Source organism: Culturomica sp., assembly GCF_003524185.1.
GTDB lineage: Bacteria > Bacteroidota > Bacteroidia > Bacteroidales > Marinifilaceae > Culturomica > Culturomica massiliensis.
In genome coordinates this window covers 1-108,728 of the sequence record NZ_DOED01000038.1, presented here as the reverse complement: position 1 = coordinate 108,728, position 108,728 = coordinate 1, and the positions used below count along the sequence as shown (strand labels likewise).

70 protein-coding genes and 1 tRNA gene are annotated in these 108,728 nt (G+C 42.7%); 19 read left to right on the top strand and 52 right to left on the bottom strand.

What is annotated here, in order from left to right:
- Positions 1-204 precede the first annotated feature (204 nt).
- The 3 genes from DD657_RS13155 to DD657_RS13145 all read left to right on the top strand — a co-directional run bounded on the left by DD657_RS13155 (position 205) and on the right by DD657_RS13145 (position 6,182).
- Complete coding sequence (locus tag DD657_RS13155; protein WP_287050266.1) at positions 205-1,857, top strand: tetratricopeptide repeat protein; 1,653 nt, start codon at positions 205-207, stop codon at positions 1,855-1,857.
- 210 nt (positions 1,858-2,067) lie between these two features.
- Positions 2,068-2,454, top strand: coding sequence for a hypothetical protein (locus DD657_RS13150; protein ID WP_287050264.1), 387 nt, complete (start codon positions 2,068-2,070; stop codon positions 2,452-2,454).
- Positions 2,455-2,939: 485 nt separating this feature from the next.
- Positions 2,940-6,182, top strand: a complete 3,243-nt coding sequence (locus tag DD657_RS13145; protein ID WP_287050261.1) for a S41 family peptidase — start codon at positions 2,940-2,942, stop codon at positions 6,180-6,182.
- A gap of 53 nt (positions 6,183-6,235) precedes the next feature.
- Here the strand turns inward: DD657_RS13145 and DD657_RS13140 are convergent, their stop codons facing one another.
- The 3 genes from DD657_RS13140 to DD657_RS13130 all read right to left on the bottom strand — a co-directional run bounded on the left by DD657_RS13140 (position 6,236) and on the right by DD657_RS13130 (position 12,009).
- A complete protein-coding gene (locus DD657_RS13140; protein WP_068691276.1) occupies positions 6,236-7,654 on the bottom strand; it encodes a TolC family protein in 1,419 nt (472 codons plus the stop codon).
- A gap of 95 nt (positions 7,655-7,749) precedes the next feature.
- The gene (locus DD657_RS13135) at positions 7,750-10,899 is read right to left on the bottom strand and encodes an efflux RND transporter permease subunit (RefSeq protein ID WP_118774689.1); all 3,150 of its coding nucleotides are present in this window, start codon (positions 10,897-10,899) and stop codon (positions 7,750-7,752) included.
- Positions 10,900-10,932: 33 nt separating this feature from the next.
- Entirely contained in the window at positions 10,933-12,009 is a 1,077-nt protein-coding gene (locus tag DD657_RS13130) for an efflux RND transporter periplasmic adaptor subunit (protein ID WP_287050256.1), read from the bottom strand.
- Positions 12,010-12,562: 553 nt separating this feature from the next.
- On the opposite strand from DD657_RS13130, the gene DD657_RS13125 reads away from it, so the two are divergent.
- Positions 12,563-13,210 carry a recombinase family protein gene (locus DD657_RS13125; RefSeq protein WP_021989475.1) on the top strand — a complete coding sequence of 216 codons (648 nt, stop codon included), beginning with the start codon at positions 12,563-12,565 and terminating at the stop codon, positions 13,208-13,210.
- Positions 13,211-13,249: 39 nt separating this feature from the next.
- On the opposite strand, the gene DD657_RS13120 is transcribed toward DD657_RS13125, so the two are convergent.
- The 9 genes from DD657_RS13120 to DD657_RS13080 form a co-directional block, all read right to left on the bottom strand.
- Positions 13,250-14,662: a TolC family protein gene (locus DD657_RS13120; protein WP_021989476.1), complete on the bottom strand. Its 1,413-nt coding sequence runs from the start codon at positions 14,660-14,662 to the stop codon at positions 13,250-13,252.
- Complete coding sequence (locus tag DD657_RS13115) at positions 14,659-17,787, bottom strand: efflux RND transporter permease subunit (protein ID WP_287050250.1); 3,129 nt, start codon at positions 17,785-17,787, stop codon at positions 14,659-14,661. The genes DD657_RS13120 and DD657_RS13115 overlap by 4 nt, the downstream gene beginning before the upstream one ends.
- Positions 17,788-17,815: 28 nt before the next feature.
- Complete coding sequence (locus tag DD657_RS13110) at positions 17,816-18,880, bottom strand: efflux RND transporter periplasmic adaptor subunit (RefSeq protein ID WP_118773677.1); 1,065 nt, start codon at positions 18,878-18,880, stop codon at positions 17,816-17,818.
- 187 nt (positions 18,881-19,067) lie between these two features.
- Positions 19,068-20,243, bottom strand: a complete 1,176-nt coding sequence (locus DD657_RS13105) for an ABC transporter permease (RefSeq protein WP_235837441.1) — start codon at positions 20,241-20,243, stop codon at positions 19,068-19,070.
- Between the two features lie 21 nt (positions 20,244-20,264).
- Positions 20,265-21,422, bottom strand: a complete 1,158-nt coding sequence (locus tag DD657_RS13100) for an ABC transporter permease (protein WP_021989480.1) — start codon at positions 21,420-21,422, stop codon at positions 20,265-20,267.
- A 17-nt stretch (positions 21,423-21,439) separates the two neighbouring features.
- Positions 21,440-22,432 carry an HlyD family secretion protein gene (locus DD657_RS13095; RefSeq protein ID WP_021989481.1) on the bottom strand — a complete coding sequence of 331 codons (993 nt, stop codon included), beginning with the start codon at positions 22,430-22,432 and terminating at the stop codon, positions 21,440-21,442.
- 53 nt (positions 22,433-22,485) lie between these two features.
- Entirely contained in the window at positions 22,486-23,895 is a 1,410-nt protein-coding gene (locus DD657_RS13090) for a TolC family protein (RefSeq protein ID WP_287050242.1), read from the bottom strand.
- A 142-nt stretch (positions 23,896-24,037) separates the two neighbouring features.
- Positions 24,038-24,640, bottom strand: a complete 603-nt coding sequence (locus DD657_RS13085; RefSeq protein ID WP_021989483.1) for a TetR/AcrR family transcriptional regulator — start codon at positions 24,638-24,640, stop codon at positions 24,038-24,040.
- Positions 24,637-25,236: a TetR/AcrR family transcriptional regulator gene (locus DD657_RS13080; protein ID WP_287050237.1), complete on the bottom strand. Its 600-nt coding sequence runs from the start codon at positions 25,234-25,236 to the stop codon at positions 24,637-24,639. Before DD657_RS13080 ends, DD657_RS13085 begins: the two co-directional genes overlap by 4 nt.
- Positions 25,237-25,381: 145 nt before the next feature.
- On the opposite strand from DD657_RS13080, the gene DD657_RS13075 reads away from it, so the two are divergent.
- Complete coding sequence (locus tag DD657_RS13075) at positions 25,382-26,554, top strand: dicarboxylate/amino acid:cation symporter (RefSeq protein ID WP_287050234.1); 1,173 nt, start codon at positions 25,382-25,384, stop codon at positions 26,552-26,554.
- 340 nt (positions 26,555-26,894) lie between these two features.
- Here the strand turns inward: DD657_RS13075 and DD657_RS13070 are convergent, their stop codons facing one another.
- The gene (locus DD657_RS13070) at positions 26,895-27,572 is read right to left on the bottom strand and encodes an ABC transporter ATP-binding protein (protein WP_021989486.1); all 678 of its coding nucleotides are present in this window, start codon (positions 27,570-27,572) and stop codon (positions 26,895-26,897) included.
- A gap of 432 nt (positions 27,573-28,004) precedes the next feature.
- Between DD657_RS13070 and DD657_RS13065 the strand changes: the two genes are divergently transcribed.
- The gene (locus DD657_RS13065; protein ID WP_021989487.1) at positions 28,005-28,928 is read left to right on the top strand and encodes a DMT family transporter; all 924 of its coding nucleotides are present in this window, start codon (positions 28,005-28,007) and stop codon (positions 28,926-28,928) included.
- A 35-nt stretch (positions 28,929-28,963) separates the two neighbouring features.
- Here DD657_RS13065 and DD657_RS13060 read toward each other — a convergent pair whose 3' ends face one another.
- The 5 genes from DD657_RS13060 to DD657_RS13040 all read right to left on the bottom strand — a co-directional run bounded on the left by DD657_RS13060 (position 28,964) and on the right by DD657_RS13040 (position 39,676).
- Entirely contained in the window at positions 28,964-29,440 is a 477-nt protein-coding gene (locus tag DD657_RS13060; RefSeq protein WP_021989488.1) for a Dps family protein, read from the bottom strand.
- 395 nt (positions 29,441-29,835) lie between these two features.
- Complete coding sequence (locus DD657_RS13055) at positions 29,836-32,364, bottom strand: M1 family metallopeptidase (protein WP_287050227.1); 2,529 nt, start codon at positions 32,362-32,364, stop codon at positions 29,836-29,838.
- 194 nt (positions 32,365-32,558) lie between these two features.
- Positions 32,559-34,073, bottom strand: coding sequence for a M20/M25/M40 family metallo-hydrolase (locus tag DD657_RS13050; protein WP_287050224.1), 1,515 nt, complete (start codon positions 34,071-34,073; stop codon positions 32,559-32,561).
- Positions 34,074-34,913: 840 nt separating this feature from the next.
- Positions 34,914-37,199 (bottom strand): ABC transporter permease, encoded by a 2,286-nt coding sequence (locus DD657_RS13045; protein WP_161945882.1) that lies wholly within the window; start codon positions 37,197-37,199, stop codon positions 34,914-34,916.
- A 146-nt stretch (positions 37,200-37,345) separates the two neighbouring features.
- Positions 37,346-39,676 (bottom strand): ABC transporter permease, encoded by a 2,331-nt coding sequence (locus tag DD657_RS13040; RefSeq protein WP_287050219.1) that lies wholly within the window; start codon positions 39,674-39,676, stop codon positions 37,346-37,348.
- Between the two features lie 292 nt (positions 39,677-39,968).
- Here DD657_RS13040 and DD657_RS13035 point away from each other — a divergent pair, with 292 nt between their 5' ends.
- From DD657_RS13035 to DD657_RS13010, 6 genes are all read left to right on the top strand, one after another.
- Positions 39,969-41,078: a hypothetical protein gene (locus tag DD657_RS13035; RefSeq protein ID WP_287050217.1), complete on the top strand. Its 1,110-nt coding sequence runs from the start codon at positions 39,969-39,971 to the stop codon at positions 41,076-41,078.
- Between the two features lie 235 nt (positions 41,079-41,313).
- Positions 41,314-43,587 carry an ABC transporter permease gene (locus DD657_RS13030; protein WP_287050214.1) on the top strand — a complete coding sequence of 758 codons (2,274 nt, stop codon included), beginning with the start codon at positions 41,314-41,316 and terminating at the stop codon, positions 43,585-43,587.
- A gap of 216 nt (positions 43,588-43,803) precedes the next feature.
- Positions 43,804-44,352 (top strand): RNA polymerase sigma factor, encoded by a 549-nt coding sequence (locus DD657_RS13025; protein ID WP_068691303.1) that lies wholly within the window; start codon positions 43,804-43,806, stop codon positions 44,350-44,352.
- 45 nt (positions 44,353-44,397) lie between these two features.
- Positions 44,398-44,685 (top strand): hypothetical protein, encoded by a 288-nt coding sequence (locus DD657_RS13020; RefSeq protein ID WP_287050211.1) that lies wholly within the window; start codon positions 44,398-44,400, stop codon positions 44,683-44,685.
- Positions 44,678-45,223, top strand: coding sequence for a hypothetical protein (locus DD657_RS13015; RefSeq protein ID WP_287050208.1), 546 nt, complete (start codon positions 44,678-44,680; stop codon positions 45,221-45,223). Before DD657_RS13020 ends, DD657_RS13015 begins: the two co-directional genes overlap by 8 nt.
- A gap of 23 nt (positions 45,224-45,246) precedes the next feature.
- Positions 45,247-45,594: a hypothetical protein gene (locus DD657_RS13010; protein WP_021989498.1), complete on the top strand. Its 348-nt coding sequence runs from the start codon at positions 45,247-45,249 to the stop codon at positions 45,592-45,594.
- A 35-nt stretch (positions 45,595-45,629) separates the two neighbouring features.
- On the opposite strand, the gene DD657_RS13005 is transcribed toward DD657_RS13010, so the two are convergent.
- The 6 genes from DD657_RS13005 to DD657_RS12980 all read right to left on the bottom strand — a co-directional run bounded on the left by DD657_RS13005 (position 45,630) and on the right by DD657_RS12980 (position 54,246).
- Positions 45,630-47,531 carry an alpha-L-fucosidase gene (locus tag DD657_RS13005; protein WP_287050204.1) on the bottom strand — a complete coding sequence of 634 codons (1,902 nt, stop codon included), beginning with the start codon at positions 47,529-47,531 and terminating at the stop codon, positions 45,630-45,632.
- Between the two features lie 54 nt (positions 47,532-47,585).
- Positions 47,586-49,160 (bottom strand): sulfatase family protein, encoded by a 1,575-nt coding sequence (locus tag DD657_RS13000; protein WP_287050202.1) that lies wholly within the window; start codon positions 49,158-49,160, stop codon positions 47,586-47,588.
- Between the two features lie 438 nt (positions 49,161-49,598).
- Positions 49,599-51,020, bottom strand: coding sequence for a leucine-rich repeat domain-containing protein (locus DD657_RS12995; RefSeq protein ID WP_287050199.1), 1,422 nt, complete (start codon positions 51,018-51,020; stop codon positions 49,599-49,601).
- On the bottom strand, positions 51,017-52,471 hold the full coding sequence (locus DD657_RS12990) for a BACON domain-containing protein (RefSeq protein ID WP_287050197.1): 1,455 nt from the start codon (positions 52,469-52,471) through the stop codon (positions 51,017-51,019). The genes DD657_RS12995 and DD657_RS12990 overlap by 4 nt, the downstream gene beginning before the upstream one ends.
- A gap of 10 nt (positions 52,472-52,481) precedes the next feature.
- Positions 52,482-53,282, bottom strand: coding sequence for a putative outer membrane beta-barrel protein (locus tag DD657_RS12985; protein WP_287050195.1), 801 nt, complete (start codon positions 53,280-53,282; stop codon positions 52,482-52,484).
- A 4-nt stretch (positions 53,283-53,286) separates the two neighbouring features.
- A complete protein-coding gene (locus DD657_RS12980) occupies positions 53,287-54,246 on the bottom strand; it encodes a hypothetical protein (RefSeq protein WP_287050192.1) in 960 nt (319 codons plus the stop codon).
- A gap of 79 nt (positions 54,247-54,325) precedes the next feature.
- Between DD657_RS12980 and DD657_RS12975 the strand changes: the two genes are divergently transcribed.
- Together DD657_RS12975 and DD657_RS12970 are read left to right on the top strand one after the other, a co-directional pair.
- Positions 54,326-54,895: a hypothetical protein gene (locus DD657_RS12975; RefSeq protein WP_021989505.1), complete on the top strand. Its 570-nt coding sequence runs from the start codon at positions 54,326-54,328 to the stop codon at positions 54,893-54,895.
- A gap of 4 nt (positions 54,896-54,899) precedes the next feature.
- A complete protein-coding gene (locus DD657_RS12970) occupies positions 54,900-56,174 on the top strand; it encodes a serine/threonine-protein kinase (RefSeq protein ID WP_287050188.1) in 1,275 nt (424 codons plus the stop codon).
- A 222-nt stretch (positions 56,175-56,396) separates the two neighbouring features.
- Here the strand turns inward: DD657_RS12970 and DD657_RS12965 are convergent, their stop codons facing one another.
- The 7 genes from DD657_RS12965 to DD657_RS12935 all read right to left on the bottom strand — a co-directional run bounded on the left by DD657_RS12965 (position 56,397) and on the right by DD657_RS12935 (position 71,342).
- Positions 56,397-58,736, bottom strand: coding sequence for an FtsX-like permease family protein (locus DD657_RS12965; RefSeq protein WP_287050185.1), 2,340 nt, complete (start codon positions 58,734-58,736; stop codon positions 56,397-56,399).
- A gap of 14 nt (positions 58,737-58,750) precedes the next feature.
- The gene (locus DD657_RS12960; RefSeq protein ID WP_287050182.1) at positions 58,751-61,141 is read right to left on the bottom strand and encodes an ABC transporter permease; all 2,391 of its coding nucleotides are present in this window, start codon (positions 61,139-61,141) and stop codon (positions 58,751-58,753) included.
- Between the two features lie 134 nt (positions 61,142-61,275).
- Entirely contained in the window at positions 61,276-63,627 is a 2,352-nt protein-coding gene (locus DD657_RS12955; RefSeq protein ID WP_287050181.1) for an ABC transporter permease, read from the bottom strand.
- A gap of 2 nt (positions 63,628-63,629) precedes the next feature.
- Positions 63,630-63,845, bottom strand: coding sequence for a hypothetical protein (locus DD657_RS12950; RefSeq protein ID WP_287050179.1), 216 nt, complete (start codon positions 63,843-63,845; stop codon positions 63,630-63,632).
- 203 nt (positions 63,846-64,048) lie between these two features.
- A complete protein-coding gene (locus DD657_RS12945) occupies positions 64,049-66,424 on the bottom strand; it encodes an ABC transporter permease (RefSeq protein ID WP_287050178.1) in 2,376 nt (791 codons plus the stop codon).
- A gap of 15 nt (positions 66,425-66,439) precedes the next feature.
- Positions 66,440-68,782 carry an ABC transporter permease gene (locus tag DD657_RS12940; protein ID WP_287050176.1) on the bottom strand — a complete coding sequence of 781 codons (2,343 nt, stop codon included), beginning with the start codon at positions 68,780-68,782 and terminating at the stop codon, positions 66,440-66,442.
- A gap of 220 nt (positions 68,783-69,002) precedes the next feature.
- Entirely contained in the window at positions 69,003-71,342 is a 2,340-nt protein-coding gene (locus DD657_RS12935; RefSeq protein ID WP_021989512.1) for an ABC transporter permease, read from the bottom strand.
- Between the two features lie 377 nt (positions 71,343-71,719).
- On the opposite strand from DD657_RS12935, the gene DD657_RS12930 reads away from it, so the two are divergent.
- Positions 71,720-72,451: a transposase gene (locus tag DD657_RS12930; RefSeq protein WP_353745299.1), complete on the top strand. Its 732-nt coding sequence runs from the start codon at positions 71,720-71,722 to the stop codon at positions 72,449-72,451.
- A gap of 100 nt (positions 72,452-72,551) precedes the next feature.
- Here the strand turns inward: DD657_RS12930 and DD657_RS12925 are convergent, their stop codons facing one another.
- From DD657_RS12925 to DD657_RS12900, 6 genes are all read right to left on the bottom strand, one after another.
- Positions 72,552-73,262, bottom strand: coding sequence for a hypothetical protein (locus tag DD657_RS12925; RefSeq protein WP_021989514.1), 711 nt, complete (start codon positions 73,260-73,262; stop codon positions 72,552-72,554).
- A 109-nt stretch (positions 73,263-73,371) separates the two neighbouring features.
- Positions 73,372-75,735 carry an ABC transporter permease gene (locus DD657_RS12920; RefSeq protein WP_287050174.1) on the bottom strand — a complete coding sequence of 788 codons (2,364 nt, stop codon included), beginning with the start codon at positions 75,733-75,735 and terminating at the stop codon, positions 73,372-73,374.
- Positions 75,736-75,763: 28 nt separating this feature from the next.
- Positions 75,764-78,079, bottom strand: a complete 2,316-nt coding sequence (locus DD657_RS12915; RefSeq protein WP_287050172.1) for an ABC transporter permease — start codon at positions 78,077-78,079, stop codon at positions 75,764-75,766.
- Positions 78,080-78,164: 85 nt separating this feature from the next.
- Positions 78,165-78,863, bottom strand: coding sequence for an ABC transporter ATP-binding protein (locus DD657_RS12910; protein WP_021989517.1), 699 nt, complete (start codon positions 78,861-78,863; stop codon positions 78,165-78,167).
- Between the two features lie 178 nt (positions 78,864-79,041).
- Entirely contained in the window at positions 79,042-81,396 is a 2,355-nt protein-coding gene (locus tag DD657_RS12905) for an ABC transporter permease (protein WP_287050169.1), read from the bottom strand.
- A 20-nt stretch (positions 81,397-81,416) separates the two neighbouring features.
- Positions 81,417-83,738 (bottom strand): ABC transporter permease, encoded by a 2,322-nt coding sequence (locus DD657_RS12900; protein ID WP_287050167.1) that lies wholly within the window; start codon positions 83,736-83,738, stop codon positions 81,417-81,419.
- A gap of 240 nt (positions 83,739-83,978) precedes the next feature.
- Here DD657_RS12900 and DD657_RS12895 point away from each other — a divergent pair, with 240 nt between their 5' ends.
- Positions 83,979-84,806 carry a 3'(2'),5'-bisphosphate nucleotidase CysQ family protein gene (locus tag DD657_RS12895; RefSeq protein ID WP_287050165.1) on the top strand — a complete coding sequence of 276 codons (828 nt, stop codon included), beginning with the start codon at positions 83,979-83,981 and terminating at the stop codon, positions 84,804-84,806.
- A gap of 7 nt (positions 84,807-84,813) precedes the next feature.
- Positions 84,814-86,112 carry a M18 family aminopeptidase gene (locus DD657_RS12890; protein ID WP_287050162.1) on the top strand — a complete coding sequence of 433 codons (1,299 nt, stop codon included), beginning with the start codon at positions 84,814-84,816 and terminating at the stop codon, positions 86,110-86,112.
- A 50-nt stretch (positions 86,113-86,162) separates the two neighbouring features.
- Here DD657_RS12890 and DD657_RS12885 read toward each other — a convergent pair whose 3' ends face one another.
- Positions 86,163-86,858, bottom strand: a complete 696-nt coding sequence (locus DD657_RS12885; RefSeq protein WP_437124782.1) for an MBL fold metallo-hydrolase — start codon at positions 86,856-86,858, stop codon at positions 86,163-86,165.
- Positions 86,859-87,132: 274 nt separating this feature from the next.
- On the opposite strand from DD657_RS12885, the gene DD657_RS12880 reads away from it, so the two are divergent.
- Together DD657_RS12880 and DD657_RS12875 are read left to right on the top strand one after the other, a co-directional pair.
- On the top strand, positions 87,133-87,339 hold the full coding sequence (locus tag DD657_RS12880; RefSeq protein ID WP_353745298.1) for a heavy metal transport/detoxification protein: 207 nt from the start codon (positions 87,133-87,135) through the stop codon (positions 87,337-87,339).
- Positions 87,340-87,345: 6 nt separating this feature from the next.
- Positions 87,346-88,119 carry an exodeoxyribonuclease III gene (locus DD657_RS12875; RefSeq protein ID WP_118774202.1) on the top strand — a complete coding sequence of 258 codons (774 nt, stop codon included), beginning with the start codon at positions 87,346-87,348 and terminating at the stop codon, positions 88,117-88,119.
- 125 nt (positions 88,120-88,244) lie between these two features.
- On the opposite strand, the gene DD657_RS12870 is transcribed toward DD657_RS12875, so the two are convergent.
- The 14 genes from DD657_RS12870 to DD657_RS12805 form a co-directional block, all read right to left on the bottom strand.
- A tRNA-Val gene (locus DD657_RS12870) sits at positions 88,245-88,319 on the bottom strand.
- A gap of 174 nt (positions 88,320-88,493) precedes the next feature.
- Positions 88,494-88,904, bottom strand: coding sequence for an acyl-CoA thioesterase (locus tag DD657_RS12865; RefSeq protein ID WP_021988005.1), 411 nt, complete (start codon positions 88,902-88,904; stop codon positions 88,494-88,496).
- Between the two features lie 219 nt (positions 88,905-89,123).
- Positions 89,124-90,464, bottom strand: coding sequence for an alpha-amylase family glycosyl hydrolase (locus DD657_RS12860; protein ID WP_021988006.1), 1,341 nt, complete (start codon positions 90,462-90,464; stop codon positions 89,124-89,126).
- A gap of 78 nt (positions 90,465-90,542) precedes the next feature.
- The gene (locus DD657_RS12855) at positions 90,543-92,417 is read right to left on the bottom strand and encodes a glycoside hydrolase family 13 protein (protein ID WP_287050156.1); all 1,875 of its coding nucleotides are present in this window, start codon (positions 92,415-92,417) and stop codon (positions 90,543-90,545) included.
- A 123-nt stretch (positions 92,418-92,540) separates the two neighbouring features.
- Positions 92,541-94,847: a glycoside hydrolase family 65 protein gene (locus tag DD657_RS12850; RefSeq protein ID WP_068691350.1), complete on the bottom strand. Its 2,307-nt coding sequence runs from the start codon at positions 94,845-94,847 to the stop codon at positions 92,541-92,543.
- A 23-nt stretch (positions 94,848-94,870) separates the two neighbouring features.
- Complete coding sequence (pgmB, locus tag DD657_RS12845; RefSeq protein WP_118774204.1) at positions 94,871-95,542, bottom strand: beta-phosphoglucomutase; 672 nt, start codon at positions 95,540-95,542, stop codon at positions 94,871-94,873.
- An 11-nt stretch (positions 95,543-95,553) separates the two neighbouring features.
- On the bottom strand, positions 95,554-96,888 hold the full coding sequence (locus DD657_RS12840) for an SLC45 family MFS transporter (RefSeq protein WP_021988010.1): 1,335 nt from the start codon (positions 96,886-96,888) through the stop codon (positions 95,554-95,556).
- A 470-nt stretch (positions 96,889-97,358) separates the two neighbouring features.
- Positions 97,359-98,372 carry a LacI family DNA-binding transcriptional regulator gene (locus DD657_RS12835; protein ID WP_021988011.1) on the bottom strand — a complete coding sequence of 338 codons (1,014 nt, stop codon included), beginning with the start codon at positions 98,370-98,372 and terminating at the stop codon, positions 97,359-97,361.
- Positions 98,373-98,515: 143 nt separating this feature from the next.
- Entirely contained in the window at positions 98,516-100,426 is a 1,911-nt protein-coding gene (locus DD657_RS12830) for an alpha-amylase family glycosyl hydrolase (RefSeq protein WP_287050151.1), read from the bottom strand.
- A 319-nt stretch (positions 100,427-100,745) separates the two neighbouring features.
- The gene (locus DD657_RS12825; protein ID WP_287050150.1) at positions 100,746-102,404 is read right to left on the bottom strand and encodes a DUF8037 domain-containing protein; all 1,659 of its coding nucleotides are present in this window, start codon (positions 102,402-102,404) and stop codon (positions 100,746-100,748) included.
- A gap of 15 nt (positions 102,405-102,419) precedes the next feature.
- Positions 102,420-103,547, bottom strand: coding sequence for a hypothetical protein (locus DD657_RS12820; RefSeq protein WP_287050148.1), 1,128 nt, complete (start codon positions 103,545-103,547; stop codon positions 102,420-102,422).
- A gap of 20 nt (positions 103,548-103,567) precedes the next feature.
- On the bottom strand, positions 103,568-104,035 hold the full coding sequence (locus tag DD657_RS12815) for a DUF5004 domain-containing protein (protein ID WP_021988015.1): 468 nt from the start codon (positions 104,033-104,035) through the stop codon (positions 103,568-103,570).
- Between the two features lie 15 nt (positions 104,036-104,050).
- Positions 104,051-105,436: a RagB/SusD family nutrient uptake outer membrane protein gene (locus DD657_RS12810; protein ID WP_021988016.1), complete on the bottom strand. Its 1,386-nt coding sequence runs from the start codon at positions 105,434-105,436 to the stop codon at positions 104,051-104,053.
- 11 nt (positions 105,437-105,447) lie between these two features.
- Positions 105,448-108,528 carry a SusC/RagA family TonB-linked outer membrane protein gene (locus tag DD657_RS12805; RefSeq protein ID WP_287050146.1) on the bottom strand — a complete coding sequence of 1,027 codons (3,081 nt, stop codon included), beginning with the start codon at positions 108,526-108,528 and terminating at the stop codon, positions 105,448-105,450.
- Between the last annotated feature and the right edge of the window lie 200 nt (positions 108,529-108,728).

Genomic DNA, 108,728 nt, shown 5'->3' with positions numbered 1-108,728 from the left:
AAACACCGGATTTATCAGAATAAAATTACATTATGTCTGATTTTTATAAATATTTCAATTTTTTAATTCAGGATTAAAAAAGGATAAATTGAAAGGTAATTAAAAGTTAAATGTTAAAAAAAACATTTCCAGTAAAAAAAGAGTCTGCGGAAAGCATTGATTTATTATTAAAGTTAGTATATTTTTGCAAAAAATTAGTGTGTGATGAAAATAACTTTGACTTTAATTATCTTCTTGGGGCTCTTTATTTCTTGTAATTTCAATTCTTCTCATTTCCGACAACTGGAAAAATGGGATCTTTTATTGAAAACAGACCCTTTCGCTGTAAAAGACAGTTTAAAAAATCTCGATCCCGATCTTCTGAATAAAGAAGAAAAGGCCTACTTCTATTTGCTGGAGGCTGCCAGTGGGGATAAAACCGGAACAAGGCTGAAAAACGATTCCACTTTACAGTTTGCCTATCAATACTATCAAAATCAAGACGATTTTCTAAAACTGGCCCGTATCCAATTTTATCTGGGTGAACATCTATATCTGCAAGGAAAGGATGTTGAACAGGCTTATAACTTGCTAAAGCAAGCCGAAATCAACTACAACAAAAGCAGTAAAGACGACCCGCACATCCTGGGATTGATCTACTATTGGCTGGGGCAAATTCAAAACAGACAAGGCAATTTTTCAGAGACAGAGAATTATTACAACGATGCTCTTGATTTATATTCCAAACTAAAAGATTCGGTATCAGTAACTCATGCGCACAGGCAACTCGGCATCTTGTATATACAACAAAAAAAATTTGAAAAAGCAAAAGAACAATTATCCGAAGCAACCCGAATTATCCGCAAAATAGACGACGGACAAAAAACCAATATCACAGACCTTCATTTAAGCATTTTAAATTATCAAGGTTATTTATACCAGAAAATCAATGATTACAATACAGCTTTAACTTTTAGCGAACAATGTATATCTATTATGGAAAAACGGGATTTTTCCAAAAAATCTCCTTTTTACTTATTAATTACAAAAATATATCAATACAAAAAAGACGTTATCAATTGCAGGCTGTACTGTATGAAAATGCTGAATGCTGCCGAAAAAGAAGGCAATTTATATAATATCGCCAATGGCTACAGCATCCTTTTCCAATTGGAAGAAACGGAAGGCAATTATAAAACAGCCTGCGAATTAAGGGGAAAATACAACGAGGTAAAAGATAAAATCCATTCCCAAAATAAAAATGCCGATTTAAAGGAACTGGAAAATAAATACAAACTCGAAAAACAGGAAAAAGAAAATCTGGCAACCAAAAACCGCAGTCTCGGCATTATCATGGTCATCTTTATCATCGCATTGGTAGCTTGTATCATTGCCTTGTATTTTATGTGGAACCATCGCAAACTAAAAGTACGGAATACCCGTTTAACCGAAGAGATCAAAAAAACCCAATGGGGATTTGCCTTATCCAAGGAACTGATCAACGACAATAACGACACCTATACGGAAATCGAACGGGTTCTTTACAGAAATGTCAATATCATTCCGACAAAGGTGTACGATGAGTTTCAGGACGCTTTCCGCCACCAGAAAAGCAATTACTCTGACCGTCTGTTTGCCGCCCTGATGAACATCGAAAACCGCTTTATTGAAAAGCTTAAGCTGCAATGTCCGGATATTTCGATCGAGGAAATCCTGCTGGCATCGATGCTCCGCCACCAATGGAACATCAGCGATATCGCACAGATCTTCCGTATTTCCTTCGATGCCCTGAAAAAAAGGAAGTACCGGTTAAAACTCAAACTGGTCGGAAACGACAATCCGAAAGTCACACTGGAAGAATATTTGAGTCAGTTATAAGATACATTTATTATAAAAAAATAGGCTGAAAAAAGGGGTAAAAACAGGGATGTCCCCGGCCTATTTTAGATTAATATACTTAAAATCAATACGTATATCCAATTAAAAAAATGATTTTGTCCCCAGGGATGTCCAAGAAAATGACTTGGAGACCGGGGAATATTTGCCTTACCTTTGTCACAGCTTCAATAACCAAAACGAATCGAAGTCATGAAAATAAAATTATTCAGTTTAATTATTGTATTAATCGGTTTAGTTATTTCGCCTGCATTCTCCATAACAGATGAGGAGTTAGAATATCAGGGAATTGATGTAGGAGATTTTATACATCCGACCTCAGTACAGCCGACATTAATAAAAGGAGTTTTATCATCGGATAAAAAGACTATAGTAAATACGTTCTTTGAAAATATGGGCAGAGTTGTGTTCCAGGTAACGGACATGAATAACCAGGCGCTTATTACCAAAGAAGCGATAGCCTTTACAGGGGGAAGTGCAACAATTGATATCAGTTCACTTGCTCCGGGCAATTACAAAATTTATTGTTTCATTTCGAGTGAAACAGCTCAAGTAGCACAATTTCAAGTTTTTGAATAAAGATATCCCAAGTTGATAATAAGTCAATTTTTCGTGTTGCCGTGCTCCTTTCCCAAGTCGGGGCATGGCAACCTTCTTAATGTGCGAGAGACTCTTAAAAATGGAAAAAAAACAGAGAGGTTCTTTGATCCCAAGTCATTCTGATCTGTTTTCTGCACAAACAACCGATTTCATACATTTACCAAGCTTGTTTGAGAAAGGATTGTTTGTGCAGTTTTTTTATACTTTCCTTTCCCGTTTTTTTGATTATGTTCATATTTAAATTGAAAAAAGAACGCTATATTTGACCGGAAGCACAAAACCCAATCGGAACAAAATCGGGTTGAAATAAAATTGGTAATAATTAAAATCACCGGGATCAAGAAAATCTGCGAAATCCCAAAACCGAAAAATTGTTACAAAATAAGCGGTACGGAATAAACCTTTATCTCAATAATACATCTAATATTAATTACAACAGCTTTATAATCATAAATACATCGAATATGAAAAACATTTTACTGACACTCGGCCTATTGGCTTCAGTGATTTTTTCTTATGGCGAAGAAGGGAGGCTATTACGTTTCCCGCACATAAACGGAGATAAAATCGTATTCTCGTATGCCGGAGATTTGTACACGGTAGATGCTGACGGAGGTACAGCCCGCCGCCTGACATCTCATATCGGCTACGAAATGTTTCCCAGATTTTCTCCCGACGGAAAATACATTGCTTTTACAGGGCAATACGACGGTAACACCGAGGTTTTTGTTATCCCGGCAGAGGGAGGAGAACCCAGGCGATTAACCTTTACAGCCACTTTGGGACGCGATGATTTGGGCGACCGTATGGGTCCCAACAATATCGTTATCGGATGGACTCCCGACAGCAAGCAAATCCTTTACCGGTCCCGCTGTTATACATTTAACGATTTTACGGGCCAACTGTTTACCGTACCGGTAGAAGGCGGTATGCCGGCAGAAATTCCTTTGAGTGACGGCGGTTTCGCTTCCTATTCTCCCGACGGGAAAAAACTGGCTTATAACCACGTTTTCCGGGAATTCCGGACCTGGAAAAGATATGAAGGAGGTATGGCCGATGATATTCGTATTTTTGACTTCGACACAAAAAAATCGGAAAAAATCACCGATAACAAACGGCAGGATATTATTCCGATGTGGTCTGCCGACGGAAAAGAGATCTATTTCATTTCCGACCGCAACGACGTCATGAATCTGTTTGCATACAACCTGAGTGATCAGTCAACCCGGCAGCTCACATTTTACAAAGATTACGATATCAAATTCCCGGCTATCGGAAAAGACCAGATCGTTTACGAGCAGGGTGGTTATATTTATAAATTCGACACCCATAGCAAACAGGCCACAAAAGTAAATGTAAATATCGATAATGACCAGATATACTCCCGCCCGGAACTGAAAGATGTCAGTAATCAGATCGCTTCCGCCGATATATCTCCCAATGGAGAAAGACTCCTGATTTCTGCCCGGGGCGATTTATTTTCAGTACCGGCACAAAAAGGAGTGACCTACAACCTGACAAATTCTTCCGATGCCAATGATTTTGCCGGAAGCTGGTCGCCCGATGGCCAACAAATTGCCTATATCTCCGATAAAAGCGGGGAATTCAATATCTGGTTGCGGGATGCTTTCAACGGTAAGGAACGACAACTGACCCAAGATTTAAAGACATATATCTTCGATTTGAAATGGTCGCCCGACAGTAAAAAAATTGCCTGGAATGAAAAACGTAATACATTGAACATCACCGATGTATCATCGGGAGCAACAACCGTTGTCGAAACTTCCGGGATCGCTCCGATTCATTCCTACAACTGGTCGCCTGACAGCAAATACCTTACTTTTATCCGTCCGGAAAAAGGCATGAACAACATTATCGTTTACAATACCGAAAACGGAGAAAAGCAAGTAATTACCGACGGTTGGTATCAAACCGGTTCTCCCAATTTCAGTACAGACGGTAAATACCTTGTTTTCAGTTCCGCCCGTACGTTCAATCCGACCTATAGCCAAACCGAATGGAATCATGTATATACGAATATGAATAAAGTGTATATACTCCCGCTGGCAAAAGACGCCGACATCCCATTCGCACCGGAAAACGACCGGGTAAAGCAGGACAAACCCCAACCGGAAAAAAGTACGGCTAAAGAATCGAAAAACAATAAGCCGGTCAAAAATGACAACAAAATCGTTTATGATTTTGACAATCTAAGCAACCGGATCATAGAGTTGCCGATTATGGCCGCCAATTACTACGGCATCGAAATGATCGGCAATAAGGTGTATTATAACCGTCACGGACAAGGTTATTTCTACGACCTCGACAAACGGCAGGAAACGGCTTTGAATGCCCGTATCGGCTTTGGTCCCGGCTACAAAAAAGCATTGGCAATGAGCGGCAGACAAATGGAAGTGATCGACATTCCCGTTTCTGCCGTGAATATCAGCAAACCGATATCCCTGAAAGACGTCAAGAAAAATATTGACTACCATCAGGAATGGATGCAGATATATAATGAAAGCTGGCGGCAAATGCGGGACTTTTTCTATGCAAAAAATATGCACGGAGTGGATTGGAATGCCGTATATGAAAAATACAAAGTATTGATTCCTTATGTAAACCACCGTACAGACCTTACTTACATCATCGGAGAAATGATCGGGGAATTGAGTGTCGGACATGCCTATTCCGCCAACGGAGAACATCCGGAACCGGCCCGTATTCCGATGGGGTTACTGGGGGCCAAATTCCGGAAAGATGCATCCGGCTATTTCCAGGTTGCCAGGATCATTCAGGGAGCCAATTGGAACGCAGCCACCCGCTCTCCCCTCACTATGCCTGGAGTAAACGTTAAAGAAGGAGATTATCTGATCTCTATCGACGGCCGTTCATTAAAGGAAACCGACAATTTATCCGAATACCTGATTGACAAGGCCGGTAAAACCGTCGAAATAGAAGTCAACACCCGGCCCGAAGCCAGTGGTGCACGATCGGTACTGGTAACTCCGTTAGCCGACGAATCACAGTTGTACTACTACAATTGGGTCGAAAACAACATCCGTAAGGTGAATGAAGCCACCAACGGAGAAGTCGGCTATATTCACATTCCGGATATGGGAGTCGCCGGTTTAAATGAATTTGTAAAACACTACTATCCGCAATTGAACAAAAAGGCTTTGATTATCGACGACCGGGGGAACGGAGGCGGTAACGTATCTCCGATGATTACCGAACGTCTGCTACGTACTCCTACTTTTTATACCATGCATACCAATCAGACGGAAGGTTCTGTCAATCCGGTAGGTACATTTATCGGACCGAAAGTATTATTGGTAAACGGTTATTCAGCCTCCGACGGAGATTTATTCCCTTACCGTTTTAAATACAACAATCTGGGTACTGTTATCGGACACCGTACCTGGGGCGGTGTTGTCGGTTATAGCGGTACGGTTCCCGTTGTCGACGGCGGCTCTATCGTAACGCCTTCCTATGCCCCATTCGCCGCAGACGGCAGCGGTTTTATCATCGAAGGTTCCGGAGTCAGCCCGGATATGGAAATCAATAACGACCCGTACAAAGAATATATGGGTGAAGACGAACAATTGAACAAGGCCATCGAGGTCATTCTGGAAAAATTGAAAACTGAATCACCGAAAGAACCGGCTATCCCGGCATTCCCGGATAAATCCGGAAACAAAAAATAGAAACCGGAAAGCGAATTAAATACGAATGTCCGGGGCTCTCCCCGGACATTCGTTTATTCCAGGCCTCCGACGGCTTTCAGGTATTCCGATACACTAAGTTGCAGCATTGCTTTGGCATCCACCCACTGACTCCAGGCTTCTTGCCACTGTGCCTGTGCTTCGAGCAAATTCGAAAGACTTTCCATACCGACATCATATTGCGCCTTCGATATGCGCAAATTTTCTTCTGCCTGTTTCAAGGCATTCCGGCACATCTCAATACGGGTACGGGCATCCTGAATATTAAACCGGGTAGAGGCAACCTCCAATTCCATCAGTTGAGCAGATTTTTCCAGATTCAACTGGCTCATCTCGCGCTCTACCTCAGCAACCTTTATTTTATTCCTTCCTTCTCCCCAATAAAACAGAGGAATCCGGACAGAAGCCATGGCATTCAGCGAAGCACTGGCATCTGTTTCGCCGTTCAATTCAAGTCCACCGCCATAACCATAGCCTACAGAAACGCCAATTTGCGGTAAAAATTCCGAACGGGCAAGATTTATTTCTTTCTGTTTCAACCCGATTTCTTCTTTCAGCAATTTATAATCGGGGCGTTGTTCCACATTCCCACCGGCATCGGGTAAACCGGTCGAAGTCGCTTCCGGCAGGGTATCGCTCAAATGTAATCGGGTATTTAGGTCCAAACCGATCAAGCGGCAAAGATCCATTTGTGAAAGTATCAACCCGTTTGTCGCTTTTTGCAACATCAACTGAGCTTCATTGTATTTCACCTCCACCTTCAATACGTCGTTGTTGCTGACCATGCCGACTTCCTGTGAATTACGAAGATCCTGCAACAAAGCCTTTACCACTTCCCGGTAAGCTTTAGCTGCCCCCACTTGTTCCTGTACCCTTAGCATCTGCCAATACGCCCGGTCGACCTGTAACAATATCTCCGAACGATTGAACCGTACATTCTCTTCCGCCATCACCTCTCCCGTCCGTGCCATCTGATGGGCAGCCCGGACCTTACCGCCCATATAAACCGGTTGTTCCAATTGTACGCCGGCCAGGTAAACACCCCGCATTCCGATTTTAATACCTATATCGGGCAAAAAAGCATACTCCTTAAAAACCGGCTTCCCGTCCGCACCGATCACCGGACGACCGGTTGCCGGATCAAGCATCACATTCGGCTGTAACTGTCCCTGTCCATCAGGAACATAAGTCGGCAGATAACCGCCTTTCAGCTTGTACGAATATTTTTCCTGATTGTAAAAACCAATACCGGTCGCCGATAATCTCGGAAAAAAACCGGCCCGTACAGATTTCAGCGTATACACAGCCTTTTCTTTCTCCTTGCCGGCTATTGCCATCTGTTTGCTGTTTTCGAGTGCCATTTCCCGGCATTGCTGACGATCCAGCCTGACCTGCGCCCAAAGACCGGCATTGTCTGTAAAAAACAACAAAGCTATAATTACAAAATACTTCATTTTATTAAAACTATTAGTCCCTGACTTATTTCCTATTCCTTTATCAATCCGGATTCAAAACACCGGACGGCTACAGGTATTATTTAACGCAATAACTAATTTGACTCTGCCGCTTTTTTCTCCTGTATTTTATAACGTATCCGATAAAAAAGAGCGTACAACACGGGCAGTATAACCAAAGTAATAATCGTGCCCACAAATAATCCGCCCATAATCGTAACCGCCAATGCTCCGAACATATCGTCATTGACCAGAGGGATCATTCCGAGAATTGTCGTCATCGCCGCCAGCAGCACAGGCCTCAAACGTGAAGAAGAGGCATCGAGCAAAGCCAGAAACGGCTCTTTGCCGCTCTGTATCTGTATATTTACTTCATCAACGAGGACAACACCGTTTTTAATCATCATACCGACCAAACCCAATGCGCCCACAATTGCGACAAAACCGAAATCTTTTCCCGCCAACAGCATCCCGGCTACAATTCCGATGATAGCCAAAGGCAAACAGAGCAATATCATCAAAGGCTTACGGAAATCCGCAAACAACGCGACCAGGATGGCAATTACCAACACGATAGCTATAGGAACGTTCTTAAAAAGATATTGCTTCGACTGGGTACTGGCCAGGTATTCTCCAAGCCATTCGGTCGTATAACCGGGTGGAATCTGAAGTGAATCCATACGTGCCAGTAAACTGTTACGTGTTTCGTCCGCCGTAAATCCGGGAGCGTTATTACATTGTACGGAGATCGAACGCTGTCCGTTATACCTGCGTACCAAAGGGACTTCCCAGTTCATATCCACACCGTTAATAGCCTGGTTCAAAGGCCGGGAGCCTATCATTCCCCGCAGGATGTCATTTTCAGACACCATTCCCGTCATCAGCTCCCGGACCATTTGCATACTCAACCCGTTTACCGAAGGGGCCAAACTCCATACCGGAACGTTATTAATCTGTTCCGGACGTTCTCCCTTACGGTTTACACTTTTGATATAAATCGGTAAATCATGATCTCCTTCATAATAGGAACCTATCGGTAAACCCTCCGTTGCCGCCAATAAAGCCAGACTGACGTCCTCACGCGATAAACCGGAAATACGGGCGATTTGTTGATGGTACTTTACATCCAGAACAGGGGTCATCGGCCCCCAGTCATTCGTCACCAAAACAGCCGTCGAATCCTGACGCATGATATTCTCTGCCTGTCTGCACAAATCTTTCAGCACAGCCGGATCGGGACCGGAGATCATAAATTGCACCGGAAAATTCATATACATCAGGTTATATTGTTTCATCCGGACATATCCCTGGGGATAATGTTCCGAAAGATATTGCTGCAACTCATTCAGATTCGTTTTCAAGGTAGCCGGAGAGGTAAAATCCACGATCAGCTCTCCATAGCTTAAAGCAGGTTCTGCCACTGTCCTGACCAAATTATAACGGGAAGGTGTTCCTCCCAGGCTGGTCGTTACGGCTGTTATTTCAGGCCGGCTCATCAGGTAATGTTCCATAGATGCCAAATCCTGACGGACAGTTTCCGGATTTGTCCCGTAAGGCATTTGATATTCAATATACAACTGATTGTAACTCAAATCCGGGAAAAACCCCTGACGGATAAACCGAAATCCCCACATACTGATAGCCAGCAAGATGACGACAACCGCAACTATCATCCAGCGATAGTGTACGGAGAACTGCAATATTCTCCGGTAGAACCGGTATACCGGCCGCTCATACATCACTGCCTCGCTGACCGGTTTGCCTTTCGGCTTTAAGATACGGCCAGCCTGTATCGGTACATAAGCCAATGCCAGTATCCAGCTCAGCCAAAGAGAAACCGCCAATACGATAAAGAGGTCACGAACATACTCTCCCGTCGTATCCGGAGACAAATAGATCGGTAAGAACGTTAAAATTCCGATTGTAGTAGCCCCCAGCAAAGGCCAGGCTGTTTTTTTCGTAATATTGACCAATGCAGCCGGTTTTTGCACTCCCCGCTGCAAATCGACCATTATTCCGTCGACAATCACGATCGCATTGTCTACCAGCATCCCCATCGCTATAATAAACGAAGCCAGGGATACCCGTTGCAACGTACCGTGCATCATATGTAAAACAACCAAAGAACCTAAAACCACAATTACCAGGCCAACCCCAATGATATATCCGCTGCGCAATCCCATCGACAACATGACGACCAGAATCACAATCAGAACCGATTCGATCAGGTTGACCATAAAAACATTGATTGCTTCTTTTACCCGGGTGGGCTGAAAAAACACTTTTTTAAAGTCAATCCCCGCCGGGATAATTTCCTGTTTCAGTTCATCCAGCTTTTTATCGACGACTTTTCCCAAATCGATAATATTTCCGCCTTCCTGCATCGCAATAGAAATAGCTATAGCCGGAATCGTATCATACCACAAGCCTTCCCGGGCAGGCTCGACATAACCTTTACTAATTTCGGCCACATCGCCCAGTTTCAACTCATCTTCCTCATGCCCCCGGATCAACAGATTCCGGATGTCTTCTATCTCTTTAAAATTCCCGTTTACCCCGACCCGGATACGTTTTTCCCCGCTGTTATAATAGCCTGAATACACCGTTTTATTCTGACTGTTCAATGTCAGGATTATTTCTGCAGGGTGTACCCCCAGATTCGCCATTTTATCTTCCAGTATGCGAACGTCGATACAAGGTTCTCTTTCCCCATAAATGTCGACACTACTCACCCCGTCGATATCCAATACGGTACGTCTTACCAACTGAGCATAATCCATCATTTCCTGGTAACCGAAACCATCCGATACCATAGCATAAAACATACCGTACACATCGCCGAAATCGTCCATAACGACAGAAGTCTGCGCCCCTTCCGGCAACTGTGCCTGTACATTTACCACTTTCCGGCGTAAAATATCCCAATTTTGTTGCAATTCAGCCAAAGGTACCGTACTGCTCAATTCCACCAATATCTCGGAAACATCATCCATCGAACGCGACTCTACGTGATCCAGATCACCCATCGAACGAATCGATTTCTCGAGTACATCGGTCACTTCCAATTCCACCTGATAAGCAGAAGCGCCCGGATAAGCCGTCACCACCATAGCTTGCTTCACTGTAATTGCAGGGTCTTCCAACTTACTCATCGTTATAAACGAATAAATCCCCCCGACAATCAGTACCACCACAAAGAAGTAAACCAACGCCTTATTTTTTAATGCATATTCTGTAAAATTCATAGTTTTTATATCTAAAAGTCGAAATAACAGAGATCACAAAAGCTGACCGACATTGGAAGAAGAAGGAGCGGGCAATATCCGTACTTTCTGTCCGTCTTTGAGGCTATTTACTCCGGCAGAAACAATCTGTTCTCCCGGACGGAGTTCGGATTCTACAATAGCCTCCCCGCTTTTCGTCACCTGTCTCACTTTTACCGGAAACATTTTTATGGTTTGTTTATCTGTATCCAACAACCACACATAGGAACGGCCTTCTTGTTGAAACAGAGCCGATACCGGAACGACTGCCAGATGTTCTGCCGTAGGGGCATAATCTATTGTAACGCTGACACTCATTCCGGGTGCCAGATTCAGATTATTGTCCCGCTTTAAACGAAACCTGACCTTAAATAACTGGTTAAAATTAGCTTTCCGGGTGATGTCCAGTAACTCCAATGGCAATTCCTGATCCGGATAAACATCCGCTGTACAGTAAAAGGTCCTGAAATCTTCCCGCCGGATATAATCACTGGAAGGAACCTCCACATCGACATCCAGATAATCGTTATTGATCATCGATACGACAGGAGTCCCCTGACTGACGATCTCGAAAGCATCGAAATACTTTGTCTGGACATACCCGTCGAAAGGCGCCTTTAAACGGGTATCTTCCAACGCATTTTTCTGTGCATGGTAAGCAGCCGTCACCCGCTTGAGAGCCGCAACAGCCTTATCGTATTCGTTTACCGGTACGCTCTTCCGCTTATAAAGTTCCATCACCCGTTCCGATTCCCCTTTTACCTGGATATACTCAGCATGTGCCGCATCATATTGCAGTTGATAATCCCGGGGATCCAGGCGAGCTAAAAGCTGCCCTTTTTTAACATATTCTCCTTCTGAAACAAAAATTTTCTGTATCGGTCCGGCCACCCGGAAAGACAGTTTTACATCCGAAGCTGCCCGTAAGCGACCGGGATAAGTAACCGTCAGTAAACCTTCCCGGGTTTTCACTTCCGCTGTTTTTACCAATTGCGCTATCGATAAAGATTCCGTTTTCTGACGACAAGAAAATACGGTCACGGCAATTCCCGTCATAACGAGTATATTCCTTAAAAAAAATATTGTTTTCATAAATATATTTTGAAAAAATTACAATTTTCATTTTTTTAACAAAACGGAAATTGAAAGCTCTATCTATAATCGTAAACTTAAAACCTACATATAAATTGTAAATTTCAGATCGTCAATTGTAAATCATTCGAAAACTGATTCATTATCAGATCCATTAATCTAAAATCGTAAATCATAAATCTACAATTAAAAAGTACTCTTCTATATACTCATTCGAAAAAGGATTGTTTCATTTTAACCAAAAAAAGAAAAAACAAATACATTAAAACGTCTATAGACGGATATAAGCCAAGTTTTAATTAAAACTTTTTATATTTGTCGTAAAATTGTCTAAAATGGTAAAATATGCTAGATATCTCGTTATATCGATCACAGAGAAAAAACAGCGTATGTACCCCTGCTTACTACTCTTTTTCACCTTCTACAGCCTTTTGCACTGACTCTTAACACCTAAGCAGACACATACCGATACGACCGGGATTGGGAAACCGTTCGTAACCGTCAGTCTGCCTTAGTCTATATATTATTATCAACATTGGGAAAAAAACGAAAAATGGAACGAAAACAAATCGTAGCAGCTTATCTACGTGTAAGCACAGACAAACAAACAATCTTAAATCAAAAAAGCGAAGTACTGAATTTCTGTAAGAAACATGACCTGGAAATAACGACCTGGTGTACAGAAACTGTCAGCGGAACCAAAAAAGAAAACGAACGGGAATTAGGTTCTTTACTCAAACGCCTGCAGCGGGGGGATATTCTGATTATCACGGAAGTATCCCGTCTCAGCCGTAAAATGATGAATATCATGAACATCATTCATCAATCCATCGAAAAGGGCATCACCATCCACAGCATCAAAGAAGGGTACAAATTCGACACTTCGATCAACAGCCAGGTGCTTGCCTTTGCTTTCGGACTCTGTGCAGAAATCGAACGTACGCTGATTTCTCAACGTACACGCGAAGCATTGGCCCGCCGCCGGGCAGCCGGTATGAAACTGGGACGTCCAAAAGGTAGTTTCAGTTGTGGAAAACTACATGAATACAGAGATGAGATATGCAGATTAAGGACCGAAGGGCTTTCTTTTCAAAAAATTGCGAAACGATACAAGGTATCACCGGAAACCGTCAGGTTATTTTATTTACGCATGCTTATCCGGAAAAACCAAAAAGCCGTAGCCGTCAGTGAAAAAGAATAAAACAAACAAGTGGAAACAGGAGAGAAAATGCTCCTGTTTTCACTCCAATCTGCCGGTCGCCCGGAGGTAATGCGTTTCACTCACACGCAATTCGGCTTTGGCATCGATCCAGTCACTCCAGGCTTTCTGCCATTGTGCCTGTGCCTCCATGTAATTCGTCAGACTTTCCATTCCTACTTCATAACGGTTTTTACTGACCATCAGATTTTCTTTCGCCTGCAATAAAGATTTGGCCGTCAGCCTCACCCGTGCAGCAGCATCTTCTACGTTAAAACGGGTTTTCGCTTCCTCAAGCTGCATAAGACGCACCATATCCTCTTTTTGCAACTCACTCATCTCTTCTTCAGCCTTCATTGCTTTTGTCTTATTACGTCCTTCGCCCCAATGAAATACCGGAACTTTCAAAGAAGCCATCGCCATAAAAGAAGCCATACCGTCGGCTTCTCCGTTTACCGAAATACCGTCGGTCCAGGCATAGGAAGCGGATACGCCCAACTGCGGCAAAAAATCCGCACGGGTCAGTTTCGTCTGATTCTTTTTCAATTCTATATTCCTGTCCAGCATACCATACTCCGGGCGGGCTGTCACCCCGGATCCGTCAACCGATAAAACACCGGGAGTAATCCCATCATACAACGAATCCTTTACCTGTAACAATGTCCCCAAATCCACTCCGATTACCCGGCACAAATTCATTTCCGCCAGTTTTTCCCCGTTTTGTGCTTTTTGCAGCAACAATTCTGCCTCATTGAGCTTGACCTGTGCTTTTAATAAATCGTTTTGAGAAGCCATACCTGTTTGGTAAGCATCCGTCAGACTCCGCACCAATTCAGCAACCACATCTTTGTATTTTCCGGCAGAAACGACCAATTCTTTCAATCGCAAAAACTGCCAGTATGCTTCGTCAGTCTCTGTTATTACCTCCGCACGGACTGATTTTAAATTCAATTCAGCCATTTCCACGCCGATAGAAGCCATCCGGAAAGCCGAACGGATTTTTCCTCCCATATATACCGGCTGTTCTACGACACCACCGACCGTATATGCATTATCCAAGCCCAGAGACAAATTAATATCCGGTAGAAAAGCATATTGCCTGAACACATAATTCCCGTCCGGACCGATTACCGGCCTATTGGCTGCATCAAGCAATAAATTAGGCAATAATTTACCGGACGCATCGGGCACATAAGTCGGTAAATATCCTCCGTCAATCGTAAAAGAATAATCCTTTTGCATATAGGCATACATTCCCATCCCGGAAATCTTCGGGAAAAAATTGGCCCGGTAAACCTTTTTATCAAATGTCGCTTTTGCTGACTGCCGCCCGGCAATCCCCAGCTTCTTACTGTTTTCCAACGCCATCTGCCGGCATTTCGGCAAATCCAGCTTTTCTTGTGCCGGCAAGGCACAGGCTATTAAAAGCCCCGCTAAGGTTATCCACATTTTCATAACTTCTTTCTATTTTCTCCTTTTATCCCGAACAACAAAGCATATAACACGGGAATAAAAACCAGGGTAATCACTGTTCCGACCAACAAACCGGACATAATAGTCACAGCTAAAGAACCGAAAAGATCGTCCGTCAGCAACGGTAGCATTCCCACAACCGTCGTCATTGAAGCCATCATCACCGGCCGGAAGCGGGAAGAGGAAGAATCGAGTAATGCCGTAACAGGCTCTTTACCCGAACCGATTTGCAAGGTTATTTCGTCCAGCAATACAACCCCGTTCTTAATCATCATACCGATCAACCCAAGTGCCCCCACAATCGCTACAAAACCGAAATCTTTACCGCTTATCAGAATCCCGATGACGATACCTATAGCAGCTAAAGGCAAACAAAGAAGAATAATCGCCGGTTTCCGGAAATCCCGGAACAACATAATCAGAATACCGATCATCAGAATACCGGCCCAAGGTAAATTCCGGAACAAATATTTTGTCGATTGGCTACTGGCACGATATTCGCCCAACCACTTCATCGCATAGCCTTCCGGTAGCGTCATCGTATCTACCTTTTGCAACAAGGCGCTCCTGACATCTGCCGCCGTATAACCGGGAGCATTATTACATTGTGCCTTGATCGCACGCTGTCCGTTATACCGCCTCACCACGGGATCTTCCCAGCGCACATCTATCCCCCGGGTAGCCTGACTCAAAGGAATGGAACCGATAGTTTCCTCCAGTAAATCCTCGGTTTTCAGCGTCCCCATCAATAACCCCTTGACCGATTCGCTGTTCAATACGGCCGTCGAAGGCATCATGCTCCACACCGGTATCGTATTCAAAGTACCCGGCTTCTCCCCTTTCGTATCGACACTTTTGATATAAAGCGGCAATGAATGTGTGCCTTCATAATAAGAACCTACCGGTAAGCCGTCCGTAGCCGAGAGCATCGAAATCCCGATATCCGAACGGGACAAGCCTGCCGTCCGGGCAACCGGTTGATAATAATCAACGGTCAGAACAGGCATCATCGGTTCCCAATCGTTCCTCACCAACATAGCCGAAGGTTCATTTCTCATTATTTGTTCCGTCTTTTCAGCCAACTGTTTCAATACAGCCGGATCCGGTCCGGTAAACATCAGTTCTACCGGAAATTTCTCATACATCAGGTTATATCGCTTAATCCTGGCATAAGCGTCCGGATAATTTTCTGTCAAATATTTCTGCAATTCGGGGATCGATGTTTTCAATTCGTCCGGCCCCGTAAAATCGACAATCAACTCTCCGTACGACATCGACGGCTCGGCAATCGAACGCACCAGGTTATAACGGGAAGGCGTTCCTCCGAAACTCGTCGTCACATGAGTGATATCCGGGCGCGACAACAAGTAATCCTCAATCGAAGCCATATCTTTCTGTACCCGTTCAATCCGGGTACCCTCCGGCATACTGAATTCTATATACAATTGGCTATAACTCAAATCCGGAAAAAATCCCTGGGGAATATACCGATAAAGCCATATACTCACCCCCAACAACACCAACGTAACCCCAACGGCCAGTTTTTTATGCCAGAGCATATAACTTAAAAAATGACGGAAAAGGCGGTATATCTTACTATCGTATAACTTTTCTGCCTGTCTGGGCTTCACCTTCAGAAAACGATCGGCATGCACCGGAATCTGAGTGAGAGCCAGTATCCAACTCAACAGCAAAGATACGGCCAGAACAATAAACAAATCCCGCACATATTCCCCGGTCGTATCCGGAGAAAGAAAAATCGGCAAAAACGCAAGAATAGCGATCAAAGTAGCCCCCAGTAAAGGCATGGCCGTTTTTTTCACAATATTGGTCAATGCTGCCGGTTTCTTTATTCCACGTTCCAGATCGACCTGTATACCGTCGATAATGACAATGGCATTGTCGACCAACATCCCCATCGCCACAATCAAAGCTCCCAAAGACACCCGCTGTAACGTCCCGTCAAAAAAATACAAAACGACAAAAGAACCCAGAACAATAATAACCAACCCGGCCCCAATAATTGCACCGCTTCGGAATCCCATCGTAAACATCAATATTAAAATTACGACAAGTACGGATTCCAACAAATTAATCATAAATACATTGATTGCATTCCGTACTTGCTCCGGCTGGAAAAATACTTTGTGAAACTCCACTCCCAGGGGAATACGGGCTTCTTTCAGTTGTTCCAGTTTCCGGTCAACGACCTTTCCCAGTTCGACTATATTCCCTCCTTTTTCCATCGACAGAGAAATCCCCAAAGCCCGTTGCCCGTCATACCTCATTTCATTACGGGAAGGCGTATCATATCCCCGTGTCACAGAAGCGATGTTCCCCAAACGTAATTGGTCCTGTTCATGCCCCTGAATAATCAGATTCCTGATGTCTTCTATCGATTGGTAATCGTCGTTTATAGTTACCCGAACCCGGATATCCCCGCTATTGAAATACCCCGGGTACACGGTTTTATTCTGATTGGTCAATGTCGACAACACCTCTAAAGGATGAACGCCGAGATTGGCCATCTTGTCCTGAATGATCTCGATATTGATACATGGCTTACGGTCTCCGTAGATTTCTACACGACGTACTCCCTCCACATCCTGCAACTCCCGTTTCACCAACCGGGCATAATCCATCAATTCCTCATCCGGGATGCCGTCCGTCGTCATGGCATAAAACATACCGTACACATCTCCGAAATCGTCCATCACCAGCGACGGACGCGCTCCCTCAGGTAAACCGGCCTGAGCATTGGCAACCTTCCGTCTCAACATGTCCCACACCTGCTCCAACTCATCCGGAGCAACCGTACTCTTCATCTCGACGGTGATTTGTGAAACATCCGCTAAAGACCTCGACTGGATATTATCGATTTCTCCCATCGAGCGTATCGATCTTTCCAACACATCCGTTACCTCCAACTCGACTTTATGAGCCGAAGCCCCCGGATAAACAGTAACTACCATTGCCTGTTTTACCTTGATTTCCGGATCTTCCAACTTACTCATGGAAAGAAAAGCGAAAATTCCCCCACCCACCAGCACGGCAATAAAAAACTTCATCAAAGCCCTATTATTCAAGGCATATTCAGTTATACTCATAACTTCTACTTTAAACCAACAAACGGCATTATAACAAACCTCCGACATTTGTCGGACTTACTGATTTCAGCACCTTCACTTTCATCCCTTCTTTCAAACGATGCACACCTGCCGATACCACTATATCACCGGCTTTTAAGCCGTCGTATACAACAGCTTGCCCGTCTTTCAGCAATTTGACCATCTTTACGGGACGTTGCTTTACATTCTGCAATACAGGATCATACACCCAAACCGAAGCTTTCCCATCTTCCTCACATAAGGCGGTAGCCGGCACACTCGTCAAAACAACGGATTCCGGTTCGTATTCTATCGTTACATTGACACTCATACCTGCCGCAATAGCCGACTCTTTATCGGCTTTCAAGCGCAATCTCACCCGATACAACTGATTTAAGTTTGCTTTCCGCGTGATCTCGACCAGTTCCAACGGAAATTCCCGGTCCGGGAAAACATCGAATGTACAGGCAAACGACTTGAAATGCTCCCGACGCACGTAATCACTCGACGGAATATCAATCCCGACCTCAAAGTAACCGAGATTAATCATAGAAACCACGGGTATCCCGGCCCCCACAGTCTCATGCTTCTCGAAATATTTTTTCTGGATATAACCGTCAAAAGGTGCCAGCAAACGGGTATCTTTCAATGCATTTTTATGAGCATTGTATTTCGCTGTAATCTGCTGAAGCCCGGATACGGCTTTGTCATAATCATTCACCGGTACGCTGTTACGGCGGTAAAGCTCGATTACCCGTTCTGCTTCCGCTTTGATTTGCTTATACTCAGCTTCCGTTGCTGACAGCTGCACTTCATAATCTCTCGGATCAATTTCAGCGACCAACTCCCCCTTACGCACAAAAGCTCCGGATTCCGCCGGCATCCTCAGAATCGGACCGGCAATCCGAAAAGCCAGATCAACATCCGAGGCAGCTTTTACCTTCCCCGGATAAGTGATATGCAATTCATTTTGAAAACACCTGACAGTATCTGTTTTTACTGTCGGCAACATTTCTTTTTCGGGCGTATTGTGCCGGCAAGCACACAATACCAAAAATACCCCCGAAAGGATAATTCCAAAGTTACGTTTCATATTCCAATATCTAAAATTACACCTGATACACACGCAAAATTTACCACAAACCACTCCGTTCCAATCCTCCTTATTATCAATTGCACAAGCCTTTACCGCGGTTTTCTCTCCTGCTTTTCACCCCGGCGATCTTCATTTCCCCACTACGGCAAGCGACGTTATCCCATACAATAAAAACAGCAAAGAACTAAAGACCGGAAAACGTTTTCCGGATTCTACGCCCCTCACAATAATACAAAAAACAAGCCAAAACGAAATAAACCGCAACCAATATCCAAAGGCTCAGAAACTCTCCCCGGACATCTCCGAAAGAAGCTCCTAAACTATTTATTTTCACATATCCTTCAATACCGTATGTCGAAGGGAAAAGCTTTGAAAAAAACACCCAATAGTCCGGAATCGCGGATGAAGGCCAGGATATACCCGACATAAACATCAAAGGAACCGATGTAAACACGAATATCAGGAAAGGTGTTTCCCGCTGCCGGCACAAAAACGATAAGGCCATTGCCAAAAAAACGCAGGCCAGCAAAAAGGGAGTCAGAAAAAGAAACAATTCCCATTTATCCCCAATCCGGGTCAGGTTAAAAATACCGGGTACCACCACAAATATCCATACGGACATCAAAATATAAACCGGTAAATAAGCCAAAGCTTTTCCTACAACCACCGCTACCGGATCAGCATAATGCCCATTCGACGGTGTTACACGCCCGAAACGGTTGCGCTCCCGGGCCGTCCCAGCCAAAGTGCCGACTCCCAGTAAAAGGGATTGTTGTATAACCAAAATCAAAATAGCCGGGATGATAAAAGTAGCATACCCACTTTGGGGATTGAAAATTTTTACTTCTTCCATCCGCACGGGAGAAGCTGTCAACTCCTGTTGTTTGACCGAAGCATAAGGCAGGCCTTCTACCTGTATGGCCTTCCCCATTCCGATAGCGACACTGCTGGCTGCCTGCAACAAAGCTTTGTAATTAAGCAAAGCCCCCATATCACAATACAAAGACACATGAGCTTGTCTGCCCTGTACTAAATCCCGGTCGAAATCCGCAGGTATTTCCAGAATACCGTATATTTTCTTCTCATACAACAACTGCCGGGCCTCTTCCATATCCCTGCATTTCGCCACCACAGCAACACCGGAAGAGGCATCCCACGCCCGGATAAACTCCCGGCTTTCATAGCCATTTGCCCGGTCTACCACTGCGACAGGGACGTCGAAAACCGTCTCGTTACTGTAAATATAAGTATACACCACCGGATATACCAATGTCAATGCGATAAAAAAGGTCAACACCGCACTGTCACCGAAAACGGCTTTTAATTCTTTTCGAAAAATATACCCTATGTTATACCACATTTTTCTCATTTTTGCATCCTCTTAAGGCAAATACTCATTTTTCAACAACCGGGCTTTCAAACGCGGCATAACAAGCAACGGCAAAAGCATAAAAAGTACAAGAGCCATATAGGGCTGCCAGGAATAGATCAGCGGAATTCCGTTAAGAGCCTGATCGACATATATCAGATAATAATGCCGCATCGGAAAAAGAGGAACAAAATATTGCATCGGTTCCGGCATGGAACGGACGGGAAAAGTAAAGCCGCTGACAGAAAACGACAATACCGACCACAAAGCACAGGTACTCAATGCGATCCGGTTCCGGCTATAAATCCCCGTCATCAGTAAAGCAAATCCCTGCGATGCCAATATCAGACACAACATCGCCAGAAACATCGGAAAAAATCCGCTATTTAAAGGAAAATGCAGAAACCTGTACAATAAAGCCAGACAAAAGCAACCGATTACCATAAAGATCAACAACTGCGGAAGTAGCTTTCCGGTAACGGCCGTCAACACCGAATCATGACTCAATGCCATCAATTCCCGGGCTGTCCCTTTTTTCAATTCTTCTCCAAAGCTATAGGTAACCACAAACATGGCAAACATACCCAAAAACGCAGGTAACAATATATTCGAAAGATATACGGCATAACTCAACCAGGGATTATTCAGCGGATGAGTATCCACGACCACCGGATTCAAACGGGCCGACAACCGGGGATCTGTATCTCCTTTTGCTTCCAGCAAAGCTTTCTGTACGGCTCCGTTAGCCAGTGCAGCCTGTAAACGCATATCTTTGTATATCAGAGAACCGGGAAGAATATAAGAATCGTTGGTATAAAACGACAATACCGGCTCTTTTCCGGAAGAAGCTTCCTGCCGGAAATTTTCGGGAATATAAAATATACCGTATATTTCTCCTTTTTGCATCGCCTTCCGGGCTTCTGAAAAATCTCCGGTACGCATCACAATCTCCGTCTGCCCGAAAGCATCCAGGGAACGGGTTAAGGAACGGGAAGTCGAAGTATTGTCTTTGTCTACAACGGCTATCGGCAAATTCGTAGGGACTCCTTCTTTAAAAAGATCGGCAAAAAACAGGAAACAACATACCGGAGCGATTACCATCATAAAGAGGTATATCCGGCGCGATGCCAGCCTTACCATTTCCCGTTTCATAATTGTCCACAATACCATTCCGCCTGATTTTTAGCTTATCGTTTACTTCCACTTTTCAGTACACTCATCCCCGGCCGAAGCCCTTCCACTTTTTCGGTAGGAACAGCCTTTACTTCGAATGTCTTAGCGTCAAACTGTCCGGTCGTTTTGGTCGCTCTCCAGGCGGCATAACTTCCCCGGTCTTTCATATAGGTCACTTTTAAGGTGATTTCTTTATTTTTCAAAGCCGGTATTACAGCCGTAAACGTCTCTCCCATCCGGATATCTCCCAACAAGTCTTCCCGGATATTGAAAGACACCCACATATCGTCGGGATCCATAACGTCCATAATCGGAGCTCCGGTTCCCACCAGCTCCCCGACATTCGGGTAACGTTCCGAAATTTCCCCGTCAACAGGAGATACGAGGAATGTCTCGTTGAGATAGGACTCCACTTCTGCAACCGCACCTTTAGCCCGGTTCAATTGCGCCTCTGCTGCTAATTTATCTTCCTGCTGTGCGCCGTTTCTCACCATCTCATACTGAGCATGAGCAGCCTGTTCCGTCGCCTTCATTGCTTTATAGTTGGCTTCTGCCTCATCTTTTTTTTGAGCCGACACAACTTCATTTTCAAACAAAACCTGTACACGTTCGTACGATTTCTGTGCAATATCCAAAGCTGCCAAAGCCTTCTGCCAATTCTGATAAGCCATTGCCAACTGTTCTGAACGGGAACCGTTGTCCACTTTTTTATTCATCGCCAGAGCTGCCGCTTCTGCAGCCCGGGCCTGTTCGAATTTAGCCTGTACATCCGGACTCCACAGGATCACCAGCGTATCCCCCTTCTGAACCCGATCTCCTTCCGAAGCCATAAAACGCTCGATACGCCCGGGGACTTTCCCTGATATACGCACTTCTGTCGCTTCAGCCTCTCCTTGAATAATCTCCGGTTGAGGTTCCCAAAAAATAAAGCCGAAAATCGCTACCAGCAAAATCAACCCGACGATCCCACCCAACACGATCACTTTGTTTCTTTCTTGTTTTTCCATTGTATCTTATGCTTAAATATTTACCGATTCTGTAATTTTCTATTTCGTACGCTCTACTTTCCCAATACACCATAAGCCTTTAACAAATATACCTCACACAATTTCATTTCGATCTGTGCATCAATCCGGTCAGATTGAGCAGATAACCAAGCCGTTTGAGCCTCAAGCACATTCAACACCGGAATTGTTCCTTCCCTGAATCCCACTTCGGCAAGCTTCAGGTTTTCTTCTGCCCGTTGCCGGTTATGTTCCGCCATTTCCAGCTTCTTGGCTACCTCCCGTCTCTTAAATTCCGCCTGGCTTACCTGTAACTCGATCTGCTCCTTTGCCTCTTGCAGTCTATATTCCATAATTCCCGTTTGCGCCCGGGCATTCCGTAAACTTTTCCGGGAAGCACCCCAATGAAAGATCGGTGCCTTTACCCCGATTCCCACACTCCACATACCATCCATCTTCGTACTGATACCGTCGAAAAACGAGGGCGCCATCGTCAGGTAATTTGCCGTTAACGCTACCGTCGGGAGGTAATCCGACAAAGCGATCTTCTCTTTTTTCTTATAGATACGGGCCGCCAACTCCAAACCGGCAACCTCAGACCGCCGGGCATACACCTGTTCCAGTGTCAATGCAGGAATCACAACATCCGGCTGCAACTCCATATTTTCTTCCCGCAGCGTATAAACCGTATCGGTCGGCAAACCACAAATCTGATTCAGATGCATACGGGATAAACTCACACCGTCCTCCACTCTTAAACGAAGCATCTCCGCCTCGTTGAGCTTTACCTTGACCGACAGGACATCGGCTTTCGTCGTAACCCCGGTAGTATACATCACCTCGATATCACGGGTAAACTTCTGCAATGATTCGACATATTTATCGGCCAGTTTTTTGCGGTTAACGAGAGAAACGACCTGCCAATACGCTTCATCCGTCATCTGAATGACATTTTGCATTTCCTGTTCCAATTTACTCTCGGAAAGCTGTTCCGATAAACCGGCCAATTGGTTATAAGCCCTGATTTTCCCTCCCATATACACCGGCTGGGTCAATCCCAGTTGCAACAATGCCGTATTCCGGGCATCGACAGTCATCGCTTCCCTGGGTAAAAGGGCATAATCTTTCGGTACCGGCTTTCCATTTACAATTTGTATCTGGTCTCCCCGTAATCCCCAACTCCCGTCAGCCTTTATCGTTCCTACCGGCAAATAGGCATCATGCTCCAACAAATTGATCTCTTTCTGATTGCGTATGTAAATACCCGCCCCATCGATAGACGGCAGGTATTTTGTAAAAGCTTCTGCTTTTTGTGCCCGGCTGGCTTCAAGTTCTTTTCCGGCAATTTTAAGCTTTTTATTATTCTCTATCGCCAAATTCCGGCAATCCTGCAAATTCAAAACCTGCTGAGCCGGTAAACTATGAAATAATACTCCTAAAAAAATACAGAGAACTGCTCTTATCATTTTTTCCGTTTTTACTTATTATATTTTCCACCCGAATCCGACTCTCTCAACCGCCTTAGCGGGATTAACTCTGTTTTACGTCTTTTAAATATTCCCGTTTCTTTATTTTTTATACTTTACGGTATGTTCAAGGTAAAATAAATCAATTTACAGAAACCAGCGCATACAGTTGCTCGTATTGTGAGCGTACTGCCGACAAGGCATAAGACACATCCTGATGCATAATCAGATAATTGATTACTCCGACACTGATATTCAGCAAATTTTTTGCCAAAATCGACGTATCGATATCGTCCCTCAATTCCCCTGCCCGCTTGGCATTCAAAATCAATTGTTCCAATTTCGATAAACGCAATATCTTTGCCGCCAGTACAACCTTCTTCAATTCGGGATACAGAGCGATCACCTCTACAATCAGAGACAAACAGAGTATTTCCGGTATCTCACTGCTAAAAGTACGGGCAGAATAATTGTCTATTTCCGTCAGTTTCCGGATGGTCAGATCAACATATTCCCGCAAAGTAGAAATACGATCGAATTCTTCCGTCCGCTGTGTATTTAACAAGGCATAATAAGCATTCAACCCTTCCTTCAGTACCTCTTCTTTATTGGTAAAATGATAATAAAACGTTCCCCGGGTGATCCTGGCTGCCCGCTCAATATCATTCAGCCGTACTGCTTTAAACCCTTTTTTCAGAAACAACAGAAACGCTGTCTCTATGATCTGTTGCCTGGTATTTGTCATTGTTTTATCAACATATAATACTGTTCAAACTGCAAACGCATATCCGAAAAAACGAAACGCATATTTTCAGTTCCCAATTCGATATTCAGCATACTGGTTGCCACCGACATCAGGTTACGCGCCAATACCGAAGTATCCGGGGTCGCTTTGATCTCTCCCTGCTGCTTGGCCCTTAAGATCATATACTCCCACTGCGATAAGCGCTTTTTGTTCAATTCCCCGATCTGCTTCCGATAGTCCGGAAATATTCCTCCGACTTCCAGCACCAACTGAAAAAAAGCCACTTCGATAATAAAGAAATCAAACAACTTCTGAAGTTTGGCTGCTTTCTGTTCTTTCCTCTCTACGATCATGTCGATGTATTCCCGTAAAGACCCAATCCGTAATAACTCAGCCTCATCCAACTCCCCGCTGACAGATAAATATTTTTCAATGCCCGCTTTCAGTATCTCTCCCTTATTCCGGAAATAATAGTAGAATGCACCTTTCGTCAAACCGGTTGCATGTTCCAAATCCTTGAGAGAACAGGCTTTATATCCTCTGTTCAGAAATTGAAAAAAAGATTTATTTACTATTTCATCCTTCAAATCAGCCATGTTTTTATACTTTTCGGTATGCAAATTAAAATATTTTTTTTTACATATCAAAAATATTTCCCAACAACCCTTATTTTCTCTTTGTATAAATGAAAAAACAATTGTAACATTGTGGTGCTTTAATCGTTTCACCTAAAAAAAACTTATGAAGAGGATTAAATTGGGTTTACTTCCGAGGATTATTATTGCTATCGCTCTCGGAATCGTATGCGGGCTGTTTTTTCCGGATTGGCTGACGGCCATTTTCGTTACCATAAATTCTTTGTTCGGAAATTTTCTGGGATTTATCATCCCGCTATTGATTTTAGGTTTAGTTGCTCCGGGCATTGCCGACTTAGGGAAAGGAGCGGGTAAGTTGTTGCTGATTACGGCACTGCTTGCATACTGTTTTACCCTGTTTTCCGGTTTTTTCACATACTTTTCCTGTAGTCTGGCTTATCCCTGGTTACTGGATACAACCCAGCAATTGACACCCCTGGAAGGAGAAGCCGTCAAAACCATCGCCCCTTATTTCACCATCGATATGCCCCCGTTGATGCAAGTGATGACCTCCCTGATTTTAGCATTTACGCTGGGTTTGGGTATGTCTGTCATTCCGGGTAACCGCCTGAAAAATGTCATGGAAGATTTCAAAGACATCATCAATATCGTGATCAGTTCGATAATCATCCCTCTTTTGCCCCTGTACATTTTCGGTATATTTCTGAATATGAAGACCTCCGGACAGGTAGCCGGAATCATGGGCGTATTTGTAAAGATTATCATTGTCATTTTTGTCATGACCGTTATTCTGCTCTTCCTGCAATTCTTCATCGCAGGATCGGTAGGAAAAACCAATCCTTTCCGTTTGTTCCGGAACATGTTGCCGGCATACATGACGGCTTTGGGTACACAATCTTCCGCAGCAACGATTCCCGTTACCTTGGAGCAAACCATCAAAAACGGAGTACGTCCCGAATTAGCAGGTTTTGTCATTCCCCTGTGTGCCACCATCCACTTATCCGGTAGCACCATGAAAATTGTTGCCTGTGCCATGGCCATCATGTTGGTTTCGGGGATGGATATTCATTTCGGCCAATTCGCCGGATTTATCATGATGCTGGGCATCGCTATGGTTGCTGCTCCCGGTGTTCCAGGAGGTGCAATTATGGCTGCTTTGGGAGTACTTCAATCCATGCTCGGTTTTGACGAAACCGCCCAGGGGTTAATGATCGCCCTATATATCGCCATGGATAGTTTCGGCACAGCCACCAACGTCACCGGCGACGGTGCAATCGCAGTTATCGTAAACCGGATATATAAGAAAGAAAAAGCGTAACAAGGCTCTGATTCAAATTGCAGATTTTAAATTTTAGATTGGGAGCATAAGGTGGGGATGGAGGGTATTTATGATTTACGATTTATGATTTATGATTTATGATTTACGATTTAATGATTTAGGGGTTAGGGGTTTTGATTAATCGTACAGGTCTGTCCACAAAAAATTTTTAATGGACAGACGAGAAGTTACAAGGAAAATCGTAAGTAAAACATTAATATAAAACAAACTACGCCAGAATCCTGAATCAAAAATTACAAACGACATAAACCGTTAGCCCGACAAAAAAGCCGCCCTTTTCAAGAGCGGCTCTTTCCAGTCAAAATTATGAGAAACTTGTTTATAGGTTAGGTTTTTCAGTTACGACCTGTCCGTCGAACAGATTGATCACCCTGTGAGTGAAAGAAGCGTCATGCTGGGAGTGGGTCACCATCACGATGGTTGTTCCCTCTTTATTTAACTCCGTCAACAAATTCATTACTTCCATACCGTTCTTGGAGTCCAGATTACCGGTCGGCTCATCCGCCAGAATTAACTTCGGTCCGGCCACCACTGCACGGGCAATAGCGACACGCTGTTGCTGACCTCCGGATAATTGCTGCGGGAAATGTTTTGCCCGATGGCTGATTTTCATCCGATCCAGAATCTGATTTACTTTCTCTTTCCTTTCGGAAGCTTTCAGTTTGAGGTAAATCAAAGGCAATTCAATATTTTCATATACATTCAATTCATCAATCAGGTTAAAGCTTTGGAACACAAAACCGATATTTCCTTTACGCACCATCGTACGTTGTCTTTCCTTTAAAGCTCCGACCTCTTTTCCGTCAAAATAATATTGTCCGGAAGTCGGGTTGTCCAACAAGCCGATAATATTCAATAAAGTTGATTTACCGCATCCGGATGGCCCCATAATAGCGACAAATTCACCTTCTTTGATATGTAATGAAACACTATTCAAAGCCGTCGTTTCAACTTCCTCTGTACGGAAGACTTTACTCAGATTTTCTATTCGTAACATATATTTATTCTTTAAAGTTTTTTACATCTCTCCGCAAAAGGTATAGCTATTTCCGTGCCAAAATAACAAAACGCTGGCTATCAACAATATAAACACAATCATTTTATAGCAAACTGTAAAAAAAATAGACATATATTGTCTGCTTTTTTTACAGTTTATGTTCCGGAACCTTTTAAATTGATTTCAAATCACATTATACAATTCATCATTCTGCCGCAATCAATTTGCAGCAGGACCACCCTGTCCAATCAAAAATCGTAAATCATAAATCGTAAATCATAAATTAAAAATACCCTCCATCCCCGCCTTATACTCCCCATCTAAAATCCACAATTCAATATCTCCCCTTCTTATATCCCTGCATTTCAAATTAAAGTTCTATTTTTGCAATATGGAGTCCGGCTATCGAGTCCGGGCATAAAAACGATCCCTATGACAAAAGAAAAGTGGCAAGGACATATCGCTATCCTTTGCACCAACCTGATATTCGGTCTGAATACGCCGACGGCCAAAAGTCTTGTCCCGACATGGATATCGCCAACAGCTCTGACCTGTTTACGCATGTCGTTTGCAACTGTTATTTTCTGGATCATCGCTTCGTTTTTCAAGCAGGAAAAAGTTTCCAAAAAAGATTTGGTTATCATCTTTTTCGGTGCCTTATTCGGTTTAGTCGGTGCACAGCTTTCTTTCGCCGTTGCCCTGCAATATACCTCCCCGGTAAATATCTCACTGATTGCTGCCATGACTCCGGTCGCTGTCATGATAATGGCTGCTTTCTGGCTAAAGGAACCCATCACGTTCAAAAAGGCAGCGGGCGTTTTTATCGGTGCTGCCGGAGCCTTACTGATTATCTTACATTCCTCCCCGGCAAACAACGGATCCAATAATATGCTCGGAAATCTACTGGCTGTTGTCAATGTCATCACATATGCGCTCTATCTGATCATTACCCGCACAGTCTCTTTACGTTACAAGCCCATTACGTTGATGAAATGGATGTTTCTTTTCTCCGCTCTGATATCCCTGCCACTGGGTTTTCAAAACCTGATAAATGCCCCGGCCTTTACTGCAGCAGCACCCAACGATGTCCTTTGGCGGCTTGCCTATATCGCCATTATGGCAACGGGAATTGCTTATTTCCTGGTACCCCTTGCTTTAAAACGCATCCGTCCGACAACCGTCAGCATGTATAACAACGCCCAGCCGTTGATTGCATCTACGGTCGCAATTATCATAGGACAGGATGTTTTCAGTTGGGACAAACCCGCCGCAGCCATACTGGTATTTATCGGTGTATATCTGGTTACCCAAAGTAAATCCAAAGCAGATATAGAAAAAGAAACCGGGAAGAATTGATCTCCCCGGTTCTACTCTAACCCTTTTGTTATTACTTATTTGTTTAAATAAGCACAGAGCATCCATACTAACTTTTCCTGCTGCGAAATATAAGGAGTTAAAAGATCCTGCGTACCATCGTCACCGGCTTCTGATGCCAAAGCGATAATCTCACGTTCTTGCCTGATCAATACAGCCAGGTCATTCAATACAGCCTGCAAACAAGCATCTCCATCCGATACATTTTCAACGGCCTTCAAAGAAGCTACCCGGGCATATGCTGCATAAGAATGCAAAGGGGTATGGCCCAGCGTCAATATTCTTTCTGCCAGCTCGTCTACTTTTTCTACTGCATCGTTGTACAATTCTTCAAATTTCGCATGGAGAACGAAAAAACGGTTTCCTTTTACATTCCAATGGAAACCTCTCAAATTCTGATAATATACCTGGAAATTGGCCAACAACTGATTTAAACTTTCCGCTACCTGTTGAGATTTCTGTGCATTCAATCCGATTACATCTATTGTCTTCATAATATTCTGTTTTTATTGGTTTATATTCTTTTTATTTTTCTGATACAAATATAAACCAAGTTTGTATATAAATCAAATCAATAATGTTTACAATATGATCAATTTATACTATAATTATTGAAGTATAGATAGTTATGTCGATGTATGGAAAAATAAAGCCCTATTTTTTCTCAACCGGACTTTAAAAATAATTGATCTGCAACCTTGTATCATTCCACCCATTTAATGCTTTACAATCCTACCGCAACGTCATCCGTCATTCGCAACAGGCCGATTTGCATGATGAATCAAAAATCATAAATCTTTCAAAGGGCAACCTGTACCCTCAACCGTAAATCGTAAATCAAAAATCAAAAATCGTAAATCATAAATCCTCTACATTTGCAGCCGTAACATCAATTCGCCTGCCTATTAGCAAACCGGAAGAGCGGATCGGCACTTTGTAAAATCTTATTTTTCAAAAGAGAAGGATAATCCGGATGCTCTTCCAAAAATATTCTGACGGAATCCGCTGCCTGTATGGACCTATGCCCATCCAAACAAGAAGATACCCAGTTTTTCGGAAAGAAAATATCTCCGGTTCGTTGTATCTCCTGTAAAATTTCCAAAGAAGGACGAATATACTTCAAGGCTTGCTTTTGGCGTAAAGGATGATTCAAATAACGAAGGACAGAACAAGTCCACGGCTCTATTCTTCTATTCTCCGCTTTCAGTAGTGAACGGAATAAGGAATCCCGGACCGTTTCTTCGGGATTCACAGCCCGGGCGATGTATTGAAACTCTCTTTGCCGATCGGGATTTGTGATACGATTTTCCTGTACGGCAATAATTTCTCTTGCTTTTTCAGGCAAACGCACGGCCAATTCATAAGCCATTTTCCGATAATCCGCCTCACTCAACAATAAAGCTTCGAAAGGCTTTTGTTTTTCCCATATTCTGTACACTTCTGCCGTACATTCCGGAGTCCGGAAAATATTCAACAAAGCCCGGAATGCTCCCAATCGCTGTTCCCCCTGCTCTCCTTTCCGACTCAATCCCAGCAACACCTCCTCCGTCCGCCTTATATCTTTTTCAGACACGACAGAATTCCGGACAGTAGAAACGACATAGGATAGCAAAGAAGAATACAATAACGGATTCTCTTCAAACGGCAAACAGGTCAAAAGAGCATTGAGAAAATCAGCAGGCTGCACCTGTCCCTGAATCCTATTCTCGTTCAGAATCATGACCGCCGACATACGGGCTAGCGGATCGGTAAACTCCCTGATATGACCCAGACACCATTTTAAGCTCGCTGTATCCGGCCTAAAATAACCGTACCCTTTCCCCGCATAGCCGGGAAGAATATAATCAAAATCATCTACACCGGAAAGTTTTGTCATCCGCTCATTCAGATTCACGTCCAGAATCCGGGAAGAATCCCCTTTCACCAACAAAATTCCGACATGTTGCGGCCAACATATATCCCGTCCGAAAGGATCTTTTTGCATCAACCAAACTTGTTCTTTTTCACGTTTTACGGCTATTTCCGGCATTCCTTTTTCATTCACCCACACACGGCTCCAGGTTGTCAGATCTTCCGGCGTATAACGGTCCAGAATCTGAATCAGATTTCCCCAATCAGCGTTGGAATAAGCATAAGACTTCAAATAATTCCTTATTCCTTCCCGAAACCGTTCTTCTCCCATCCGTTCAACCAGCATTTGCATCACAACCGGGGCCTTATTATAAACGATTTGTCCGTAAATCAATCCGGCATTATTCAGATTACCGAGTTCTTGCTTAATGGCATTACTTCCGGCTGTCCGATCTTCGGAATAAGCCGCCGGATAAAACCCTTTCAAAGCACTCAATTTATGATTAACAGCAGGGAAAAGTGGTTCTACCATCCGGGCGGCAAAATAATTAGCAAATACTTCTTTCGTCCAGACATCGTCGAACCATTTCATCGTCACATAATCCCCGAACCACATATGAGCCGTTTCGTGGGCAATCAGCTCGGCACGTCCCAATTCTTCGTTCACAGTAGGGTGTTCCGGTAAAAACATACGCTTATCATTATACAATGTCGCACCGGTATGTTCCATTCCTCCGAATTGAAAACCCGGCAAAATAACCAAATCGTATTTTGCAAAAGGATAAGGAATAGCAGTATAGGCTTCCATCCATTTTAAAGCTGCAAACACCTGCCGGGCAATTTCCGGTAATTGTTTCTGCTTTTGAAGTTCCGTCTCCCGGTGATATACCGAAATATGGCGCCCTTCTTCCGCAAAAGATTCCCGCTGAAAATTTCCGGTAACAAAAGAAAACAGATACGTACTTAAAGGTTCCGTCTCTGCAAAGACGATTTTCATCCGTCCATTTTTCTCCATGCTCTCCTTAAGCGGGGCATTAGAAACTGCCTCCCAGCCGGACGGAACCTCCAAGGACAACGTAAATCGGGCCTTTAAATCCGGTTGATCAAAACAAGGAAACAACGTCCGTGCCCGATCGGGCACCAAAAGCGTATACAGGTAATCTTCATTGCGGTTCAGCGATTGATCGCCGGCTCTAAAAATTATCGAAAGCCGATTCTCTCCGGCAACCGTTTCCTGTGCCGGAATAAGTAAATGTTCGTTTTCAAAACGATAAGCCGAAGAGACACCGTTTACCTTTACTTCACGAATCTTCTCCGCATCTTCCCGAAAATCCAGGATCACATCTTCCTTTTGAGGCAGTCTGAAAGAAATTCCGACTTCTCCCTCTACCGGATTATTTCTATGCCCCGGAATTACAAATTTTAGATCATATTTTAAATCAGATACCGTAATTTTCCGGTGTTCTGCCAATTTTTTACTCACTCCGGGAACGGCTAAATCGGACGATACCTGAGTACAACCGACCAGAAGCAAACAGCCGAACAAGTTCCAAAATACATTTTTCATAAAATGGATTTGAACGATTTATTACCCTCTAAATTCATTGACTTACAGAACTTCATATTTTACAATCTATCCTGAACAGACATCGTTAAAATTTAAAATACATCTATTCAGCTTACCCTGATTATTCATGTCAAACTAAAAGTCAGAAATACCCTACAGACTCCTCCTTATTTACCACCCGGAAGCAGATCTACCTATCTCAATTCCACCGGCTTAGACGGAATTCTCGTATCATCCATAGCGGCACACAAGGTAAACCAAGCTATCATAGCAGCATTGTATTTCAAATCATCTATAACCAAACGCTCATAAGTATCTGTCGGCCGGTGATACCCGGTTGAATAATCAAGTCCGTCCTGAATAAATTGGAATGCCGGTATACCGAACCGGTCAAAAGAAGTATGATCCGTACCATAATTATTACGGGGAGAAAGCGTCGTGAATCCCAAAGCTTCCACCGGCTTCATCCAGGCAGCAAAATAAGGCGCAGCCATATCGTTTTCCTGCAAATAAATTCCCCGGAACCGACCGGAGCCGTTATCCATATTCAAGTAAAGAACCAAACGATCGAATTCGTCTTTTTTCTCTTTAGCTTTGACATCGTAAATGTATTTCTGAACATATCCCCGCGAACCCATCATTCCCTGTTCCTCTCCTCCCCACAAAGCAACCCGTATCGTACGCCTGGGCTGAACATCCAACGCTTTCAGAATCCGCAGAGCCTCGAGCATTACCATACAGCCCGAAGCATTATCTGCTGCTCCTGTCCCGGCATGCCAGGAATCCAAATGTCCGCCGATCAATACGATTTCATTTTTCAATTCCGGATCCTTACCCGGAATTTCAGCAATCACATTATCTACCGTCAGGTGATTATTGAACTCATTCTGAATATCAATTTCCATTTCCACCGGCGTTCCCCGTTCCACCAGACGGACCATACGACTGTGTGCCTCTACAGGCAACACCAATTCCGGCGTCGGTTCTGGCTCTCCCCATTTATAACCGATTCCCAAAGAATGAGGAACATTCAAATTACCTGCCCCATGTACAATGACGGCAGGTTTTTCCGTTTTCAGTAATTTTGCCATCAACTCCAGCAAATTCGTTCCTCCGGTCGTCAACTGCGTAACTCTACGCCGGGATTGCGGACGGGGATCTTGTTCCAAAGTTTTCAACTCTTCTTCCGTATAACGTTTGGCTGTCGGTTCGAATGTTAATTTATATTCCTTTACAACCGGCATCAACACAATTTTTCCGGCCAGTTTTCCCCTGTAATTTTCAATGTCTTTCGGTTTTTTGACTTGCAGTAATACCACTTCTCCTTTTACGGGCCCCGGAGTACTCCCCGTCCAGGCCTTCGGATTGGCAGCAAAATTACAATAATAGGGCGTTGTCATCGCCGCATAAGTCCTTTGATTATCCCAGCCTCCCTTTAAAAAATCCATTGCTACTTCAACCCGGACATTCTCCAGTCCCAGCGCCTTCATTTTTTCCATCGTCAGTTTCACCGCCCGATCATATAATTTAGAAGCAACCAAACGAGGCCCCATAAAATCGGTCATCCACACGGCCATGTCCTCCAATTGTGAATTCCGGAAGGCTTCATTTTTAATTTTAAAAGCTGTTAATTCCGGTAAACATTGCTGGGCCATTCCCCCAAACAACCCGGTCCATAAAAATGCAATACATATAAAAATCTTTTTCATCGCTCGACAGTATTCTAATAATTAATGGGAGTTAAATTACTAACATTATTTTATTTTTTTTATCCAAATACAATTTTAAGAAAACTTTATACCATCCTTTCACAAAAAACGTCCGCTACGACATATTTTTAAACATTCCGGACAAAGGAATCATTTCATTGTTTGATTTTTAAATAAGAATATTTATTACCCGAAGAAACACCATGAACCTGGCAGACCCTGTTTCCGACAGGATACACCGGGATAAAGAATGCCGGAAAATACACAGCAAACACCGGAAACGATAAATCATGTCCGGGAAAAATAGACAAAGACCCCGTTTATGACGACAAAATCCGGATATCCCGCCTGAAAAACGGGAATATATAATACAGCAAACCACGGAGCAAGAACACCAGACTCAAAATGCAACAAAACACCTTCGTCATTCTGATATTCTGCATCACCGCTTCCGTATTATTTAGCCTGCTCCTGCATCTTTTTCCCGCCGGATAATCCTGTAATCCGAACCTTGTATAAGTAACTGTTCAAAATTAATTATACCTTTAATACTTTAACCACCTGCACTCAAAGAGTCTCCGAAAATATAAAATAAGCCAACAAACTTACCACAAGAAATCCGGTCTTATGTATCTCATTCAATTTAAAATCTAAAATCCATTTTTATGATCCGGCTAAAATACCCCGTCAAAAATCACAAACGTAAGTCCACCATACCTTTCAATCCAACCTTGTGGATTCAATTTCCAGCCAAAAATCATAAACCAAAATATTCTTTTTGTAACTTCATGACTCTGTAAGTCATTGCCTGTATCTCAATCGTAAATCTAAAATTAAAACTTATTCGTTTTTCAAAGTCTCGACAGGATTGACAATGGCAGCTTTCCAACTCTGATAGCTAACCGTCAGTATCGTTATTAACAGAGTCGCCAGCCCTGCCACCAGAAACACCCACCAATAAATAGTCGTCCGGTAAGGAAATCCGGCCAGCCATTCCCGCACGATATACCAGGCAATCGGTACTGCCACAACAAAGGCTGCGACAATCAACTTCAAAAAGCTTTTATTCAGGAAAATAATCATTTCCCCCTCCGTAGCACCGTTTACTTTACGAATACCGATCTCTTTCATTTTAAAACGGGCATTGAATAAAATCAAACCGTATATCCCCATTAAAGAAATAAGAATTGTAATCGAACCGAATATGGAAATCAGCTTCGCCAGATTCTCTTCCTTCTGATAGAGCTGATTCATCTTTTCATCCAAAAATTTAACATCTCCGTCGGCCGCTGAAAACTGACGATACGTTTTCCGGATATAATCCATTGTCGCCGGCAAATAAGTACCACTCACCTTGATCAAAGCATATTCGATTCCCTGATCATCTCCGCAAACAAAGGCCATCGGTTCGATCTCCTCCCGTACGGACCTGAAATTAATATTTTCAGCTACGCCGACAACCTGTCCCATATTTTTAAAACAACCTATTTCTTTTCCAATAATATCTTTCATTTCGAATTTATCCACAAATTTCCGGTTAAAGATGATTTTATTCATCCCTTTTTCATTGTGGGCAAAGAAATCGACTCCGTCAGCAATCTTGATATTGAAAAAACGGAGAAAATTATGAGCCACCGGCCAGGCATAAAATTGAACCCGCTGTCCGTTAAATTCCCGGCCCCATCCCATACCGACCTGTCCGGGCAGGAAACGGGTGGTCGTATAATCTATAATCTCCGGACGGGTTTTCAATTCATTCTCAAAAGCATTCAACTGCTTCTTCAACTCTCCGTTCAAAGGCACATATACGATATTTTCCCGGTCAAAACCCAGATTCATATTTTGCATATAGGTGTGCTGCAATTTGATAAAGATAGCCACCGTAATCAAAACGACAGTCGTAATAAACTGAAACAGCAATAGGGAATTCCTCAACCGGATCCCTTTAGGTGTCAGTGCAAAAGTTCCTTTTAATACGAGAGCCGGAGGAAAAGACGTCATATAAAATGCCGGATAAAGTCCCGCCAAAAGCCCCAGCAAAATCGCGACTCCGGCAATCGTCAGCAAAATACCCACATTCGCCCCCAAAGCCAGGTCTGCGGTGAAAAAATCCGCAGCCGGAGAAGCGATAAATAAAATCGTCCAGATAAACGATAATCCGAAAGCCAGACAGGAAAGCAATATGGACTCAAATGCGATTCCCCGCCGCAATTGTCCGGGCATTGCCCCCATTACCTTCTGGGTATTGATCCGTTTAATACGGATAGGGGCTAAAGCCGTCGAGAAATTAATAAAATTCACATAGGCAATCCCGATAATCAAAAGGGCAATGGCAATCAGGCATAAAGTCGTATTCAGGTTCCCTTTAGCAAAACTACCGTCGGATTTGGATTTAAAGTAAATATCTTTTACCGGAGTCAGATAAAAATCCATTCGCTCCTGAAATTCCACCAAATCTTCCTTATCCATCCCGGGCATATCCAGTTTACTTATCTTTTCGGCTACATCTTCGGCCGAAACACCCGATGTCAACTTAAAATAAGGGACATAGGACCATTCAGACCATGTTTCGTCTTTCAAGCGATATAAAACACCGTTTTTCACCGAACTGTTTTTGGGAAAATCTTTATATACCAAGGTCACGGTAACCGGAGTCTTCCCTATATTCATTGTTTTTCCCAAAGCCGATTCCTTCCCGAAAAATTTCTTAGCGACACTTTCCGACAAAGCAATGGAATAATCTCCTTCCAGACAGGTCTTCGGATCTCCTGCTATAATCTCCGGAGAGAACACATCGAAGAAACCGGGCGTCACCTGGCAAAAAGGCTCCTGATACTCCACTTTATTTCCCTGAGCATCTTCCACACTCACGGCCTGGTCCCATCCCTGCCAGGTAGCACAATAAGCCTCAATACCGGGAATATTCTTTCCGATACTCTCTACAACGGGCACGCAAATATTGGCACTGTAATCAGTTGCCACCTTGTCGTAGTACTCCAGAAGAAAAATCCGTTCTTTGTCCTTATAAGAACCGTCGTAACTAAACTCGTAAATCACCTGAAAAGCAATTACAGTCAATACCGTAAAAGCAACGGACAAACCGACGACATTCAGTACAAACGCCATCTTATTCCGTTTTAACGTTGCTAAAAATTCCCGAAACATATTTTATTCTATTAAAAACAACTAAACTCATTTTATTCTAAGTCCCCGCCTATACCGGTCCTGTTCAAATTTCATCCTGATAAAACAGAATGGCTTGTTTAATTCCGTCACTCCCTTTTTAAGGTATCCACAGGATTACGTACCGCTGCCCGCCAGGATTGCCAGATCACAGTCAAGACTCCTATTCCCAGAGCAAAAACACCTACTCCTATGTAATGCCACACTGTTGCTTCCTGCCGGTAAATAAAATGTTTGATCCATTCCTGCGTAAAATAAAACGCGATAGGTAAAGCAATCAAAAAAGCAATCATAATCCATTTCATAAAGCGATTGCACAACAAACCGACCACCTGCGACTCCGTCGCTCCGCTTACTTTACGTAAAGCAATTTCTTTCATCCGGTTTTCCACCGAGTACCAGGCCAATCCGAACAGTCCCAGACAAGTCAAAATCAAACTGATCCAGGCAAAAACCGATACCATCTGCATCATCTTCTGTTCGTCACGATGAAAAGCCAGATAAGCATCCGACATTGTTTCCCAGCTAAATAAAGGTTGGTCCGGAGCCACTTCTTTCCAAAGGGCCACCATTTTACCGATAGCAGCTTTCTGATTTTCAGGAGCAACCTTTACGACCGAAATCCAGGCATACTCCGGAATGATCATTAAAGGAGTAATCGCCCGGGTAAGATCCTCGATAATGAAATCATGCACTACCCCACAAATCGTACGATTTTCTCCGTTGAAATCAAAATTATAACCTACCGGTTCTTTTAAATTCCATTTTTTTACAAACATCTCGTTTACAACAACCGAACCTTTAGGAGAACGAGCTGTAAAAGGGCCACCTGCTATAAACTGCAGATTATAAAAATCGAAATAATTCTCATCACAATTAATTATACTTACAAACCAGTCGTTATTGGAAACAGCCCCTTCCGCCAAACCCGATCCTTTGGTCATTTTCTCTATTTCAGGAATCGTATTCAGTTTTTCACAGAATACGTTCCACGCCTGCTCATCTGCACTTTCTCCCTCATCCAATAATAAAATACTTTCCGCTCCCGGACGATTATGTGCAATAAAATCCATTTGCCGGTGAACATTTACGACAAATAACAACAATACAATCGATACGGCAAACTGGGCAACCACCATACTCGTCACCAAACGCGGCCTACGGCTGTATTCCTGTTTCAGTATCCGACTTAGGTGCTCTTCTCCCAAACGCGAAAAAATATACAACGAAGGAAATAAAATCATGAAAAGCAGGATAACCAACAATAACCAAAGCGTAATCCCGGAAAAAAAATCCGGCATAATCAAACGGGACTCAAACAGAGCATTGAACCGGGGCAATAATTTCCAAATCAGCAGTAAAGCTATGCCCAATGCCAGAAAAACCTGTACTCCCGTCTCTGTCATCAGATGCATCCGCATTTGTTGCTTCGATGCCCCGAATATCATCTGTTGCCCGGTATTACGTAAACGCTGCAAGGTCCGCGTCATTCCGAGATTAATATAATTAAAGCAGGCAATAATCAATACAGCCAGTGCTATACTGATTCCGACATACATCAGCATCGGACTCCGACTCAATGTCAGATCATCGTCATTACCTGAACCCGGAGTAAAATAAATCTCTTTTAAAGGTACTAAGCTCAATTCATGAAAAGCAGAATCAGCCCGCATCTTTTTTTCAAAAGCCTTTCCCGTCACATCCTTGTCCAACTGAACAAACGTATAATAAAAACCCTGCCAACTTTTTAAATTTACATCGATTTCCTTTTCCGGCAATCCCTTTAATATTTTATAATTAAAAAATCCTCTTTCCGAATCGTCAATGACAGCTGTTATCGTATAAGTCTCATCAAAAAATTCAGTATACAATCCGTTAGCGACACGCACGGCTTTTGATATATCAAAACGAAGTCGCTCTCCGATTACGTTATCCCGGCCGAAAATACCCAAGGCAAATGAACGGGTCACTGCAATCTCTCCCGGCCTGGATAAAGTCTGGCGTAAATCCCCTCCCAACAAGCGGGGTTTACATAGTTTTTCCATATTGGCCGTCACTTCGAAAAAACCGTTCACCGAAACCGTACGTCCTTCCTTATTTATTTTGGCAACACAACTGTGAAATACACAAAAATCGGTCACTTCCGGAAAACGACTCTGTAAAAGTCCGCCGACACTTCCGGTCCCGATAGATCCAAAAATTTCACGCTCGCTATCTCCGTAAAACTCGCTCTTCGACTTAAAGGAATACCATTGGTCATTATCCGAAATGACATTTGCAATCCGATACTCGTTTGTTACAAAACCGGCCATCAATACACTACATACCAGTCCTACCGTCAAACTCAAAATAGAAATCACGGTGTACACTTTATTCCGCATCCACCCGCGAAACATCATTTTCAATTGGATCACTTTCATTTCCGGATTTGTTAGAAGTCAAACGGATTCCTTTATTTATCAAGATCATTAAATCAAAAAATATGCCGTCGGAATAACTTATTTATAATCAACAAATTAATTAAAAAACCCCAGTGTTAAAGTGTCTAAAATATAGACAACTATGTCTAAAATATAGACAACCTATTTTTAAATTCTTTTACGTCGTCAACATCGTTTCTTGCGAAATTCGCTGTCTTCATTTTAATTCTATACTTTTTTAAATATTTTTGTTGAGTGCTAAAATTGAATTTGTAAAAAACAATTTCCACGAATGAAAATTATCATTTCCCTGCTTCTCGGACTTTTGCTTTTCGGTTGTGTACAGCCCGAAGATATCGGAAACGAACAACATATTAAAAAAAAATCCTCATTACAAATAATGGTAGATCGGTTTAACCGGAAAAGACCGGCAAAAGAAGCCTTAAGCAAAGCCGACAACCAATATCTGACCCAAAAAACATTTCTTTCCGACACTCTTATCCAAACAGCACTCCGTTATTACAAAAACGACGAAATCTCTCCGGAACTGGCCCGTACTTATTACTACCTGGGACTTTACTACGAAGATAAAAAGCTATTTCAAAAAGCATTACTGGCTTATACGTATGCGGGAGATGCCCTCCCGTGCGAGGACGACTCTTTTCTCCGGGATAAATTAGATCAAAAACAATTCCAATTATATGCCTTATTGGGAAAAAACAAGACAGAAGAATGGCAATGGAAATATCGCTATGAAAACATACGCAATAAAAATATACGCTTACAAAAACAATTAAACATATGGCGCTTCTTCTGTGTCGGATCTGTTTTTCTTCTCCTGTTCATTTTGGGATTAGCCCGTCATCGTACCAACCGCCGACGCAGGGAATTGTTTGAAAGCCAGTTGTTCATCGAACGATTGCAAAGGGCAGAAGAAGAACTGAAAGAAAAACTACTCCGGGAACTGGATGAAAAAGACAACAAACTGAAAGAATTTTTCCGCCTCCGGGTAGAAATGATCAAAGAATTTGTCGAACTCTCCCGAAAATACGGAAATAATCTGGAAAAACTCAAGGACAAATTTTCCCGGATGGTTTCTACGGACTCTTTTTCCCCTGCCGACTGGATCTTATTGAAAGAAGGAGTAAACATCATGGGAAACGGTATCATCGATCATCTACAAAAAACTTACCCGGAACTGACCGAAGAAAATCTCCGTTACTGTGCCTTGATATGTGCCGGATTTGAAACCGATGAACTGGCAATCCTTTGGGACATCAACAACGATTCCATTTACAAACGGCGTACCCGCCTCCGGCAAAAACTGGGATTGGCCAAAACGCAGGATATAAAAAAATTCTTCGACAGCCTGATTACCGAACTCCGGAAAAAACGTTGCTGAATACCGGATTGTTTTAACCGAAAACCCTCCTGTCCGGATTTACGCTACATAATACACTGATTATCATTACAATCAAAATAACCTGTCCTGACTCTATGTCCGGATGTCCTATAGTATTTCTTCTCTTTATACCTTACTTTTATCCCGATGGCATAAATAAAGACAAACCGCCGTCAATAACCCGTTTACGCAATAAACCGAAATAAAAATTACAAGCTCCTAAATATCCAAAGACATGAAAAAACTTTCTTATATCTTACGTGACTTACTCCGGTTTAAAGGAAATACGTTTACGAAAATTATTTCGCTAGCCATCGGTTTATCGGTCGGTATCCTGTCTTTCAGCTATTGTGCTTTCGAAACGGATTACGACAGTTTTCACCGTTATGCCGACCGGATATATCGGATAGGTACTACAGAAGGAAATACAAATATTCCGCTTGCACTCGCCAACGAAGCTAAACGGGAAATACCGGAAATAGAATTGACGACCTGCATACAAGAACGCATTTACCCCAATTATATATATAAAAAACAGCGCTTTCAGGGAGGTGATGCCCTGCGAGCCGATACATCGTTTTTCCGGCTCTTTTCTTACCGTTTACTATCAGGCGATCCGAGAGACCTCCAATATGCCGACAAATTTTTTATCTCCGACAAACTAGCCGCAATCATCTTCGGAAACGAAGATCCGTTAGGTAAAGAAGTAAAATACGGTAACAAACTGATTACCGTAGCCGGCATATTTGAAAACTTTCCCCGTAACGGCCACCTGATGAACATACATGCCATTCATCCGCTCATCCAAACGAATGATAACCAATGGACAGACAAACCCGAATATAAGGGCTATATCCTTCTGACCCCGGGAACCGACCCGGATAAGGTCACCCGGCAAATCCAGGCCATTGCCGATCCCCATCAGTCGGAAGAACATCATTACTCCTACACATTGCAACCGCTACGAGACCTTCATCTGAAATACGGCTGGGGATATACCTACATTACCCTAGTCGGAATCATGGGTTCCATCATCGTACTGATATCGGCTCTCAATTATATTCTGATTTCCGTTTCATCCCTGATTCAAAAAACCAAAGAGATCGGCATCCATAAAATCAACGGAGCCAGTACATCGAATATTTTCACGATGTTTTTCACGGAAACCGTCATTCTGATCATTATCTCAGGACTATTGGCTCTGGGAGAACTGATTGCTTTCAAGCCGTTTTTCGAAAACATCATGTATAACGAATATGCCAGCCTGTTCAATACCCGGGTACTGATCACTGTCGCCTTCTTCTTTGTCTTTATGATTATCCTCACAGGAGTATTGCCTGCCCGTTTATTTGCTTCCGTCCCCGTCCTGCAAATCTTTCGGCAAGTATCACACGGACGTCGTTTCTGGAAATACATTCTGCTTTGGATACAATTTTTCTCCGCCTGCCTGCTACTCACCTTACTCATCATCTTCAACGGTCAATACAAAACAATGATGAATAAAGACATGGGATATACAATGGAAAATCTCTATTACACCCAAATGTATTGCGGTTCCCCATACCCTTCCCTCGCCTCCGTCAAAGACGAAGTGAAACGTCTTCCTTTTATCAGCAACGTCACATTTTCAAGCAACCTTCCTCTCTGGCCTGTCAGTGCGACAGTTTCCGACCCGAACGGCCAGGGCCTGTTCCAAAGTTGTGTTATCCATACCGACGAAGATTTTTTTTCCACATTACAAATCCCCATACTGGACGGTGATTCGATAGCTTTTACAGGAGGGAAAGACAACGTTTGGGTAAATGAAAAATTCCGGGAAAAACTGGAAATTACCGGGACAAATGCTACCGGATTAGTCGTGGAAAAAAGGCCTATTACCCCTTGCGGAACCTGTCGGAACTTTCACGTACTTTCCCTCTACGCCTACCAGGAACCCCTGACGATTTTCCGTCTTCAGGAACCGGACACAACCCGCAGTTATTATCTCCTGATGAGAATGGAACAAGCCGACCGCCAGCAAATGAAAGAATTGATGACCAGAATCCGGAAAATAAGCAATCAACCCGATCTTAATCTTTACTATTATCCTCATGTATTCCGGGCCGGTTACGAAAGCGATAAGGATATGTGTACGAGCGTACTGATCTTTTCCTCTATGGCCATCATCATTGCCATATTGGGCTTGTTCGGCTTTACAGGCGACGAGGTATCGCGGCGAACCAAAGAAATAGCCATTCGCAAAGTAAACGGTGCTTCCGTCACTTCCATTACCTTGCTCTTGCTGCGGAACATCAGCTTACTGGCTCTGCTGTCCATCCCTTTTGCTTTAACAGGAGCTTATTTTATCGGAAGCCTGTGGCTGGAAGAATTTATTTACCGGTTACCGTTAAGTATATGGATATTTTTGGGAGGAGCTGCTTTAACTTTTATCGTTATCCTTCTCACTGTACTTTTAAAAAGCCAACGAGGCATCCGTGCACGACCGGCAGAAACCTTGAAAAGTGAATAGATCGGCTTATGCTTTTTAGTACGCCTGCAGATTTCATGTTTATGATTATGAACGCACAAAACCGGTCCTCTGTAAATAACGGATCGAATTACGACACAATCATAAATAATGAAATCTGCGGGACAACTGAATCCCAAATCTAAAATTCTTTATGAATTTGTTTCTTTCCGCAAGAATTTCCATCTTTAGCCGTCTAATAGAGAACAATGCTGGAAGATGTGCGATAAAGAAATAATCGATCGGATTCTTAACGGATACCCGCAGGATTTCCGGTTTCTGGTAGAAAAGTACCAGGAAACGGTTTTCCGTACAGCCATGGGCTTCGTACATGACCGGGAAGACGCAGAAGACATCAGTCAGGAAACTTTTATCTGTGCCTACCGTTCTCTTCACAATTTCCGGGGCGAATCGGAATTCTCGACCTGGCTCTACCGAATTGCGGTCAATTGCTGTCTGCGTCAGATCAAACGGGCGCAAAAGAAAAATTTGCTACAACGAACGGAAGATTTATTACAACGGGCATTATACATTTGCAGTGAAGATAAAAATCCGGAAGAAACAGTTATTTCCAAACAATCGGAAGAATTAATCCGCAATGCCATCGACAGTCTTCCGGAAAAACAGCACATTGCTTTTACATTGAGCAAATACGATGAAATCCCCCAGAAAGAAATTGCCCGGATTATGGAAATCAGCGAAGGAGCTGTCGAACAATTGCTCCAACGGGCTAAAATAAATTTGCAAAAAAAATTAAAACAGCCGTAGGATTTTTCTCCGAAGCGTATCTAATAATATGTAATTGCGTCTGAAATGAGAAAGTTATCAGTAGAGGAATTTATACATCAGGAAATATCCGTAAAACCGTCGGTTTCATTAACCGAGCGGATTATGGCCGATGTATTGGACACAGAAAACCATATCTGTACCCAGAATAAGATGTGGTGGATTCAGGCAACAGCCATTGCGGCAAGTGTAGTTATAACCGTTATGCTGGGTATCCAAATCGGAAAAAGTTATCCGAAAGCGACTTTCGACGGTTGGAACATCAACGACGCACAGATTGAAAATCTGGCTCTATACGAAGTGGAACATGAATAATATTATTAAAAAATACTGGAAAAACTGGCTTATCCTGATACTGATCGTTTTAAACATTTCCACGATCGGCAGTATTCTTATTACCCGCCAGTGTTCCTCTGCCGCCCGGGATACGATTGTTATTGACGAAGAGGCAACACCGATCAACGGACAATGTTTTGTCAAAAATATGGACTTCAGCAAACAACAACGAAGTGATTTCAGAATCATAAATCATCAATTCCGCCAACGTGTCTGTCATATTATTACACAACTCAACGCACAGAAAAAAGAGATGTTTTATGAACTGGGACAAAGCTATTCGGATACCCTGAAACTACATCGCATTGCCCGGAATATCGGAGATCTGCATCAGGCATTGAAAGACGAAACAGGCCGTTTTTATCTATCGGTAAAGACATTATGCAACACAGATCAACAAAAAAAGCTGCAACGTTATTTTACTCCGTTGTTCCAGACCTCTTGTTGTCAGGGACCGGACAAATGCGGACAGAAAAATTGTCTGCACCAACATAAGCACAATATTTGTGAACCTTAATATAAACCTTTAAAATTGAAAAAATGAAAGCTTTATTAATCGCATTAGCATTGGTATTTACAGTGAGCGTTGCTTCTGCTCAAAGTAACAAAACAACCAAAGAAACGAAAAAAGAAACGAAAAAAGAGTGTGTGGACAAAAAAGATTGCCAGAAGAGCGAATGTTGTAAAAACAAAAAAGACGCTAAATGCACCGGAGAATGTAAGAAAGACGGAAAATGCTGCAAAGAAGGACAAAAAAATGCAGATGGAAAAAGTTCTTGCTGCAAGGATGCAAAGAAAAGCGGATGCTGCAAAGATGCTAAAAAAGGCGAATGCACCAAAAGCGAAAAAAAATGTTGTAAAGAAGGAAAAACAACAGATAAAAAGTAAAGAAAAAGCCTGCGATTGCAGGCTTTTTTATTGTTCTATTTTTTTAAGATTCCGATTTCACCGACTTTGACAAAAGGACGCCCTTTGATTTCCTGTAAAGGCTCAAAACGGAAATAACGAGCCGGATAAGTACGTCCGAAAGAAACAGTTTGAGGTATCGGATTGTACATGATATTACTGAATTCTCCGGGGCATTCGCATTTTACCCATTTTTGTCCGTCCTCACTCACATAAAATGCATACAGAAAAACAATCCCTGCATTATCTCCTCCGGCTACAGGCATATACGTAAATCCCGTTATATCATAAACTTTCCCCATATCCACCGTCAAATTTCCGATACTCTCCGTCCCCTCTGTCTGCCAAAAAGTCTTCGGATCGTTATCAATGGCCTGCCGCGCCGGCTGTGCAGATATTTCATTTACTTTGCCAACAATTTTCCAATCCGTAACAGGAATATCGCCGGGCCGGAAATCCACTTGCTGCCCATCAATCACCGGGGCATAATATGCACCGGCTTCCCGGACATATACCCTTCCACGGCTCTGATCAACGGTTAAGCGCAAAGCCTCCGGCCGGCAATCCGGGAAACGCAGCAAACGCTTGTATCCGGCTGTTGTTCCCTGAGCCAAAGATTGCCATTGTCCTTCAATCTGAGCCTCTAATGTAAAATGTTCTATCCGCTGTCCCTGACGGATATCCTCGCCCAGCAGAAAAGTATTAATGGTAACTCCCGGTTTCACTTGAAATTCACGACTATCACCTTGCTCCATTTCAAAAGCTTCCCCTTTTAAAAGACGGTTTTCCTGAAAAACGGTCCGCAGATATTCTCCGAATTCCTGCAAACGAGCCGCATCGTTTTCATGAATCAACCCCCGGGTATCAGGCGGAACATTCAATAAAAGCACCGAATTGTAGCCGACAGACTCGAAATAGATATCCACCAGCTTTTGCAAAGATTTCACCTGGTGATCCTGAGAAGCGTGATAAAACCAACCCGGACGTATCGATACGTCGACTTCCGACGGATACCAGAACAAACGGGAAGCTTTGGCTATCAGATCCCGGCTTCCCAAATCTTTCGCCTGCGCATGTATCCCCAGCTTTTGATTTTCAACCTGAGCACCCGGATAAGTCTCCGGCATAAAAGCCGTTGCACTCCACTCGGTTTCACGCCCCAGTCCCTGTTCATTACCTACCCAGCGTACATCGTCTCCCATAATGGCACGTACAGCATGGGGCTGTAAACTATCCATCACACCGCAAAACAATTGCCAGTCGTATTCCTGTTTTCGTCCGTTAGGCCCTTCCGCATTCGCACCGTCAAACCAGATTTCATGTATCGTACCGTAATTCGTAAGTAATTCCGTCAATTGTTCGGCGAACATCCGGTTATACCGGGGACTATCGCCGTAACACTCTGCATTCCGGTCCCAAGGAGACAAATATACCCCGAATTTCATTCCATATTTATCACAGGCATCCTTCAACTCCCGCACAACATCTCCCTTCCCGTCCCTCCAGGGAGAAGAGGCGACCGAATGCCGGGTGGTTTTCGTCGGCCATAAACAAAAACCGTCGTGATGCTTCGCCGTCAATATGATCATTTTAAAACCACCTTTCTGCAATGTTTTTACCCATTGTTCGCAATCTAATGACGTAGGATTAAACAAAGCCGGATCTTCCTTGCCATCCCCCCATTCGCGGTTTGTAAAGGTATTTATCCCAAAATGCACAAAAGCCGTCAGCTCCATCTGTTGCCAGGCATATTGCCCTTCCGTCGGTACCAAACGGGATGCCATTTCTATTTTCTGTTCCGGAGTAGCTCCTTCCGGAAAAACCACCTCCTTTACATACAATTGCTCCGACTGACGACAGGACACCGCCAATAAAACAATCCACACTAAATTTTGCAATAATCTGATTTTTTTATTCATAACTTGTTATTACTATTTTAAAATTACACAATGAGTCCGTCCCAGTGTGTAAAGTCAATTCAAATTCCGGATCGGGTCGTCATAGAAAATCTGCAGACGTTCCAACTCCGCTTTCAGTTCTTCCGTTATCTTTTCCATACCGGGTTGCCCGAACAGATTGTGCATTTCAATCGGATCTTGTTGTAAATCATACAATTCCCAGGTATCAATATCATTGTAAAAATGCATCAATTTATAACGTTCAGTCCTTACCCCATAATGACGGCAAACAGAATGTTCTGCCGGATATTCATAGAAATGATAATAAAGCGATTTCCGCCAATCCGCAGGATTTTCTCCTTTCAGTAAAGGTACCAACGAAACGCCTTGTATGTCGGAAGGTACCGGTAATCCCGCCAATTCTAAAAATGTCGGAGCATAATCGATATTCTGTACCAGATTACCGATATCCCCGCGTTTTCCGAATCCTTCCGGCAGGCGCATAATCAACGGGGTCCGCATAGACTCCTCATACATAAAGCGTTTGTCGAACCAACCGTGTTCACCCATATAAAATCCCTGATCCGAAGCATAAATGACCACCGTATTTTCGAGCAAACCTTCCTGTTGCAGTTCTTCCAGCAAGTGCCCCACATTATCATCCAGAGACTTTACCGTTTTCAGGTAATCACGCATATAACGCTGGTATTTCCATTCAGCCAAAGCTTTGCCGGTCGGTTTTGCTTTCTTAAACTGATCGATGATCGGTTGGTAATGTTTATCCCATGCTGCTTTTTGTGCAACATTCATTCGTCCGTAAGTACCTCCGGCTCCTTCATTCCGCACATAATAAGAACGGTAATGATCGTCTATCTCCTCATCCAACATTTTCAGATCGTATATCAGGGTCATGTCTTTCGCGATATTCATTTCCTGCTTTCCGGCAGCAAGCCGTCCCTGATAATCATCCCAAAACGTCTCCGGCAATTCGAAATTCCGATCTTCGAATAAAGCCAGATCACAGGTATCTGCCATCCAATTCCGGTGGATCGCCTTGTGATGGACAAACAGGCAGAAAGGCTTCGCCGTATCCCTTTTGTGACGTAACCAGTCAATACTCAGGTCTGTGATAATATTCGTAACATATCCCTCTTTGTGAATCGTTCCTTCCGGTGTAATAAAATCCGGATTATAATAATCTCCCTGACCGGGTAATATGGTCCAGAAATCGAAATGAGTCGGTGTACTTCCAAGATGCCATTTTCCGATCATAGCCGTTTGGTAACCTCCTTCCTGCAACAACTGCTGAACCGTTTGCTGTTCTCCGTCAAACATTGCTCCATGAGAATTGTCCGTATAACCGTTTTTATGGCTGTGTTTTCCCGTCAGCAAAGCAGCCCGGCTGGGACCGGACAAAGAGTTACACACAAAACTATTGGTAAAACGTACACCTTCCGCAGCAATCCGGTCGAGATTCGGTGTATGCATAAACCGTTTATCATAACAACTCATTGTTTGCTGAGCATGGTCATCGGTCATGATATACACAATGTTCAACGGTTTTTTCTGTTCCGCCTTTTTTACCGTATTTCCACATCCGTTTAATGTCGCCAATCCGACCAAAGGCAGAAAATAGTTCATTTTATCCATAATTAGCATCAAAAGATTAAATAGCCTGATAAATAAAAATAACTGTTTGTGAATTCCAAACTGGTTTATAAAACCGCAGAATCATAAAAATGTAAATTCCGCTGATCCCGACGGTCTATTATGATTTACAATTTTCTTCGTGACTTTTAACCGTAAATCAAAAATTAGTATATCATTCGTTTTTATAAATCTCACACTCGAAAACACCGAATTCCTATTTTAACAATAACGGCAAAGCCCTCCAACCCAATCATTCGTTTGATTTTCAAAGTCGCAAGATATAGTATAGTTGTTAAAAAACCAAATTTTATATATAATCAGGTGTTATTTGTAAAATTTTTACCATACCTGTTTTGCTTAAAAAAAGGTTCTGAATAATTTATAACATTTAGCAGAAAATCCTTTCCCCAAGGAAAATTTATTTGTTCCCGAATATATCTATTCTAACATCAAATATCCGTTCTTTTGGGGCAAAATAAGAGGCAAATGAAACAAATGCCAGTTAGGAAGATTCAACACACTTTGGGGAATTTTTCCGGTTAAATAATTACTTGACAACGTCAACTCTTTTAATAAAAGCAATCCTCCCATTTCCTCCGGCATTTTTCCGGTCAGCTCATTATTGCCCAGATACAATTGTTCCAGATTCTTTGCGTTTTTTATCTCCGGAGGAATATTTCCCTTGATTTTATTATAGCTCAGATTGAGATACCTCAAGCGGTCTGTAAAAATCTCCCCGGGCAAAAAATCCGAAACAGAACAGTGCGCTATTGTCAGACGTTCCAACTCCGTCCACAAACCCATTTCCGGTGAGAGTCCCTTCGTCAGTTGCATTTCCTCCAAATGCAAAAGCCTTATCCTACGCAATCCGGAAAAATGAATAGCAACAGGTTCAAAAGAACATTTCCCTAAAAACAACACTTGTAATTCCGGTAATGTCCATAATTCATCGGGTATATTTCCGGAAAATCGATTATCGATTAAATCCAGATACTTCAATCGGCTCCACTTCCGGATATCCGGACTGATTGTTCCTTCTATCTGATTGGACGAAAGCCGGAGTTCCGCTAAATCAGGTAAACTATATATATCGTCAGGCAACCGGCCTTTCAGGTTATTCATGGGCAACACTATCGATAATTTATCATCGGCAAATTCTACTCCTTCCCATTCCCCGACAAGTTTATCCGACAGCCAGTTTTTCTGCCTGTTCCATTCCGGACCGTTCAACGAATTATAAAATTCCGTCAGGATTTTCCGGATATGACATTCCTTTGTCATTTGCCAAATTCTAAACGTATCGCCTAATTCATAATCGTCGGCCTTTACAATAACAGAAGCCGAACGCGAATCCAACTTTTCCAATCCTTGAATATTCAAAAATATCGCTCCGTCAACACCACGGACATCCAACCAATCGTAGTCTTCAGGCAACACCCAATGATAAGCAATATTGGCTTTTACCGGTAAAATAATTTCCACCGGGAAAGTATATAAAATCGTATCGTCATTGTAAAACCGCAACACCCCTTTGGGTTTTTGGACAACCACCAGTTCTGTCTCCTTTTCGTCCGATACGATTTTCAGGTTTGCCTTTCTGATTTCTTCAACCGGATTAGGCTGACAAACCAATTTTACCTCCGTCTTCCCTTTACTCCCGTATACCGGACTGGCAGTAAGCCATCCAGGAATATCCATAATCTTCCACTTACAATTGGCCGAAACGACAAACCGTGCTTCGTCTTTTTCAAACGAAAATTCAACCGTTTCCCGTTCCGTCTCGATTTCATACACCAATGGGGTCGGATCACTGCAAGCCGTCAGACAGATTAAGATTATAAATACATCATACAATTTCATAATTCCGGCGGTTGATTCGGGAGGGTTAAACTCTTACCTTCCCTTTGAGGCAATATCGCTCTCAAATCAAATTGGTTCCAATGCGGCAGCAAAAGAAGAGCTGCCGGAATTTCTCCCGTCAGATAATTGCTACTGATATAAAGTCCTGTCAGTTTTTTCAATAAACCGATCTCTTCAGGCACTTCTCCTGTCAACAAATTCCCCGAGATATTTAAAAATGTCAACTCTTTCAGGTTGCCTATCTGCAAAGGAATCGGCCCGGTAAAGTTACATTCATACATCATCAGTGAGTGCAACTTTTTCAGTTCGAACAACTCCCAAGATAAAGTATCATAGGCCTGAAGATTCGAGAAACGCAACCATTCCAGATTTTGCAAATTTTTTATTCCCGGCGACAACGGATTCGTTACATACAGGGACGCCATATCGAGAATTTTCAGATTCCCCAGATTCGAATAGTCGATTGTAACAGGTTGAAACGAATTTTCAGCCAAAACTAAAGATTCAAGTCCGGAAAGCGACCAGATCTCATCGGGAAGTTCACCGGACAACCCGTTATAACCCAAGTCCAGCTCCGTTAAATTCCGGAAATTTCCGATTTTCGGACTGATGGTTCCGGATAGCGGGTTATTACGGATGACCAATCTCTCCAAGTCCATTAAATCATAAAAATCATCCGGGATTTCTCCAGTCAAATTATTATCCGTCAAGAATACTTGCACCAGATCACCATCTGCATCGTACAGCCCGTACCAATCCTTGAAAGGCAAATCACTCAACCAGTTGGTATTATTATACCACTCGTCGCCGTTCATGGCATAATAAAAATGTTTTAAAATTTGCCGCGTATGCCGCAATTTTGTCATTTGCGTAAGATAAAGCGTATCGGACAGCTTACACCCTTCCGCATATAATACCAAGGGAACGTCCCGGATATCTTCATCTGTCATAGAGGAAATCCGTATGGCCCAATTATCCGGCGAAATCCGTTCCGGCGTTATCCATTTGCATTCCGCAGGATAAACAAGATCATACTCCAGATTCGAATTAACAGAGACATAAATCGTGGAAGCCTGTTCATGAACAATGGTATCCGGAACACGAAACGCCAATATCCCCTTTCTCATCTGAATGACCGAAATAGGCTGTCCGGCTTCACCCGCCTGTAGATACAACTCGGCTGTCCTCTCCTCATCCGACATATTATAGGTACAAGACAAAGAAATCCGTTCGGTCCCCTCTTCTCCCTTATCCGGAGATACTGTCAACCATTGGGGGATGTTCGTAACAGACCATTTGTAGTTCGTTTTGAGCAGAATTGTTGCCGTATCCTGTTCAAAAGACAAACGGACCTCATTCGTATCCACACTCGCCTTATACACCAATGGATTCGAGTCTTTACACGCCCCAGCCATTAATAAAAACAATAATATCAGATAGTTATACCTCATAATCCTTCATTTATAAATGTATGCCTACTCCCAAACCCACCATTGAATTTTCGAAATTGGTATAATAATTGTAATTCCCCCGGAGATAAAGCCGTTCATTCAGCCGCAAATCGGCCATAAAGCTGAATCCCTTCCCGCTATAATCGACATAAGCCTGGGCATATCCGGCATATACCCCAACCCTATTGCTGATCGTATACTGCAAATACAAATTTGTTTCCACAAAATCCCGGCGCAACCGACCGCTCCCTTCGGGCCAAATCCAAAGACTATTGTAGCGCAACGCCGGCACCAATGAAAACCGATGCAACAACAAAATATGAATATCTGCTCCGGCATACATACCGACAGACGCATAGTCCATCAACATATTCACTCCGCCGGAAAACGTAAAAGACACCACTTGCCGCCATTTACTTTTTTGTATCTTCCCGGGATCATATACCAAATAACGATAGGTACTCTTAGGCAATAACCGGATCGGACCGATTTTATTTTTAAAATACCCCCGGGCTTCCAAATAAACGATCCGGACATTTTCGAAAGGCGTCGTTAAAAAATAAAGGGTATCGACAAAAACTCCTTTTTTCCGCATATGCCCTCTGTTAGCAGCAGGAATCGTCAATTCCATATTTGTAAAATAATTCAGCCGGACTCCGGATTCAAAAATAATACGGGCACTGGCCTTACCGTCAATCATCCGGGTAGAAACGCTGTTACTGTCCAAACCACCCTCTACTATCAACTGCCTTTGGGCAAACAAAAAAGAAGGTAAAAAACAAAGAAAAAAGAGTACATACGATTTTCCCATGTAATTATCTGAATTCAAAATTACCTAACTGATACACTTCTTCCCTCGGGAATACCTTTTGATTCAGCAAATAAGGCTGCCACGTACGGATATGAATCAACATTTCGGTGTCGCTCCGGAACTCCACGGCCATAAAAAGCCAGCCGTCATCATTATAAGTCGTAGAACGCCATTTTTGCAACAAAGTCACCCCATATAAATTCCGTAAAGCAGGGTGTTGGACTATGACAATATCTTCAAAAAATAAATTGACAAAACGGTTTTTGGCAAATACACCTTTCAACTGTTCCAAATACTCATTCTTATTATACAGGTTATACCTGACTTTTTCCTCGCTTAACCCCGTCAGCTTCGACCTCTCTCCGGTCCCCCGATATACATAACCTGTAATAATCAAAACATCGTCCCCATACACCTGGGAAATCAAATTCAAATCCTTGCGGTTATAAGCTGTCCGGAAATCTTCCACAAAATCGAGGATAGACCGTTTTCTCTGTACATCCTGCAAAGAATTATTCTGTGTCAGAATCGTATGATAAACCGTTTCGTCCACGGAAAAATGAAAATTGATAATTTGACCGTCCGGATTGAAGTTTATTACACCGTTCTGCAACAGTCCGCCTTCCTGCATCACAACCGGAATTCCCCGGATCTGATAACCGACAGCCGTAATTATCCCTTTGAATCCCCCGTAATCTTTTTGAAAATAAAAGGAAGAGCTCTTCCAAATTTCCAGTACCTTTTCTTCTGCCTCCGGAGTAATACACTCCTCCGGAAAAGAAGGTGAAACAGCATTGGAATAAGCATTATTTATCTGGTTCACAAAAATAGACGCCGTTATACTCATCCGCAAGCTCAAAGTCTCATCCTCCAAATCCGTCACCGTAATATAAGGCTTGCCCTGTCCCCATACGGCACAAAGTAAAAAACTGACTATACAAAACGTCAAAAGTGACTTTACCATTAAATAAATAAGCTTGTTTTGAACAAAAATAGAAATATTTTTATAAATTTATTATTTTATTTACACAAATTAAAAAACAATGAACGGCCGTTACCCGGAAATACAGGAACTATTGCAAAAAGTAGAAAAAACATACGGAGAAAAATTAAGTACTTCCAGCGACTATTTCTGCTTATATTCGGATATCAAACAGAAAGTAAAAGCAAATATCAGTTTCTCCACTCTCAAAAGAATATACGGATACGTGCCCTATTCTTCTTCACCCCGGATAGCGACATTGAATGTACTCGCCCGGTACATTGGAGAACGGAATTTTGACTCATTCTGTGAAAAGTTGAAAAAAGAAAATTTCAATCAATCCCATTTTTTTACTTCGGACAACATACAGAGTTGTGAATTAGCAACCGGTCAATCCTTGGAAATAGCCTGGGCTCCCAATCGGTATCTCAAACTGCTGCACCTGGGAAATTCCCGTTTCCGGGTGACGGAAAGCCGGAATTCCCAAATTCAGATTGAAGATGTATTTTGTGCTTCCGAATTTATTTTGGGAATGCCTCTTTTTTTGCACGATCTAGAGCGGGAAGGTCTTGATCAGCACATGTTTATTGCCGGCAAGAAGGGAGGATTGACATTGTTAAACCGCATTTGAATATATGACACCTGATACGGATACATCATCGGAATTTATCACCGGAAATTACCTCCGTTTTTCCGACACTTTTTGCGATATTCGGGAATTTCAGAATTCTTCCGGAGGGTATGCCTTACTATACTCGGCACACAAAGAAGGCCGTATGTTTATCCTGAAAGGCCTGAAACCTGCCTACCAAAACAACCCGGTTTACATTACGCTGTTACGCAAAGAATATGAAATCGCATATCCTTTGGACCATCCTTCCCTTTATAAAGTAATCGCCTTTGAGAATATCGAAAAGACCGGCCCTTGCATTGTCCTGGAATTTATAGACGGCTTATCGTTGAGGGATATGTTGCTGCAAAACCGAATCACAACAAACATTGCAGTAAAATTAATCCGGGAATTAATTGATGTCACCACTTATCTGCACCGGCATCAGGTGATACACCGGGATATCAAACCGGAAAATATAATTGTTACACATCAAGGAAATCATCTAAAGCTCATCGATTTCGGACTCGCCAACAACGACTCTTACAAACCGGGGCCGGGAGGTGTCGGCAGTAAACATTATGCAGCCCCCGAACTTTTGGAAAAAGGCCGGTCTTCTCCCCAAAGCGATATCTATTCCATCGGTATTATCATCAAGGAACTGGCCCACAATGCAAAGCTCCCCAAAACATATAACCGGGTTGCCCGGAAAGCAACAGCCCCCTCCGTTGAGAAACGCCATATTTCGACAGAACACCTGAAAAAAGAGCTGGAAAGAAAACCATACTTTTCTATCGTTTTTACAATCTGCCTTGCATTTCTTATCCTGGTTTCTTCCGGTTATTTCATTTCCATCTCCCCAAAACAACAACCGGAAAGTAAAAATATTCAGGATATCTATTACAATTGTTATCTGAAAATCGATTCTTTATTGAAAAACGCTGAAATTACTCCTGGTATCGACATTTCCCGTCCTTTCTATGATTTTCAAAAAGACTCCGTGACTCTGATCCGTAAATTCTCCGAAACGATAGAAAACGAATACGGTACTTACCGGACTTCATTGGAATATAAAAAAAGTCTTCGTTGGGCCCGGCAATGTTTACAAAAATGGCTGGACGATTCCCGCAGACAATATGCCAGCTCCTTAAAAGCAGCCGTCATAAAACACTTTGATTCCAAGGCAAATCCCCTTTCCTGGACTGTCATACGACAGCAATACATCGACCGATTCGGCTCAATAGCCCGACAAAACACAGAATTTATTGAACGCCATACCCTATCTTTGATTTACGGTTGACGTTCCCTCCAATAGCTGATGCATGAACCCCAATAAATATTTTTGATTTACGATTTTTGATTTACGACTCTGTCGCAACTTGATTCGTTATTTACAACGGGCTAACTTGTGTCTCCAATCAAAATCGTAAATCAAAACGTTCTTTTTATGGCTCCAAAACTCTGCAACTCTGTAACTCATTGCCTGTATTTCAATTTAAAATCATAAATCTAAAATTGAAACTCATTCGTTTTTAAGCACTTCCACCGGATTCGCATTGGCCGCCTTCCAACTCTGCCAACTGATCGTCAGCAAAGTAATCGACAATACAATCACACCGGCCAACAGAAATACCCATACCGAAAGAGATGTTTTATATGCAAAGCCGGACAACCAAACAGATATAGCATACCAGGACAGAGGACAAGCCAATACAAAAGACAATACCACCATCCGGATAAAATCCCGGTTAAGGAAAATAATCATTTGCCAGTTTGTGGCCCCGTTTACTTTTCTGACACCGATCTCTTTCGCCTTATATTTCGAATTAAACAACACCAGGCCGTACACCCCCATCAAGGCCAATAAAATTGTCGCCAAACCGAAAATATTCACCAGCGTACCCAATCTTTCTTCTCCTTTATACAAACTGTTCAGATGATCGTTGAGAAAACGTACATCTCCCCCATACGTGGGTGATAACTCACGAATTGTCTTACGTATATGCGTCAAAGCTTCATTCCGGGCCGCTCCGTTGATTTTAATATAAAAATAGTTCCCGGCCCATTCTTCATTCACAGCCAACAACAAGGGCCGAATACTTTGCTGCAAGGGCAATATATTGAAATCTTTCAGAATCCTTCCCACTCTCATACCGGCCATTTCCTTTCCCATAGGATCGAAATGATACGTCTTTTTGAAAGTTTCATTCACCATCACCATACTGTCCTGAGTAGATACGAAACGGTCCCCTTCGATCACTTCTATTCCGAAAAAATTCAGGTAATTAGGCGCAATCATACTCACATCGCACTCTATTCGTTTTTGTTCCCCGTCGATCATATCATCGAAAAACCAGTGCTGCATTCCGGTATCCCCGATCAATTCGGAAGCAAATGTAACGTCGGTGACAGCCGGATTCTGTCGCAATTCATTCACAAATGCAGTGCGCTTTTGAACCATGTCCTTATTGCTTTTCAGATAAACAATATGCTCCTTCTCTATGCCCCAGGGACGATTCTTTACCATCTCCAGTTGCCTTCCGATAAACAGAATACCGATAATCAAAGCAACGGCAACCGTATACTGAAATACCATTAGTGTATTCCGTAAAAAAATTCCCCGGGGAGATAAAGCCTGTGAACCTTTCAAAACCAAAGCCGGAGAGAAAGAGGTCATATAAAAAGCCGGATAACATCCCGCCAACACCCCCACGATTAAGCTGACAGAGCCTACTCCTGCCAATAGCCCGGAATGAACAAAAGGATTCAAAGAGGTATACATCACCTCCTGCACAAAGGTCTGGCCCAGTAGATAACACCAGAATACGCCCAAAAGAAAGGCCAGAAAAGAAAAGATCATTGCTTCGGAAATAACGCACCAACGCAAAAAACGATTACCGGCACCGAATGTTTTCTGGGTATTCAGACTCTTTATCCGGGAAGGTGCCAATGCCATCGAAAAATTAACGAAGTTAACGATAGCCACAACCAGTACCAGAATTCCGATCAACAAAAGTATATGAGTCATCATCCGGTTGCCGGCAGGTTCATGCCAATGCTGAACATCAGCAAAATAGATATCTTTCAGGGGCAAAAACATCAAATCATGATCTGCGAACATTTTCTCTCCTGAATTTTTTCCGGCCACAATCTTATCCAAACCGCGAAGTTTATCCACTAACATTTCCATATCGGTCCCTTCCGGAATCACATAATACGATTCATAATTCCACTGCGCCCATTGTGTTCCGCTACTGAAAGAGGCCGAATAAAGAACATTCTGAAAAGTCGAATTTTGAGGGACATCCCGGTACACGGCCGCCACAGTCATTTCCCGGGCGCCGTTAAACAATACTGTTCGCCCGATAACATCCGTTTCTCCGAAAAACTTCTGCGCCACACTCAAAGGTATAAACAACTGGCCGGGCATCGTCAATGCCTGACGATAATCGCCGGCCACCACCTCCAAATCGAATACCCGGACTACATTTGTATCGGCATAGGCCGGTCCTTCCTCAAAAAAATCCATGTTCCCGTCCGGTTTTACAACGGTAAAATTAGCCGATCTCCACGGTTTATCCACAAGGCACGATACTGAAAGCTCAGGGATTTCAGCACGGATAATCTCAAACCCCGGCAAAGGAAGCAAAGCCTGATAAATCGCTTCCGACGAATGCCGCAATTCCAAGCGATAAATACGGTCGGCTTTCGGAAAGCTGCTATTATAACTGTACTCGTAATTCACCTGTATCAATATCGCAATAAAAACGGCAAACGCCACAGACAAGCCCATAATGTTTAAAATACTGGCACTACGGGAACGTTGCAATACATTCAGAAAATTTCGATAAATACGTATCATAACTTCAAATTATTTTATTCGCTTTTCAACACTTCAACCGGATTAGTATTCGCAGCCTTCCAACTCTGCCAACAGATCATAATGCCGGCTATACACAGAGCCAATATTCCCGCTAAAGCAAAAACCCACCAATCTATCGTCGTCCGGTAGGCAAAACTCATCAGCCACCGGTTCATCGCATAATAACCTATCGGACAAGCAATAACGAAAGCAATAACAATCCATTTTATAAAACTGTTCATCAACATTTCCAATACTTCACCTATCGTCGCCCCGTTCACCCGCCGTATACCGATCTCTTTTATCCGCTGCTGAATAAAATAAGTTGCCATAGCCAGAATACCCATAGCAGAAAGTAATACGGCCAACCCACATAAATAACCGATCATGCCCGAAACCCGTTTTGTCCGGCTATACCATTGCCGGATAGCGTCATCCATAAACGTCGCTTCAAAAGGAGTCCCTTCGCTCAATTGATTGTATACTTTCTTTATTTCATCAAACGTAGCAAACTGATGATCCCCCTGCAATTGCACCAGCATAGTCCAGGGTGTCTCCGGCCCTTGTAAAGGAGCAATCATGACAGGTTCCAACTTCTGCGAAAGGTCGCGGATATGAAAATCATTGACAATGCCGCGGACCGATGTCGTATGATTACCGACCTTAAATTCCACAGGCAAACCTTCCAGGCCCAATTGCCTCAAAGCCTCCTTATTCAGCCATACGCTCTGCTCTCTTAACACAACCCTCTCCGTTTGACCGTTTCTCATTGTCCACCTCATATACTCCCTTCCTTCCACATTGGATATTCCTGTAGGCGTCACCTGCAATCCCAACATCCGGAAAAAAGAAGTATCTACATTAAACGTCTGAAAACTCAAATGCCGTCCTTCATAATCAAACGAATAATTATTCCCGCCATCCAGCGGATCCCCCTGAACGAAGGCTACATCTCTCACGCCGGCCAACTTCAAAACTTCATTCCGTAATGTTTCTTTTTTTGCAGCATCCAACACATAAGAAAAACGGGCAATATTTTCCTGCTTGAAACCCATATCGTAATACTCCATAAAATGTGTCTGCTTAACTAATACGATTGTACAGATTGTCAACGCAATAGCTACTACATATTGAAAACTGATCAATACTTTGCTGTAAACCCCTTTTGTCTTTTTCCGGAAAGCTCCTTTCATCACTTCTATGGCATTAAAACGAGTGACAATCCAAGCCGGCACGAGACCGGAAATAACACCGATAAACACAATCACCGCTAATACCGCTAAAAACATCCAGGAAAAAAACAACGGCATTACTTCGATATGCGTATTCATCAATTGATTGAATAACGGCTCTGCTAAAATGCTTAATCCGCAAGCAATAACAAAAGCCAATAAACACATGATCACCGACTCGGTAATATATTGCATAAACAACATCTTACGCGAACTCCCTAAAAGTTTCTTTACAGACATCTCCTTCGCCCGCATGCCGCCCTGAGCTATCGATAAATTGATATAATTGATAATCGCTAGCATAAGAATAACACTCCCAACAGCGATCAATACCCCTACCAATCCTTTACTGTTGTATTTTCTATTTCCTCCGCCATAAGGACTGAAATAAATCTGTTCCAAAGGCTCCACCACGACTTTTTTCGGACCGTCTTCTTCTCCATAATAGGAACCGTTTTTCTGAAAGCTACTTAAAATATCCTGTTCCCTGGCTTTCAAATCGGCTCCCGGTTTTTCCAATACGTACAAACTGAAAGTAGCTATCCCCATACTTTCCAATACATCGCCATCCGGCCATCCCCAATAATCTGTCAATCCTTTTATATTTACGGCGGCATCGAAATCCGGGAAATGGGTATTTTCAGGCATATCGGCCATAATTCCGGTAATAGGTACCGTTACTCCGGCAATCTTGATTTCTTTACCGACAGGCGATTCATTTCCATACAGTTTATGCGCCAGTGCCTGAGAAATAACCATACTGTGACGCCCTTGCAACACTTCATCCGGATTTCCCTGTACCAACGGAAAAGAAAATATCTGAAAGAAAGACGGACTTACATAGGCATAGGTATAACGAATTTTCTCCGTAGGTGAAACAGCTGCAAGACCGTCTTTATTGGTCATAAACAAACAGTAATCTTCCACTTCCGGAAACTGTTCCTTCAACATCGCCGCCATTGGTCCGGAATAACCGCTTCCCTTCTCACTGGCCAAACGTACAATCCGGTCTTTATGGGCATGAAAAACATCTACCGACAACTCTTGCCGGATATATACCGTCAATAAAACGACAAATGTCAGAGCCATTGCAAAGCCCAACACCATAATCCCCGAATACAATTTATTCCGGAAAAGATTTCTGACAAAAAGTTTCACATCCGCTGTTCTCATAAGTTCTCTATTTAATAAATCTCTTTAACTATTTATGATTTACGATTCGACCACTACATATTCGTTTTTTTTTGACTCACAATCTTCTTTGTGACTTCTCAATTTTCACATATTAATCGAAATTATAAATTCATCTATTCGTTTTTCAGCACATCCACCGGATTAGCATTGGCCGCCTTCCAGCTTTGCCAGACTGTGGTCAATACGACAATCAGCAACATGATAATACCCGATAAGAGGAATACCCACGCCGATAAACCCGTTCGGTAAGCAAAATTCTGCAAATAATAATTCATAAAAAACCAGGCGACCGGACAGGCTATTACAAAAGCGACCCAGATCAATCGTAAAGATTCCCCGTTCAACATCCGGACAATTTCAGAAATCGTCGCTCCATTTACTTTCCGGATTCCGATTTCTTTGGCTCTGAAACGCGTATTAAACAACACCAGCCCGTAAACACCCATCAGAGCGATGAGAATAGTCACTCCGCCGAAAAGGGAAATCAGCCATCCCAGACGGCTCTCCTCCTCGTACATCATTTGCAAACGATCGTCCAAAAACAGAATTTCTCCCGAATGGCTATGCGCGAAATGTTGTATGTTTTCCCGGATATAATTCAAGGCTTCTTCCCGGGCAGAAGGTTCTATCCGAATGTAATAATAAACATCCGATCTGTTTTCCATAACCGACAAAATCAAAGGTTGTATGGCATATTGTGCTGTAAAATAGTTGAAATCGTACATTACGCCTTTTACCCGATGTCCTGAATAATTGACGGAAAAAGGATCTTTCAAACCATACTCCTTCATAAATGTTTCATTTACCAAAGCACGATAAGAAGTCGTATCCTTAAAGCCTTCCCCCTCTTTTATCCGGATTCCCCAAAAAGAAAGAAAATTCGGAGCTACGAATTCCATCCGGACAGTCAGCCAAGTCTTATTTTCACCGATCCAGGCCGCAGAGTTCCAGGAATCCATAGAACTTTCTTCACCAAAACGACTCGAAGCATACGTAATATCCCGGATAAAAGGAGCCCTCCGCAATTCAGTAAAAAAAGCAGAACGCTGACTGGAAAGTTCCTTATTCGTTTTCAAATAGACAACATTGTCCTTATCAATTCCCCATCCCCGCATTTTCATCATATTCAATTGTTTATAAATGAATATGACAGAAATAAGCAATCCCAGCGAAACGACAAACTGGAACACCATAAGCGTTTTCCTCAGATACACCCCATGCGGAGACAAAGCCCGGGACCCTTTCAGAACCAAAGCAGGAGAAAAAGCCGTCATATAAAAAGCCGGATAAATACCAGCCAGCAACCCGGTCAATATACTGATCCCCGCTACCAGAAAACATATCCCGATATGTTTGGCCGGATATACGGAAACCTTTATCAAATCGGATAAACCGGTCGTATTCAGGAAGTAACAATATAAGAGTCCGATCACAAAAGCAAGAAATGAAAACAATACGGCTTCCGAAACGATGCAAAGCCTTAAAAAAGTCCGCGACGCCCCGAAAGTCCGTTGCGTATTCAATGCCTGCATCCTCACCGGAGACAACGCAATCGAAAAATTGACAAAATTTACCAATGCCACAGATAAAATCAAACCGCCTACAACCAACAGCAATAAAGTAAACGCCCGGTTCCCTCCATCCGTATTTCCTCCTTCCTCGGTAAAATATATCTCTTTCAAAGGTCGGAATTGTACCAATTCTTTACCTGCTTTCCTGACTTCATCGTATTTCCGTCGAAATTCTTCCTTAAATTCAGGTACCGTTAAAATTTTTCGTCCCAATGCCTGCACATCCGTCCCCGGCGATATTTCATAAAACTGCACATAATTCCAATTATTCATCTGCATACCGGAATTAAAATCATAGGAATATACCTTGTTTTTTATCGATGAGTTTTCCGGTAAATCCTGATACACGGCAGCCACTGTCATCTCCACATCCCTACACCTCACATTTTTCCCGACGGCGTTTTCATTGCCGAACCATTTCCGGGCAATACGCAGAGGTAATAAAAGCCGGTGCTTTTCCGTCAATGCGACATGTGCATCCCCCGCCACAATCGGGATATCAAAAATCTCTACAATACCCGTATCGGCATAAGCCACTTCTTCTTTATAAAACAACCTTTCTCCGTCTTCTCCCTGCAGGGTAAATTCCGCTTCACTCCCGTAATACTGGATGACCCCTACTTTACTCAGTTCAGGCACAGACCGGCTGATCATTCCCGCCATCGGTAGCGGTACCCCGGCATCATATCCTTCGTACCAAAACTCCAAACGATATATCCGGTCTGCATTCCGGAAACAAGTATTGTAAGAATATTCCTGGCTTACCCGTATCAGAATCACCGTAAACACGGCAAAAGCTACCGACAGTCCCGCAATATTCAATAAGGCTGCACTTCGGGAACGCCGCAATACATCTACAAAATTCCGAATAATCAGTCTCAGATAATTCCTCATCACTAATCGTTTTTCAATATTTTTACCGGATTCCCGGAAGCTACTTTCACACTCTGCCAACCGACCATTAAAGCCGCTACAATAAAAGCCGCCACCCCCGCTCCTTGTTTACCTGAAACCCGTCCACCGATAATTCCTGACGAATATAGATACTCAATAAAATCACAAAAGTCAGCGATATGACAAAACCTCCTATCGTAATAACGGTATATAACCAATTCCGTAAAAAAGTTTTAAATGGTTCATCGCATTCAACGTAAAATTATTGCAATACACTTTCTGTTTTATACAATCCTTATACCAAATACCATAATACTCTCACTACCAAAAATATAACCACCACTTCATTGGAAATATATGTATAATTTCTTGACACCGTTGTCTATTTTTTTACCAATAGTACAGCCCCGCCTGGAATATACTATTCATCTTTTAAGGCATCCACCGGATTGACCGAAGCCGCCCGCCAACTCTGCCAGGAAGAAATCGATACGACCAATGCGATACTGACACCTACATCAACCGCAAATAACCACCAATTGACTGTCGTCCGGTAAGCGAATCCCTGCAACCAGAAATGCATGGCATAATAAGCAACAGGGATGCCGGCCAGACAAGCCACTGCCATTTTAGAAATAAAACTCTGGTTCAGCAATCCGATTACCTGCATTTCTGTCGCACCACTGATTTTCCGCATCGCAATTTCTTTTGTCCGGCTCTCTGCTACAAACATCGAAAAAGCAAAAATTCCCATACCGGAAATTAAAATCGCCAATACAGTCAGAATATGGATCATTTTCACCAAAGCAATATCCCGGGCATACAGATCAGAATAACTGTATTCCGTATATTGCATCATAATACCGGTATAATTTTCTTTGAAATAATTCCGGAGGTAATCGAGTACCGCCTGCCTCTTCCCCTCCCGGTAACGAATGTTTAAATTACTGTCATAACCGACCAGATCGGCACCGATAAGTACCGGATTGACCGGTTGATACAACGACTGATAATGAAAATCTTCCACGACTCCGACAACCGTCAGTGTCGAAGGACCATAATTCAGAACCGTACCGACCGGATTTTTCAATCCCAGTTCCTGTACCATTTTCCGGTTAATGACAACCTCTCCCTGTTGAACAACACCGAAATAATTACCCCATTTCTTCCGGTAATTACGCCCTTCCAACAAGCGCATCCGATAGGTTTGCAGATAAGACGTATCTCCCAGCAAGGCAGAAGACCTTATCTTTCTATCGGGTTTTTCGACATCATACACATCGTACATCACCCAGTTTCCGATCGGTAAAGGACGGCCATTAGTGACTGCCGAAATATCCGGATGATTCAACAACGCTTCCTTTACCGGATAAATAATGTCCTCATCACCGGGCCATTCTACACATAACACATTCCGGTTATCAAATCCGATCGGTTTATGCCGGACAAAATTCATTTGTTTTACCAATACCACAGAAGCAAATAAAAGTCCGCAAAAAATACACATCTGTCCGACCAACAATCCTTGTTTCAGGTCAAAGACGCCGGAAACCGGTTTTATACTACGTTTGATGCCGTTCCTGTCCAAACGTTTCAACAGCCAGAGCGATAACAGATATCCCAGTCCGAGCACAAACACAATGATCAACATTCCGAATAAAACCCATTCTTCCTTGGTCAGAGTCAAAGCATAAACATGCTGTGGAGAAACGATTCCGACAAAATAGGGATGCAGGGTAAAAAACAATCCGATGGCTATCCCCAATGCCAAACCGGTATGCATGGCAATTTCCATAAAAACCTGCCGTCTTATAGTGCGGTCTCCGGCTCCAAAGCAACGCTGTATCGCGAATACAGCACCGTTTTTATGCAATTGAGCCATTTTAATCATCAGGTAATTACAGGAAGCCAGTATAAGAATCAATAAAGCGATTCCTCCCAAGACATAATCAAAACGGAAAGAACCGTAACTAAAAACATCCTCATAATCCCGGATATGTCCCGAATACAGATAAATATCCCGTAAGGGTTGTAAACGAACGATTTTCTTCTGCTCTTTTTCATATTCGGAATAACGTCCTTCCATCACAGGAATTTCATTTTCTATAGCAGTGATGTCTGCCTGCGGTTCCAATTCCAACAAAGTTGTAAGAGCGTTTCCGGCACCATATAAATACAATTCCTCAATCTGCCTAAAGTCCAATAAGATGTCTGCCTGGATAGAAGAACGGTCCGGCATATCCTTCATCACTGCCACTACCTGATAATTCATCTCTTCCGGACCCTCCGGATAACGAAGAGTAAGTGTTTGGCCCACGGCCGGTTCATTCCCGAAATATTTCCGGGCAATTCGTTCCGACAATACGGCCCAGGCCGGACCAGTCGCGGAATCAACCGTTCCTGCAATCAAAGGAAAACTCAAAACGCTGAAAAACTGCGGATCGGTATAAATACACCGATCTTCGGAAAAGAATTCACCGGTCTGTTCATTTTTTACCAGAAACGACTGAGGAGCAACAAGCCGTACATAATCCTTTACTCCGGGAATCTCTTTCCCGGCATTTTCTGCCATAGGACTACAAAACTCCGTCGACCAATAGTCGTATCCCGGATGTTGGCAGGTCACCCGGTAAATATGCTCCCCACCCACATGAAACCGATCGGTTTGCCATTCCTTCACCACATGGCTGTATATCAATAAGGCTACCGTCAAAGCTATGGCCAATCCTCCGATATTAATTATCGTATAAACCCGGTTGCGGGCAAACCTGCGGATAATTAACTTAACATATTCCATATCCTTTTCAATTTATCAATCCGTCTTCAATGCCTTTACCGGATTCACCGTAGCAGCCTTCCAGGTCTGGTAACTGACTGTAATCAATGCCACCAGCACTACAATCACTCCGACTCCGGCAAATACCCACCAGCTCATTTCCGTCCGTACCCGGAATCCCTGCAACCAGCTATTTACAAAAATATATGCAATCGGGCAGGCCAAAAGAAACGACAGCAACACCCAAGCCAGAAAATCACGGTTCAGTATAACCAATATCTCCCCGACGGTCGCACCATTTACTTTCCGCACCCCGATCTCTTTGACCCGTCGCTGTGTTGCATAAAAAGCCATCGCAAATAAACCGACAACACTGATTAAAAAAGTAACCAGCATGGCGGAAGATAAAATCTTTCCGGCATTTGTCTCGGCCTTGTACAGACTTTCATAAGTCTGATTCAAAAAGCCGTATTCAAAAGGCACATTCGGTACCAACTCTTTCCATGTCGTTTCTATTTCCCGGATCGCCAGCTGAGGATCGCCTTTTATCTTGAAAAGATAAGGCACACCCTGATTCGCCCACATATTATCCAGCTTCACATAAACCTGTGGGTCTACTCCCTGATGAAACGATTTGGTCTGTGCATTTTTTACCACTCCTTTGATCGGATAATAACGTCCGTAAATCAAGAGATTTTGCCCTACCGGCTGTTCCATCTCCAACAATTGGGCCGCCCGTTCGTTAATCATACAATAACGCAATGAATCGTGTGCATATTCAAAAGGATTCTCTCCCTCAACGATATCCAATCCCATCACGTCGAAATAATTATAGTCTACCCGGCACATTTCCATCAGATACGTATCGTCGGCTCCGGGTTTCCCGATCGTCCACCCCTGCACCCATTCCGTCGGCAGACAATTTTTCCGGGTGACATCTTTTATGGCCGGACATTGCAGCCACTCCTCACGCAAGGCTTTGTAAGACTTGATAAACCCATCCCGGCTTTCTACATACAAAACATTTTCCTTATCAAACCCCAAATCCGTACTCACCATAAAATGTACCTGCTTATCGATAAAAAAAACGGATATCAAAAAGACAATCGAAGCCGTAAACTGAGCCACAATCAAGCCTTTTTGCAATACAGACAGTTTCTTCCCTTTGAATTGCCCCCGCATCGTTTCCACAATTCCGAACTTCGTCATATAAAATGCCGGAAACATCCCCGCCACAAATACGGTAAACAATATCAGACTTCCGACAAAAACATACAACCACGGAGAAGCCGGATCGATGGTTATAGCCGAATTAGCCAACCGATTGAAATAGGGTATGCACATCCAGGCCAACATCAACCCGAAAATAACAGCCGCAATGACATAATAAAACGTCTCCGTAAAAAACTCCCTCATCAATAATTTCTTATCAGCTCCATGTGTTTTCTTCACACCGATGGATTTGGCCCGTAAAAAAGAAGTTGAAATAAACAGATTGATAAAATTGATACAGGCAATCAGTAATACAACCAACGCCGTCAACATAAAAACCATCACCAAAGGTTTACTTCCTTTCAATATCGGCGAGTTGAAATCGGATCTCGAAAAATGGATATCTTTTAAAGGTTCCAGGTAAACGTTTGATTTGCGATCCCGGAAACTCTCCATATTGGAAGTCAGAATATCGGTCAAACCGGTCTGCAATTTCTGGAAGTCGGTATTTTCCCCCAATTTCAGATAAGTCAGGTATATATCTGAACCTCCCCATACATCCCGGGCATACCAACCGAAAAACGGTACGACGAAATGCCCCTGCAAATGCGAATTGGCCGGCAGATCATACATTATTCCGGCAATCGTAAAATTCACCCCACCATAACGAACGGATTTACCAATCGGATCTTCACCCGGAAAATATTTACGGGCTGCCGCCTCATCAATCACCATATTGTCGGGTGAATTTAAAATCGTAACCGTATTCCCTACCTTTAACGGAAAAGAGAAAAACGTAAAAAAATTCGAATCCGCAACGATAACCTTACTTTCTTTATGAATTACATTACCGATCCAAATTTCACCCAGACTCCATGGTGTTACCCGGCAAGCCGATTCAATCTCCGGAAACTTATCCTTCGCTTCTTCGGCAAACGGTTTGAAAGTTGACCCAAATACCACAGATTCGTTATTTTTAAACGAATTAATCGTCAGACGGTATATCTTATCCCTATCCTTATGAAAATTGTCGAAACTCAATTCGTTCATCGCCCAAAGTCCGATCAGCAATGCCACTGCAATACTGATGCCCAAACAAGCAATACTCAGGATTCCAACCGTTTTTTGTTTCTGTAAATTCCGGATAAATACATTCAAACTATTCATAGCATCAACTATTTAAAAATCAACTCCTTAACAAACAATCCTTTCTGCCGGATTAATGACGACTCCCGTTCACTGACGAATATTCGTTTCACTTACGGATTATACTTCGCTGTACATCCCTGTTAAGAGAACCTACGGTTCTGCTTTATTTTCAATCGTAAATTCTTTTCAACCTTGTATTTCAATTTAAAATCTAAAATCATACATCTGAAATTGAAATTTATTCCATTTTCAAAACCCTTACCGGATTGACATTGGCAGCCTTCCAGGTTTGGTAGCTTACAGTCAGTAACGTAACGATAAACGTAATTATTCCGACTGCAATGAATACCCACCAGGACATTTCCGTCCGGTCTGTAAAACTTTCCAACCAACGAGATATAAAAATATAAGCCAACGGACAGGCCAGAACAAAAGATATTCCGATCCAGACAAAGAAACTACGATTCAGAATTACTAACAATTCCGGCACAGACGCCCCGTTTACCTTCCGTACCCCGATTTCTTTCAATCGGCGTTGCGTCGTATAATAAGCCATAGCAAATAATCCGGCGATACTGATCAGCAACGTTATTCCCATCGCAGCGGCCAGAATCTGCCCGGCATTCGTTTCCGCCTTATACAACCGGGCATAGGTATCATCCAAGAAATGATATTCAAAAGGTGTACCCGGATTCAATTCATTCCACTTAGATTGTATCACCCGAACGGCTTCTCCCGGATTACCCTGCACTTTAAAAAGTACGGTCGGCGTTCCGACCCCTCCCTTGGAAAATTCAAAATAAATCTGCGGGTCTACCCCCTGATGCAACGACTTGGTCTGTGCATCCTTAACGACTCCACGCACGATATGGTATTCCCCATCCGTATAAATTCTTTCGCCGACAGGTTCGGAAAAACCCAATACACGGGCCGCCGTTTCATTTAAAATGCAATAATGCAACGAATCGCCCGTCTCCTCGGCAAACTCTCTTCCCATAACCATCTTCATGCCCATCATATCGAAATAGTTCGGCTCAATCTGACAAAACTCCATCAGATAATCCTGTTCGTCTCCGGGATTCCTCACCGTATTACCACGACACCAACCTGCCGGATCGATATCTTTCAACGTTACATCGACAATACCCGGCTCATTTCTCATCTCATTACGAAAGGCCTGGTAATTCTTCACAAATCCGCCCCGGTCATACACATACACCACATTATCCTTATCAAACCCCAGGTCTTTACCGATCATATAATTTACTTGTTTATTAATAAAAAATACAGAGATCAGGATCACAATCGCCGCCGTAAATTGAGCGATAATCAATCCTTTTTGTAAAAAAGAGAGATTCTTACCTTTAAATTGTCCTTTCAAAGTCGCTACAGCATTGAATTTAGTCATATACAAAGCAGGAAACGTACCGGCCGTCAGCATAACGAACAAAATAACCAAAACTAAAAAAACATATAAAAAAGGATTCAGAAAACTAATGGCTAAATGATAATCAGCCAAGCGGTTAAACAAGGGCAAAGCAATTACTGCCAGCACCAAACCCACAATCACCGACATTATCACATAATAAAACGTTTCCTTATAAAATTCTCTGACCAACATTCCTTTCTCTGCTCCATGAGTCTTTTTAACACCTATCGATTTTGCCCTCAAAAAAGAAGTGGAAACAAACAGATTGATAAAATTAATGCAGGCAATCAGCAAAATCACAAAAGCCGTCAGTACAAACACCATCACCAAACTTCTGTTTCCATGTATTACAGAATCGAATTTAAACGAATCGTTAAAATGAATATCGTACAACGGCTGTAATTTATACTCAAAATTAATCTGTTTAAACATAGGGACTACCGAATATATCATCCGGGTCATCTCTTTTTCAAGTTCAGGAAGCGCAGTTGCATCCGCAATTTTAAAATAAGTAATAAAACTATCGCTTGACCCGTATGACAAATCATTCGCCCAAAATCCGATAAACGGAGTCACAATATTGGCTTTTAAATGAGAATTTTCCGGCATGTTAAACATCAAAGCCGTCACGGTATAATCTTTCCCCCTGATATTCATGATTTTACCCAACGGATCTTCTCCCGGGAAATAACGATTGGCAGCATATTCATCGATCACTATTCCATCCGGAGCCGAAAGACAGGTTTTCGGGTCTCCGGCTTTCAGCGGAAAAGTGAAAAAAGTAAAAAAATTGGAATCTGCCATTGCCATGTCATTGTCCGGATAAAGCACGTCATTCACCTTCAATTCCCCGTTCTGCGGGTTCACCCGGCACATACTTTCTATCTCTGGAAACTTACGCACAGCATCCGCCCCCAATTGTTTGTAAGTAGCACCTATCTGAGTCAGGGTATTGTTCATCATCAAAGAACCGTAAACCCGGTATATTTTATTTCCGTCCTTCTGAAATTTATCAAAACTAAATTCATTTGCAGCCCATAACCCTATCAGTATCACAACGGCAACCGCCACAGCCAGACTGCCGATACTCAATATGCCTACGGTTTTCTGCTTCTGCAAATTCCGGGAAAACACTTTTAAACTATTCATATCTATTTTTAATTAAAATCAAACAATCAGATTATAATGATCAATCCCTGTGCCAAACAACATAAATAATTGATAGCTAATATATAACAAACAAGCACACCTCTCTCGAATGTCTAAATTATTGACACCCTTGTCAAATAATTTACCATCTTTTTACACCCAAAATTACACACTGGGACGGACTCATTGTGTAATTTTAAAATAGAAAGCTCCCGGATAATAAGGAGCTACACCAGGAATCATAAAAGATTACAGAAATAGAATCTGTTTTTTATCACTCCTTACCGAGATTATAGATCTTTTATTAAAACGAACAGGTATTGAAATACATTTTAATATTTTGTAAATTTGGTATGTGTGTTAATCCTTAACCGAATATGCCGAGACATGCCCGACAACGATCTATAACCGACATATACCACGTTATGTTACGTGGTATAGACCGAACCGTAATATTCTTAGAAAATGACGACAGGCAAATGTTTCTAAATTTACTCAGACGACAGGCATCACCGGAATTTAAAATCTACTGTTACTGTCTCATGACAAATCATATACACCTTATACTTGAAAGTCAAAAACTCAGTAAATACATGCACCATCTTGCAACAGGATATGCCTTATGGTTCAATCACAAATATGCACGCCGGGGCTACTTATATCAGGACCGTTTTAAAAGCGAAGCTATAGAAAACGAATCTTATCTACTACAATGCTTCCGTTATATCTTACAAAATCCCATAAAAGCAGGTGTATGCAACAATGCGCATGAATATCAATGGAGTAGTTATAATAGCTATTTTTCTTCCGCCAACACTTTCGTTTACACAAATTTTTTAAATCTGTTTTTTACAACCCCAAAAGACTTTGAAACCTATATTGCAACCGAATGTTCTATAAAATGTATTGATATCGAAGACAACACAAAAATGTCGTATGACCTGATCCGCAAAATTTTTAAACACAAACTAAAGGGGCGAAAAATAACGGATTTATCTAAAACAGAATCCAGACAAATCGTCAAAGAATTAAAAAAAGAAACCCGTGCCAGTTTACGTCTACTTTCCCTGATTACAGGAATGAGTATCGGTGTCATCCGATATTTATAACAAGATTTAGTATCCGGTTAAAATTCTGATTTAAAACACATTACCCCTTATTTTTGTTTCTGAAATTACACAATGAGTCCGTCCCAGTGTGTAAATTCGGTTATTTATGGCTGTATTTCTTTTCGATCATTGCGATAGCCTGATCCAAAGCCTCCTTAGAATCCAGGTACGAGGACTCATAATTGACTCCTGTTGAAGTAAATTCCAGGATATTAACAAATTGAAGATTATCTAAATGATAACGGCAGATATTACGAATATTTTCTTTTTCATTTCCTTCCCACTTTTTTCCTCCTTTCTGAAACTCTACATCCGTAAAAATAAGTTCAGCATATTTTGATTTCAAACCATAAAACCAATTTACCACTTCCTGCATTCTCTTCAGTTCATTGTATGCTTTCACAATTTGCAAAATCAATTCTTTATCCTGAATTCGCTGTGATAAAGACGACATCTTCAGCATTTCCAGCGCATCAGTAACATAAATAAACAAATCGACCTGAAAAGGAATATTGGCATACATGAGTAAAGAATCCTCCGAAGCATTTTCAAGATTATTCCGATACTGCAATATGTAATTACACGCTCTTCTTTCAAAATTCAAATGTTTATGTATATCCTCTACCCTTTCCCGGTTGAGTTTCAATTCACTTTTGATCAATTGCATGGTATTAGCGACTTGTTTTGATTCGCTATACCTGCTGATAGCGCTACTCCCGGCAAAAGTGACGATAATACCTAAAACAACAACAGACAACTGCAAAACATAATCACCTATTCTCCAACTTGTAAACTTTCTCCACTTTTTCATAATACTCTGCTTATTATATCAGACAAAGACAAACTACTCAAAGAAATTTGGCTTTACGTCCGGCTTTATTATCTTTTGCAAAAATAATAAAAAGAGTTATAATATCTCATTATTCTGTTTTTAATGCTTTTACGGGATTCTCCGTAGCGGCTTTCCAACTCTGCCAACTGATTGTAAATAATGCAATAATCAAAGTAATTACTCCCGCTACCAAAAATATCCACCAATATATCGGTGTTTTGTAACTGAACCCTTCCAGCCAGCGACTCATAGCATACCAGGCCACCGGACAGGCTACGATAAAAGAGAAAAACAACAAACGGAAAAAACTTTTATTCAGCAAAAACATAATCTGACTTTCCGTCGCTCCGTTAACCTTGCGTATACCGATTTCTTTCCGCCTATATTGGGCATTGAATATAATCAATCCATACACTCCGACCAGAGCCAGTACAATTGCAATTCCGCCCATCAAAGACACGACTTGCATCAACCGCTTTTCACTCTCATACTTCTGCTGTAAAGAATCGTCCAAAAAATGAAGCTCGAATATCCCCTCCGGGGCTAAATGTTCATATACATGACGAATTTGCTGTATCGTTTGGGACACATCTCCTCCTGCTATTTTAAAAAACATATAGGAATATTCCTGTCCGGCACTACAAAGTAAAACCAAGGGAGCTACCGGTTTGCGTAAAGACATATAATGAATATCGTTCACAACACCGATAAACTGACCATTCCCCACAATATCCTGAGGTATATTCCGCCCGAAATAACGGTCGAGTACCGGTTGTTTCTGAATAGCCGTTTCATTCATAATAAGTTGGTAACCGGATAAGTTCGAAGCAGAGAAATTATCTCCTTTTACCAATGTCATCCCGAAAAAATCCAAAAAATTCTTATAAACCCCTATTCTGTCGAGTTGTATAGCCTCTCCGTCCAGCTCTGTTCCACTGCTGGAAACGAAGTCATTTCCGGGAACATAATCGGAAAACGTATAATCCAACACTCCCGGTATCGCGGTTACTTCCGAAATCAAAGCCTCCTGATTCTTTTCAATCTTATCGTCCAGGATCATCCAGGCTATATTTTCCGTCTGATAACCCAACGAATAGTGTTGCATAAACCGATACTGGTTTCCCATAATCAGCGTACATGTTATGAGCACAATTGAGATTACAAACTGGAAGGCCATCAGTCCATTCCGCAAGCGGATACCTTTGGGTGTCATAACAAAACTTCCTTTCAACACAACAGCCGGCTCAAATGAAGTTACATAAAATGCGGGGTATATCCCGGCTATAATTCCCAACAAAACAGCCAGTCCAGCCACACCTCCTAAAAGTAACCCATGATTGGCCGGAGCCAAAGACATCGAAAACAGTCCGGACAATCCGGACATTGAAAACAACTGTAATATGCCCAAAGACAATAAAAACGCTACACAGGTATAGACCACAGCTTCTCCTAACAATCGCAACCGTAACGTCATTACGGTAGCGCCCAGCACTTTTTGGGTATTGATGCTTTTCATCCGGGTAGGCGCCAGAGACATCGAAAAATTCACAAAATTGATACCGGCAATCAATATGATTAAAATGCCAACAGCCAGCATAACGGCGGCGTTTCTACGGTTTCCCTTATCCGATGTGTCATAAATTACCGTATTGTCATAAAAAATATCCGTGAGAGGCGATACCCGTAAATAGGATTTCCCTTCCTGTTCCATCTGTTCTTTCTTATGCAACCCTTCAAAAATCTGATCCAATGTCTCGATTTTAAGATTATTCACTTGCTGCTGCAAGGCATCCCGATCGGAATTAGCCGCCAGAACAAAAATCTGCCCATCCCAATTTCCCCACTCTTCCTGTTCTACAAAACGGGTATAACACGTATTTTTAAAAATCGAATTTAGCGGCATATCTTCATATACGGCAGCAACGGTATATACCTTTCCCCCGCTACTTATCTGTTTCCCGACAGCGGAACCGCCCTCAAACCAGGTACGGGCAAAACTTTGAGGCAACATCAACATATCCGGCTCTGTCAAGGCTTGATGAGCATCCCCTTCCAATACGTTTATTCCCAACATGTCCGCAAAAGAAGCGGTAGCCGAATTTATAGGCGCTTTGAATTTATCGGTTGTCCCATCCGTTTTCTTTTTCAGAAAAACACTTTGATGGGAATTGGCGATGATAAAATAATCATCTACCAACGGACTCTGATCTTTCAATAAACCACCGATAGGAGTGGGTCCGAAAGCCGCATACTGCAAATTCATGGGAAACAACAACTCCATCCGGAAAATCCGGTCGGCATTTTTATGGAAACGGTCGTATCCTTCCTGAAATGACAACTGAATGACAATCACAGCAAAGGCAGCAAAGGCTACCGATAATCCGACAACATTCAATATCCCCGCTGTCTTAAAGCGTTTGAAATTCTGAACAAACTCTCTGGCAATACGCATAACTTTTATTTTAATATTTCGATCTAAATTATTCTGAACGCAGGGAATGGACCGGATTCTCCATAGCAGCCCGGACTGTTCGCCACAGAAGAGCGGACAAAGCAACCAAGAGGGTCAGCACTCCCGAAAAAATAAAAATCCACCAACTCATTTCCGTCCGTTGCAAATAGGATTCCAACCAACGGTTCATAAAATAATAAGCCAAAGGGCAGGCTACGACAAATCCCATCAGAATCGGTTTCATAAAACCGATATTCAATAACCACACGATCTCCGTTACTTTCGCCCCATTGACGCGGCGTACGCCGATCTCTTTCCGTTTTTGCTCGATCATAAAAGTCGCCAGACCGAATAAACCCAGACATGAAATAATAATCGCCAATAAAGTGAAAAACGATACCATCCGGGCCGATTGTTTCTCTGTCATCAACCACGATTGTACGTTATCATCCAAAAAACGGACAACCGGCTCTTCTCCGAATACTTTTGCTGCTTGTTGCCGCACGGTTTCATATAAAGCAGCCAAATCAGTCCCGGAAATCCGGACACTCAATTGCTTCGTATAATTGTCCCGGTTCTCCGGTTTCATCGGAAAAATAACAAGGGGTTGGGCTACAGCTTTGAAATCATTGAATTTAAAATTATCCAGTACCCCTACAATTTTCATATTCTGACTGTTCCGGCTAAGGTATTTGCCTATCGGTTTTTCTCCACCCATTAGATCCGCCATTTTCCGGTTAATAACAATTCCTTCGTAATTATCCGTAAAAAATTCACCTTCTTCCGGCCGGACATCGTACACATTCGCCCAATCGGCATCCGCCCAGGTAAAATATACCAAAGGATTAAAAGCAGGATCTTTTCCTTCCCATTCAAACCCCAATCCGTTCCAGAAAATCCGGGCCGGGATAGAAGTCGAAGCACTTACCGCTTTAATTCCCGACAGATGTTGTAATTCTTCCTTCAATACATAAGCTTTTTGTTGCTGGGATTCATTGCGCAGAGAAACCTGCAACACCTCGTCCCAGGTATATCCCAAGTCCATTTTCTGATACATCCGAATCTGACGCCCGATCACCAAGGTACATATAATAAGGGTTATTGATACGACAAACTGAACCACCACCAGCGTTTTACGCAAGCGGCCACTCCATGTGCCTCCCGACCTTCCGCCTTTTAACACTTTCACCGGCGAGAATGAAGCCAAATAAAAAGAAGGATATAATCCTGCCAATAAAGTCGTCAGAAGAACCAATCCGCTACTTACCCACAATACCGAAGGATTCAGCAAATCAGCCATTTGAAATGAACTTCCAATAATCCTTCCGAACACAGGGACAATGGCATAAGCCAACAGAAAGGCCAATACAAAAGAACAGGCCACCAACAAAAACGTATTCGATAAATGGATGACAACCAAATGCCAGCGGGTTGCTCCGACGAGCTTCCGGACGCTTGTCTGAACTGCGGAACGGGCAAAAGCCGCAGTCGAAAGATTGATAAAATTAATACATGCAATCAGCAATATTACCAGTGCAATAACCCCCATCAGCCGCACCTCCTTCATCTGTCCCCAATCGTACAGATAACGGTCTTTCAATGGAGCTGCTTTCACATACAACTGATATTCCGGCACTGCTTTTATCGCCCGGTCTTTAGCCACCCGGGCAAATTCGTCAAAAGCCGACATATCCCGCAGCAACACATAAGTTTCATAACTGTTATTGTACCAGGCTGTCAAACCCTCCCCTTCCCGTTCTATCGGCAGAAAAACGATGCTTTCAGAACCGGCAGTAGCTACCGTCCGACGACGCGGCATATCTTCCACTACCCCACAAACGATAAATGTGCCGAATTCAAATTGCAAAGACTGGCCAAGCGGAGAATGATCTCCGAAAATCATCAACGCGGCAGAACGGGTCAACACACAACGTTCTTTTTCTCCGGACTCATAAGGAACACCTTCGATAAAATCCAAAGAAAATATTTTAAAAAGGTCATTATCTGCATCATAAGCCGCTACCCCGAAGTTTTCCGCTCCACACTTTACAGTACGGGCTGCGAAATTTAAGCGAACACCGGCTTCTACTTCAGGACGTTCCATTTTTAAAGCCGGCATCACGGCAGGAGCCACCCCTCCGAATGGCTGACTTCCCTCATGATATCCCTGTAAAGACACGATCCGGTCTATATTCTTAAAACCGCGATCGGTTTGCAATTGACCGACTACCCACATCATAATCAATAAACAACAAGCCAACCCCGTCACTAAGCCCAACATATTGATCAGATAAGACTGTCGATTCCCCTTAAAAGTCCGGAAAAAATTCCTAAACATATTCATATTCAAGACCCAATAAAATTCTACCTAATCTTACCCTCTATATTTTGTAAGATCAAAACGATACGTCCCAATTGATATGTAAACCTCAAAGTTTCAATCCCCCATCGATCTGGACCGTGCCTTCCTTAAGGTATCCGTCCATAATATTTACAATACGGGTACCGTATCTGGCATTTTGCTCGGAGTGAGTGACCTGAATAATCGTCATTCCTTCCTCCTGATTCAATTTTTTCAACAATTCCATAATTTGTTTTCCCTGCTCGGAATGCAAATTACCGGTCGGCTCATCGGCAAGCAATAATTTAGGCTTAGCCACGATAGCCCGGGCTATCCCGACCAATTGCTGCTGACCTCCCGATAATTGTTCCGGAAACAAATCCTGCTTGGCTACAATATTGAAACGATCCAGAATATCTGCAACTATCGCTTTCCGTTCTTTACCCTTCACCCCTTTATATACCAACGGCATCTCGATATTCTCGTATACATTCATATCTTCCAACAAATGGTAAGCCTGAAAAATAAAACCGATATAATTCCGATGACAAAGATTTTTATCTTTCTCACTCATTTTATGCACCGGATTTCCCATAAAATAATACTCTCCCTCCGAAGGTTCGTCCAACATCCCGACAATATTCAACAACGTTGATTTCCCCGCTCCGCTCGGTCCCATAATACTTACAAATTCTCCCTCATTTACCGTGAAATCAATATTTTTCAAAATAAACGTACGTTGAAAACGGGATTTATAATACTTATCTACCTTTCTTAATTCGATCATGACTGTTATTTTTAATTATTTATTCGAATATTGTCATTCATACACCAAAAGGTATACCATTTTTCATAAGACACAGGATAACAACAAGTTCTTATTTAATCCATAAATTCAGATTGTCTAATAATTAGACAAAACAGTCTAAATATTAGACAATCCTTCCTAGCTTACCTGTTCTTCCTTAGATTTCATTTTTGAACATTTCTACCGGATTCAATCCGGCTGCAGTCCTGGATTGCCAGATGACAGTCAGAAAACCGACGGAAAAAATAAAGCCGCCTGCCAACAGGTAAGTCCACAGCGTAAAATCTGCCTTATACAGAAATTGTTTCATCCACTCTTCGGTAAAATAAAAAGCCAAGGGCAAAGCGATCAGAAAAGCGACTCCGATCCATATCATAAATTGTCTGCAAATCAACAACATCACCTGATTTCCGCTGGCACCGTTGATTTTCCGGACACCGATCTCTTTTTTCCGGCTTTCCACAGTATACCAAGCCAGTCCGAACAATCCCACTCCTGTCAACAATAAACTGACCCACATGAATATCCATACCGTTTTCATCAGTCTCAACTCATCCCGGTGAAAACCTTTATATATATCTGCCATGGTCAAGCAGGACAAACCGGTATTTCCCGGAGCCGTTTCGTACCACAATGTATTTATCTTCATCTTCAAATCGGCATAAGAGGTATTTTCCCCTGCTTTAACAACCAAACGCCCTGCTCCGGAGGGATCGGGATGCAGCACCATCGGAGGAATCCTCATGGAAAAACGATCCACCTGAAAATCATTTACTACTCCAACGACCGTCTTCCGGCTTTTATCCCAATAATCGAATGTGTAACCGAGAATTGCGGACTTCCCGACCAGAGAAGCGAAAGTTTCATTCACCAATACCTGATCCGATTTTGCAGAAAGAGATGAAAAACCGTTCCCCATCAAAATTTTTACGCCATATACATCAAAATAGGAATCATCACAATCGAAAACACAATAATTGATATCTCCGGTCTGTCCGCTCATATTCTGGGTCATTTTAGTCGTCGTCACCGCCTCAATTTCCGGCAACGTCCGCAGTTGATTCCGGAAGGCGTCCCAGGTTTTCTCATCAAAATTTCCAGAGGTAGGATTCACTGCAACGATCCGGTCGGAATCCGGACGGCTGTGTGCGATGTATTCCATCTGCCGGTGAATATTCAACACGACAGCCACCAAAACAGCGGAAACGACAAATTGAGCGACAACCATACCTTTAATCAATTCCGATTTACGCTGAGTTTCATTTTTCAATACCGCACTCAACTGTATTTTCCCCAAACGGGAAAAAATATAAAAAGAAGGACCTACGGACAAAACGACGATCAGAAGTAAAAATACAATCCGGGCCGGACCGTAAAATACGGCAGAAAGCGACAGGTCTGCACCTAAAAAGGCGTTGAACACCGGTAATATTTCATAAATCAGCCACACTGCTATTCCAAAAGACAGCACAACCTGTATAAAAGTTTCGGTGATTAACTGTAAGCGCATACTCCCGACCAAGGCCCCGCACACCATTTGCTGACCTGTATTCCGCAACCGCTGCATATTCCGGGTCATACTGATGTTAACATAGTTAAAACAAGCGATGAGCAATATCGCCAAAGCAATACTTAAACTAATATACAATAACGATTTATCACGCCCTCTTAACAGAGAACAATACTCCGTAGGATTAAAATAAATCTGATCTGCCGGCAAGAGCCTCACTTTACCATCTGCCAATTCCATCAACCCGGCATTTTGATCGATTTTCTTTTCCAGAACAAACCGGTCAGCCTTCGGATTTAATTTCACAAAAGCGTAAAATTCCAATCCCCGAGTTTCCTCCCTGGTCAAAATTTCCCGAGACAATCCCTGAAGCATATTACAACACAGAATACTGTTCTTCATGTCTTTGAACACTGCCGCAACTGTATATTCTTGCCTGGCGTCGACCCAATAACCGTAACCTTTCTCCACGGGCATATATTTCCGGATTTCCATCGTAAGTACCTTCCCCAAAGGATTTTCCTCTCCGAACAGTTTTCGGCCGTAAGATTCCGAAACAGCCAGTTCCGTTGTCCCGGACAATACCCGCTCCAAATCTCCCGATACGACTTCCGGTTTAAAAAAATCGAGAAATTCAGGTAATACGGAAAAATATTTTTCGGTATACAAAAGTCCCTTATCCTGTACTATAGCTGCATCCTCACCTTTGAATACACAGATGTCCCGGATATCCGGGAAGGTTTCCTGCAAACGTACCGGCAGTTCCGATTCTACCGAAAACATTTTCACATGATTATACTGAGAATTCTCACTCTCAATGATATAAGTACACTCACTATCCGGTACCGAATCCGCAATCCGGTATTCCCGCATAACGAAAGCAATCAATAGCACACTACACGTCAATCCACTGACCAGACTCAAAAGAGAAATGAAAGTATACACTTTATTTCTGGCCCATCCCCGAAAAATCATCTTTATCTGAACATACTTTATCAACATAATCCAATATATAAGAATTTTTACTCACTCTTTAAAGATTTTACCGGATTGACCATCGCAGCCTTTACACTTTGCCATCCTACCATTAACAAGGCGATACAACCGGCAAAACAACCGGCCATACCGAAAATCCACCAATTCAAATCAGTACGATAAGCAAAGCCGTCGAGCCAGTCGGACATAGCATACCAGGCTATCGGACAAGCCAGTACAAATGCTAATGCAATCCATTTCATAAAACTAGCCACAAGCATACGCAACACTTCCGCTACAGTCGCTCCATTCACTCTGCGGATTCCGATTTCTTTCACCCGTTGCTGTATAAAATAAGTGGCCATGGCCAAGATTCCCATCATCGACAGCACAATAGCCAAGGCCGAGAAATAACCGATCAACCGGGCTGTCCGTTCACTGCTTTCATACCATTGGCTGATCTCCTGATCCATAAACATCGCCTCGACCGGAACACCACCTATAAATTCCTTGTAGGTAGCCTGTACCTGCCGGAACACTTTCCCCGGATTCGTCGTATTGATTTTTACCAGAATACTCCAAGGCCATTCTTCATCATTTAACGGCTTGATCCAGGCCGGCCCCACTTCCCGGGTAAGATCCCGGAAATGAAAATTTTTAACCACTCCGAACACCGGAATAGCCTCACCTCCATATGGATTACATTCGACAGGCCGATCAGGCAATTCCAATGCTTTGACAGCAGCTTCATTTAACCACAATCCGTTTTTAGAAATTGCCACATCATTTTTCATGACTTCTATTCCCAACAAAGAAAAAAAAGCGGTATCCACTTTAAATTCCTGAAAACTCAAAGCTTTATCTTTATAGGAAAACGAATTGTTATTTCCTCCATCGACAGGACTCCCACACACAAAAGAAACACCCACTACACTCGGTATTTTTTCGAACTCACTCCGTAATGCCATTTTTTGTGCCCCACTTACCTGGTTCTCCATCCAAATTATATTTTCCTTATCGAATCCCAGATTGTAATTCCGCATAAAATCCGTTTGCCGCCAAATGACCGCAGTACAAACGACCAATGCAATCGCCACCGTATATTGAAAACAAATCAATGCTTTACTATATACACCCTTTGTTTTTTTCCGGAAAGCTCCTTTTACGACATCTATCGGATTAAAACGGGTAATCAGGAATGCAGGCGCCAAACCGGCCACCAAGCCTAATAATGCCAATGCCAACACAGCAATACCGATGGTTCCTATATTCAAATGAGTTGCTACTGAAACATGTGTACTCAGCAACTGATTAAAGATAGGCTGAAATAAAAAGCTAAAGCCTAAGGCCAAAATAAAAGAAATAAAACAAAGAGCCTCCGACTCCCAGATAAACTGCCGGAAAAGAGAAGCGCTATCGGTTCCCAACAATTTTTTTACAGCCGCTTCTTTTGCCCGGAAACCGGCCTGGGCTATCGATAAATTATTATAGTTGATCAATGCCAATACCAGAATAACGAAGGCAATCGCAGATAAAACAACAACCAAAGTCCTACTGTTACCGTGTATTCCTTGCCCGTCTTTCCCGCCGAAATATATTTCTGTCAAAGGTTCGAAACTGAATTCCTTAACATATCCTCTTTTAAACATCCAATAATTTGCCTTAAAATCTTCTAAGATCAAAGGTGCTTTCGAAGACAGGTCTGTTCCTTCTTTTGCCATAACATAAAGTCCGAAAGAACTGTTGTTATTATTCGTTAACAAATCAGGATACCCCCAAAGATCGGCTAAAAACGGAAATTGCAATACACCATCACATGTATTGAAATGTGTATTTTCAGGTATATCTTCCATAATTCCCGTTACCACCAATTTCAAATCACCTTCACAAGTGATCTCCTTTCCTATGATATCTTCACTCCCGAATAATTTCCGGGCATAAGAACGGGTCAATACGACTGAATTACGTGTCTTCAGTACTTCCCCGGGCATTCCTTCCAGCAAACGAAAAGAAAACATTTTGAAAAAAGTAGAATCTGCCAACAGAAAATTGAAATTTACCTTCTCTTTCTGACTGTTTTCAATAAACGTAGAATTTTGAAATAAACGGGTATAGCATTCTATTTCCGGGTATTTACTTTGTAATTCTCCGCCGATTAAAGTACCGAAACTGGAGCGATCCTCATTAACGGCCCTAAAAATGCGGTCTTTATTCCGATGAAACTGATCAACCGATAATTCTTGCTGGATGTATATGCTCAATAAAATGACGAACGTCAACGATAAGGCAAAACCAAATACTGTAATCCCGGTATAAAGTTTATCTCGAACCAATGTGCGTAAAAAAACTTTCAAATTAGAAGCACTCATATCTAAATATTTTAATATATCTACTCTTTTTTTTGATATTCATTATTCTATCAACAAATATGCCAACGCAATAAACCACTGTTTACCAACAAATTAAACAACATACATCAGACTGATATGTCCAAATAATTGACAGAGATGTACAAAATATTTACAACTTATCAAAAGTATAATATTTAATTTTCAAATTCCGATTTTTATTAGTTACTTTATCCTATGAAATAAGAAAGCACTAAACCCATGATGATAAAAGAGAAGTTGGATCAAGTCATCGCACTCATTGAGAAGGCGGGAGATGCCCTTTTGGAACTTTACAAAAAACAAGATTTGGACATTTCCATGAAACCGGATGCGACTCCGGTAACAGAAGCGGACAAGTTATCCAATACCTTATTACGCAAAGAACTAAAAGCTTTATTCCCGGACATCCCCATCATCAGTGAAGAATCGAACATTCCGGATTATCACCTCCGGGAATCGTGGAAATATTGTTGGTTGGTGGATCCTCTGGACGGTACAAAAGAATTCATATATAAAAACGGACGCTTCTGTATCAATATTGCTTTAATTTGCGGAACGCAACCCATATTGGGAATAATCAACAACATCCGGGATAAAGAAATCATCTGGGCGTTTAAAGATGATAAATGCTATATTAAAAAAGAAAACCAAATCTCCGAACTGACACCGGTCTCCAACGAAGGGACGAATTTAAAAATGGTCGTCAGTCGTTTTAATATGACAGAAGCTGAGTTCGAATACATCGATTACCTGCAGTCAAAAGGATATAATCTCGAACTTATCCCTTTAGGAGCTTCTGCCAAACATTGTGCAATAGCAAAAGGTGAAGCGGACATTTACCCCAAATTCGGACGTTGCTACGAATGGGATTCGGCTGCGGGTCAGATCATCGTGGAAACCTCCGGCGGTTTGGTTGTCAATCCGACCGACTATTCGAACATCGTATACAACAAGAAGAACATGGAAAATCCACCTTTTATCATGTTCAATAAAAAAATCCGGGAACAAATTGAAGAAGGGAACGAAATATTTATTCATCACAAATAATATATTTATGGAAAAACAGGCAGCTCTAGAATTAATTGACTTTATCAACGAAAGTCCGACGAACTTTCACGCGATACTCAATATTAAAAAGGAATTGATCGCCCATGGATTTACCCAATTGTTTTCCGGTGAAAGCTGGCAAATTGAAAGAGGAAAAAAATATTTCGTTACGAAAAATCATTCTTCTTTGTATGCTTTTATCCCGGGAACAGGCGACATTGCCGAAAACGGTTTCAAACTGATCTGCGCCCATAGTGATTCCCCGACTTTTCGTATCAAACCGCATGCAGAAATACCGGTTGAAGGAAAATACCTGAAACTTAATACAGAAGTTTACGGCGGACCGATCATGTACACCTGGTTCGACCGTCCGTTATCTATGGCAGGCAGAGTATTGATCAAAAGCGACAATCCCCTGAAACCGATTATCCAGTTTATCAATTTTAAACGTCCCTTGCTTACAATACCACATTTGGCCATCCATTTCAACCGGGCAGTCAATGATCAGGGCAACCCGCTGAGTAAGCAAAAAGATATGCTTCCGGTATTGGCGATGATTAACGAACATTTCGAAAAAGAAAATTTCCTGTTGAAACTGATAGCTGAAGAAATGCAAATCCCGGCGGAAAATATCCTGGATTTCGATTTGACGCTGTATAATTTTGAAAAAGGTTGCCTGACGGGATTGAATGAAGAATTTATCTCCTGTGGAAAATTAGACGACCTGGCTATGGCACATGCCGGTTTGAAAGCTTTGATCGATTCCAAAGAATGCCGTAAAACAAAAGTATTGGCCATCTTCGATAACGAAGAAGTAGGCAGCGGAACAAAACAAGGTGCAGGATCTCCCATCCTCCGGACGATTATCGAACGTGTCGTTTTCGGTATGGGCGGCCAGACAGAAGACCTTTACAGGGCCATCCACAACTCATTTATGATTTCGGCAGATATGGCTCATGCCCTGCATCCGAATTATACCGAAAAACACGATCCGACCAATCATCCGGTTATGAACGGCGGGCCGGTCATCAAAATCAATGCCAATCAAAAATACATCACCGACGGAGATTCGGCTGCCGTATTCCAGACCATTTGTCAATTGGCAGGGGTACCTTATCAGACGTTTGTCAATCATTCGGATATGGCAGGGGGATCCACTTTAGGTAACATTCTGCTTTCCCAAATGGAAATGCGGGGTGTAGATATCGGTAACCCGATGTGGGCCATGCATTCGGTACGCGAAACCGGAGGCACAATGGATCACCATTATGTCATCAAGGCCTTTACGGCATTTTACAACATATAAGCCAAAAAACAAAACCGGGAGAAGTTTTTAAATTTCTCCCGGTTTCTCATTTACTGCAATTGCCGGATGCGAACATCAATATGCTTATCCTTCTTCAATAAATCCTTCAAATCCTGAATCTTGGTTTCTCCATAATGATACGGATACAAAATCCGGGGCTTTATCATCTCAGCAGCATGGGCAGCCTGAACCGGAGTCATCGTATAAGGCTGGTTCACCGGTAAAAAAGCAATATCTATATTTTTCAATTGCTTCATTTCCGGTATATCCTCCGTATCTCCGGCGATATAAACCCTCATCCCGCCCAACGTCAAAATGTAACCGTTATCCCGGCCCCGGGGATGAAACTGATCTCTCCCCGGTGTCGTATTGTATGCCGGTACAGCCTCAACATTCAAATAGGACACCGGACTTCGCCGATCCCCATTCTTCATTGCAATTCCTTTGCCCAATTTCTCTTGCGAAGCCGGATTGACAATAATTAAAGTCGACTCCTTCTCCGTTGCGGCAATGGCCTTCGGATCAAGGTGATCGTGATGTTCATGCGTTATTAAAATCAAATCTGCTTTCGGAAATTTACTGTAATCGGCATAGTCGGACACAGGGTCCACCAAAAGAACGTGTCCGTCGTATTCGAGCATCAAACTCCCGTGTTTTACAAAAGTAATGACCAAATCTTTACCTTCCGGAGTTTTAAACCGGTCCTGTTCAAAACCCAATCCCTGGGCGGCAAATGCCGTCAACATACAATATAGCATAATAACCTCCTTCATAACTGTAATCTTTTATGTTATACTCTATATAGAACCATAAAGATATAAATTAATTACAGGATTTTATTGTGCCCACAGATTTCACAGGTTTATTTATGATTCAGGATTTTGTCGCGACGTAATTATCATCAATTATTCAAGTTTATCGTGGAATTGACCTATATGCCTAATTAAAAATCATAAATCCAAAGTCCGGTATGTCCTGAATCTTTTATATCTTTACTACATAAAATTAAAAACAATGGAAATGAGAAAATATAAAACTACGGCAAAATGCCAGGGATGCGTTGCTAAAATCGCTCCCTTCCTGAACGAAATCATGACACAAGACCAATGGTTCATCGACCTTTCTACACCGGATAAAATACTGACAGTAACTTCCGACTGTCCGGATAATGTAATTTTGGAAGCATTGCAAAAAGCCGGCTTCAAAGGTGAACTCCTGAAACAATAACACCTTATGAAAATCATCACTTACAATGTAAACGGCCTGCGCAGTGCTCTTTCGAAAAATTTCACAGGGTGGCTCGAAGCAGAGCAGCCGGATGTCGTATGCTTACAGGAAACCAAGGCTCAACCCGATCAAATCCCTACCCTTGAATTTGAGATGCTGGGCTATCGGTCCTACTTCTTCTCTGCCCGAAAAAAAGGATACAGCGGTGTCGCCATTCTGAGCAAACAGCTCCCGGACCATGTCGAATATGGCATGGGTATTCCCCGTTACGATGATGAAGGCCGGTTTTTACGGGCCGACTTCGGGGATTTATCCGTCGTAAGCGTTTACCATCCTTCGGGGACCAGCGGGGACGAAAGGCAAGCTTTTAAAATGGTTTGGCTGGAAGATTTCCAGGTATATGTACAGGAACTCAGCAAAAGCCGGCCGAAATTACTTCTTTGCGGGGACTACAATATCTGCCATCGTCCCATCGACATTCACGATCCGGTACGCAACGCCACAAACAGCGGATTTTTACCCGAAGAAAGAGAGTGGATGAGTCAGTTCCTCGACAGCGGATTCACAGATACCTTCCGCTATTTTCACCCCGAAGAAGCCCATCAATACACCTGGTGGAGTTTCCGCGCAAATGCCCGTAACAACAATAAAGGCTGGCGAATCGATTATTGTATGGCCACTCCGGCAGTTGTACCCCTATTAAAGGATGCCTATATACTACCGGCGATAAAACATTCTGACCATTGTCCGGCCGTTGTCGAAGTCGAACATGAAGTATAAAAAATAAGTATATGAATCCCGGATAGATAAAATCTATCCGGGATTCAAGTTTCAGACAGTACAAAATGCCTTTTACCTCGAACCGGTACAATAAAAAAGAGAGGCCTTAAAGCCTCTCTTCTGGGTGGGTCCTGAGGGATTCGAACCCCCGACCCTCTGGGTGTAAACCAGATGCTCTGAACCAACTGAGCTAAGAACCCGTGCAGTCTGTTCTGATTGCGGGTACAAATGTAGTGCTTTTTTTCTTTCCGCCAAAATTTTAAACTTTTTTTTGGAAGTGATTACTAAAAAAAGATTTCATCCAACATTTCACTTGCCTCCATCCGTTCACCGGAATCATCCCCAATTTTACAACTACAACTCCGAGTGTACACTCAATCCTTTTTCAAATAATCTGCAAAAATTTCATCGAATAACTCTCCCCGGGTAAGACGCCCGTTATCGACACACACCGATTCTACCCGTCCGTGTGCACATAACTTCATATCCGGCAAGCGGAAAATGTCTTCGAAAAATACCAGTTTAACCCCTTCTCTAGCAATATTCAGCTTAACGACAAACCGGTCACCGCTTGTCAACGATACCTTATAATCAATTTCCACATGAGCCACAACGGCATCGATTCCCCGTTTGTGAAGTTCTCCGAAATTTGCTCCGGCAGCTTCCAGAAATTCATGCCGGGCATGTTCCATATAATGCTGGTAATTGGCGTTATTGACAATGCATTGCAGATCACATTCGTAATCACGCACCTTCATTTCCAATTCAAACTGATATTTTTTCATATTGTTTTACTTTCGTCATTAAACGACACAAAAGTAAGAATAAGTGCTGAATTTGAAAAAATCAAAATAATCCGGATTTTGATTTACAACTCTGAATCAATACGACCGGCCTGTGTCTATTTGAGGCAGAAATTACACAATGAGTCCGTCCCAGTGTGTAAAAATAATTCGCTTTAACCCGGTGTATCCATCAAAATTGTAAATCAAAAACAAGAGTGTTTATTCCCGGATGAACACTTTAAACCCATTCCCCGGTAAAACAATCTCTTGTATATCTTTCCGCTTTTCGTCAGAAAAATATTCCGTAAAATTTCCGGACACGATTTCATCCAAATTCACTTTCTGATCGCTTCCGGTAAGGTTTAATACAACAACCAAAACATCTGTTCCGGCAGTCCGCTCAAAAGCAAAGGTATTCTTTACATTATCCTGCCCTAGAATACGGAAAGTACCTTCATTCTCCCCAGCCTTCAGTGCCGGGTGTTTATGTTTCAGATCATTCAGCTTTTGATAAAAGCCGGCCAAATCCGGACGCAGATTCCAATCGACAGAATCTTTTTCAAAAAACGAAAGCCGTTTATTCAATCCTGCTTCCTGTCCTGTATAAAGCAAAGGCATTCCAGGTACGGTATAAGTCATGACAGCATAAACAGGGAAAGCTTCACCCATACGTTCCTCTATGCTTCCCTGCCAGGAATTCTCATCGTGATTATCGATAAAATTCATAATAATTGCCCGTTTCGGGTAGAGGGTATCCACCTTTTGAAAATATTCGGGTAAGGCATAACCGTCCTTTTTGCCTTGGGCCAAATCGTTCATCAAATGATGTAAATCCCAGCCATAACATGCATCGAATGCTTTCTGTGTTAATTCAGGTTCCCAGGCTTCTGCCAACATAAATACCGGCTTAATGCTATCCAATGCCGGACGCGCTTCTTCCCAGAAATCGGTCGGCACCATAGCGGCCATATCACAACGGTATCCGTCGATGTCACATTCCTGAATCCAATACTGTAAACTCTCAATCATATAACGACGCATATCCCGGTTGTCGTAATTCAGATCGGCTACATCACTCCAATCCTCAACCGGACTCACGATCTTTCCGTCTTTTTGCGTATACCAATCCGGATGCTCTTCTATCAAAGGGTTATCCCATCCCGTATGATTGGCCACCCAATCAAGTATCACTTTGAAACCAAGTTCATGTGCCTTATTGACAAGCGATTTAAAATCCTCCAACGTTCCGTATTCCGGATTTACTTTGCGGTAGTCCTGCACGGCGTAATAACTTCCCAAGGAACCCTTACGGCCTTTCTCCGAAATCGGAGTGATCGGCATAAACCACAATATATCTACTCCCAGTTCTTTCAAGCGGGGTAAATGCTGCTCGAAAGCTTTAAATGTTCCTTCCGGTGTATACTGCCGGATATTCACTTCGTAAATAGAGGCATCTTCTGCCCATTTTGCAACCTGAGGAGCTTGTTCCTCTGCTTTTTTCTGTTGCACACACGACATCGCCAACACTGTCATCGCTATAAATAAGATAAATTTAGACATACGCTTATCATTTGAAAATTCAGGGACGGGGAAACCTGAACAGAAGATACGATTCAAGTTTCCCGATCCATATTCCCATTATTCTAACTCTATTACCATGGCCGTTTTTGCCGGTATTGTCAAAGAATCCTGTATATTCCGGATTTCTTTTCCGCTGATCACATCTTTCCCGGCAGTAAACCCATTCAGCATTTCCGAAAAACGCTTCGTATCGATCGTCCTGGCATCCTCATCTGAATTGTTCAATACCACCATAACCGTTTTATCGTCGTTATAACGGAAATAAACATACACTTCATCCTCGGGTACAAAATGTTTCAGTCCCCCGGTATGAATCACCGGATTTTCTTTCCGCCAATCGAGTAGCTTTTTCATAAAATCATATACTTCATTCTGTTCTGCCGTGCGACCTTCGGCTGTAAATGCATTGACTTTATCACCGGGCCAGCCTCCGGGGAAATCACGGCGGATATCTCCGTCTCCCCTCTGTTTTTTACCCCTCATCATAATCTCTGTACCGTAATAAATCTGCGGAATACCCCGGGTTGTCGATAATAGGGTAAAAATCAACTTGAAATCCGGAATTTTACCGTCGAGCACCTCCCAGATTCTTTCCGTATCATGATTATCTGCAAAAATCAGCAAATTATACGGATAAGGGTAAACGTAATCCCGGGAAAAATTGACATACGGGCGCATAATACCGGTATCCCATCCTTGTTTTTCCTTTGTAAATACCGTCAATGCGTCCAACAACGGGAAATCCATCACAGCCGGCAACTCTGAGTTATAACCGTCCGGATTCAACGCATCTTTCTGCCAGTAAGCCACTTCTATCGGTTCATGTACCCAGGTTTCTCCCACAATATTGAAATCGGGATATTCTTCCATAACCCTGCGGTTGAATTCCGACATCGGTTTTCTATGATTGTAAGGATATGTATCGATACGTAATCCTCCCAAATCGGCATATTCGATCCACCAAATCGCATTCTGTATCAAATAATCCATCAACAAAGGGTTGTTCTGATTCAAGTCAGGCATAGACGTGTCGAACCATCCTTTCGTATTCAAGGTCCGGTCTGCCTCCGATGCATAAGGATCGGTAACCGTTCCGATCCGGTAATTGGAACGGGTAAACTGATCGAACTGATGAATCCAATCGGCAGACGGCAGATCTTTCATCCACCAATGAGCCGATCCGCTATGATTGGTCACCACATCCATAATCAATTTAATCCCCCGCTTTTTCGCCTCTGCGGAAAGACGTTTATAGTCCTCGTTCGTTCCGTAGCGGGGATCGATTTTATAGTAATCCGAAATGGCATACGTATGATATGATGTCGTCGGCATATTGTCTTCCATGAGCGGCGTACTCCATAGGGCAGTAATTCCCAGATCATTCAGATAATCCAGGTGATCGATTATCCCCTGAATATCGCCTCCGTGACGTCCGTTCAAAGATTTCCGGTCGGCTTTTTCTATTACGTCCGGGTGACTGTCATTTGCCGGATTTCCGTTAGCAAAACGATCAGGCATCAGCAAATAAACGACATCCGAGTTATTGAACCCTTCCCGGGCCGCTGAATTTTCCTCCCGGGCCAGTAACGGATATTTCCAGGCAAATGCCGTTTTATTACCTTTTTTAAAAACAATATCCATCTCGCCGGGCCGGGTGTCCTTCCCGATATTCAAATAGATAAATTGATAATTCGGATTTGTCGTCGTAACCACTTTTTCTATTTCCACGCCCGGATAACTGATTTCCGGCCGGTAAGCGGCTATATCCTTCCCATATACCAGCAGCTGAAGAGAAGGATTTTTCATCCCAACCCACCAATTCATCGGTTCCATCCGCTCGATCGGATTAGCCGTACTCTTTTTAGCCTGTGCAGCCATGGGCTGATATCCTCCGGCAACAAGCAATAAAATCATTATTCCTACTAATTTCATTTCCAGTAAAATTTATTGTACATAGATTTTGCCGAAAGCCAAAGAGTTATAGTTCTCATCTCTATAAAACCCTGCGAACCTAACCCGAAGTTAATTTACAACACTCCGGCTTTCAACTTATCGTCAAATTTCCAATTTGGAATCTTTCACAATCGTATATTTTTTCCCGTCTACCAAAACCTCAGCATCTTCTCCCTCCTCGTTGAAGATTATGGTCCGGCAATGCTGAACTGTCACATTCAAAATATTACCACGATGCATCACTTTGAACGAAAAAGCTTTCCAGCTTTCAGGTATTGCAGGCCGGAACGATAATAAACCGTCCTGTATACGCATACCGCCAAAGCCTTCCACAATTGACATCCAGGTCCCTGCCATAGAGGTAATATGCAAGCCTTCGTGAGCTTCCTTGTTATAATCGTCCAAATCCAAACGGGCCGTACGCAAATAAAGGCTGTATGCTTTCGGCATATCTCCGATCTTGGCTGCCAAAATAGAATGTACGCAAGGCGACAAAGAAGACTCGTGCACACAACGGGATTCATAAAATTCAAAATTCCGTTTGATGCAATCCATATCGAATTCATTTTCGAAAAAATAAATACCCTGTAGCACGTCCGCCTGTTTGATAAAACAACTTCTCAGAATACGGTCCCAGGACCAATGCTGATTCAAGGGCCGGATAGCCGGATCCAGGTCGGCAGCAAGAATCTGTTCCTTATCCATATAACCGTCCTGTTGCAAGAAAACTCCCAGTTCTTTGCTTTCGGGAAAATGCATATTTTCAATCATATCTTTCCATTTCGCCGTTTCTCCCTGGTAATCCATTTTCATCTTCCCGATCAATTCCTTAAAACGAGCCAAATTGCGCCCCTTTACTTTCTCCAGGCATTCAATGGCGTACTTCATACACCATACGGCAATCTTATTGGTATACCAATTGTTATTGATGTTGTTTTCGTATTCATTCGGACCGGTTACCCCGAGGATCACGTATTTTTTCTTTTCTCCCGAGAATGTGGCCCGTTGTGCCCAGAAACGGGCAATCCCGGTCAACACTTCCAATCCGTATTCTTCCAGATAATGATCGTCCCCGGTATAATTGATGTACCGGTAAATAGCATAGGCAATAGCCCCATTACGGTGAATTTCCTCAAAAGTAATCTCCCATTCATTGTGGCATTCCTCTCCATTCATCGTCACCATCGGATAGAGCGCAGCGCCATCGGTAAAGCCCAGCTTTTCTCCGTTCTCAATAGCCCGGTCAAGTTGCTTGTAGCGATATATCAACAAATTACGGGTAACTTCCGAATCAGCTGTTGCCAGATAGAAAGGCACACAGTACGCTTCTGTATCCCAATAGGTACTGCCGCCATATTTTTCCCCGGTAAACCCTTTCGGCCCGATATTCAAACGGGCATCGTCCCCGGTATACGTCTGTTTCAACTGGAAAATATTAAAACGAATTCCCTGTTGTGCCTCCACATCACCCTCTATCACAATATCAGAATGTTCCCAAATGTTTTTCCACACCAAACGATGCTCTTCCAATAAAGTATCAAAACCTTTACGACAGGCATCATTCACCAGGATACGGGCATTCGGCAACAAATCCTCCACGCCGTGATTCATCGAACTCAATACCGCCGCATATTTATAGAAACAAATCTGCTTCCCTTTTTCGGCAAATACGGATACTTTATTGGCCACATATTTCAGGTCTACAATCGTATCATCGTCTGTCGTCTCATAATCGTTCCCTCCGACGGTAATAGCATACTTGATTCCGATGCCTACCTGAAAATTGGTTTTCTTGGTTTGCGAACGCAGATAAGCTTCCCCTTTCTGCGAATCGGTTTCAATAATATCCCAGAATTTCTCATCATAATTGGCATCCTGATTTTTTATATCACCGTCGATGTAAGAGGTAAACACGATATCCCCGCTAAAATTCAAAGGAGTAACAGCATAACGTATAGCTGCAATCTCCTTATTCGCCATACTGATAAAACGGCGGGTATTTACTTTAACTTCATCCCCGTTCGGCAGAACTGCCACAAAAGAACGTTCCAGATACCCTTCCTTCATATTCAATATCCGGACAAAATCCTTTACTTTACACTTCGCCAGATCGAGTTGCTCTCCGTTAATTTCAACATGAATACCATTCCAATACGGTGCATTCAATACCTTCGCAAAATACTCCGGATAACCGTTTTTCCACCAGCCGACACGGGTTTTATCCGTATAATACACGCCCCCGATATAGGTCCCCTGTAAAGTATTACCGGAATATTTTTCTTCAAAATTCGCCCGTTGTCCCATTCTTCCGTTACCAAGGCTGAAAATACTCTCTGATGAACGATGATTCTTCGGATCAAATCCTTCTTCAATGATACACCATTCATCTGCTTTCAAATATTTATTCATGACAATACAGTTTTAATCTAAAATCAAAAGTTCAATATTTCTCCATTGTTTATTATTTTCAGTTTTCCTTTTTCTATACTTAAATCAAGGAATCCTCCGACAACGGTATCAGCTTCCCGGAGTGTTACAGAGTCTCCGATCCCGACACATTTCATGCCGGCCCGGTGAGCTGCCTCAATACCGGCCCGGGCATCTTCAAAGACTACGCAATCCGCAGGAGAAAGATTCAATAGCTCCGCGCCTTTCAAAAAAACTTCCGGGTCTGGTTTTGCTTTACTTACATTCGTCCCGTCGGCAACGGCATCGAACAAATTTTCAATGCCGACCTGGTGCAAAATCGTCTTTGCATTCTTACTGGCCGAACCCAAGGAAATTTTTATACCCTGATCGCGTAAGGTTTTCAGAAAAGTAAGAACTCCCGGCAAAACTTCGTCCGGAGTCATTTTCAAAATATACCCGAGATATATTTCATTCTTTTTGTCTGCAACCTGCAGCTTCTCCCCCTCACTTAAATGTACTCCTCCGATACTCAATAATATATCCAACGATGCCATCCGGCTGACCCCTTTCAAACGCTCGTTATCTTTTTCCGTAAAAACAAAACCAAATTCATCCGCTATTTTTTTCCAAGCCAGGTAATGGTATTTTGCCGTATCTACAATCACCCCATCTAAATCAAATATACATCCTTTCATATCCTTTCTTTTTATCCTTCATTGTGATGTGAATAAGTTTCTTTAATAATAAATACGCAAAACGCTCCGACAATCAGGAAAATACCGGCCAACACCAGCATGCCGGCCTGATTCCCACCGATCAGGCGTAATAACGAACCACCGACCAGTGCAGCCACGATCTGCGGTATACAAATCGTCCCGTTGAAAAGTCCCAGATAAGCCCCCATATTTTTCCCGGAAACGGAATTAGTCAAAATCGTAAAAGGCATTGCCAGCATTGCCGCCCAGGCAAATCCGATCAAAACATACGAAACAAAAAGCAGATATTGGTCATGAATAAAAAATGTAGAGATAAAACCGACACCTCCCAATACTAAACTCAACGAATAACCCACTTTGCGCGATTTGAACATAGGCAACAACAACGCCCAGCATACAGAACCGATCGCCTGTACGGCAAATAAAACGCCCACCCAGTTACCGGCTTCCTGATAACCCGCAGACGATGTATCGCCCGTACCCCATACATTGTGGGCAATCGCACCGTTTGTATAGGTCCACATGTACATAAATGCCGCCCAGGAAAAAAATTGTACCAGACCGACTGTCCAGAACACTTTCGGAGCATGGAGCAATAAAGAAATAAAATCGCTTTTTTCCTTCTTTTCTTCTGCCGTAATACCGTGGAATTCCTCAAATTGTTTCGGAGGCATTTCCTTTACTTTAACCACGGTATAAATCCCGCAAAGGATTAAAATAACCGCCCCGATGTAAAACGAGTAAATCACCGTATCGGGAACAATTCCCGGGGCCGCCGTATTTTGTATGCCCCACATAGCAAATAAAAACGGGAAAAGATATCCAACCAGACTACCGGCATTACACAAAAAACTCTGAATCGAATACGCCAATCCTTTTTGTTCCTCGTTCACCATATCACCCACTAACATTTTATAAGGCTGCATCGCCATATTGACTGACGTATCCAGCAACATCAACGAAATGACGCCGAACAGCATTGCATTCATATAATGCGTAAAACTGCCGGCATTCGGCATCAGACACATTACGATGACAGCAACTAAAGAACCGACGAACAGATAGGGAATCCGACGTCCGAATCGGGTCCAGGTCCGGTCGCTCATAGACCCCACAATCGGCTGCACAATGATTCCGGCCAAAGGAGGCAATATCCAAAAATAGCTTAATGTATGAGGGTCAGCCCCCAAAGTTGCAAAAATGCGGCTGACATTAGCACTTTGCAAAGCATAGGCGATCTGGACTCCGAAAAAACCGAAACTGATGTTCCATAAAGTCCAAAAGCCTAAACGGGGTTTACTCTTTAAAATTTTACTTTCTGCCATAATTCAATTTATTACGTTCCATCCGGAACCATTACCAAAAATCCATAAGGATAACCCAGGGTGATACACCCACTTATACGGAGAGTCTCCGTATGCGTTGAAAAGAAATCTGAAATTCTAAGCCGATTCAAATATACGACTATTCTTCTTCTCCGCAAACGTTTAAAATCGTGAAAAGCCGCAACGAGCCTAAGAAAACAAAGCCTCTTCCGGCATTTCAATCGGTTGCGGAAAACGGTACGAAAAAATGCATAATTCTTCTTAATTTAGATTTATTCTAAACAATATAAAGAAAAAACAAACGTTTAAAGGCAAATGACGGAGGATATTTTCGATCGGTCGGAGCCACAACATCACCAGTCTCTATAGAAAATTTTAGGCCAAAATAAAAATGAATCAAACTGAAACAGAATTACAAATCCCGAACAATTAAATCTACAGGAAAACTGAATTTAAAATTCCCGTCGGTTTTACCTCCGGGTCGAGCCCCGGGCAATAAGATTGGTTTTAATGACTTTCGTCGTTGTAGGGATCAGTTCGTCTTCGGAATTGATACGCCGCAGTAACAAATCGGTTGCAATTTCTCCCATTCTATCCCCATGTTGCTCCACCGTCGTCAATGTCGGATCGGTCAGCGTAGAGACCAAACCATCGGTAAACCCGCAAATGGCAACATCTTCGGGAACACGGTATCCCATATGTTTAATGGCATACATTGCGCCGGCTGCCGTAAGGTCATTCACGGCAAATATGCCGTCCGGCCTATCTGTCCGTTTCATCAATTGTTCGCCGATAATCATCGCATCGGCCTGATTATCGCATTGAATAATCAGGCTTTCGTCTATCGGTAGACGAGCATCTTTTAAAGCCTGTATATATCCCATTTGCCTCTTTTGAGCGATCTGCATCGTTTGAGGCGCTGATAAATGAGCGATGCGATGGCAACCGACGGATATTAAATGCTGAACGGCGGCATACGCTCCGTTAAAATCGTCAACCACGACCCGATCCGTATCGATATCCCCACAAATACGGTCGAAAAACACCAGAGGTATACCGGCCTGCTGCAACTCTTTAAAATGATCCACCCGCTGTGTTGTCTTGGCCATTGATATCAATACCCCGTCTATCCGGGAATTGATAATCGACTGACAAATCGACTTTTCCCGCTCATACTGTTCATTACTCTGAAAAATAACGATATTATAACCGTGCTGATTGGCGACCTGCTCAATACCACTAATTACACATGAAAAGAAATGATGAATAATTTCAGGAATAATAACGCCGATCAGAAATGTCTTTTTATTCCGTAAACTCAATGCGATCACATTGGGAGAATAATTCAGTTTTTTTGCCAATGCCTGTACTTCGCGTTTTGTATCCACACTGATATCGGGATGATCTTTCAACGCCCTGGATACAGTTGAAACAGATATGCCCAATATCTTTGCGATATCTTTTATGGTGACTTGTGTTGCCATAATATACGTTTATGCGGAAAGACAAATATACTTGTTTACAAATGTAAAATATTAAACCGATATTTTCCCCCGTCACCTCATAAAAATATAAAACAAATATGCCGACCTTTGTTTTAAAGGCCGGCACATTGAATTTTCCGGTGTCAATCATTCAGGTACACTCTATATTCTCCCGGTTGTAGTTCCATTGACATCGATGCCGCCGTCACGGTAAACGTATGATTGGTAAAATACTCCTTCCAGGTCCCCGTTTTACTAAAATTTATGTTAGCATTGACCGGTACGACATCGAAATTCGCAATTACACAGGCATCACCTCCGGATGATTTCAACAAAATTTGCTTGACAGGTTCCCCGACGCTGATCGTATAATCGGAAGTCGAAAAAGCCGGATAAGAATGCCGCAGTCGGTTCATTGCCGTAAAAACGTCATACAATGCTTTTCGTTCTGGTACATTATAATAATCCCAGCGCACCGGCTTTTTGGCCAACCGGTCGTCGTTCAACTGATAATCGTAACCAAGCTCTCCGAATTGCCAGATCATCTTCGGCCCGGGAAAACTCATCAACATCACGGCTGCAGCCCCTACACGTTCCAGGCTTGTATTCAGTTGCTTTACATTATAATTGCCCGCAACATTCCCATACGTCAGATTCTTATACATAATCCGTTCCTCATCATGGCTCTCCATATAGGCAATCAGATTAGGCTTACTCCATCCCCTTTCTTTATAGGAAGCCCAATGGATATCCGACTTACGTCTGCCGTTTTCAAACTCATGAAATCCCATTGTGGCTTCATTGAAGTTGTAATTGATATTTCCCCACAGCAGCAAACCGTAATCAGCCAATTCTTTTTCTTCATCGTTATCCGACAAATGTTCGCAAATCATCAAGGCATCCGGATTCCGCCGTTTTATCTCATCGTAAATCCGTTTCAGATTTCTAATACGGGCGGCATCATAGGGATTTCCCCACGAATCATTTCCACTGGCCGGATACGGGGTATTGGAAAAACCTTTCGTAAAGTCGAATCGGAAACCGTCGACTTTATAGTATTTCATCCAATGCGCACATATACTGTCCACTAATTTCTTCGTATATTGGCTTTCATGGTTAAAATCGGCCCCCCATTGTGCATCGGGATTGGCAAAATTAGATTTCTGATTATACCACGGGTTATCGGCAGAAGGTTTGGCTACCCCATCCTGATACATTCGTACCAGCGGACTCTGTCCATAGCTATGATTCAGTACCATATCCATAATAACGGCCATCCCGTTCCGGTGGCATTCGTCGATAAACGCCTTATAATCGTCTGCCGTTCCATAAGCCTTATCCGGGGCAAAATAGAAAGAAGGATTATATCCCCAGCTATCGTTCCCTTCAAATTCATTAAAAGGCATCAATTCAACCGCATTTACACCGAGCTCTTTCAGATACGGTATTTTTTCACGGGCAGCTTTGATTGTCCCGGCAGAAGTAAAATCACGCAGTAAAATTTCATAGATAACCATATCCTTCACATCGTCGATACGGAAATTAGCCACACTCCAGGGATATTCCGTCCGGCCCGTCGATACCACCATGGCAATCTCGGTGGTTTTTCCTGAAGGATAAGCAATCAGGTCCGGATACGCCGATGCGGGAATAGAGGCATCATTCCAAGGATCGGAAATCTTATCGGCATAAGGATCGGCAACCCGGATAGATCCATCGATCAGATATTGACATATATATTCTTTTCCCTTTTGCAGTCCTCCGATTTTAAGCCAGAAACGATCCCCGTCTTTTTGCATCTTATAGGCATTGGATATACTCCAATCGTTAAAATCTCCGATCAGATATACCTGACTTTTTTTCGGTGCAAACAAAACAAACGCCAGCGAGTCATCTGACAACTGATTGATCCCGTCCCGTAATCCGGACGGTATAGATGTATCGGGAGTTTCCGGCTCATCCGGTCCGGGGGGAACAATCGGATCATTTTCTTTATCATCGCTGCAAGCAAAAAATAAAGCGAGCACCCATCCGAATAAAACTAGATATTTCATATTCATTCCAAATTTAAGTCCACCGACTCATTAAATTATATTTTCTATTTCATTCTTATCGTCCAGGTAAAGATCGGCTTCAATTTACATTTGATACTTTGTCCCAGAAACAACGACATACGGAATAAAATACATTTACCTGCAAATTGCGATTGCAGACCCAATGAATCTGACAACAAATCAGTCTGCCAGACAATTTAAAATTTACAATCTAAAATCTACAATTTAGATGTGCCAAAGGCAGAAGCCGGAAAGTTTGTGAACCTGAAATACTTTAATGTCCATAAACTTCCGGCTTCAGTTTCATTGTTTTATAAGCTTATTTCTTCAAGAAAACGTAATGGCCTGTTATATCGTTAAAACGGATTTGATAAGTTCCGGCTTCCGGAATATTAATATTCGGAGTTGCAGGTGTCATATCTCCTTTACCGTAAGGCACCGGACCATTCCCCCAGGCAATATCCCAATTACTATCGGCACGGAATTTAATTTCTCCGGCAGGCAATTCCAATTCGGTCGTCCACATATGCTTATCATAAGCACTTTGAGTCATAAAAGCCTCCCGAGCCACATCCCAATTGTTATAAGCGCCCATCAGACCAATCTTGGTATACTCGGTCGGTGTTTCGGTCAAAGCCTCAAGCGTCCATGTCATATTCAGTAAATCGATCGTAACGGTATAATATCCTTCAACCGGTACAAAAAATGCGGGGTCTCCGTTACCGTTTTTCAACTCTCCGTCAGCTCCGGCATAGTACATATGATCCCATGAACCGAGATATTCTTCGGGGCAGAACTTAAAATAACAACCTTCTCCTCCATCCTGCTTTTTAAAGAAACCGGTATAGGTATAAACCCCGTTTGTCAACTCATTGTCGTCCCGGTAAGCCATAAAACCTTTATCGGTATTATCCCAGCCGTTCATATTTCCAACGAGATAAAGATTTCCGATTTTCTCCAGCGCTTCCAATTTTTCAACCTTATATGTCATCGTCGTAAAATCGGCTGTCACCGTATAGAAACCTTCTTCTGCCGGAGCCGGGATATTACCGGCACCGCCGTCACCGTTCAATTGCCCACCGGTAGCATCCGAAGCATCTCCGATTCCCCAAGCCGGATTCCAGGTATCCACACCGTTATTAGCTATAAATTTCCAACCGCCGGTTGCCTTTAACTTCACAATTCCGGCAAATACACCGTCGGAAACTTTTGTTAAAGCAATGCCGTCTTTTGTCGTCCAACCGGCATCCGAAGCATCTCCGACAATATATAAGGTATTTGGATAAACATTGACTTTTACAGTAAAGTTTTCTTCCGTTACCAAACCCGCCAAATCGGTCAATCGCAATTGCAATACCACCTGCTTTGAGGGAAAGCTGTATGGCAACTGAATTTTACGGACAAAATCGAACCGGCTGACTCCGGATAATTCTTCGGTATAATTTACCGATGTCTCAGCCTCACAAATCAATTCTACTTTCGCCAAGCCGATATTATCACTCAATGTCGCCTCAAAATCGAATTCTGCAGGATAAGTCGCGGTCAGGTCTGTATGTAACAGGAGTGCCGGTTTTTCAGTGTCTTTCATTCCGACCATCACCTTAATGTCACTGCTAACCGTCAATTTATTCGCACTATTCAATGTAACCGTAACAAAATACATTCCTTTCTGCACATTGGCAGGAACCGTGTATTTCTTTGCCAAAGCATATGTTTTACCGTCTATAACAATCAGATCATCCATACCCAAAGCAGTACAGGCTATATGAACCGATTCCAACCCGGACGGATTGGCCAAATCCGCTTTAATTTCGATTTCTGCTCCTTGCTCCGTCTGAATCAGCATAGAACCGGCCGGAACTTCAATTTTAGGCGTAATACTTTCCGGATCTCCCAACAGGTATTCGTTATCATCGTCACAAGCTGTCAGAAAGCTTACGGAGACAACCAACGCCAGAAAAAATAATATCTTCTTCATATTCGTTTCTTTAAATTATTTGACAAACGAGCCTTTTAAAACGGTTTCCGACTTCAATACTCCGGCAGAGAACGAAATCTCAATCGCAGTAGCCGAACGACCACCCTGGAATTGACGGGCAGGCAACAGCACCAACCGATAAGTATAATCGGCCGTTTTCACGGCAGCGATATTCAAGGTTTCTTTACCGTTATCCGTCGTTAAAGTCACAGCGCAACTCATCGCTTCATCATTATAGTTGTATAAAGGATCGGCTTCTGTTCCTTCGCTCCCAGCCTCAAAAGCAGATGTCTTTATAATAACCGGAAGCACATCTTCCGCAGTAAATTTACTCAGGAAAAACTCCGCCGGTTGTACCTTTTCCACCGGAACGGCAGAAACAAAATGGAAGTCCGAACCATTGTCATCGGCTTTCTGATCCCAGGTCCCGTTATTGAATACAGCCCAGATTCCGGTCACTTTCAAATCTTCCGGCACAGGAGCGTTTTCTTTCGAAAAATACTCTCCCGGAATCAGATCCAATTTCCATAAACCCGGATGCCCGTTTACCGGCTTCAAAGCCGTCCTGTTGAGATCGTAATTGAAATCGATCTGATATAATCCCCACTCGTTCAAAGCTCCGTGCATATGTACCGGACCATTTTCCTTATCCGTAATATTTCCACAATTGTTCAAATTTACCATAATGGAAATCGGCGTGTTTACACCGAAAAGATTCGGATATACAGCCCCGGTCAGTCCATCCATCTGGCTGAAATCATACAACAAAATCGGATCGGAATCATCGGTTTTAGCACTACCCGATTGAGTTTTCACCAATCCCTGTATCTGGGTAACCGGATTCGCATATACTTCACTACATTTAAATGTGAGGGTATACACATTATCCCCGACTTTGGTAAGCCGGTTCTTAGCTCCTGAATTATCCCAGGAACCGTTATTCAGGTTATCGCCGTTATTACTCCAGGCCCACAAATAAAGGTCTTCGCTCATACCCTCCAATGCCGTTCCCGTTACATCGATCGTCAAAGTTACGTCTTCCGTAAGGGTAAATGCTGCCGGGAATGTGGTAACCCGTGGTTTCTGTGCCCATGCACCAACTGCAAAAGCCAGCATGATCAGAATCAAACTATATTTTTTCATAGGTCATTAATCTTTAATGGTCAATTTTTAGTCAGCTCATAACGATAGCTGACAATGGCTTTATCCTCGGATTTACGGATAAACTTTATTCTCAAATTCGTCCCTTCTCTGGGAGGTGCCGCCAATGTAAACTGTGAGCTGACAGTTCCTTCGGTCAGATTAATCAACAAAGGAGCCTCTGCATCATCATAACTCCAGGTGCCGGATAAAAGACCGACAAAATTGGGCGTCATACTGCTGCTTTCGATAGAAAAACTTTTATCCTCATTGAATGTTACTTTATAACTGTCGAAATTAAAATAAGGCGTAATATCCATTTCTTTCTTCGTACCGGCCTCATCGGTCAGTGTTACGGATTTTACATTCCAGGTACCGATAAGAGCTTTAGTCTTATCGGAAGGAGCACCCAAACTGTAATCGTCATCATCGCAAGCCGTAAATACCAGGCCTGCAAACAATACCATCAATATATAATTGAGTTTTTTCATGTCTTTCGGAATTTATCAATTCAACTTAATGTCGGGGTTACCGTTCTGCTCTGAATCCGGAATCTGGAATAACAAACGGTTGGAATTCCAATCGTAACTCTTCACTTTCATATGCAAGCGTTTCATTTCATGCAAACGCTCTCCCTGCAAGGCCAGTTCCAGTCTTCTTTCCTTTTGCGCATTGGCAATCACCGTAGCGGCAGAAGCCTGATTAGACGTCTTCACGCTACCGTATGCCCGTTGCTCAATTTTCTGCAAAGAAGCAATAGCTTTCGACAAATTAATCTTAGCGGCAGCCTCAGCATAAATCAGCAATAATTCATTCTCGCCCATGATAATACAATCCATATTATCATAATCAAATTTCGTCGTATAATGTATTCCGTCTTTTGTCATATAAAATATCTCCCCACGCTTATCATCGGCGGCAAACTGCTCGAACAAATCGTTGGAAGCCATCCATTGAGCATCTCCTTTGGCTGGATCGTCGGTACGATACATACCTTTGATCGCTCCCCAGGAGTCATTGCTTTTCCCCGTACTCGGAATCATAAATATAACTTCCTGCGTAGCCGTGCCTTTGGAAGCCCGGGCAAACTTAGCCGTAGGATCGGTATCCAAATCATATTTATCGATGACCAGAGCTGCCGCTTTTTCGGCCTCTTCCATATTCCCCATAAAGAAATACACCTTGGCCAATACGGCATTAGCGATATCACGGGTAGCGAAACCGCAATCCCAGGTCCGGTTTGCCGGTAAATTAGCCGCAGCAAACTTCAGGTCCGAGACAATCTGTTCGTAAGTAACCCCGACACTGGAACGCTGAACGGTCACAAAAGCATCGTTCATGCTGGCCGTACCTCTTTTCCGTAAGGGAATACCCATCTGATCCACATCTTTTGTCGTTTCGTCATAAGGTAATCCGAAAATCCGTACCAGATGGAAAAATCCCAATCCCCGAATAAAACAAGCATCGGCTTCCAATTGTGTCTTTACTGCCGGATCGGCTTTTGCCAATATACCATCGGCCGTACTGCTGAATGCCGCAAAATTGGCTTTATTAATACAACTATATGTTTCATCCCAGGCATGACGTCCGACTTCATTAAACAAGTTCATACTATAACTCAAAATCTGTGACCAGTTGAACTCTCCTTTCAGCGTTGCTCCGTCTCCGGCCAATACATCCTGAGCCACAAACATCTCTCCCCCCATAAAACCGGTGGACCGGACAGAGCTATAAGCATCCACCATAAATTTCTGAAGATGTTCCGGTGAAGTCACCGTATCTTTGGTTAAAACCAAATTATCCGGTTTGATTTCCAGAAACCCCATGTTGTCACAAGCCGTAAACGACATGCTGGCTCCCAATGCTATTATAAATAGTTTTGTAAATTTCATCATTTTCAGTATTAGAACGTTATACTCAGGTTAAACGTAAAATTGCGGGCTTGCGGAACCGTCAGATAAGTGACGTTCATACTGAGGTTTCTCTGCTGTTGATTTTCCATATCCCGGAAAATTTCAGGATCCAAGCCTTTATATTTTGTCCAACAGAACAGGTTCGTTCCGGAAAAAGAAAGACGTACATTCTGCAAATGCATCCGTTTAACCAAAGACTGCGGAAGATTGTAACCCAAAGAAACGGATTTCAGGCGCAGGAAAGAAGCATCGTACAAATATTCCGTCGTATTCCGGGAAGCCTCTATCGATCCTTTGATTGTCGCCCGGTTCACATCGGTGCGGTCACCCGGTTTCTGCCAACGATCCAAAGCTTTTGTCTTCAGATTCCAGGCACCGAGATTGTTCATCTGGAATTTTTCGGCATCATCGTAAATATTACCGCCGATCTGGAAGGTAAACAAGAATCCGAAATCCCAGTTTTTATACGTGAAATTGTTATCCAATCCGCCGATATAATCCGGATAAGGGTGTCCTACAGCCTGACGGTCGCGGTCGGCATTATATTCTTTGGTTACTCCGATAGCCTTGCCGCTTTCATCCAACATCTGATACATCGGCATTCCGTCTGCCGGATCGATACCCAAAGTCTTCACCAGATAGTTGACTCCGATAGGCTTGCCGACCATAACACGGGTATCCCCGTTTCCGGCCAAAGCATCCGGACCGGCATTTCCGATATCTTTTACTTTATTGACATTGTGTGCAATGTTGAAATCTGTCGTCCATGTAAAATCTTTCTTTATAATATTCCGGGATTTGATATTGAATTCGAAACCTTTATTTTCTACTTTTCCCAGATTTTTCAATATACTTCCCCAACCCGAAGACGTGGACGTCCGGACATTCAGGAACAAATCCTTGGATTGTTTGTTGTAATAACCGATCTCTCCGGTAATCCGGTTGTTTAAGAAACCGAACTCCAACCCTACATCGAATGTATTTGTTTTTTCCCATTTCAAATCCGGATTCGCCAGTCCGCTGATATACCACAGATTAAAATTACCCGGATTCAGTTTATCGTTATTCACAATGTAATACATCTGATTCGGATCGATACTCGTCGTACCCCATTGTGCATAGTTCGGAATCTCGGCATTACCGGTCATACCATAACCCACTTTCAACTTTAACAGACTCAATACGTCTTTCACCGGATTCATAAAATTTTCCTCACTGATAATCCAACCTACCGAAGCTGCCGGAAAATCACCGAACTTATTGTTAGCACCGAAACGGGAAGAACCGTCCCGACGATAAGTGGCTGTTAACAGGTAACGATCCAGAAGCGTATAATTCAAACGGCCGAAGAAAGACACGAACGAATAGGCCTGGGTAGGACTCGTTCCCTTTTTATTTGCCGAACTCTCTGTCGGTAAAGTCGGATCTTTATACAACCAGTCTTCCTTACCCGGTTCGAATGTCACATTGTGATACCTGTAATCGGTTTCGGATTTCATAAATTCAGTACCGACCATTACCTTAAAACGATGAGCTTCGCCCAAATCAAAACTGTAATTGGCCAAAGCTTTAGCATTCCAATTCATGTTCCGGTCGTAATTCTTATTTGAAGAAGGCGTTGTCGTCAACACGGATGTCGTCAAAGCATATCTGTTACGTTCGGAAAAATCGATATTTCCTTCGGCACGTATAGACAAGCCTTCCAATATCTCATAATTCAGATAAAGGCTACCCATCACTCTGGATGTACGGGTTTTTGACTGACGGTTATGGATTTCCGCCACCGGATTCGTTCCGTCGGGGAATTTAAAATAAGTTCCATCCTCGTTGTATATCGGGAAATAGGGTAAAGCTTTGGACCAGGCAGTTCCTATACCTCCGTCCCAACCCACCGGTACATACGTTTCATCCGTATACGTATAAGACGCATTGATACCTGTCGTAAATTTTTTGGTTACGTTATAATCCAGATTCAAACGGGAACTCAGGCGTTTGAAGCTATTTTCTTTAATAAATGAGTTTTCATTACTTGCCGAAAGGCCGAAATAAGTTTTTAATCTATCATTTCCCTGCTGAACGGAAAAATCCACAAAATTGGACCATCCTGTCCGCAAAAGAGCGTCTTGCCAATCGGTATCGTTTTGCATGGCCTGTTCCCAGCTCAGACCTCCCAACAAAGAAGGACGTCCGTTATACTCCTGACCACCGTAAATGGCATCGTTTTCATAACCCTCCAGCAACAAACCCATATACTCTCTGGTATTCAGCATATCCAGCTTCTTTGTAATCGTAGATAAACTGGTCCGGTAATTTACATTAAATACAGGTTTCCCCTTTTTACCTCTTTTCGTCGTGATCAATACGACCCCATTTGCACCGCGGGAACCGTAAATAGCTGTTGCAGAAGCATCTTTCAAAATATCGATACTCTCAATATCATTCGGGTTGATAGTGGCCAGCGGATTGGTATTCGATGCTCCGATACGCTCTCCGGAATTCTGCTGGATAGGCATACCGTCGATCACATACAACGGATCACCTCCGGCAGTAATGGAAGCGATACCGCGTACACGAATAGCTGCACCGGCTCCGGCCATACCGGAAGTCTGAACGACCTGCACACCGGAAGCACGGCCTTGTAAAGTAGCATCGAATGAAGAAGTCGGTATTTTCAACACCTCATCTCCTCCGATTTTAGAAACAGATCCGGTCACTTCCCGCTTATTCTGAGTTCCATAACCGATGACAACGACTTCGTCCAATTGTTCCACATCTTCCTGCATCACGACATGTAAGGTTTTCTGATCCGTGATTGTTACAGCCTGAGGTTTATACCCCACAAAAGAAAATTCTAAAACGTTACCGTTTTCGACATTTAAAGAAAAGTTTCCTTCAAAATCCGTTGCCGTACCGGTGGAAGTCCCTTTAATCAAAATACTGACACCGGGCAAGGTCTCTCCTTTGGTGTCCGTAACTTTACCGGTCAATACTCTTTGTTGGGCAAACGCACTAACGGATAGCAGCATGCACAAAACAAAAAGTAATTTTACTTTCATATTTACGTACTTCATAATTGTTGAATTGATTTTTAATAGATCTGGGCTTAGAAAATCGTTTTTCTTTTTAACGTTTGCGTACTTTAATTCATATTATTATATTTAATGTTCGTTTTATTAAGTGAGGAACAGAGGGATTAAAATCCCTTCCGTTCCTTTATTTTTTCTTTCCGGTTCCTACCCAATAAAAACGAACGATTATATTGGCATTTCCG

Coding starts and splice junctions, on each gene's coding strand:
- DD657_RS13155 (WP_287050266.1), top strand. CDS start 205: ATGAAAATAACTTTGACTTTAATTATCTTCTTGGGGCTCTTTATTTCT.
- DD657_RS13150 (WP_287050264.1), top strand. CDS start 2,068: ATGAAAATAAAATTATTCAGTTTAATTATTGTATTAATCGGTTTAGTT.
- DD657_RS13145 (WP_287050261.1), top strand. CDS start 2,940: ATGAAAAACATTTTACTGACACTCGGCCTATTGGCTTCAGTGATTTTT.
- DD657_RS13140 (WP_068691276.1), bottom strand. CDS start 7,654: ATGAAGTATTTTGTAATTATAGCTTTGTTGTTTTTTACAGACAATGCC.
- DD657_RS13135 (WP_118774689.1), bottom strand. CDS start 10,899: ATGAATTTTACAGAATATGCATTAAAAAATAAGGCGTTGGTTTACTTC.
- DD657_RS13130 (WP_287050256.1), bottom strand. CDS start 12,009: ATGAAAACAATATTTTTTTTAAGGAATATACTCGTTATGACGGGAATT.
- DD657_RS13125 (WP_021989475.1), top strand. CDS start 12,563: ATGGAACGAAAACAAATCGTAGCAGCTTATCTACGTGTAAGCACAGAC.
- DD657_RS13120 (WP_021989476.1), bottom strand. CDS start 14,662: ATGAAAATGTGGATAACCTTAGCGGGGCTTTTAATAGCCTGTGCCTTG.
- DD657_RS13115 (WP_287050250.1), bottom strand. CDS start 17,787: ATGAGTATAACTGAATATGCCTTGAATAATAGGGCTTTGATGAAGTTT.
- DD657_RS13110 (WP_118773677.1), bottom strand. CDS start 18,880: ATGAAACGTAACTTTGGAATTATCCTTTCGGGGGTATTTTTGGTATTG.
- DD657_RS13105 (WP_235837441.1), bottom strand. CDS start 20,243: ATGTGGTATAACATAGGGTATATTTTTCGAAAAGAATTAAAAGCCGTT.
- DD657_RS13100 (WP_021989480.1), bottom strand. CDS start 21,422: ATGGTATTGTGGACAATTATGAAACGGGAAATGGTAAGGCTGGCATCG.
- DD657_RS13095 (WP_021989481.1), bottom strand. CDS start 22,432: ATGGAAAAACAAGAAAGAAACAAAGTGATCGTGTTGGGTGGGATCGTC.
- DD657_RS13090 (WP_287050242.1), bottom strand. CDS start 23,895: ATGATAAGAGCAGTTCTCTGTATTTTTTTAGGAGTATTATTTCATAGT.
- DD657_RS13085 (WP_021989483.1), bottom strand. CDS start 24,640: ATGACAAATACCAGGCAACAGATCATAGAGACAGCGTTTCTGTTGTTT.
- DD657_RS13080 (WP_287050237.1), bottom strand. CDS start 25,236: ATGGCTGATTTGAAGGATGAAATAGTAAATAAATCTTTTTTTCAATTT.
- DD657_RS13075 (WP_287050234.1), top strand. CDS start 25,382: ATGAAGAGGATTAAATTGGGTTTACTTCCGAGGATTATTATTGCTATC.
- DD657_RS13070 (WP_021989486.1), bottom strand. CDS start 27,572: ATGTTACGAATAGAAAATCTGAGTAAAGTCTTCCGTACAGAGGAAGTT.
- DD657_RS13065 (WP_021989487.1), top strand. CDS start 28,005: ATGACAAAAGAAAAGTGGCAAGGACATATCGCTATCCTTTGCACCAAC.
- DD657_RS13060 (WP_021989488.1), bottom strand. CDS start 29,440: ATGAAGACAATAGATGTAATCGGATTGAATGCACAGAAATCTCAACAG.
- DD657_RS13055 (WP_287050227.1), bottom strand. CDS start 32,364: ATGAAAAATGTATTTTGGAACTTGTTCGGCTGTTTGCTTCTGGTCGGT.
- DD657_RS13050 (WP_287050224.1), bottom strand. CDS start 34,073: ATGAAAAAGATTTTTATATGTATTGCATTTTTATGGACCGGGTTGTTT.
- DD657_RS13045 (WP_161945882.1), bottom strand. CDS start 37,199: ATGGCGTTTGTACTGAATGTCGTCGGTTTGTCCGTTGCTTTTACGGTA.
- DD657_RS13040 (WP_287050219.1), bottom strand. CDS start 39,676: ATGAAAGTGATCCAATTGAAAATGATGTTTCGCGGGTGGATGCGGAAT.
- DD657_RS13035 (WP_287050217.1), top strand. CDS start 39,969: ATGAAAATTATCATTTCCCTGCTTCTCGGACTTTTGCTTTTCGGTTGT.
- DD657_RS13030 (WP_287050214.1), top strand. CDS start 41,314: ATGAAAAAACTTTCTTATATCTTACGTGACTTACTCCGGTTTAAAGGA.
- DD657_RS13025 (WP_068691303.1), top strand. CDS start 43,804: ATGTGCGATAAAGAAATAATCGATCGGATTCTTAACGGATACCCGCAG.
- DD657_RS13020 (WP_287050211.1), top strand. CDS start 44,398: ATGAGAAAGTTATCAGTAGAGGAATTTATACATCAGGAAATATCCGTA.
- DD657_RS13015 (WP_287050208.1), top strand. CDS start 44,678: ATGAATAATATTATTAAAAAATACTGGAAAAACTGGCTTATCCTGATA.
- DD657_RS13010 (WP_021989498.1), top strand. CDS start 45,247: ATGAAAGCTTTATTAATCGCATTAGCATTGGTATTTACAGTGAGCGTT.
- DD657_RS13005 (WP_287050204.1), bottom strand. CDS start 47,531: ATGAATAAAAAAATCAGATTATTGCAAAATTTAGTGTGGATTGTTTTA.
- DD657_RS13000 (WP_287050202.1), bottom strand. CDS start 49,160: ATGGATAAAATGAACTATTTTCTGCCTTTGGTCGGATTGGCGACATTA.
- DD657_RS12995 (WP_287050199.1), bottom strand. CDS start 51,020: ATGAAATTGTATGATGTATTTATAATCTTAATCTGTCTGACGGCTTGC.
- DD657_RS12990 (WP_287050197.1), bottom strand. CDS start 52,471: ATGAGGTATAACTATCTGATATTATTGTTTTTATTAATGGCTGGGGCG.
- DD657_RS12985 (WP_287050195.1), bottom strand. CDS start 53,282: ATGGGAAAATCGTATGTACTCTTTTTTCTTTGTTTTTTACCTTCTTTT.
- DD657_RS12980 (WP_287050192.1), bottom strand. CDS start 54,246: ATGGTAAAGTCACTTTTGACGTTTTGTATAGTCAGTTTTTTACTTTGT.
- DD657_RS12975 (WP_021989505.1), top strand. CDS start 54,326: ATGAACGGCCGTTACCCGGAAATACAGGAACTATTGCAAAAAGTAGAA.
- DD657_RS12970 (WP_287050188.1), top strand. CDS start 54,900: ATGACACCTGATACGGATACATCATCGGAATTTATCACCGGAAATTAC.
- DD657_RS12965 (WP_287050185.1), bottom strand. CDS start 58,736: ATGATACGTATTTATCGAAATTTTCTGAATGTATTGCAACGTTCCCGT.
- DD657_RS12960 (WP_287050182.1), bottom strand. CDS start 61,141: ATGAGAACAGCGGATGTGAAACTTTTTGTCAGAAATCTTTTCCGGAAT.
- DD657_RS12955 (WP_287050181.1), bottom strand. CDS start 63,627: ATGAGGAATTATCTGAGACTGATTATTCGGAATTTTGTAGATGTATTG.
- DD657_RS12945 (WP_287050178.1), bottom strand. CDS start 66,424: ATGGAATATGTTAAGTTAATTATCCGCAGGTTTGCCCGCAACCGGGTT.
- DD657_RS12940 (WP_287050176.1), bottom strand. CDS start 68,782: ATGAATAGTTTGAATGTATTTATCCGGAATTTACAGAAACAAAAAACG.
- DD657_RS12935 (WP_021989512.1), bottom strand. CDS start 71,342: ATGAATAGTTTAAAAGTGTTTTCCCGGAATTTGCAGAAGCAGAAAACC.
- DD657_RS12930 (WP_353745299.1), top strand. CDS start 71,720: ATGCCGAGACATGCCCGACAACGATCTATAACCGACATATACCACGTT.
- DD657_RS12925 (WP_021989514.1), bottom strand. CDS start 73,262: ATGAAAAAGTGGAGAAAGTTTACAAGTTGGAGAATAGGTGATTATGTT.
- DD657_RS12920 (WP_287050174.1), bottom strand. CDS start 75,735: ATGCGTATTGCCAGAGAGTTTGTTCAGAATTTCAAACGCTTTAAGACA.
- DD657_RS12915 (WP_287050172.1), bottom strand. CDS start 78,079: ATGAATATGTTTAGGAATTTTTTCCGGACTTTTAAGGGGAATCGACAG.
- DD657_RS12910 (WP_021989517.1), bottom strand. CDS start 78,863: ATGATCGAATTAAGAAAGGTAGATAAGTATTATAAATCCCGTTTTCAA.
- DD657_RS12905 (WP_287050169.1), bottom strand. CDS start 81,396: ATGTTGATAAAGTATGTTCAGATAAAGATGATTTTTCGGGGATGGGCC.
- DD657_RS12900 (WP_287050167.1), bottom strand. CDS start 83,738: ATGAGTGCTTCTAATTTGAAAGTTTTTTTACGCACATTGGTTCGAGAT.
- DD657_RS12895 (WP_287050165.1), top strand. CDS start 83,979: ATGATGATAAAAGAGAAGTTGGATCAAGTCATCGCACTCATTGAGAAG.
- DD657_RS12890 (WP_287050162.1), top strand. CDS start 84,814: ATGGAAAAACAGGCAGCTCTAGAATTAATTGACTTTATCAACGAAAGT.
- DD657_RS12885 (WP_437124782.1), bottom strand. CDS start 86,858: ATGTTGACGGCATTTGCCGCCCAGGGATTGGGTTTTGAACAGGACCGG.
- DD657_RS12880 (WP_353745298.1), top strand. CDS start 87,133: ATGAGAAAATATAAAACTACGGCAAAATGCCAGGGATGCGTTGCTAAA.
- DD657_RS12875 (WP_118774202.1), top strand. CDS start 87,346: ATGAAAATCATCACTTACAATGTAAACGGCCTGCGCAGTGCTCTTTCG.
- DD657_RS12865 (WP_021988005.1), bottom strand. CDS start 88,904: ATGAAAAAATATCAGTTTGAATTGGAAATGAAGGTGCGTGATTACGAA.
- DD657_RS12860 (WP_021988006.1), bottom strand. CDS start 90,464: ATGTCTAAATTTATCTTATTTATAGCGATGACAGTGTTGGCGATGTCG.
- DD657_RS12855 (WP_287050156.1), bottom strand. CDS start 92,417: ATGAAATTAGTAGGAATAATGATTTTATTGCTTGTTGCCGGAGGATAT.
- DD657_RS12850 (WP_068691350.1), bottom strand. CDS start 94,847: ATGAATAAATATTTGAAAGCAGATGAATGGTGTATCATTGAAGAAGGA.
- pgmB (WP_118774204.1), bottom strand. CDS start 95,542: ATGAAAGGATGTATATTTGATTTAGATGGGGTGATTGTAGATACGGCA.
- DD657_RS12840 (WP_021988010.1), bottom strand. CDS start 96,888: ATGGCAGAAAGTAAAATTTTAAAGAGTAAACCCCGTTTAGGCTTTTGG.
- DD657_RS12835 (WP_021988011.1), bottom strand. CDS start 98,372: ATGGCAACACAAGTCACCATAAAAGATATCGCAAAGATATTGGGCATA.
- DD657_RS12830 (WP_287050151.1), bottom strand. CDS start 100,426: ATGAAATATCTAGTTTTATTCGGATGGGTGCTCGCTTTATTTTTTGCT.
- DD657_RS12825 (WP_287050150.1), bottom strand. CDS start 102,404: ATGAAGAAGATATTATTTTTTCTGGCGTTGGTTGTCTCCGTAAGCTTT.
- DD657_RS12820 (WP_287050148.1), bottom strand. CDS start 103,547: ATGAAAAAATATAGTTTGATTCTGATCATGCTGGCTTTTGCAGTTGGT.
- DD657_RS12815 (WP_021988015.1), bottom strand. CDS start 104,035: ATGAAAAAACTCAATTATATATTGATGGTATTGTTTGCAGGCCTGGTA.
- DD657_RS12810 (WP_021988016.1), bottom strand. CDS start 105,436: ATGAAATTTACAAAACTATTTATAATAGCATTGGGAGCCAGCATGTCG.
- DD657_RS12805 (WP_287050146.1), bottom strand. CDS start 108,528: ATGAAGTACGTAAATATGAAAGTAAAATTACTTTTTGTTTTGTGCATG.